The organism is Corynebacterium sp. TAE3-ERU12 (assembly GCF_019209905.1).
Classification (GTDB): Bacteria; Actinomycetota; Actinomycetes; order Mycobacteriales; family Mycobacteriaceae; genus Corynebacterium.
The window spans coordinates 169496-284838 of record NZ_JAHUTM010000003.1 but is presented as its reverse complement, the minus strand read 5'-3'; the positions used below and the strand labels follow the sequence as shown (position 1 = coordinate 284838).

87 protein-coding genes, 1 tRNA gene and 1 pseudogene (2 of these 89 running past the window's edge) are annotated in these 115343 nt (G+C 62.6%); 49 read left to right on the top strand and 40 right to left on the bottom strand.

Translation table 11 applies throughout. The features are described 5' to 3' along the window. A protein-coding gene (locus tag KRX51_RS09175) for a septum formation family protein (protein WP_218362830.1) crosses the window boundary here: on the bottom strand, positions 1-461 show its start. It extends 559 nt beyond the left edge of the window; 461 of the gene's 1020 nt are visible here — the first part of the coding sequence; its start codon is at positions 459-461; its stop codon lies off the left edge, out of view. A 66-nt stretch (positions 462-527) separates the two neighbouring features. On the opposite strand from KRX51_RS09175, the gene KRX51_RS09170 reads away from it, so the two are divergent. The 6 genes from KRX51_RS09170 (at position 528) to KRX51_RS09145 (ending at position 7047) form a co-directional block, all read left to right on the top strand. After that, positions 528-1193: a LysE family translocator gene (locus tag KRX51_RS09170; RefSeq protein ID WP_218362829.1), complete on the top strand. Its 666-nt coding sequence runs from the start codon at positions 528-530 to the stop codon at positions 1191-1193. A 39-nt stretch (positions 1194-1232) separates the two neighbouring features. Continuing rightward, complete coding sequence (serS, locus tag KRX51_RS09165; protein ID WP_218362828.1) at positions 1233-2492, top strand: serine--tRNA ligase; 1260 nt, start codon at positions 1233-1235, stop codon at positions 2490-2492. Between the two features lie 95 nt (positions 2493-2587). Further along, complete coding sequence (locus tag KRX51_RS09160) at positions 2588-3472, top strand: 1-acyl-sn-glycerol-3-phosphate acyltransferase (protein ID WP_218362827.1); 885 nt, start codon at positions 2588-2590, stop codon at positions 3470-3472. 7 nt (positions 3473-3479) lie between these two features. Further along, entirely contained in the window at positions 3480-4337 is an 858-nt protein-coding gene (locus KRX51_RS09155) for an HAD family hydrolase (RefSeq protein WP_218362882.1), read from the top strand. 53 nt (positions 4338-4390) lie between these two features. After that, positions 4391-5617 carry a UDP-galactopyranose mutase gene (glf, locus tag KRX51_RS09150; RefSeq protein WP_370625082.1) on the top strand — a complete coding sequence of 409 codons (1227 nt, stop codon included), beginning with the start codon at positions 4391-4393 and terminating at the stop codon, positions 5615-5617. A gap of 2 nt (positions 5618-5619) precedes the next feature. Continuing rightward, positions 5620-7047, top strand: coding sequence for a glycosyltransferase family 87 protein (locus KRX51_RS09145; protein WP_218362825.1), 1428 nt, complete (start codon positions 5620-5622; stop codon positions 7045-7047). On the opposite strand, the gene KRX51_RS09140 is transcribed toward KRX51_RS09145, so the two are convergent. Next, positions 6977-7795 (bottom strand): hypothetical protein, encoded by an 819-nt coding sequence (locus tag KRX51_RS09140; protein ID WP_218362824.1) that lies wholly within the window; start codon positions 7793-7795, stop codon positions 6977-6979. The genes KRX51_RS09145 and KRX51_RS09140 overlap by 71 nt on opposite strands. A gap of 51 nt (positions 7796-7846) precedes the next feature. On the opposite strand from KRX51_RS09140, the gene KRX51_RS09135 reads away from it, so the two are divergent. The 12 genes from KRX51_RS09135 to KRX51_RS09080 all read left to right on the top strand — a co-directional run bounded on the left by KRX51_RS09135 (position 7847) and on the right by KRX51_RS09080 (position 27295). Further along, the gene (locus tag KRX51_RS09135) at positions 7847-9352 is read left to right on the top strand and encodes a glycosyltransferase 87 family protein (protein ID WP_218362823.1); all 1506 of its coding nucleotides are present in this window, start codon (positions 7847-7849) and stop codon (positions 9350-9352) included. A 24-nt stretch (positions 9353-9376) separates the two neighbouring features. Beyond that, positions 9377-11386, top strand: a complete 2010-nt coding sequence (locus tag KRX51_RS09130) for a glycosyltransferase (protein WP_218362822.1) — start codon at positions 9377-9379, stop codon at positions 11384-11386. After that, complete coding sequence (locus KRX51_RS09125) at positions 11364-11888, top strand: phosphatase PAP2 family protein (RefSeq protein ID WP_218362821.1); 525 nt, start codon at positions 11364-11366, stop codon at positions 11886-11888. Before KRX51_RS09130 ends, KRX51_RS09125 begins: the two co-directional genes overlap by 23 nt. 12 nt (positions 11889-11900) lie before the next feature. Next, the gene (locus tag KRX51_RS09120) at positions 11901-12902 is read left to right on the top strand and encodes a decaprenyl-phosphate phosphoribosyltransferase (protein WP_218362820.1); all 1002 of its coding nucleotides are present in this window, start codon (positions 11901-11903) and stop codon (positions 12900-12902) included. 236 nt (positions 12903-13138) lie between these two features. After that, positions 13139-14167 carry an alpha/beta hydrolase family protein gene (locus tag KRX51_RS09115; protein WP_218362819.1) on the top strand — a complete coding sequence of 343 codons (1029 nt, stop codon included), beginning with the start codon at positions 13139-13141 and terminating at the stop codon, positions 14165-14167. A 337-nt stretch (positions 14168-14504) separates the two neighbouring features. After that, positions 14505-16445 (top strand): alpha/beta hydrolase-fold protein, encoded by a 1941-nt coding sequence (locus KRX51_RS09110; RefSeq protein WP_218362818.1) that lies wholly within the window; start codon positions 14505-14507, stop codon positions 16443-16445. Continuing rightward, positions 16442-16957 carry a DUF732 domain-containing protein gene (locus KRX51_RS09105; protein WP_218362817.1) on the top strand — a complete coding sequence of 172 codons (516 nt, stop codon included), beginning with the start codon at positions 16442-16444 and terminating at the stop codon, positions 16955-16957. Before KRX51_RS09110 ends, KRX51_RS09105 begins: the two co-directional genes overlap by 4 nt. A 5-nt stretch (positions 16958-16962) precedes the next feature. Further along, a complete protein-coding gene (locus tag KRX51_RS09100; RefSeq protein WP_370625081.1) occupies positions 16963-17853 on the top strand; it encodes a cutinase family protein in 891 nt (296 codons plus the stop codon). 152 nt (positions 17854-18005) lie between these two features. After that, the gene (locus KRX51_RS09095) at positions 18006-19880 is read left to right on the top strand and encodes an AMP-binding protein (RefSeq protein WP_218362816.1); all 1875 of its coding nucleotides are present in this window, start codon (positions 18006-18008) and stop codon (positions 19878-19880) included. A gap of 108 nt (positions 19881-19988) precedes the next feature. Further along, positions 19989-24908 (top strand): polyketide synthase Pks13, encoded by a 4920-nt coding sequence (gene pks13, locus KRX51_RS09090; RefSeq protein ID WP_218362815.1) that lies wholly within the window; start codon positions 19989-19991, stop codon positions 24906-24908. 38 nt (positions 24909-24946) lie between these two features. Beyond that, complete coding sequence (locus KRX51_RS09085; protein WP_218362814.1) at positions 24947-26503, top strand: acyl-CoA carboxylase subunit beta; 1557 nt, start codon at positions 24947-24949, stop codon at positions 26501-26503. A 111-nt stretch (positions 26504-26614) separates the two neighbouring features. Next, a complete protein-coding gene (locus KRX51_RS09080; protein ID WP_218362813.1) occupies positions 26615-27295 on the top strand; it encodes a TM2 domain-containing protein in 681 nt (226 codons plus the stop codon). Positions 27296-27368: 73 nt separating this feature from the next. Here the strand turns inward: KRX51_RS09080 and KRX51_RS09075 are convergent, their stop codons facing one another. Genes KRX51_RS09075 through trmB form a run of 5 tightly spaced genes read right to left on the bottom strand, consistent with a single transcriptional unit; the run spans position 27369 to position 32674 of the window. Then, complete coding sequence (locus tag KRX51_RS09075) at positions 27369-27725, bottom strand: DUF3054 domain-containing protein (protein WP_218362880.1); 357 nt, start codon at positions 27723-27725, stop codon at positions 27369-27371. A gap of 32 nt (positions 27726-27757) precedes the next feature. Then, positions 27758-28888, bottom strand: a complete 1131-nt coding sequence (locus KRX51_RS09070; RefSeq protein ID WP_218362812.1) for a YbhN family protein — start codon at positions 28886-28888, stop codon at positions 27758-27760. Next, the gene (locus KRX51_RS09065) at positions 28888-31167 is read right to left on the bottom strand and encodes an MMPL family transporter (protein WP_218362811.1); all 2280 of its coding nucleotides are present in this window, start codon (positions 31165-31167) and stop codon (positions 28888-28890) included. Before KRX51_RS09065 ends, KRX51_RS09070 begins: the two co-directional genes overlap by 1 nt. 5 nt (positions 31168-31172) lie before the next feature. Next, the gene (locus tag KRX51_RS09060) at positions 31173-31826 is read right to left on the bottom strand and encodes an NYN domain-containing protein (protein ID WP_218362810.1); all 654 of its coding nucleotides are present in this window, start codon (positions 31824-31826) and stop codon (positions 31173-31175) included. Continuing rightward, a complete protein-coding gene (gene trmB, locus KRX51_RS09055) occupies positions 31823-32674 on the bottom strand; it encodes a tRNA (guanosine(46)-N7)-methyltransferase TrmB (RefSeq protein ID WP_218362809.1) in 852 nt (283 codons plus the stop codon). The genes KRX51_RS09060 and trmB overlap by 4 nt, the downstream gene beginning before the upstream one ends. A gap of 154 nt (positions 32675-32828) precedes the next feature. Here trmB and KRX51_RS09050 point away from each other — a divergent pair, with 154 nt between their 5' ends. The 4 genes from KRX51_RS09050 (at position 32829) to KRX51_RS09035 (ending at position 36898) form a co-directional block, all read left to right on the top strand. Then, positions 32829-33404 (top strand): hypothetical protein, encoded by a 576-nt coding sequence (locus tag KRX51_RS09050; RefSeq protein ID WP_218362808.1) that lies wholly within the window; start codon positions 32829-32831, stop codon positions 33402-33404. Then, complete coding sequence (locus KRX51_RS09045) at positions 33389-34384, top strand: hypothetical protein (RefSeq protein WP_218362807.1); 996 nt, start codon at positions 33389-33391, stop codon at positions 34382-34384. The genes KRX51_RS09050 and KRX51_RS09045 overlap by 16 nt, the downstream gene beginning before the upstream one ends. Next, entirely contained in the window at positions 34381-34941 is a 561-nt protein-coding gene (locus KRX51_RS09040) for a DUF6802 family protein (protein WP_218362806.1), read from the top strand. The genes KRX51_RS09045 and KRX51_RS09040 overlap by 4 nt, the downstream gene beginning before the upstream one ends. Before the next feature lie 130 nt (positions 34942-35071). Then, complete coding sequence (locus KRX51_RS09035; protein WP_218362805.1) at positions 35072-36898, top strand: phosphoenolpyruvate carboxykinase (GTP); 1827 nt, start codon at positions 35072-35074, stop codon at positions 36896-36898. A 93-nt stretch (positions 36899-36991) separates the two neighbouring features. Here KRX51_RS09035 and KRX51_RS09030 read toward each other — a convergent pair whose 3' ends face one another. Then, on the bottom strand, positions 36992-37846 hold the full coding sequence (locus tag KRX51_RS09030) for an SDR family NAD(P)-dependent oxidoreductase (RefSeq protein WP_218362804.1): 855 nt from the start codon (positions 37844-37846) through the stop codon (positions 36992-36994). A 286-nt stretch (positions 37847-38132) separates the two neighbouring features. Between KRX51_RS09030 and KRX51_RS09025 the strand changes: the two genes are divergently transcribed. The 3 genes from KRX51_RS09025 (at position 38133) to KRX51_RS09015 (ending at position 41541) form a co-directional block, all read left to right on the top strand. After that, positions 38133-39668, top strand: a complete 1536-nt coding sequence (locus KRX51_RS09025) for an SDR family oxidoreductase (protein ID WP_218362803.1) — start codon at positions 38133-38135, stop codon at positions 39666-39668. Positions 39669-39821: 153 nt separating this feature from the next. Beyond that, complete coding sequence (locus KRX51_RS09020) at positions 39822-41039, top strand: FAD-binding oxidoreductase (RefSeq protein WP_218362802.1); 1218 nt, start codon at positions 39822-39824, stop codon at positions 41037-41039. 64 nt (positions 41040-41103) lie between these two features. Then, positions 41104-41541 carry a carboxymuconolactone decarboxylase family protein gene (locus KRX51_RS09015; RefSeq protein ID WP_218362801.1) on the top strand — a complete coding sequence of 146 codons (438 nt, stop codon included), beginning with the start codon at positions 41104-41106 and terminating at the stop codon, positions 41539-41541. 26 nt (positions 41542-41567) lie between these two features. Here KRX51_RS09015 and KRX51_RS09010 read toward each other — a convergent pair whose 3' ends face one another. Next, positions 41568-43340: a choline/carnitine O-acyltransferase gene (locus tag KRX51_RS09010; protein WP_218362800.1), complete on the bottom strand. Its 1773-nt coding sequence runs from the start codon at positions 43338-43340 to the stop codon at positions 41568-41570. Between the two features lie 64 nt (positions 43341-43404). Between KRX51_RS09010 and KRX51_RS10245 the strand changes: the two are divergent. Continuing rightward, positions 43405-43515 (top strand): annotated as a pseudogene (locus KRX51_RS10245) (nitronate monooxygenase); the annotation flags it as partial. A 241-nt stretch (positions 43516-43756) separates the two neighbouring features. Here the strand turns inward: KRX51_RS10245 and betA are convergent. Then, positions 43757-45499 carry a choline dehydrogenase gene (gene betA, locus KRX51_RS09000; RefSeq protein WP_218362799.1) on the bottom strand — a complete coding sequence of 581 codons (1743 nt, stop codon included), beginning with the start codon at positions 45497-45499 and terminating at the stop codon, positions 43757-43759. Positions 45500-45807: 308 nt separating this feature from the next. Between betA and betT the strand changes: the two genes are divergently transcribed. Together betT and KRX51_RS08990 are read left to right on the top strand one after the other, a co-directional pair. Beyond that, a complete protein-coding gene (gene betT, locus KRX51_RS08995; protein WP_218362798.1) occupies positions 45808-47949 on the top strand; it encodes a choline BCCT transporter BetT in 2142 nt (713 codons plus the stop codon). After that, on the top strand, positions 47949-49475 hold the full coding sequence (locus KRX51_RS08990) for an aldehyde dehydrogenase family protein (protein ID WP_218362797.1): 1527 nt from the start codon (positions 47949-47951) through the stop codon (positions 49473-49475). The genes betT and KRX51_RS08990 overlap by 1 nt, the downstream gene beginning before the upstream one ends. 96 nt (positions 49476-49571) lie before the next feature. Here KRX51_RS08990 and KRX51_RS08985 read toward each other — a convergent pair whose 3' ends face one another. From KRX51_RS08985 to KRX51_RS08960, 6 genes are all read right to left on the bottom strand, one after another. Beyond that, a complete protein-coding gene (locus KRX51_RS08985) occupies positions 49572-50657 on the bottom strand; it encodes a hypothetical protein (protein WP_218362796.1) in 1086 nt (361 codons plus the stop codon). Positions 50658-50786: 129 nt separating this feature from the next. After that, positions 50787-51608 (bottom strand): GDSL-type esterase/lipase family protein, encoded by an 822-nt coding sequence (locus KRX51_RS08980; RefSeq protein ID WP_218362795.1) that lies wholly within the window; start codon positions 51606-51608, stop codon positions 50787-50789. A gap of 211 nt (positions 51609-51819) precedes the next feature. Continuing rightward, complete coding sequence (locus KRX51_RS08975) at positions 51820-51978, bottom strand: hypothetical protein (RefSeq protein ID WP_218362794.1); 159 nt, start codon at positions 51976-51978, stop codon at positions 51820-51822. Between the two features lie 11 nt (positions 51979-51989). Beyond that, positions 51990-54233 (bottom strand): 3-hydroxyacyl-CoA dehydrogenase NAD-binding domain-containing protein, encoded by a 2244-nt coding sequence (locus KRX51_RS08970; RefSeq protein ID WP_218362793.1) that lies wholly within the window; start codon positions 54231-54233, stop codon positions 51990-51992. Between the two features lie 46 nt (positions 54234-54279). Beyond that, complete coding sequence (locus KRX51_RS08965) at positions 54280-55515, bottom strand: acetyl-CoA C-acetyltransferase (protein WP_218362792.1); 1236 nt, start codon at positions 55513-55515, stop codon at positions 54280-54282. A gap of 155 nt (positions 55516-55670) precedes the next feature. Beyond that, positions 55671-56498 carry a bifunctional 2-polyprenyl-6-hydroxyphenol methylase/3-demethylubiquinol 3-O-methyltransferase UbiG gene (locus KRX51_RS08960; protein ID WP_255549604.1) on the bottom strand — a complete coding sequence of 276 codons (828 nt, stop codon included), beginning with the start codon at positions 56496-56498 and terminating at the stop codon, positions 55671-55673. 199 nt (positions 56499-56697) lie between these two features. Here KRX51_RS08960 and KRX51_RS08955 point away from each other — a divergent pair, with 199 nt between their 5' ends. Then, a complete protein-coding gene (locus KRX51_RS08955; protein ID WP_218362790.1) occupies positions 56698-57849 on the top strand; it encodes a glycosyltransferase family 4 protein in 1152 nt (383 codons plus the stop codon). Here KRX51_RS08955 and KRX51_RS08950 read toward each other — a convergent pair. Both KRX51_RS08950 and KRX51_RS08945 read right to left on the bottom strand, forming a co-directional pair. Next, entirely contained in the window at positions 57846-59576 is a 1731-nt protein-coding gene (locus tag KRX51_RS08950; RefSeq protein ID WP_218362789.1) for a hypothetical protein, read from the bottom strand. The genes KRX51_RS08955 and KRX51_RS08950 overlap by 4 nt on opposite strands. Positions 59577-59732: 156 nt before the next feature. Beyond that, positions 59733-60878, bottom strand: a complete 1146-nt coding sequence (locus KRX51_RS08945; protein ID WP_218362788.1) for a DUF3068 domain-containing protein — start codon at positions 60876-60878, stop codon at positions 59733-59735. A 234-nt stretch (positions 60879-61112) separates the two neighbouring features. Here KRX51_RS08945 and KRX51_RS08940 point away from each other — a divergent pair, with 234 nt between their 5' ends. Further along, positions 61113-62306 carry an acyltransferase gene (locus tag KRX51_RS08940; protein ID WP_218362787.1) on the top strand — a complete coding sequence of 398 codons (1194 nt, stop codon included), beginning with the start codon at positions 61113-61115 and terminating at the stop codon, positions 62304-62306. Here the strand turns inward: KRX51_RS08940 and KRX51_RS08935 are convergent. From KRX51_RS08935 to KRX51_RS08900, 8 genes are all read right to left on the bottom strand, one after another. Further along, complete coding sequence (locus tag KRX51_RS08935; RefSeq protein WP_255549588.1) at positions 62216-65749, bottom strand: alpha-(1->3)-arabinofuranosyltransferase family protein; 3534 nt, start codon at positions 65747-65749, stop codon at positions 62216-62218. The two genes, KRX51_RS08940 and KRX51_RS08935, sit on opposite strands and share 91 nt — an antisense overlap. Before the next feature lie 10 nt (positions 65750-65759). After that, entirely contained in the window at positions 65760-65969 is a 210-nt protein-coding gene (locus tag KRX51_RS08930; protein ID WP_218362786.1) for a DUF2613 domain-containing protein, read from the bottom strand. A gap of 218 nt (positions 65970-66187) precedes the next feature. Further along, entirely contained in the window at positions 66188-66625 is a 438-nt protein-coding gene (locus tag KRX51_RS08925) for a universal stress protein (protein ID WP_218362785.1), read from the bottom strand. Between the two features lie 83 nt (positions 66626-66708). After that, the gene (locus KRX51_RS10375) at positions 66709-68799 is read right to left on the bottom strand and encodes a YhgE/Pip domain-containing protein (RefSeq protein WP_218362784.1); all 2091 of its coding nucleotides are present in this window, start codon (positions 68797-68799) and stop codon (positions 66709-66711) included. After that, the gene (locus KRX51_RS08915) at positions 68796-70262 is read right to left on the bottom strand and encodes an ATP-binding cassette domain-containing protein (protein WP_218362783.1); all 1467 of its coding nucleotides are present in this window, start codon (positions 70260-70262) and stop codon (positions 68796-68798) included. The genes KRX51_RS10375 and KRX51_RS08915 overlap by 4 nt, the downstream gene beginning before the upstream one ends. A 269-nt stretch (positions 70263-70531) precedes the next feature. Beyond that, positions 70532-70840 (bottom strand): hypothetical protein, encoded by a 309-nt coding sequence (locus KRX51_RS08910; RefSeq protein WP_218362782.1) that lies wholly within the window; start codon positions 70838-70840, stop codon positions 70532-70534. A gap of 208 nt (positions 70841-71048) precedes the next feature. Beyond that, positions 71049-73181 (bottom strand): YhgE/Pip domain-containing protein, encoded by a 2133-nt coding sequence (locus KRX51_RS08905; RefSeq protein WP_218362781.1) that lies wholly within the window; start codon positions 73179-73181, stop codon positions 71049-71051. Beyond that, complete coding sequence (locus KRX51_RS08900) at positions 73178-74104, bottom strand: ABC transporter ATP-binding protein (protein ID WP_218362780.1); 927 nt, start codon at positions 74102-74104, stop codon at positions 73178-73180. The genes KRX51_RS08905 and KRX51_RS08900 overlap by 4 nt, the downstream gene beginning before the upstream one ends. 346 nt (positions 74105-74450) lie before the next feature. Between KRX51_RS08900 and KRX51_RS08895 the strand changes: the two genes are divergently transcribed. The 3 genes from KRX51_RS08895 to KRX51_RS08885 are packed head-to-tail and all read left to right on the top strand — an operon-like array spanning position 74451 to position 76049. Next, positions 74451-74900 carry a DUF1440 domain-containing protein gene (locus KRX51_RS08895; RefSeq protein WP_218362779.1) on the top strand — a complete coding sequence of 150 codons (450 nt, stop codon included), beginning with the start codon at positions 74451-74453 and terminating at the stop codon, positions 74898-74900. Between the two features lie 44 nt (positions 74901-74944). After that, positions 74945-75679: a Crp/Fnr family transcriptional regulator gene (locus KRX51_RS08890; RefSeq protein ID WP_218362778.1), complete on the top strand. Its 735-nt coding sequence runs from the start codon at positions 74945-74947 to the stop codon at positions 75677-75679. After that, positions 75672-76049 (top strand): hypothetical protein, encoded by a 378-nt coding sequence (locus tag KRX51_RS08885; protein WP_218362777.1) that lies wholly within the window; start codon positions 75672-75674, stop codon positions 76047-76049. Before KRX51_RS08890 ends, KRX51_RS08885 begins: the two co-directional genes overlap by 8 nt. 58 nt (positions 76050-76107) lie before the next feature. On the opposite strand, the gene KRX51_RS08880 is transcribed toward KRX51_RS08885, so the two are convergent. Continuing rightward, positions 76108-76178, bottom strand: a tRNA-Gly gene (locus tag KRX51_RS08880). 83 nt (positions 76179-76261) lie between these two features. Between KRX51_RS08880 and dcd the strand changes: the two genes are divergently transcribed. Next, positions 76262-76837, top strand: a complete 576-nt coding sequence (gene dcd, locus KRX51_RS08875) for a dCTP deaminase (protein WP_218362776.1) — start codon at positions 76262-76264, stop codon at positions 76835-76837. A gap of 37 nt (positions 76838-76874) precedes the next feature. Here dcd and KRX51_RS08870 read toward each other — a convergent pair whose 3' ends face one another. Then, positions 76875-78176: an aromatic amino acid lyase gene (locus KRX51_RS08870; RefSeq protein WP_218362775.1), complete on the bottom strand. Its 1302-nt coding sequence runs from the start codon at positions 78174-78176 to the stop codon at positions 76875-76877. Beyond that, complete coding sequence (locus tag KRX51_RS08865; protein WP_218362774.1) at positions 78176-79369, bottom strand: hypothetical protein; 1194 nt, start codon at positions 79367-79369, stop codon at positions 78176-78178. The genes KRX51_RS08870 and KRX51_RS08865 overlap by 1 nt, the downstream gene beginning before the upstream one ends. Before the next feature lie 130 nt (positions 79370-79499). On the opposite strand from KRX51_RS08865, the gene KRX51_RS08860 reads away from it, so the two are divergent. Beyond that, positions 79500-80846 (top strand): UDP-glucose/GDP-mannose dehydrogenase family protein, encoded by a 1347-nt coding sequence (locus KRX51_RS08860; protein WP_218362773.1) that lies wholly within the window; start codon positions 79500-79502, stop codon positions 80844-80846. Between the two features lie 716 nt (positions 80847-81562). Here the strand turns inward: KRX51_RS08860 and KRX51_RS08855 are convergent. The 4 genes from KRX51_RS08855 to KRX51_RS08840 all read right to left on the bottom strand — a co-directional run bounded on the left by KRX51_RS08855 (position 81563) and on the right by KRX51_RS08840 (position 90386). Continuing rightward, entirely contained in the window at positions 81563-83194 is a 1632-nt protein-coding gene (locus KRX51_RS08855; protein WP_370625080.1) for a YibE/F family protein, read from the bottom strand. Between the two features lie 175 nt (positions 83195-83369). Beyond that, complete coding sequence (locus KRX51_RS08850; RefSeq protein WP_304505777.1) at positions 83370-84623, bottom strand: pyridoxal phosphate-dependent aminotransferase; 1254 nt, start codon at positions 84621-84623, stop codon at positions 83370-83372. Between the two features lie 330 nt (positions 84624-84953). Further along, positions 84954-86591 carry an HNH endonuclease signature motif containing protein gene (locus KRX51_RS08845; protein WP_218362772.1) on the bottom strand — a complete coding sequence of 546 codons (1638 nt, stop codon included), beginning with the start codon at positions 86589-86591 and terminating at the stop codon, positions 84954-84956. 204 nt (positions 86592-86795) lie between these two features. Next, positions 86796-90386: a (Fe-S)-binding protein gene (locus KRX51_RS08840; RefSeq protein ID WP_218362771.1), complete on the bottom strand. Its 3591-nt coding sequence runs from the start codon at positions 90384-90386 to the stop codon at positions 86796-86798. Positions 90387-91212: 826 nt separating this feature from the next. Here KRX51_RS08840 and dnaK point away from each other — a divergent pair. The 4 genes from dnaK (at position 91213) to KRX51_RS08820 (ending at position 95419) form a co-directional block, all read left to right on the top strand. After that, positions 91213-93057, top strand: coding sequence for a molecular chaperone DnaK (gene dnaK, locus KRX51_RS08835; RefSeq protein ID WP_218362770.1), 1845 nt, complete (start codon positions 91213-91215; stop codon positions 93055-93057). Then, complete coding sequence (gene grpE, locus KRX51_RS08830) at positions 93057-93656, top strand: nucleotide exchange factor GrpE (RefSeq protein ID WP_218362769.1); 600 nt, start codon at positions 93057-93059, stop codon at positions 93654-93656. Before dnaK ends, grpE begins: the two co-directional genes overlap by 1 nt. A 140-nt stretch (positions 93657-93796) precedes the next feature. Beyond that, complete coding sequence (gene dnaJ, locus KRX51_RS08825) at positions 93797-94987, top strand: molecular chaperone DnaJ (protein ID WP_218362768.1); 1191 nt, start codon at positions 93797-93799, stop codon at positions 94985-94987. A gap of 36 nt (positions 94988-95023) precedes the next feature. Next, complete coding sequence (locus tag KRX51_RS08820; RefSeq protein ID WP_218362767.1) at positions 95024-95419, top strand: heat shock protein transcriptional repressor HspR; 396 nt, start codon at positions 95024-95026, stop codon at positions 95417-95419. Positions 95420-95478: 59 nt separating this feature from the next. Here the strand turns inward: KRX51_RS08820 and KRX51_RS08815 are convergent, their stop codons facing one another. Together KRX51_RS08815 and KRX51_RS08810 are read right to left on the bottom strand one after the other, a co-directional pair. Continuing rightward, positions 95479-96813 (bottom strand): alpha/beta hydrolase, encoded by a 1335-nt coding sequence (locus tag KRX51_RS08815; protein ID WP_218362766.1) that lies wholly within the window; start codon positions 96811-96813, stop codon positions 95479-95481. After that, on the bottom strand, positions 96804-97106 hold the full coding sequence (locus KRX51_RS08810) for a hypothetical protein (protein WP_218362765.1): 303 nt from the start codon (positions 97104-97106) through the stop codon (positions 96804-96806). The genes KRX51_RS08815 and KRX51_RS08810 overlap by 10 nt, the downstream gene beginning before the upstream one ends. A gap of 185 nt (positions 97107-97291) precedes the next feature. Between KRX51_RS08810 and KRX51_RS08805 the strand changes: the two genes are divergently transcribed. After that, positions 97292-98131, top strand: coding sequence for a carbon-nitrogen hydrolase family protein (locus KRX51_RS08805; RefSeq protein WP_218362764.1), 840 nt, complete (start codon positions 97292-97294; stop codon positions 98129-98131). A gap of 9 nt (positions 98132-98140) precedes the next feature. Beyond that, on the top strand, positions 98141-99598 hold the full coding sequence (locus tag KRX51_RS08800) for a PucR family transcriptional regulator (RefSeq protein ID WP_218362763.1): 1458 nt from the start codon (positions 98141-98143) through the stop codon (positions 99596-99598). Positions 99599-99612: 14 nt separating this feature from the next. Here the strand turns inward: KRX51_RS08800 and KRX51_RS08795 are convergent, their stop codons facing one another. From KRX51_RS08795 to gabT, 4 genes are read right to left on the bottom strand one after another with little or no spacing between them, the layout of a single operon-like run. Next, on the bottom strand, positions 99613-100725 hold the full coding sequence (locus KRX51_RS08795) for a CaiB/BaiF CoA-transferase family protein (RefSeq protein WP_218362762.1): 1113 nt from the start codon (positions 100723-100725) through the stop codon (positions 99613-99615). After that, positions 100722-102185: an aldehyde dehydrogenase family protein gene (locus tag KRX51_RS08790; protein WP_218362761.1), complete on the bottom strand. Its 1464-nt coding sequence runs from the start codon at positions 102183-102185 to the stop codon at positions 100722-100724. Before KRX51_RS08790 ends, KRX51_RS08795 begins: the two co-directional genes overlap by 4 nt. Next, positions 102182-103345, bottom strand: a complete 1164-nt coding sequence (locus tag KRX51_RS08785) for an acyl-CoA dehydrogenase family protein (protein WP_218362760.1) — start codon at positions 103343-103345, stop codon at positions 102182-102184. Before KRX51_RS08785 ends, KRX51_RS08790 begins: the two co-directional genes overlap by 4 nt. A gap of 53 nt (positions 103346-103398) precedes the next feature. Then, positions 103399-104766: a 4-aminobutyrate--2-oxoglutarate transaminase gene (gabT, locus tag KRX51_RS08780; RefSeq protein WP_255549586.1), complete on the bottom strand. Its 1368-nt coding sequence runs from the start codon at positions 104764-104766 to the stop codon at positions 103399-103401. A 265-nt stretch (positions 104767-105031) separates the two neighbouring features. Between gabT and KRX51_RS08775 the strand changes: the two genes are divergently transcribed. Then, a complete protein-coding gene (locus tag KRX51_RS08775) occupies positions 105032-106591 on the top strand; it encodes an amino acid permease (protein WP_218362758.1) in 1560 nt (519 codons plus the stop codon). Positions 106592-106814: 223 nt separating this feature from the next. Next, on the top strand, positions 106815-109400 hold the full coding sequence (clpB, locus tag KRX51_RS08770; protein WP_218362757.1) for an ATP-dependent chaperone ClpB: 2586 nt from the start codon (positions 106815-106817) through the stop codon (positions 109398-109400). A gap of 195 nt (positions 109401-109595) precedes the next feature. On the opposite strand, the gene KRX51_RS08765 is transcribed toward clpB, so the two are convergent. Continuing rightward, complete coding sequence (locus KRX51_RS08765) at positions 109596-110408, bottom strand: SDR family oxidoreductase (protein ID WP_218362756.1); 813 nt, start codon at positions 110406-110408, stop codon at positions 109596-109598. 150 nt (positions 110409-110558) lie between these two features. Here KRX51_RS08765 and KRX51_RS08760 point away from each other — a divergent pair, with 150 nt between their 5' ends. The 6 genes from KRX51_RS08760 to KRX51_RS08735 form a co-directional block, all read left to right on the top strand. Next, the gene (locus tag KRX51_RS08760) at positions 110559-111389 is read left to right on the top strand and encodes a sulfurtransferase (protein ID WP_218362755.1); all 831 of its coding nucleotides are present in this window, start codon (positions 110559-110561) and stop codon (positions 111387-111389) included. A gap of 75 nt (positions 111390-111464) precedes the next feature. Next, complete coding sequence (locus KRX51_RS08755) at positions 111465-113006, top strand: hypothetical protein (protein WP_218362754.1); 1542 nt, start codon at positions 111465-111467, stop codon at positions 113004-113006. A 34-nt stretch (positions 113007-113040) separates the two neighbouring features. Next, a complete protein-coding gene (pyrE, locus tag KRX51_RS08750; protein WP_218362753.1) occupies positions 113041-113577 on the top strand; it encodes an orotate phosphoribosyltransferase in 537 nt (178 codons plus the stop codon). Positions 113578-113602: 25 nt separating this feature from the next. Beyond that, positions 113603-114379 carry a lysoplasmalogenase gene (locus KRX51_RS08745; protein ID WP_218362752.1) on the top strand — a complete coding sequence of 259 codons (777 nt, stop codon included), beginning with the start codon at positions 113603-113605 and terminating at the stop codon, positions 114377-114379. Positions 114380-114428: 49 nt separating this feature from the next. After that, positions 114429-115043 carry a TrmH family RNA methyltransferase gene (locus KRX51_RS08740; RefSeq protein WP_218362876.1) on the top strand — a complete coding sequence of 205 codons (615 nt, stop codon included), beginning with the start codon at positions 114429-114431 and terminating at the stop codon, positions 115041-115043. A 101-nt stretch (positions 115044-115144) separates the two neighbouring features. After that, a protein-coding gene (locus tag KRX51_RS08735) for a glycoside hydrolase family 76 protein (RefSeq protein ID WP_218362751.1) crosses the window boundary here: on the top strand, positions 115145-115343 show its 5' portion. It continues 989 nt past the right edge of the window; only the first 199 of its 1188 coding nucleotides appear in the window; it begins with the start codon at positions 115145-115147; its stop codon lies beyond the right edge, outside the window.

The window sequence follows — 115343 nt, the reverse complement described above, 5'->3', positions numbered from 1 at the left end:
ATCGACAAAATGCCCGATGGGTCGAACCGGCCGTCGAGGTACCGGGTCGTGGCCTCGGCGCAGACCTCATCACGCAACTGAATGACCTGCTCCGCATCAGGCTGCGGGGAGTTCTTGGGGAACATCGATTTCGTCAGGTCCAGTGTGGACAGGTCCACCCGCTTCGACACCTCATAGCGGTGTGGGCGCTCACAGTCGACAATGGAGAAATCCGTGGTTTCCCCTTGCTTTTTGACCTCCCAGTTGAGGCATTGCCCCACCTCGGCGGCGGTGAACGGGTCCGTGGCCGCGGTGGGGGTGGACTCTACTGCGCTCGGGGTCGGTGCCGGGGAGTTCACCCCGAGCAGATCCGCGCCGCCGGTAGCCGCAGTGATCCCGCCGCCAATAAGCATGGCAGCACTCACCGCGCGCAGGCCCCAGCCGCCGCGTAATCCATTGGAGTATCGACCCGAGTTGTTCATCGACGCCCATTGTGCCCCATAGTCCACGTCTGCTGGCAGTAGGTGGCTCCGGTACACTGCCGCGGCATGACATGGTCCGATTTCGGCCTGCTGATGTTCATCAATTTCGTCGGCATGGCCTCACCCGGCCCGGACCTGGTGTTAGTGCTGCGCTTGGCGGCGCGTTCACGTCGGCACGCCCTGGCCGCAGTCATGGGCATTGTCACCTCATTGGTGCTGTGGATCAGTCTCACTGTGTTCGGGCTCGCCGCGGTGCTCGCCGCCCAACCGGCCCTTTTTGGGGTTATCTCTGTTCTGGGGGCCAGCTACTTGGCGTGGGCAGGTTATTCAGCCCTGCGCGCGGGTATTACGGGGGTGCGGGAACTCTCCGCCGGGGCCACGCCGGTGGTGGGCAGCGCCGCCGTCGGAAAGCTGGGCAGTGCTTACCGACGTGGTTTGCTCACCAACCTGTCCAACCCGAAAGCCCTGGTCTACTTCATTGCCGTGATCGGCCCGATACTGCCCTCCGCGCCGCCACTATGGCTGCAGTTCGGGTTGATTGCCGCGCTGTTGGGTTCGGCGCTGGTGTGGTTCAGTGCGATAGCGCTGACGGTGTCGACGGAACGAATGCGGCGGCAGATGCTGCGCGCGGGCCCGTGGTTCGACATTGTCGCTGGTGTGGTCTTTATTGTGTTCTCGCTGGCATTGCTGGTGGAGGTTGCGCACACCATTACCAGTCACGTTGTCGCCTAGCGCTGCCGAACGGGTCAGCGGGCAGGTAACCTGACGAACGTGATTGATCTGAAATTCCTGCGCGAGAACCCCGATATCGTCCGCGATTCCCAGCGGACCCGTGGCGAAGACCCCGAACTGGTCGACCAGCTCCTCGACGCCGACGTGCGCCGACGCGAGGCTATTTCGACTGCCGACTCGCTGCGCGCTGAGCATAAAGGCTTCGGTAAGAAGATTGGCCAGGCCAGCAAGGAGGACCGGCCAGCTCTGCTGGAAGAAGCCAAAAAGCTTTCCGACAAGGTCAAGGCCGCTGAGGCCGAGCAGCGCGAAGCTGATGAGCGGGTCGCCGAGTTGCAGATGCAGCTTGGCAATATCGTCGCAGGCGCCCCTGCAGGCGGCGAGGATGATTTCGAAGTCCTCGAACATGTCGGTGAGATCCCGGACTTCGATTTTGAGCCCAAGGACCACCTGGAACTCGGCGAGAAGCTGGGCCTTATTGATATGGAGCGCGGCGCGAAGGTGTCCGGCTCCCGTTTTTATTTCCTCACCGGCGCTGGTGCCTTGCTGCAGCTCGGCATGCTGCAGTTGGCCTCGCAGAAGGCCGCCGCCAATGGTTTCACGCTCATGGTGCCGCCGGTTCTGGTGCGCCCCGAGACTATGGCGGGCACCGGCTTCTTAGGTGCGCATTCCGACGAGATTTACTACCTGCCCGAGGATGACCTGTACCTGGTCGGCACCTCGGAGGTGGCCCTGGCCGGTTACCACTCCGATGAGATCATTGACCTTGCCGATGGGCCGAAGCGCTATGCCGGGTGGTCCTCCTGCTTCCGCCGTGAGGCCGGTTCTTATGGCAAGGACACTCGCGGTATTTTGCGGGTGCACCAGTTCGACAAGCTGGAGATGTTCTCCTACTGCAAGCCGGAGGACGCTGTCGCCGAGCATCAGAAGCTGCTCGATATGGAGCGTGAGATGCTGGCCGCGGTGGAGGTGCCGTACCGCATTATCGACGTTGCCGGCGGGGATCTTGGTTCCTCGGCGGCCCGCAAATTCGACACTGAGGCCTGGGTTCCGGCCCAGAAGACCTACCGGGAATTGACCTCAACGTCGAACTGCACCACCTTCCAGGCCCGGCGTTTGAAGATCCGGTACCGCGATGACAACGGTAAGTCCCAGTTCTGCGCCACCCTTAATGGCACTTTGGCAACAACTCGCTGGTTGGTGGCGATTTTGGAGAATCACCAGCAGGCGGATGGTTCCGTGGTGGTACCCGAGGCGCTGCGCCCGTTTGTGGGCCGTGACGTACTCGAGCCGGTGAAATAAGCACACACCCACAAAGACGTTTTGGTGGCAAGCGTAATAAGCTATTGCTGAACCCTATTCGTCACTGTTGAGTGCACGCCATCGAGGAGAAACGCATGAAATCGACGCCGGCTGGTTTTCGCCGCCATTATGGGTTTGTCGTGCCCACGAGCTTCAACCCCACTCCGCACCCCAAGGAGAAGGGCGATTGGTTCTATCTCGGCATTATTCGTCTCGCCCGCCGGTATATGCAGGCCCAAGGCCTCGAAATAACCGTGGAGGGCGCAGAGAACTACCCCAGCAATGGTGGCGCGATGATTGTCGTCAACCACACCGGGTACTTCGATTTCGTCTACGCCGGAATCCCGGCCTACCTCAACGGCGGCCGCCTGGTGCGTTTTATGGCCAAGACGGAGATCTTCGAGAACAAGATCGCTGGCCCCTTAATGCGCAAGATGAAGCATATTCCCGTCGACCGGCACGCCGGTGCGGACTCAATGAAGATCGCTATTGAGCGGCTGCGCCTGGGCCAGTTGGTGGGGATCTTCCCCGAGGCCACGATTTCTCGTTCCTTCGAGCTGAAGGACTTCAAAACCGGTGCTGCCCGCATCGCCCGGGATGCCGGTGTGCCGCTGATCCCGGTGACTATTTTTGGTTCCCAGCGGGTGTGGACCAAGGGCGGGAAGAAGCACCTGGGTCGCTGCCCGGTGCCGGTGTGGATCCGCGTCGGTGAGGCCATTGCGCCGGGCTCGGATGCGGTGGAGTCCACCAAGCAGCTGCACAGCGCTATGGAAGCCCAGTATGACCAGCTCAAGCAGGACTATATTGAGCGCTACGGCGCTTTTGAGCCCGGCCTGGAGTGGATGCCGCAGCGCCTGGGTGGTTCCGCGCCCACGAAGGAACTCGCCGATCAGCAGGACGCTGAAGAGCGGGAACGTAAACGCCTTGCTCGTGAAGAGAAGAAGGCCAAGCTGGCGCAGAAAAAATCACGCAAGAAGTAGGTTCGCCATAGCCCCCACGGTCACATCCAGCCCCCGGCAAGCGCCGCTATTCGTCGCAACGGATATTGACGGCACCTTGCTCGATTCCCGTGATCGCGTGCGGCCCCGGGTGCGGTCGGTGATCGCCCGGATGATCCGCTCGGGGGTGCCGCTGGCGCTGGCCACGGGCCGTCCCGCCCGCTGGATGAGCCCGGTGCTGGAGCAATTGCCGGTCGCACCGATGTGCGTGTGCAGCAATGGTGCGGTGGTGTACGACGCCAGCACTGATTCTGTGGTGTCGCATACCTGCCTGACCCCGCAGGTTTTGCATGAGGTGGTGCTGCGCGCCCGCGCGGAGATGGTCCGTCAGGGGCACCCGGAGGTGGGTATCGCCGTGGAACGGCCGGGGGTTAGTGGTTCGGACCCGATTCATGAGCTTTTTGTGGTCACGGAGTCCTACTATCACGCGTGGGATTCCAATGAACACGGTGTGAGCAGTGAAGATGATGTTCTGGGGGAGCAGGCAACGAAGCTGTTGCTGTCGCACCCGGGGTGGACATCAGCTGAGCTTTACGACGTTGTCGCCCCGGCGATCCCCCAGGAATTAGCGCATGTGACTTTTTCGGTCCCGGATGGCTTATTGGAGGTCTCCGCGCCTGGGGTGACTAAGTGCCACGGTTTGGTGGATCTGGCTGAGCAGGTGGGTGCTGGGCCTGCCGACGTGGTGTGCTTCGGGGATATGCCGAACGATATTGAGATGCTGCGGTGGGCCGGTCTTGGTGTAGCTATGGGCAATGCCCGACCCGAGGTGCAGGCCAGTGCCGACGAAGTTACCGCCAGCAATGATGAGGACGGTATCGCCGAGATTCTGGAGCGTTGGTTCTAGCTTCTCGGCACGCCGACATGTTTCATGTCCATCCAGCCGTTATCGTTTACGGCGTGAACAACGACAACGCTGCCCCTACCGCACCCTCTGGAACCTACGACCTGATTGTTGTCGGGTCTGGGTTTTTCGGACTGACCGTCGCTGAGCGTATCGCCACTGAGTTGGGTAAGCGTGTCCTCGTCGTCGAGCGCCGCCACCACTTGGGCGGCAATGCGTACTCTGAGGCTGAGCCAGAAACCGGCATTGAGGTGCATAAGTACGGTGCGCACCTGTTCCACACCTCCAATAAGCGGGTGTGGGATTACGTCAATAAATTCACCGATTTCACTGATTACCAGCACCGCGTGTTCGCCATGCACGGTGGCCAGGCCTACCAGTTCCCGATGGGGCTGGGCCTTATTGCTCAGTTCTTCGGCAAGTACTACTCCCCGGACGAGGCCCGCGCACTGATCGCCGAGCAGTCCAGCGAGATTGACTCCGAAGACGCCCAGAACTTGGAAGAAAAGGCCATCTCGTTAATTGGTCGCCCGCTGTATGAGGCGTTTATTCGCGACTACACCGCTAAGCAGTGGCAGACCGACCCGAAGAACCTGCCTGCGGGCAATATCACCCGCCTGCCGGTGCGGTACAGCTTCAATAACCGTTATTTCAACGACACCTACGAGGGCCTCCCGGTCGACGGTTATACCGCTTGGCTGGAGAATATGGCTGCCGATGAGCGTATCGACGTGGTGCTCAATACGGACTGGTTCGAGGTACGCGATGAACTGCGTGCCTCCTCCCCGGATGCCCCGGTTGTTTATACCGGCCCGCTGGACCGCTACTTCGACTACGCCGAAGGCAAGTTGGGTTGGCGCACCCTGGACTTTGAGACCGAGGTGCTTAGCACTGGTGATTTCCAGGGCACCCCGGTGATGAACTACAACGATGCCGAGTACCCCTACACCCGTATTCACGAGTTCCGGCACTTCCATCCTGAGCGGAAGAATTACCCGACTGACAAGACCGTGATCATGAAGGAGTACTCGCGCTTCGCTGACGACACCGACGAGCCGTATTACCCGATCAACACCCCGGAAGACCGGGAGATGCTGACTCGCTACCGCGAACGCGCCGCCGCCGAGGCTGCGGAGAATAAGGTCCTCTTCGGTGGTCGCCTGGGTACTTACCAGTACCTTGATATGCATATGGCTATCGCTAGTGCTCTGATGATGGTCGACAATAAGCTCATGCCGTTCTTCACCGACGGTGTTGCCCTCGAGCAGGAGCGGGGCCACTAATCGTGTCAGCCATTGAGGTGTCGGCCCGTCGGAGCCCAGGGACGTGGGCCTGGGCACTGGTTGCGTTATTCGTGCCGCTGCATATTTTCGCCTGGCTTGGTCGTGCAGCCGGTGATGATTTCGCTGCCGTGATTGTTGGCTCGCGAGTGATTCACGACGGGTACCCCGAGCTGCTGTACAGCATGGATCCCGTCAACTTCGCTCGTATTGACGCTTCCGACGAGTGGGTCGATGCCGCAGAGGCAGTGGGGGCTACGAACGTCTTTATTCACCCCTACGTCTATAACCCGCTGATTGCCAAACTCACCGCGCCGCTGACGGGCAGCCATGATTTCCAGTGGTTCTTGACCTGGAACTTGGTGCTGATCACGCTTGGCATCGTTGCCATGGTGTGGGGCTCGGTAGAGCTCGTACGCCAGGCCACCAATATCGACCTTTGGCGCCCCGACGTTGTCGCTGCCCTGCTGGCTGCTTTGTCGCTGTGTGAGCCGATCCGCTTGGGAATCTGGCTCGGCCAGAACTCCGCCATTATCGGTGGTTGCGCCATCCTCGGTATTGCCTTGGCCCGCAAACACCCTGCTATTGCAGGGGCGCTTATCGCCATCGCGGCGACCATTAAATTAACGCCATTGGCGCTGGTGGTGGTGCTGCTGGTGTTCCGTAAAACACGGCTAGCAGGCGTGTGGGCTGCCGGCTGGACTGCAGTATGCGGCCTGGCCACCTACTTCATCTCAGGCCATGAACTGATCAGCCTGTGGATCGGCCGCCTGCGTTTTATTTCCGAGGGCATCGTTCTCGAGCCCGTCAACCAGTCCTTTAGCGCTGTGCTCGGTCGGTTTGCCTTCGGTGAACGGGCTCAAATCCCCGGCTTGCCGTTATTTGAGGTACCGGCCTGGACGGGGGCGGTGGCGCTGGCTGCTGGTTGGCTGGTGATCTGTGTGGCATTGGCGGTGTCGCTCACCGCACCGAAGCAGGCGCGCTACCCGGTTCTCATCATCGCAGCACTGATGTGGCCATTAATCTTTGCCAGCATCGCATGGTCGCACTATATGGCCCTGGTGCTTCCGGCTGTGCTGCTGTACACCACAGTGGCGTGGCACTTGCCGCAACCCCAGCGCAAACCGGCTTTGGTGTTGCCGATTCTGATTGGGGTATTACTCCTGACCCGTGTTGCCTTCTCCGTTACCGACCAGCGGTTGCCGTCGGGCACCATGTTTGAGGTCCCCGAGGCCAGCTTCTTTGCCGTCGTGTTGGCCTACCTCGGCCTGTTCTTAGTCCCCATGCTGATGAAGCGGGCGGGGTTACCGGCGGGTACCCAGCGCCCTGGGCACGGCCGACACCGCGCCGCCGCTGAGCCGACTACTCGTCGCCGGAGTCGAGCGGGTCAAGTAAACGATCGGATACCGACGCGATACAACCCTCCGCGTTAGGCGGCACATCGCCCCACACATCCATCTGGAATTGTGCTGCCTCGCCGGCCCGGACAGTTGGGCCCATCCCGTGGGCCAGCCCCTGGGCGGTATTGGTTTCCGGGTCCGCTCCGCACAGCACGGTGGTCTCGGACTTGATATACAGACGTGGTCCCGGATTGGCCATGGACCCGGTCGCACCGGGCTTGTCCTCATTGAACCGGAAACCGGTGAAAATAGCGTCGGCAGGCAACTGCGGAGGGTGCGACCGGCCACTGAGCGAGACCCAAAATTCAGGGTCTGCGTCCCGCAGCTCATCAGGCAGGGGTACCGGTGGTTCAGAGATGACCATCGTCTCCCCGGGGTAGATAGCGGTGTGCCAGGTGGCGCGCAGCGGGATCTGGGCAAGAACACGCTCCCCCTGGCGCACATAAATCACGCCCTTAATGGAAATAGGCGACGACGAGGTATTTTTTGTCACAAATGCCACGCCCATCCGGCCGTCATCTTTGACAAAAATCGGATCCGTAATGCTGGCGATCGGATTGCCGGCAGCATCGCGGATTTTATGGTTCAGGTCCCAGTCCTCAGCATTGGGCGTCGACAATGCCGCCGCCGGAGGCTGCGCTGTGTCCTCCGCAAAAGCCAGCTTGCCGACGAGGATGCCGCCGGTACCAAGCAGCCCGGCCACGGCCGCAGTCGCAATAATTGCGCGCGTCGTAGTGCCGTTGTTCCTTAAATTGCGGCTCCGCCGGGAATAATTGACCATGACAAGCAGGATACTGAACTGTTCGTGCGAAACGCGCGCTGAGAGGACATCGTGACTCCGACCCATTCCGCCACCCCGGTACGTCGTACTGGTCTCCGCAGCGGGTTGCTCTACAGTGGCGCTGCCATTGGGCTGCTGATGCTGTGTTGGTGGGTTGTGGTGCGCAATTTCGATCCGGCAGTCATCACCCCGGCCCCGTCGGATAACCCGCTGAACTTCCATAACCCCGAGCGCACCTCGGATTATTTCAGCATCTTCGGGCTGCCGATGGACTTCCAGGTCTACTACTTCGCCGGTAAGGCAGTTATCACCGGCCAGCCGGTGTACGACTACTCCTTCTTCGTCAGCAACTTCAATACCTACTGGTTGCTGCCATTTACCTACCCGCCCTTCGCCGCAGCGTTCATGGGGGTCTTCGCCAAGATGCCGGTGGTCGCCGCCGCAGCGGTGTGGCAGGTGGCTTCGTTGCTGGTATTCGCCCTGGTAATCGCCGCGACGCTGGTGCGCAGCAAGTACCGCCCGGGCCTGGCTATGGCGGGTTTCGTGGTGCTGATCCTGATCTCTTCATTTGGCACCGCCCCGGTGCGCTCCGGTTTCTTCTGGGGCCAGGTCAATATGATTGTGATGGCCCTGGTGGCGGTGGATTTCCTGCGCACCGAACGCTGGTCAACGATCCGCTCCCGCGGCTGGGTCGATGACCATCTGCTGGCCGGTGTGGGAGTCGGCATCGCCGCTGGCATCAAGGTATATCCGGCCTTCTTCGGGATCGTGTTCCTGCTCCAACGCCGGTGGCGTGCTGCCGTGGTTTCTGGTGTCACCTTCTTCATCACGGTTCTCATTGGCGCCCTGGCGGTACCGAATACCTGGGACTACTGGGTCAACACCATGTCGGACACCACCCGCTACGGCGGCCTGCAAAACGTGACCTCACAGTCGATTAATCTCATTCTGATCCGCGAGTTCGGCATCGAGTCCACAGCGCTGTGGGCGGCGGCATTTATCGTCGTCACGCTGCTGGCCGCAGCCACGGCACGACTGCAACTCCAGCGCGGCCAGCGCGTTGGAGCGCTGTGCGTTATTGGTATGGCAGCCTGCCTGGTTTCACCATTTTCCTGGCACCACTATTACCTATGGGTGGTGCCGCTGGTGATCATCGCCGCTGTAGCAGTGCTGCGCGCGGCTGAGCAGCAGGTGCCAACACTGGCATTGCCCTTAGTTGGTGTGGTCGTGCCGCTAATAGCTGCGGCCGCCCTGTGGCCCTATGTGTCCATCGTGATGGGCGCACCTTTTGATATCTACGCCCAGACCAGCGCCGATTCGCCATTAGTGCGTTCGACATGGGTGGGGTGGACGCTGCTGATGCTGATCTCCGCGGCGGTAGTGGAATACGCCGTGCGCGTCGGCAAGCCCAATGCTGAGCCGGTGGTGAGCGAGCAATCCGGCGTGGAACCCGTGTCCGGAACCGATGATGTCCACCCTGGGCACTACTATCCGGATGAGACGGTGTCGGCGCCGCGGCCCACTCACGATGTGGCCGAGCAGCCGCGCCCGCACTGATATACCCACTAGGACGGAGGCCCCGTGAGCTCAGCATCAGCTCCGGCCGCTAACACCAGCCGCCGACTGCAGCGCATTCTTCTGCCGAAGCTGGGCGAGCCCCGCGATGTGCGCTCGCTCTACCTCGTCGAGCCGGATACCAACACCGCCCGCGTGCGCGTCACCTCGCGCACCTCAGCGGAGATCGCGGCCGGCGACGAGGTCAGTTTCGAGACCTACTTCAATGCTTTCCCGGCGTCGTATTGGCGCCGCTGGTCGCAACTGGATGCCGTGGTGCTGCACCTGGAGCTGACCGGCACTGCCCGAATCGATGTGTATCGCTCCAAGATTGACGGCGCCCGGATTGCGGTAACCGGGCAGCTCGCCGGTGGCCCCGGTAGTGGCGACGGGATGCACAGCACCGATATTGAGATCCCGCTGTCGGCTTTTGAAGACGGTGGCTGGATCTGGTTCGACCTGACCTGTGAAACGGACGTCGTGGTGCACTCGGCGGCGTGGTACGCCCCAGTTGATGCTGGCGACCAGGTCCACCCGGACGGGACTGTGCAGCCGGCCCCCCAGGGCCGTGTCACGGTGGGCATCCCGACGTTCAACCGGCCTGCCGACGCAGTCGCCGCCCTTGCCGCACTGGCCAGTGACCCCGAGGTCGATGGCATTATCGACGCGATCCTCATGCCGGACCAGGGCACCAAGCACCCGGCCGATGAGCCTGGTTTTGCAGCCTTGGCGGAGCATTTCGGGGACCGGTTGCGGATCTTTACGCAGGGCAACCTGGGCGGCTCTGGTGGTTATTCACGCATTATGTTCGAGGCCCTCGGCGGGCCCGACGGTGACCCGAACCGCGCTACGGACAGCCCGTTTGTGCTGTATATGGACGACGATATCGCCATTGAGCCGGACTCGATTCTGCGTGCGGTGGCCGCTGGTCGCTACGCCAAGCAACCCATGCTGATCGGCGGCCAGATGCTGAACCTGCAGGAACGTTCGCATCTGCACTCTATGGGCGAGGTTGTGAACCGCGCCGATTTCATGTGGACCTCGGCCCCGCATGTGCATTACGACCATGATTTCCACGCCCACCCGCTGCGCGACCGTGGTGCACACGGCACTAACCCGGCCGGGGAGACCATTGACTCCCGGGACCTGCACCGGCGCATTGATGTCGATTACAACGGCTGGTGGATGTGCCTCATCCCGCGGGTGGTGGCCGAAACTATCGGCCAGCCGCTGCCCCTATTTATTAAGTGGGATGACGCCGAATATGGCCTGCGGGCGGGCAATGCGGGTTTTCCCACCGCCACCTGGCCGGGTATCGCCATCTGGCATATGGCCTGGTCGGATAAGGATGATGCCATTGACTGGCAGGCCTATTTCCACCTGCGCAACCGTTTGATCGTCGCCGCCTTGCAACACGACGGCGCTATCTCCGGGTTGCTGGCTTCGATGCGCAAGGCCACGCATAAGCATCTGTTGTGCCTGGAGTACTCCACGGTGGCGATCCAGAACGAGGCGATGCGCGATTTCCTGGCCGGCCCGGATAATCTTTTCGACATTCTCGAGTCGGCGTTGCCGAAGGTTGCGGGGATGCGGAAGGAGTTCTCCGACGCGGTGGTGCTGCCTAGTGCCGCTGAGTTGCCGGCCCCGTCGGGTATCCCGGGGGTGCCGATTAAGGATATCGGTGGCCGTTTGGCGAAGGTGAAGAAGGCAGTGTGGTTAGCCAAGGGGCTGGCCCATAGTGCCCGCCCTGCTGACCCGACCCACCATGAGGTGCCGCAGGCCAATCTCGCCCCGATTGAGGCTCGGTGGTTCTCCTTGTCCCGGGTCGATGGGGTGACTGTGACCACGGCCGATGGTCGTGGTGTGGTCTACCGGCGCCGGGATCGGGAACAAGCCGCTGAGCTTGCCAAGGAGTCGAAGCAGCTGCGCCGTGAGGTTGAGCAGCGTTTCGATGAGATGCGCCGTCGCTACCGCGCGGCGTTACCAGAGCTAACCAGCCGTGAAAGGTGGGCCGATGTCTTCGACAATCAAGGGTGATCCCTTCCACGAATCCGATGTCCTGGTGGCGATCCAGCAGGCGCTTACCGACGTTCCGGGCGTGCTGCCGGGTGCGCGGGCAATGAGCCTGTTCGGTGAGCACGCCGCGGGGTGGTTGCTGACTACTGGCATTGGGTGGGCAGTCACCAGCGGGGAGGACCGGCAGAAGTGGGGCAGCGCGGGAGTTGCCGTTTTCGGTTCGCATGCCGCTTCGGTGGTGCTCAAGCGCATTGTGCGTCGGCCGCGCCCGCATGACCCCCGGATCGTTATTGGTGTTGCAACGCCGAGTACGTTGAGTTTTCCGTCCTCCCATGCGACGTCGACGACGGCGGCGTTGGTAGCGATTTCGCGCATCACCGGCTCGCGGGCGCCTTTGCTGGGCGTGCCGGCGATCATGGTGTCCCGGTTGGTGTTGGGCGTGCATTATCCGACCGATGTTGCCGCCGGTGCTGCGTTGGGTATTGCCAGCGCGGCGATCGCCGAGAATATCCGCACTCGATAGAAGAGGCTTCCAGTGACCACGCATGACAATCAGGATGGGCTTGCTCTTGGCTCGGAGCCGCATACCTACGGCATTGATGAGCCGGTGCATCCCCAGGGCCATCCGCCGCGCAATCTGCTCGACGGCATGATGAAGGCGCTGCGCCCGAAGCAGTGGACGAAGAATGCGCTGGTAATCGCGGCGCCGTTGGCTGCTGGTGCGGATACGTTGGCCAATGGCCGCACGCTTGCCGACGTCGGCATCGCCTTCGTTGTGTTCTGTTTGGCGGCTTCGTCGATTTATCTCATTAATGATGCCCGTGATGTGGAGTCTGACCGCGCGCATCCGACGAAGCGCTACCGGCCGATCGCTGCTGGTGTGTTGCCGGTGGCGTTGGCGTATGTGATGGCTGTGGCGCTTATTGTGTTGGCGCTGGGGCTGTCCTTCCTGGCGTCTTCGGGCCCGGGGTTGGCGATTGTTGCCGCGGTTTATATCGTGCTGCAGCTGGGTTACTGCTTCGGTTGGAAGCACCAGCCGGTGATTGATATTGCCCTGGTCAGCTCTGGTTTTATGCTGCGCGCTATGGCCGGTGGTGTCGCCGCGGCGATCGTGTTGTCGCAGTGGTTCTTGTTGGTCGCTGCTTTTGGTTCGTTGTTTATGGCTGCGGGTAAGCGGTATGCCGAGTTGTTGCTGGCGGAGCGCACCGGTAAGCAGATTCGGCGTTCGCTGCGGGGGTACACCGCTACGTATTTGCGTTTCGTGTGGACGTTGTCGGCGACTGCTGTGGTGCTTGCCTATGCCCTGTGGGGCTTTGAGATGGCGCGGAGCGCCAGCGAGGCTGCGCGGGTGTGGTACCAGGTGTCGATGGTGCCGTTTACGGTCGCGATTTTGCGGTATGCCGCAGATGTTGATCGTGGTGATGCGGGTAGTCCTGATGAGATTGCGTTGCGGGACCGGCCGCTGCAGGCGTTGGCGGTGTTGTGGTTGATCAGTATTGCGGTGGCGGTCTATGTGGTGCCGTCGCTGGGCCTGTAGGTACCGAAATATCGCTGGTGTGCTGCCGTGCACCCCTGAAATGAGGGAGAAAGTTTTGCCGGAAATAATTGATTGACTGTCACATTTTGTGACGATTCGGTAACGTAGCGGTTCGAAGAACCGATAGCTCTGATGAACGGTGCCGTGCTGGGTTGTTGTCCAGCATGGCCCTTATATCGAGAAGTACTGCTCAACCGACGCCAGTCCACGGTTGAACGACAAGCTTTAGGAGAAATATGAACGCCAGCGCCATCTTCCGCGGTGGGAAATCGAGGGTCTTTGCCGCGATCCTTGCCCTCGCAGTTGTTGCAGGGGTCTTGACCGCGAGCATGCAGCAGGCGGAAGCCTCGCCAAATCGTTCGCACCTGCGCCCTGGCTGTGTGTTCGACGCCTACCAGTACTGGGTGCAGATCTGTCAGGTGTACTCGCCGGCGATGGACACCAATATTCCGGTGCAGATCGTCCCCTCCCGTGATGGTGGCAATAAGGCTCTGTACCTGCTTGATGGTCTGCGTGCGCCGCTGGGTTACTCGGATTGGACCTGGGAAGGTAACGCTCCGAAGGTCTTTGAGGACTCCAACCTCAATATTGTGATGCCCGCCGGCGGCACCGCTTCGTTCTGGACCGACTGGAATAATCCTTCGCGTACCATCGATGGTCGCCAGTTCAACTACAAGTTCGAGACCTTCCTGACCCAGGAACTGCCGAACTACCTCAGCCAGCACTTCGGTGTTTCCCCGACGGGTAACTCCATCGGTGGTCTGTCCATGGGTGCTTCCGCCGCCCTGTCGCTGGCCTACAACCACCCGGATAAGTTCAGCCAGTCGCTGGCGTTCTCCGGTTACCTGCACACCACTGCACCGGGTATGTCCGCCGCGATTGCTGCTTCCCAGGCTGATGCTGGTGGCTACAACTCGATGGATATGTGGGGCGTGCCGGGCTCCCCGGAGCGAGTCCGCAATGACCCGTTCCTCAATATTGACAAGCTGAAGAATGTTGGCGATGTCTACATCTCCTCGGCTACCGGTGTTCCGGACAATGTGGCCCAGCCGGAGATTCTTTACAGCCTGCCCGGCATGGTTCCCGGTATCGGTCTGGAAGCTTTCTCCCGTGCCTCCACCCTTGAGTTTGAGCGCGCCGCTCGTGCCCAGGGTCTGGACTTCACGGTGAATTACTCGCCCACCGGCATCCACGTGTGGCAGCTGTGGGAGCGCAACCTGTGGGATGTGAAGAAGCGTGTCCTGGACTGGCACGGCGCCTGGTAATACCGGCTGACGCCCGCGTCTCAAAGCGGCCTGGAGATTGTCTCCAGGCCGCTTTTGTGTGTGGAATTTATGGGTGGAAAAGGTGGCGGTGAGGGCTGACTTTTCCGCACAAAAACCTTAAAGTTAAACTTAAGCCTTAATTCTTCCGCGAGTCTCCGCGGATTTAGGGCACCGTGCCTGTAGACACGAAGTTGTTACACCGGCATCCGCGTCTGCGTTCGCTGTTTTCCGGGGGAGGGGAACCCCCGGACACACCGCGGCGGAAGCCCGGCTATCGGCGCATTGCTATGCCCCGTTGGCCGCCACCGCTACTAATCAAGCAAAGGATCGCCACCAGATGAGTCAGACTGCTCCCCGTATGTCGGCAGGTCGCCGCCTGCTGGCCGCCGCGCTGGCGCTTCCCCTTTCCGCAGGCCTCGCGGTTACTACGGTGGCTGCCCCTGCGGCCGCTCAGCCGCAGTTGCCCGGGTCGTCGGAATGGACTCCGCAGCCGCAGCCCGATCAGGAACGTTCCCCTATCCGAGAGACCAACCAGGTCCTCGAAGGACTGCCAGAAGGCGTCAGCGTCGAGAAGGTCCAGTGGCTCACCGAACGCCACGTCAAGCTCTTTATCAATTCCGCGGTCATGACCGACCACCCGATCGCCGTGGAACTGATGCTGCCGCGCGACTGGTACCGCTCCCCGGACCGGACATTCCCGACCGTCTGGCACCTCGATGGCATGCGCGCCCGCGAGGACTTCTCCGGCTGGAGCACCGAAACCACCATCGGCCAGTTCTACAGCGATAAGAACGTCATGGTGGTCATGCCCGTCGGCGGGCAGGCGTCCTTCTACACCGACTGGGACCAGCCGAATAAGGATGGTCACTACATGTGGGAGACCTTCCTCATCAACGAGATGATCCCGGTGCTGCGCGAAGGCTGGCGCGCCAATGGTGACCGCGCCATTACCGGCCTGTCCATGGGCGGCACCGCGGCGGTCAATATTGCCGAACACCACCCGGACCTGTTCCGTTTCGTCGCTAGCTTCTCCGGTTACCTCGACACGACCTCACCGGGTATGCCTGCCGCTATTGCGTCGGCAGTAGCGGAAACCGGTGGCTATGACGCCGGCAAGATGTGGGGCCCGCCGGGTTCGCAGCGTTGGGTCGATAATGACCCCAAGCTTGGTATCGAGGCGCTGCGCGGCATGAGCGTCTACGTTTCGGCTGGCAACGGCAATACCGGCCAGTGGGATGAACCATCAACCTACGACCCGAACCTGCCCGCCAATACCGCTGGTTGGGGCTTAGAGCTGCTTTCCCGGATGACCACGGAGACCTTCGTCCAGGAAGCTCGGCGTGCCGACGTTGATGTCACCGTGCAATTCCGCGAGTCCGGCACCCACACCTGGCCGTACTGGCAGTTTGAGACCACCCAGGCCTGGGCCCAGATCGCTGACGCCCTCAATCTCGGCCCCGGGGACCGCGGCGTGACCTGCACCGTGAAGGGCGCGATCGAGCAGAAGGTAGCCAGCTTCGAGGGACTGGGCAACTGCCTGTCCGATGAATACCCCATCGGTGATGGCGGCGTGGCCCAGGACTTCACCAATGGTCGCGCATACTGGCACCCCAATACCGGCGCCCACTTGCTCTACGGCCGGATCGGTGCCCGCTACGCCGAACTTGGCGGCCCGAACTCTGTGCTGGGCTTCCCGACGAGTTCTGAGCTGGGCACCCCCGATGGTGTCGGCCGCTTCGTCACCTTCGAACACGGCTCCATCTACTGGACCCCGAAGCTGGATGCGCACCTGGTGCTTGGTGATTTCCTCAACGTCTGGGGCGATAATAAGTGGGAGCTCGGACCGCTGGGCTACCCGACCTCGGATCGGCGAGAGGTCGCCGGTGGCGAAATCCAGGAATTTGAAAAGGGTGTGATCACCCGCGTCAACGACGGCGCTCCGTATGCAGTGTTCGGCAAGATTGGTGAGCACTACCGTGAGCTCGGCGGCCCCGAGGGTGACCTGGGGCATCCGATCGGCAAGCCCGAGGGTCTGACCCAGGGCGGTGTGCTGCAGCGCTTCGAACACGGCATCATCTACTGGCACCCCGCCACCGGTGCGCATTCGGTTCCCAAGGGAGACATCTTCGACCACTGGGGCAAGTCCGGCTGGGAAACCGGCCCCTTCGGCTACCCCGTCAGTGATCAGAAGCAGATCCCGTCCGGTGGCCTGGAGCAGGAGTTCCAGGGCGGCTGGATTCGCCAGATCAACGGAAATATCCAGGAGGAGCGTCGATGAGGCGCAGTGCACTGTCCCAGCGTCGGGCAGCAGTGGTTGCCGCCATGGTGGTCACTGGTCTGAGCGTGTCTGCCTGTGGTGGCGCGACCGTGGAGGACTCGGAAGTCACCGACACCGAAATCGTCACCACGACGTCGACCACGACGAAGAAAAAGGACGATAAGGACAAAAAGACTGAGGCTGACTCCACCCGCCCGTCGAAGACCAAGGCCGGTGACCCGCCGATCCCGGACCCCGGCCCGACGCGGATTGATGAAGCCCCGGATAATCGGATGCCGCTGACCGAAGCCGATGAGGATTACCTGTTGGCAATCACCGACTTCGGTGTCGATATCTCCGGCACCGAGGACCAGTTGATTGCCGCCGGGCACGCCCACTGCAATGGCACCGAATCCGATAAGGCCATCGTCGATGCCGCTGCTGGGCAGCTCGTTGCCCAGGGCCGCACCGAGAAAAAGCCCGAAGAAGTCTCGGCAGTAATTGCTAAGTCTGCGGATAAGGCGTACTGCTAAACGACATGCGCGCCCTGTATAAAGCGATCGTCATTATCGCCGTCCTCGCCCTCCTCGTCGCTATTGGCGTCGGGGTAGGGCGGTGGATGGGTACGTCGTCGACCCCCATCGCCGACGATGATTGCCCTGCTATCGAGGTTATTTCCACCCCGGGCACCGGTGAATCGAATTCCAATGACGATCCGCTTACCCCGGCGGCGAACCCGGGCGCGCTGCTGCTCAACGTCACCAAGCCGCTCCAGGACTCCTACACCCCAGAGCAGGTCAAGGTCTACACCGTGCCGTATGTGGCGCAGCTGCGAAACCCCAAGGCGCAGCACGAACGCACCTACGATGAGTCCCAGGCCGAGGGCCGGGCGCGACTCGAAGAGGAAATGCGCGCCACCAATGCGGTCTGCCCGAATACGCGCTTTATCCTGATGGGCTTCTCCCAGGGCGCGGTGATTACCGGTGATGTTGCCGCCGCTATCGGCCAGAATAAGGGCGCTGTGGCCCCGGACCGGGTTGCTGGTGTAGCAGTTGTTGCCGATCCGCGCCGCGTGCCGGATCAGGGGCAGCAGCCCTCGGTGCCGGTGGCAGGTGTGGGCCTTGAGGTTGCGCTATTGCCGCATAGCCCCGCCGTGCAGCAGCTGATGCCAGGTACCGCCATGCGCGGTGCCCGTGAGGGCGGTTTCGGTGAGATCAATGATCGAGTGCAGGAAATCTGCGCGCCGAATGACATTGTCTGCGATGCCCCACCAAATATTGATGGGGTGGCGCGCGCCCTGGACTACATCGGCTCAGACCAGGTGCATGGCGCCTATGGCGGCAATCCGGCGGTCTTCCCTGGCACGACGACCACCCAGTGGCTCATTGATTGGTCGCGGGGTCTTATTGACCAGGCGTTGGCGCAATAGTGCGGCCTGGCAATGCTGCTGGTCGCCCGTAACCGGGCGAAGCGGCGTTGACACGCGCGGACATAACGTTCTGTATCAAAACCTTTACCTACGGTATCGTCACCTCAGATCATCGACGCGGCCCTCGTCGCCCGAACTGAACCGGAGGCACCATGGATCTGAAAATGGCGATGAACCAGTTCATCGGCCCCGATGGGGCACTCAATTTCCCGCCAACAATGTCTATCCCCAGCCTGGCAGAGATGGTGTTCCAACTCGCCACAATGGCCGGCAATGTCGACGGCACCCAGCTGGACTACCTCGACTTCTCCAGCAGCCGAGACGGGGAAGTGCGCTCTTTCACGCGCGCTGAAGTCAATACCCGCATCAAGGCCGTCGCCGCGCGCCTACAGCAGGTATCCGAACCAGGCCAGCGCGTCGCGCTGCTGATGGGCAATAGCCCCGAGTACCTATTCGGTTTCCTCGGCGCCCAGTACGCCCACCTGGTGTCCATGCCGCTCTACGACCCCACCGAGCCCGCCCACGGCGACCACCTCGTTGCCGTGCTTGATGCCGCCACCCCGGAACTGGTCCTCACCGATAAGCGCTCCGCTTCTTCGGTGCGTGCCCTGTTCAAAGACAAGCCGCAGGCCGAACGCCCCCGCGTCATCGTCGTTGATGCACTGCCGGACACCCTGGCTGCTGATTGGGTATCCGGGGAACAGGACCCCAAATACGCCACCCAACTCGGCGATGAGGCCTTCCTGCTGTTTACCTCCGGTTCGTCACGCACCCCGGAAGGCGTGCGGATCACCTCCGGATCGATGCTGTCCAATGTTTTCCAGATCTTCAGCGCAGCCCAGCTGCAAACCCCATTGCGCATGGTGACCTGGCTGCCGCTGCACCACAATATGGGCATCATTCTCGGCGCCTTCGTCACCGCCCTGGGCTTGCCGTTCTCCCTGATGAGCCCGCGCGATTTCATCCAGCACCCGGAACGTTGGGTGGAGCAGCTCTCGGCGCGCAATGACGAAGAGAACGTCTACACCGTGGTGCCGAATTTCGCCCTCGAGCTGGCCAACCGCTACGCGGTGCCGGAACCGGGATCGGATATCGACATGTCCCGCCTGGCTGGCGTCGTCGTCGGCTCCGAACCGGTCACGGAAAAAGCCACCCGCGAGTTCTACGAAAACTTCGCCCCCTTCGGCCTGCCCCGCAACGTGATCCGGCCTTCCTATGGCCTGACCGAGGCGACGCTGCTGGTCACCACCCCACAGACCGAACAGCGCCCGCGGATTACCTGGGTGGACCGGGACAGCCTCAATGCCGGTACCCCCACTGTTGTCGACGCTGGCTCTGCCGACGCTGTGCCGTTGACCGGCCTCGGCCAGGCAGCCGGCAAACAGAACGTCATCGCCGTCGACCCGGAAACCCGCACCGAGGTTGCCGACGGCACCGTCGGCGAGTTCTGGGTCCACGGCCCCAATATTCCGATGGGCTACCTCACCGACGCCGAGGCCTCCCAGCGCGTATTCGGCAATAAACTAGCCGCCACCCGCGGCGAGGACACGCGCGCTGCCGGGGTGCCCGAGGACGCCGAGTGGATGGCCACCGGCGACCTGGGTGTGTTTATCGATAATGAACTGCATATCACCGGCCGCATCAAGGACCTGGTGATTATTGCTGGTCGGAACCACTACCCGCAGGACATTGAGCACACCGCCGAGTCCGCCACCGAACAGATCACCGGTTCGGCTGTTGCTGCCTTCGCGGTGCCGACGGGTACGCCACTGCCCGACGGCGCAAAGGCCACCGGCGAGTCCGAGCAGCTCATCATTATTGGTGAGCGTGACCCCCGCCGCGACCCGGCCGATGATGCCGCAGCAGTCGATGCCATCCGGGCGAAAGTCTCCGCCGCGCATGGCATCACCGCCGCCGACGTTCGGATCGTCGCTAATGACGCTATTCCGAGGTCTTCGGCCGGTAAGATCGCACGACGGGTAGCCCAGCAGGCATACCTCGACGGGGCCTTCACCGCGGAGGCCTAAAGCGTTTGGAAGCAGGCGCTGCCGTCATTGTTCTTCGGTTCCCACCCGGAACCCTCATCGCATCAGGTCCCGCCACGTGGCGGGGAACCGGAAAGGGGCCCTGGCACCATGGCCGACGCGAAACACCCCGGAGCTGACTTCACCGTTGCGCAAATGCGCGACTGGCTGCGCAATTGGATCATTGACACCACGGGTCTTACTCCCGCCGAAGTCACCCCGGATCGCCCCATGGAGGAACTCGGCCTGTCCTCACGCGATGTTGTGGTGCTCTCCGGTGAGCTCGAAAACCTCATCGGCATGCACCTAGACGCGACGGTCGCCTACGAATACCCCACCATCGAGTCGCTGGCGGTACGCCTCGTCGGCGGTGATCACAGCAACCCCGATGACACCGCCTATGACGCCTACCTCTCCGGGGTGGACGCTGCCCGCAATCGGACGGTGCGCGATAACCAGCTCACCGATATGGATATCGCCATCGTCGGCATGGCCGCGCGCTACCCGGGTGCGGATAACCCCGATGAGATGTGGGACATGCTGGTGGCCGGGCGCTGCGGCACCGGCCCGCTACCGGAAAACCGCTGGCAGGAATACTCCGGTGACCAGAAAGTCGTCGACGCGATGGCTGAGCTGGACCTGCGGGGCGGCTACCTCGACGACATCACCGGTTTCGACGCCGAATTTTTCGGCCTCTCCCCAGTCGAGGCGGAAAATATGGACCCCCAGCAGCGCCTGCTGCTCGAGCTTGCCTGGGAGGCCCTCGAAGACGCCCATATCCCGGCCTCGGATCTGCGCGGCGCCCCTGTTGGCGTCTACGTCGGTTCGACCAGTAATGACTACGGGCTGCTTATCTCTGCAGACCCGGCCTCATTCCACCCCTACGCCCTCACCGGCAGTTCTTCGTCCATCATCGCCAACCGGTTGTCCTACTCTTTCGACTTCCGCGGGCCATCGATCCAGGTCGACACTGCCTGCTCCTCCTCGCTGGTGGCTATCCACCAGGCCGTGCGCGGACTACGCGACGGCGACGCCGATATTGCCCTGGCTGGCGGCGTGAACCTGCTGGCCACCCCACATGCTTCCCTGGCTTTCGGCCAGTTGGGGGTATTCAGCTCCACCGGCGATATCCACGCTTTTTCTGATGATGCCTCCGGCATGATCCGCGGCGATGGTGCTGGCCTGGTGGTACTCAAGCGCCTCGAAGACGCCCAGCGCGATGGTGATGACGTCCTCGCCGTCATTCAGGGATCGGCAGTCAATTCCGATGGTCGCTCCAATGGGCTTACCGCCCCCAACCCGGACGCCCAGGTCGATGTGCTGCGCCGCGCCTACGCCGACGCCGGTGTGGACCCCCGCGAAGTGGACTATATCGAGGCCCACGGCACCGGCACTATCCTCGGCGATCCCATTGAGGCCTTTGCCCTGGGCACAGTGCTTGGTCGCGGCCGCCCCGCCGACCAGCCCACCTTATTGGGCAGCGCGAAAACGAACTTCGGCCACACAGAGGCCGCCGCTGGTGTCGCCGGTGTGATCAAGGTCGTCCAGTCCATGCGCCACGACACCTTGCCGCCATCGCTGCACTACAACGGCCCGAACCCCTATATCGATTTCGATGCCGGTCGCCTCGAGGTTGTCGAAGACCCCCGGGAGTGGCCCGAGTACTCCGGCCGCAAGATCGCTGGTGTGTCCGGTTTCGGTTTCGGCGGCACCAATGCGCATATTGTGCTGGTCTCCCCGCCGCCTGCCCCGGCCCCAGAGGTCGAGACGGTACCGCTTATCGACGTCGATATCGCCGCCTCAGCTGGTGCCGACGGCGCCCCGATGCCGGCCTTATTGCCGATTTCTGGGCTGCTGCCATCACGTCGTCGGGCAGCTGCGGCTGATCTTGCTGACTGGCTCGACAACCACCGCAACGCCAATCTCACCGATATTGCCCGCACCCTGGCTACTCGGTCGCGCGGCCGCACCAAGGCCGTGGTGCGCGCCACCGATATCGACGCCGCGATCACCGGGATGCGCAAGGTCGCCCAGGGGCAGGCCGCCCCGGCCATTGCCGCCTGTGATGCCCCGCAGGCCCAGGGGCCGGTGTGGGTGTTCTCCGGGTTCGGTTCCCAGCACCGCACTATGGGCAAAGACATGATGGCGCTTTCCCCGGTTTTCCGGGCCAGCCTGGAGCGTCTCGAACCTATTGTGCAGCGCGAGGTCGGCTGGTCGTTGCTGGAGCTCATCGCCGATGATTCCCGCAATTACGACCTGGAATCGGCGCAGATCACCATCACCGCCATCCAGATCGCCCAGGTCGATATGATGCGCGCTTTGGGCTGCCAGCCCGCCGCTGTCGTCGGCATGTCCATGGGCGAGATAGCTGCCGCCTACGCCTGCGATGGTCTTACCGCCGAGGCCGCCATGCGGGTGGCGTGTGCCCGCTCCCGCCTGATGGGTGAGGGCGAGGCGGATATGGCCGCCAACGATAAGTCCGGCGGCATGGCCATGGTGGGGCTGTCTGTCGACGAGCTGGACACGCTGCTTGCCGAGCACCCCGAGTTCGCGGGTGTGGAGCCGGCGGTTTACGCCGCCCCGACGATGACCACTATTGGTGGGCCCAGCGAGGCCATTGAACGAATCTGCGCCTACCTGGAGCAACAGGGCACCGATGCCCGCATTTTGCAGGTCAAGGGCGCAGGACACACTGCCGCGCTGGACCCGCTGTTGGGTGAACTCTGGTACGAGTGCTCCGACTTGGCGCCACGGCCGGTGTCGGTGCCGCTGTTTAGTTCCGTGGATCGCGGCGTCACCGTCGCCCCGGGCACTACCGTGCACGATGCCGACTATTTCATTCGCTGCACCCGCGGTTCGGTGTGGTTCGCTGAGGCTATTTCCCGGGCCTGCGCCGCTGGTTTTGTTACCTTCGTCGAATTCGCCCCGAACCCGGTGGCGCTCATGCCGATTATGGGCACCGCCATGGCCGCGGGCGTTCCCGATGCGGAACTGCTGCACCTGGCCAAACGTAAGGAAACCGCCGCGGATTCCCTTTCTGCGGCCGCAGCCACCCTGTATGCCCAGGGGCACCCGATTGATCTGACCCAACTGACCGGACCCGGCCGGTATGCGGATTTGCCGGGTATTCGCTGGCGCCGGCAGCGCTACTGGACCTCGTCCCGCCCGAATTCCGCTAGCCGCGCCGGGCTGCCGGGTCGGCGCACGGTGCTTCCCGACGGCCGGGTCGCCTACGCCGCCCTAGCCGAGCACGCCCCGAGTATCTCCGCCCTGGTTGATGCGGTTGCTGCCGACGCGTTGCCTGAGGCCACCGTGGTTGCGGTGGAAGAAACGAGCCCGCTGCCCGCGTCCGGTGAACTCACGGTGCTCATTGCCCGCCACCCCGGTGGTGCTGCCGTGTCGGTCTACGCCGTCGAAGGCGATAGCACTTCCCTCATTGCCGAAGCCGGCCTGTCCACCATCGGTGCTCCGGCCGCTGCTGCGCAGAACACGCCGAATCCTGCTGTTGACCCGGCAGGCCTGGGCATGGGCCAGGGCGACGACCGCACCCCTGCTGCGCCGGGAATGCCGGGGATGCCGCTCAGCGCGGAGCCTTCGGGTTCGTGGGACCCTGATTCTGGGGAGAGTGTCTCCGATCATTTGCGCGCCATTATTGGTGAAGCCATGGGCTTTGAGATCGATGATCTGCCTTTGGAGCTGCCGCTGATTGATTTGGGCCTGGATTCGCTGATGGGCATGCGGATTAAGAACCGGGTCGAGCACGATTTCGGCATTCCGCCTTTGCAGGTGCAGGCACTGCGCGATGCTGCTGTCCAGGATGTGATCACCCTGGTGGAGCAGAAGGTCGCGGAGAAAAACGACGCTGCCCAGGCAGCCGCCGACGAGGCCCCAGACGCCCCCGACGAGGCCGCCGACACCGTTGCAGCTGAGCCTGCTGCGGACGCCCCGAACAGCCAGGGCATTGGGGTGCCACCACGCGATGACACCGAACGTCTGGTCTTTGGTACCTGGGCGACTGTTATCGGTACCTCCGCTGGCGGTGTGACTAATCAGCTGCCTGACCTGGATGAGGACAACACTCGCGCGCTCGTTGAGCGGCTCAGTGACCGCGTCGGCGCCACCGTGCAGGCCGACGATATTGCCCACGCCACCACCATCGCCGAGATCGCCGATGTGGTGCGCCCCCATATTGATGGCGGGACTGATGGCCCGGTGCGAGTGCTGCGCGAGCGCCCCGAGGGTTCCACTCAGCCTGCAGTTTTCCTTTTCCACGCCGCCGGCGGGTCCACTGCGGTGTATAAGCCGCTGGTCCGCCGCCTTCCTGAAGATGTGCCGGTTTACGGCATTGAACGTGTCGAGGGTGAACTCGCCGACCGTGTGGCCGGTTACTTACCGCTGATTGAACAGCGTGCCGACGGCCACGGCATCGTCTTGGGTGGGTGGAGTTTTGGCGGCATCCTCGCCTATGAAGCCGCCCACCAGCTGCGGGCGAAGGGGATCGAACCGGAGTTCATCGCTTTGCTCGATACGGTGCAGCCTGCCGATCCGGCTCCGCAGACCCGTGAAGAAATGCATGCCCGGTGGGACCGCTACGCCGCGTTTGCGAAGAAAACCTACGGGCTGGATTTCGAGGTGCCGCACGCCCTACTCGATGCCCAGGGTGAGGACGCAATGCTGGATATGCTCGGCCAGATGGCCGCCAGCATGGATAGTTCCAGCGGCATGTCCGGTGGTGTGTTGGAGCACCAGCGCACGTCCTTCGTCGATAACCGCATTTTGGCTGCGGTGGACTTCGAGACCTGGGCCGATGTCAGCGCCCCGGTGTTGTTGTTCCGCGCCGAGCGGATGCATGAGGGGGCAGTGGAGCTCGAACCGCGCTACGCGACTATCGCCGAGGACGGCGGTTGGTCGGCTATCGTCAAGGATTTGGAGATCATTCACCTCAACGGCGACCATCTTGGCGTGGTCGACGAGCCGGAGATCGCCACCGTCGGTGAGCGTATGTCCCGGGCGCTTACCGACGGCGTGTGAATGGCCATGACGTACACCAACCACGGGTGGAGACAGAAGTGAGCACTGATACGGACACCACGGCAGGCAAGCTCGCTGACCTGCATCAGCGCCTCGACCGCGCCCAGGACCCGGGCAGCGAACGCGCTAAGCAGCGTCGTGATGCTGCGGGTATTACCACCCCGCGGCAGCGCATCGCTCGGCTTGTCGACGAGGGTTCCTTTGTGGAGATGGGTGCGCTGGGGCAGACCCCTGGCGACCCGGATGCGCCGTATGGTGACGGCGTGGTGACCGGCACTGCCCGCATTAATGGCCGGCCGGTGGCGGTGTACGCGCACGATAAGTCTGTTTATGGCGGTTCGGTGGGTGTGACCTTCGGTAAGAAGGTGTGTGCCCTGATGGATATTGCTGACCGGGTGGGTTGTCCCATTATTGGTGTGCAGGATTCCGGCGGTGCCCGTATTCAGGACGCAGTGACGTCGTTGGCCATGTACTCCGAGATCGCGCGCCGACAGATCCCGCTGTCTGGCCGGAGTCCGCAGATCTCGGTGATGCTCGGCAAATGTGCCGGTGGTGCGGTCTACGCCCCGGTGACGACTGACTTCGTGGTGGCGGTGCGTGATCGTGCGGAGCTGTTTATCACCGGCCCGGAAGTGATTCGCTCTGTGACGGGCGAGAATATTTCTGCTGCCGAACTGGGCGGCGCCGAACAGCAGGCCCGCAATGGCAATGTGTCCTATGTTGCCGATAGCGAAGACGATGCTTTCGATTACGTCCATGATCTGCTCGATCATCTGCCCAACACGATGCAGGAACCGCTGCCGGCCTACTGGGCGCCCTCCGATGAGCTCACCGATCGGGATACCAGCCTGGACACCATCATCCCTGATGATCCCAATGCGGGCTTCGACATTATGGAAGTACTCACCAGGATCTTCGATGATGAGGACTTCCTGGAGGTACAGGCTGATTACGCCCCGAACTTGGTGACTGGTTTCGCCCGCGTCGATGGCCGCACCGTCGGTGTGCTGGCGAACCAGCCGATGCATTTGGCTGGCTGCCTGGATGCGGAATGCTCTGATAAAGGTGCCCGGTTCAGCCAGATCTGCGATGCCTACAACATCCCGCTGGTGTACGTGGTGGACACTCCCGGCTACCTGCCTGGTGTGCAGCAAGAAAAGGCCGGCATTATTCACCGCGGCGCGAAGCTGGGTTATGTTTTGGCGCAGGTCAGTGTGCCGAAGGTAACCGTTATTGTGCGCAAGGCCTTCGGTGGTGCGTATGCGGTGATGGGGTCGAAGAACCTCGGCGCAGACCTGAACTTCGCCTGGCCCACGGCCCAGATCGCAGTGATGGGTGCCGAAGCTGCCGTCATCATGCTCAAGGGCAAGGAGCTAGCTCAGCTGCCGGTAGAGCAGCAGGCAGCGGCGAAGAAGATGTTCATCGACTACTACAACGACAATATGACCAGCCCGTATGTTGCCGCTGAGCGTGGCTATATCGACGCCATGATCCAGCCGCGGGATACCCGGGTGCAGTTGCGTCGTGCCCTTGCCCAACTACGCGATAAGCAGCCGCCGCAGATGTGGAAGAAGCACGAGATATTCCCGATGTAATGGTTCATCGGGGGGTGGTTAGGTACTGCTAATCAATGCGGCAGGTGTCTTGTTTATACTGAAAAACTAGACAGGATAATCTCTAATCCGCATTTTCATTAGGAGTTCCCCATGGCAGAACATGACCAGGACCGCGAATCCGGTTCGGCACCCTTCGATAACCCCACGTCGTCTTTTGACAATAATGACGGCAGCCAGAAGGAAGCCCAGCAGTCTAGCGCCCAGCCTGCTGCCTATAACTGGCCGCACAACGACGGCCAGCCGCACAACGACGGCCAGTCGCAGAATAACGCCCCGCAGCAGTACGAAGCACCGCAGCAGCAGGGCAACCAGCAGTGGAGTGCTCCGCAGCAGTACAGCGGCCAGCAGCAAGCTGGTCAGCAGTGGGGTGCCCCGCAACAGTACGGTGGCCAGCAGCAGTACGGTGGCCAGCAGCAGTACGGTGGCCAGCAGCAATACGGGGGTCAGCAACAGTACGCCGGCCAGCAGCAGTACGGCGCCCCGCAGCAGTGGGCTGGCCAGCCGCCGCAGGCATTGCAGAAAAGCCAGGTCGCCGCTGCGCTATTAGCGTTCTTCATCGGCGGTATCGGCGCGCACAATTTCTACCTCGGCTACACCGGTCGCGCTGTCACCCAGTTGGTCCTGTTCCTGTTCGGCTGGCTCACCATCCTTTTCGTGGTCGGTTTCGTCATCCTCGGTGGTCTCTACATTTGGGTCTTCATCGAGTTCATTCTGATCCTGATGGGTTCGGCAGGCTATGACCGAGACGCTAAGGGCGTACCCGTGAAGTAGTTGGAGTACGCACCGACGAGAAAAAGGCGCCCCGACGGCATAACCGTCGGGGCGCCTTCAGTAGGCCTAAGCGCTACCTCTTATTGAGGGCAATGGCGATCGCGCGCCAGCCCAGAAGCAAAAGACCACTCATCACGGTGGCGACGATAATGAATGACCAGTGCGGCACACTGCCGTGGCGCAGTGCCCAAATGCCCAGGCCCGAGGCGACAGTGCAGATCCATACGATCACTCCGCCGGGGGCGACCCGGATAAGCGGCCGGGCAGAGGCCATCATGACCGCACCACCGGCGATAGCACCAAGTACGAACGGCCACCACGTGTCCAGCACATTGGCGACCGTAAACGGCTCATCGGCGGACTGGTGGGCCAGCCGGGCGAGGATGGCGAACACTAGCACCATGACCACATCGACGGCCATAGTCACCATTGGGGCTTGAGAAGTTTTCGGTGAGGACATGGTTACTCCTTAGAAGACGGCTGATTGGCGGCATAAGAGCCACCACCTGCACGTGTGCTGTCCATGCTATACCGGCCGCGCTGCGGGGATTCATCACCGAAGTTGATGAGAAAAATCAGCCAGCCAACCGCGGCCGGAAGCACAAAACTAATGGTGCGGTACACAATGATCGCCGCGAAGGCCTGCGTTGCCACCATTCCCGCAGCAACCAGGGTGGTGGTCAGCACCGCCTCGACCGGGCCCACCCCTCCGGGAGTGGCCTGGATGAAACCAGCCACCTTGCCGGTAACGAAGGCCAATAACACCGCGGTCGAGGACATATCATCCACCCCGATCGCCCGGATAGCGGCATAGAGGCAAACCACGTCGGCAAGCCAGTTAAATAAGGACCACGCCAAGACCACAAGCATCCGGTCCAAGGACAATTCCACCTCAGTGAGCTGCGAAATCATGTCCTCGACCCGGCGTTGGCCAGCCCGCCGATCCCTGCGCCGCAACCGATTAAACGCCTCCAGGCAGCGCAAAGCGGCAAAACGAATCACCCGGGGCTTGCGGGAAAGCCACCACAACAGCGTCGTCAACGCCAAGACCGCAGCGAAGGACGCGATAAGGCGCACCGGCGCGGGATTATTGCCAATGAAGAACAGGCTCAGGATGGCCAGCGCAGTCAGGCCCAGGGTGCTCAGTGCCCCGGAGAACACCATGAACCAGCTCACCACAACCGGTGAGGCACCCCACGCCAACTGGCGCCGAATCTGCAAGGCGGTGGCGAAGGCAACACCACCGGGCACCGTCACCGACCACGCATTAGACGCCAATACCAGGGAATTAGTGGAGCGCACCGTGGCTTGGTTCACCCCGGCGGCGCGGAAGAGTAACCGCATGACCTCGGCCATCGCGAAAAACGACACTGCCAGGGCCGCGACCGAAATCCCGATCCAGGTGAAGTCCGCGGCGAGCAGGGTATGCCAGGCCTCGGCGATGAAATCCTCATTAGTGCTGATCAGCACCACTGCCCCGATGAGGAAGGCGATGCCCATAACCCACCGGAACCACGTGGCGTGGGTCAGCGCCTGGAACCGAGACCACGCCTGGCGCAGTTGTGCGCCGAGGCGAGCTGCGCGCCCGGCCATTAAATGCGGCCCTCGTCGGTGGGGCGCTCCTGCTCCAGGCGGGCGCGAAGTTCGTGGACCCGCAACTTACCGGTAGTGGTGGGGGCAGGGTCCGCGTCAGCGCTGGGGCCAGCCGGAAGAGCTGCGGTGCGGGCAGGTTCCAGTTCGAGCTGCGGTGCGGTTTCGGTGCCGTGGCCCAACATGTAGGAGGCGCGCTTTACTGCCGCCGGCGCCCACCAACAATCACTGCCCAGCAGCGTCATCACCGCAGGCACCAGCAACATGCGGATAATCGTCGCATCCAGGATGAGCGCGGCGATCATGCCGAAGGCGATGTACTTCATCATCACAATATCGGAGAACGCGAAAGCCCCGGACACCACAATCATGATGGCCGCCGCAGCAGTAATAATTCCGCCGGTATTGGCCGTGCCGAACCACACCGCGTGTTTTGTTGGCGCCCCCATCTCACGGTCTTCGACCATGCGGGAAAGCAGGAAGACTTCATAGTCAGTCGACAGGCCGTAAATGATTGCGATGATGAGCACCAGCACCGGGCTCATCAGCGGGCCCGGGGTGAATCCCAGCAGGTCAGAACCCACCCCGCTGACAAACATTGCGGTGAGAATACCCAAGGTGGCGCCTAAGCCCAGGGTGTTCATAATGACGGCCTTGGCCGGCAGAATCACCGAACCGAATACCAACGCCATCAGCACAAAAGTGGCCAGCACCATGTACAGCAGCATCCACGGCAGTTTGTCGAAAAGCGCCTCAATGGACTCGACCTCCATTGCGGGCATGCCGCCGACATATATTTCGGCATTACCGGGGGCCTCAATATCGCGCAGCCGGTTCACAACGAACTCATTAACCGACGGATCGGTCACACCAGCCGACAGCACCGTCACACCATCCTTGGTGGGGCGGGAGACTTCGAAGCGTTCCGTAAGACCGGGGATGGAATTGGCCTGCTGCGCAATCGGGGCGATAACGCTGGGGTCGCCACCGTCGTCGATAACAAGCTTTACTGGGTTGGTGCGCATGGTGGGGAACAGGTCGTCGAAACGCTCCTGGGCCACCCGGGTTTCATTCTGCGGCGGCAGGTAGGTCTCGTTAATGCCGCCGAAACGCACCCAGAACAACGGCGCAGTCAACGCCATCAACAGCGCAATGATGACTGCGGCATTAATCCGCGGATGCCGGATCGCCCAGGAGGGCACCTTGCCCCAGAACGAGCCCAGCACCTCCTGGCGGGACCGCCCGGCCTTACGTACCGACCACCGGTCAATATTGCGGCCCAGGGTGGCAAATAGTGCCGGCAGCACACCTAAGGACAACAGGGCAGCCAAGCCCACCGCGGACATCGCACCGTAGGCCACGGACTTCAGGAAGGCCTGGGGGAAAATCAGCAGCCCGGATAGCGCCACTGCCACCATTGCCGCGGAAAACACCACCGTCTTACCCGCCGTAGCCGACGTATTCGCCACAGCCTGCTCAATATCAGTGCCCTCGGCGAGCTCCTCCCGGAACCGGGACACCATAAATAGGCCGTAGTCGATCGCCAGGCCCAAACCCAGCAGTGTGACGACGGACTGGGCAAACGGGTTGACCTGGGTCATTGTCGCCAGGATGGAAAGAATGCCCATCGAACCGCCGATCGAAAGCACACCGACGAGCAATGGCATCGTCGCGGCGATAACCCCGCCGAATACCACCAGCAGCAGCACCGCCACCAAAGGCAGGCCAATGAGCTCGGCGCGCTTGAGGTCACCGCTCATTCCGCGGTCCAAGGCCCCGGCAATCGGGGTGGCGCCGGCGACCTCAATATTGAGGTCAGTATCGGCGAGGTCATCCTCAATGGCGCGGTAGTTATCCAGAACCTCGTTATCCACCCCAGCCAGCGAGATCGCCGCAAAAGCAGTCTTCTTATCCGGTGTGGCCAGCGCAGCAGCACCATTATCGAAATAGCTGGTTATCCCGGCAATCTCGTTGGGATGCGCTTTCTGCACCGCACTGAGATGCGCGCCCACAGCGTCGGCAAGCTTCGGGTCATCAACAGTGCTGCCCTCCGGGGCGTCGACAAGCACCACCACGTCGCCGGAACTATCGCGGCCGAAGACCTCTTCTTCGATCTCAGCGGCGCGGGTAGACCCAGCATTCGGGTCATTCCACCCCTCTTGGTCGATGCGGTCGCCCAGCTTCGTGCCAGCAATGAAGTACAACGCCAACACGGCGAGGATCAGCACCACCGGAATGATTCTGCGGTGCCGATACGCGAAGAAGCCCCAGCGTCGGAACATAGCCCTCAGCGCTCCTTGAGCAGAGACATCAGCGAACGGAAAGGCTGCAGCCAGGCGCCCTCGTCGGGAAGCGTATCCAGATCCACGCGCGGCAGCGGCTCGCGGAACACGCCCTCAATATCTTCGAGGTCAATAAAGGTGAGAATCTCCGAGTTCACTGCCCACGCGGCGTGCTCACGGAAACCAATAACGGTCACCGGGATGCCCTCACCCTGCAGTTCCTCCAGGATGTCCTGGAAATTCTGGCCATCAGCAGAGGCAACAATGACCCCCTGCAGCACACCCTCGGCATGCCGACGCCGAATGTGATCCAACATATCCGGATCGACATCGGAATCCTCATCCGTCTTCGGCTTCGCGAAAACCGCGAAACCGACATTACGCAGCGCCTCCACCCACGGGCGGACAATCTCAGCGCCGCCGGGGGTGATATTGGTAAAGACCGTCGCCTCAGGCTCAACCTCAGTGCCGAGGCGCTCCGAGCACTCCAAGGACTGGTCCACCAGCCACCGGCCAATGGCGTCAAAACGCGGGCGATGCGCAGCCGTCGGGCGCGAACCAAGAATGGCACCAAGGCCCATATCGAGGTTCGGCGCGTCCCACACCAACAATAAGGTGGGCATGGTTTGGGCGGCTCCCGAATACTCGTGGCGGCTCATGTGGTGGTCTCCTCGTCCTTGCGGCGGCGCCATACGAACTCGTGGATGCTGTGATCCAAACCAAGTCCACGGCGCTCAAATTTCGTTGTGGGCCGATCTAATAGCATCGGCGACTCCGGCCACGGCCAGGGCATCGGCTCCAGTGCCGGCTCGACCTCGCGCAGCTCACCGATCCACTCGGCGTATTCGGCATGGTCAGTGGCAACATGCAGCACACCGCCCGGGGCCAGCCGGGACGCAATCAGCCGCAGCGTGCCGGACTGGATAATGCGGCGTTTATGGTGCCGGGCCTTCGGCCACGGGTCCGGGAAGAATACCCGAACCCCAGCTAGCGACCCCGGCGCGATCATGCGTTGCAGCACTTCCACACCATCGCCGCGCACCATGCGGATATTGCGCACATCTGCGCGCACCATCGCGCCCAGCAGTTTCGCCAGCCCGGGCCGGTAGAGCTCCACGGCAATGATGTTGTGGTCAGCCTCCCGCGGCGCCATATCCACCGTGGAGGTGCCGGTGCCGCAGCCGATCTCGACGATGGTGGGGCCGGGGCGGCCAAACCACTGCTCGACGTCGATCTGCTCGTCGGAAAGCACCGTGCCCACCTCGGGCCAGTGCTCATCCCAGATCGCTGTCTGGTTGGGGGTCAGGGTGCCGCGGCGGAAGCTCACCCCGCCCATGCGCGGGTAGTCCAGGCCATCGTCGAACTCCGTTTGCAGCGGGCGGCCATAGGGCAGGGCGCCGACCTCATCGCGGTTGGTGGCGGGGGAATAAGAATCAGCAGAATTGTGCTGCCCAGTGCAGGCGTGCGGCTGCGCGTCCTCACTGGGCGAAAAATCGGTAGTACTCATCGCGCCTATTGTCCACTATTGGCTGTGGAGGAGGACAATTATGTTGCCGTCGGTGCGTCCGCGTGTTTGACTAACGGCGATCCGCGCGCCGTAAGTCATGCGTGCGGTGGGGGATCATTATGTGGGGGAAATGATGGCTCAACTCTGTGCCACAGTGCGTGAAGCACCAGTTAAACCACCGGATTCGACCGAGTCACGCGCCACAGACTGGCTCGCATCCGCCGATCTGGCCGACCCAGCTGCCGTCGCTGTGGCTGAGGTGCTCGAAGATATCGCCGGGCCACCCCTGGTTGTGGTGCGCGGTGCCGAAACCATGGGCGCAACCGAGCTTGCCGAGGCCCTGCAACACCATGCCGCCACCGCCCAGCCGGGTGCCCCGCAGGCGTGGGTCCACGCCGAAACCGGGGCGGTGGGGCGGCTAGTTGCCGACGTGGTGGTGCGCCTCACCCACGACCCTGCAGCCCGGCGTGCCGACGCTAGCTGCGCCCCCGCCGCAGTGCCCGAGATCGTGGCGCACCCGGGAAAAGTGCAGGGCAAAGGCATCACCATTGGGGATGTGGGTGCCGACACTGCTGGTGTGGCTGAACTGTGGGCGGCGGTCCGCGATGCCCTGGCGCTGCACCGGGCACAGACCCGCACCGCGCGGTTGCGGATGGGTGTGGCCGAGGTCGCTGCGGCTTTCCCCGAGGTCCGCGCCGGGCTGGAGGAGTTGTTATGGCCCTGCGCGTGAGCTGTACCGGGCCCGCAGCGTCATGGGCGCGGCTCGACGGGCTGGCGGAGGCGGGCATTGAAGTGGTCACCTCCCGTACCGCAGTGGTGCTTGTGCTCGTCGACGGGATGGTGCAGCCCACCGACACTGATCGTGACCTGGTGCGCGCGGTATCCGGGGCGACCGGGCGCTGCGCGGTGGGCCTGTGCCAGGTAGCAGGCAGTCATGCCGGTGAGCTGAGTGCACAGTGGCGTGCGGCGGTGCCGGCCCATATCCCGGTCTGCCCGCTTAGTGGCGATAGTGCTGATGCGGCCCGGCTTGCCGACGAGTTGAGCCTGGTGGCTGATGGCCCCGCCCGGCCCGTTAGCCCCACCCCGGTTGAGCAGCGCCGGATGATGTTGGCTGGCCAACTCAGCAGGGAGCGCGCCGGGCGGGCGGAGCTTATGGCCCAGCAGTCGCGGCGGCGCAGGGCGGAAATCCCGCAGGCGATTGTGGAGTCCCTGGAGTCCATTGCCCCGCAGCCCGAGCAGGTCAGCAGCGCTACGGAGTTGCTGTACGCGGCAGAAGACGCCGCCGAGGACCTGGCTGACCGGCTTGGGGTGCCGCCCCCGCCGTGCCCGGACCCGCCGGCGCCGCCGGCTACTGCCCAGCCAGCAGATATAGCAGTGGGTTTGCTGACCTTCGGTGCTGCGGTGGGCGTCGGCAGGCTGTTGGAAACCCCGGCACGGCACCTGGGGGTCAGTGCGACGGTGGCCGGGTGGTTGGCGTTGATGGTCGGGCTGGGTGTGGCGGCGGTGGTGATTATTTCGCACCAGCGGACGCGCAGGAGTGCTGCGCGTACCCGGTGGGTTGCTGGGTATGTGGTCACACTGCGCCGGCTGTGGGAGCGAGATGTGGCCAGTGCGCCGGAACCAGAACGACATAGTTGGCGGCAGGAGCAACTCGCCGCTGCACTTGGTGCCGTGCCAGCCGGCCGCGCACCGGAGAGGGATAACTCATGAGTGAGATTGACGCCAGTGGGTACTCGTTAGGGGCCTTGGCCGCTAGTGATGTGTGCGGACTTGGGGATGCGGTGCCGGTGGATTCTGGTGTGGTTGATGACGGCATGGTGTTGCGCGTCGGGGATCAGCTTTTTCAGGTCGGTCATACCGGTGTTGCAGACGCCTCCGTCACGCTTGCCGACGACCGTGGGTTGAGCATTTTTTCCGATCGGGACGGTGATGGTGCTGTAGATCACGTTACGACAATTTTGTTCGATGGCAGTTATGAAACATGGGAAGGCGAACCGCCACGGGTTACCCCCGGTGCTGAGGAATGTGAACGCACCGAGGTGGGGCTGCGGGGGCAGGAATCGGCCTTTGTTCAGGGTGTTAACGACCAGGCTAGCGGGCCTTCTGGAGCTGGTGAATATGCTGATAGTGCGATAGATACAGGCGATCTGGAAGATGGTGGTGGAGCTGACCAAAAGGGGGTGGATGTGGATGCGTTTTCGGGGGTAGGCACTGCAGGTTGGGATGCGTCAATGTGGGAGCGTATCGAGATAGGTCGGTGGGGCTAAAAACTAAGTACGTACCGACGAAGAATCGCTGGTAGGGCGGGGTGTGGAAGCTTTGCTGCAACGCCCACACGGCAGCCGAGACAGCGGTAACCTGGACGGCGAAGGGAACCAAAAACGTCAGGAGATTTTTATGTCCGACAGCGCTATTCCGGGCCTCACCGGCCCGGTGCCCACCGAAAACCAGGAGCTGCTCCGTTGGATCGGTGAAGTCGTCGAGCTCACTACCCCCGACTCGGTCGTCTTCGCAGACGGTTCCGATGAAGAATGGGACCGCCTCTGCGCCGAAATGATCGAGGCAGGCACCGTCGTCAAGCTCAATGAGGAGAAGCGGCCCAATTCCTACCTGGCCCGCTCCAACCCGGCCGACGTGGCACGCGTGGAGTCGCGCACGTTCATCTGCTCCGAGACCGAGGATGGCGCCGGCCCGACCAATAACTGGGCTGACCCGGCCAAGATGAAGGCCGAGATGAGCGAGCACTACCGCGGTTCGATGAAGGGCCGCACCATGTACGTGGTGCCGTTCTGCATGGGCCCCATCACTGACGAGGAGCCCAAGCTCGGTGTCCAGCTCACCGACAGCCCCTACGTGGTGTGTTCCATGCGCATCATGACCCGCATGGGCAAGGACGCCCTCGACAAGATCGGCCCCGACGGGGACTTCGTGCACGCCCTGCACTCCGTGGGCGCCCCGCTTGCCGACGGTGAGCAGGACGTCGCCTGGCCGTGCAGCGATGAGAAGTACATCACCCAGTTCCCGGATACCAAGGAGATTTGGTCCTACGGTTCCGGCTACGGCGGCAACGCCATCCTCGCCAAGAAGTGCTACGCCCTGCGTATCGCCTCGGTTATGGCCAAGGAAGAGGGCTGGCTCGCCGAGCACATGCTCATCCTGAAGCTGACCAGCCCGGAAGGCAAGGCCTACCACATCTGTGCCGCCTTCCCGTCCGCCTGCGGCAAGACCAACCTCGCCATGATCACCCCGACCATCGAGGGCTGGACCGCCGAGGTTGTGGGCGACGATATCGCCTGGCTGAAGTTCGGTGAGGACGGCCGCCTCTACGCCGTCAACCCGGAGAACGGCTTCTTCGGTGTCGCCCCGGGCACCAACTACGACTCCAACCCGAACGCCATGAAGACCATGGAACCGGGCAATACCTTGTTCACCAACGTTGCGCTGACCGACGACGGCGACGTCTGGTGGGAGGGCCTGGAGAATAAGCCCGAACACGCCATCGATTGGAAGGGCAAGGAGTGGACTCCGGACTCTAACGAGCTCTCCAGCCACCCCAACTCCCGCTACTGCACCCCGATCTCCCAGTGCCCGGTGGCCGCACCGGAGTACGACGACCCCAAGGGTGTGCCGGTGGATGCCATCCTCTTCGGTGGCCGCCGTCCCGACACCGTCCCGCTGGTCACCCAGGCCTTCAACTGGCAGCACGCCACCTATATCGGCGCCACCCTGGCCTCCGGCCAGACCGCTGCTTCTGCTGAAGCCAAGGTCGGCTCCCTGCGGCACGACCCGATGGCCATGCTGCCCTTCATCGGCTACAACGTCGGTGACTACCTGCAGCACTGGATCGACATGGGCGTCAAGGGCGGCGACAAGATGCCCGAGGTGTTCCTGGTCAACTGGTTCCGTCGTGGCGACGACGGCCGCTTCCTGTGGCCCGGCTTCGGCGAGAACTCCCGCGTGCTGAAGTGGATCGTTGACCGTCTCGAAGGCCGCGTTGAGGCCAATGAGACCGTTGTTGGCCACACCGCCAAGGCCGAGGATCTGGACCTGACCGGCCTGGAAACCCCGCTCGAGGATGTCAAGGAAGCTCTCACCGCACCTGCTGATAAGTGGCGCGGCGATCTGCCGGACAACGAAGAGTGGCTCAAGTCCCTCGGCGACCGCGTGCCGTCCGAGGTGTGGGACGAATTCGAGGCCCTCAAGAAGCGCATTGATGAGGCCTAAGGCCCACTAGCGGCACCAGCGCAATACATAACCCCGTCTTACTGCACACACAGTAAGGCGGGGTTATGTGGTGTGTGGTCTTCACCGGGCAGGCTATGAATCCTGGTGCGCCTGCTCGATCCGATCGTGATAGCGCTTACGCGCCTCCGGGTCGGCATTGGTGAAAGTCTTGTCCAGGCCGAGAGTCCGCTCAATAAACCGGCCCACTGGGTATGGCAATGCATGCAGCCCGGCGGCGATAATGCCCAGCGGCTTCGGCACAGCGACCCTGCGGCGCCCGCGGCGCACACCTTCGACAATGCCGGCGGCGACGCGCTCCGGGTCGGTCACAACCAGGGGCTCCAGGAAGGGCAGGTGGGCGGAGCCGGCGGAGAGCTCAGTGCGCACAATGCCGGGCTGCACGGCCATGAGCTTGATAGTGGAGCCAGTGGCATCCAGCTCCCGGCTCAGTGCGTCGTTAAGCCCAAGAACCGCGCATTTTGTGGCGGTATAGGTGGTCAATGCCGGCGCCGGCAGGTTGGTGACCTGCGAAGAAATATTCACGATGACGCCATTAGGGGATAGGCGGGAAAGAGCCGCCTTGGTGCCGTTGAGCACACCGCGCAGGTTCACGTCGACGGTCTGGTTGGTCACCTCGTCGGATTCTTCGGCGAAGATATTCGTCGGCATGATGCCGGCATTATTGATGACCACGTCCAGCGAACCGAACTCGGAGACAGCGGCGTCGAGGAAATCGGCCATGGACTGCGCATCGACGACATTGAGGCGGCGGGCGATGACCCGCCGGCCCGGATAAGCGGAAGTCAACTCGGTAGCGGTTTTTTCGGCGAGCTCTAAGTCCAAGTCGCCGATAGCGATATCGGCCCCGGACTTGAGGAACTCGACGGCAGTGGCACGGCCGATGCCGCGGGCTGCTCCGGTGATGGCGACGGTTTTGGGGGTACGCACGGTGTGCTCCTTCGTGGCCGCGGGGGCGACCGGGTTATTCTCCCGGCAGCGATACTGAGAGATGGTTTCCGAAAGGATAGCAAAAACCAGCAGTGGTGAAGGCTTTTCTGGGTGATATCTGACAGGTCGGAAAGGCCTGACAGGTCGGAAACTGCGAGCCAGCAACGCACTGGGTGCGCTGACGAGGGTCGCTGGGGTGCACCGGTGGGGATTGGCGGGGCGTAATCAGCCACCCCTGTTGCCGCATGTCATTGAACTGCTAGTGAAGAGCGCTTACCGTTGGGTTATGGATTCCGCCACGCTCGGCTATACCGCGCAACACCCCAACCGCCGCGTTCTTGTCACCGGTGCTACCGGCTATGTCGGAGGCCGGGTCGTCCCCGAACTTCTCCAAGCCGGCTTCACCGTCCGTGCAATGTCCCGTCGCACTCGCAGCCTCGAGCGTTTCGACTGGTCCGATGCCGTCGAGCACGCCACCGCGGACATCACCGACGCCGAGGCCATGCGCGCGGCCATGACCGATGTCGACGTCGTGCTGTACCTGGTGCACTCGATGGGCTCCGGGGATGAAGACTTCGAAGAAGCCGAGCAGCGCTCAGCCAGCACCTTCGCACAGGCAGCTGCCGACGCTGGGGTCTCCCAGATCATCTACTTATCCGGTCTGCATCCGAAGGACAAAGAGCTCGACGAGCTGTCCAAGCACATGCGCTCGCGCGAACGCGTCGCCCGCACCCTCATGGACAGTGGCGTGCCGACGATGGTGCTGCGCGCGGCAACCCTCATCGGCTCCGGATCGGCGTCTTTCGAGATTATTCGCCACCTCACCGAGCGGCTGCCGTTCATGCTGGCCCCGCAGTGGATCACCAACCAAATTGAGCCACTATCCATCCGTGACGCACTGTATTACCTGGTCAGGGGTGCTGACCTGGACGAACCGGTCAATCAGGGCTTCGATATCGGCTGCGGCACCACCTACGAATTCGCTGACCTATTGCGCATTTATGCCAAAATCCGGGGCCTGCGTCGGGTTGTCAAGGGCCTGCCGGTGCCGTTGCCGGTGGACCAGCTCTCCGGGGCGTGGATCGGCATGGTGACCCCGGTTCCCTCTGGTCTGGGGCTGCCGCTGGCGCAGTCTATGGCCGAAGACGCCGTCTGCGAGGAACACTCAATCGCAGACATCATCCCGGATCCTCCGGGCGGGCTTGCTGATTACCCCACCGCGGTTACTCGGGCACTGCGGCATGAAACACAGGGTGGGGTCATCACCAGCTGGGATGACAGTTGGAAGAACACTGTCGACCCCGCGGAGACCTACCCCACTGACCCGGATTGGGCTGGCGAAACTGTCTATCGCGATGAGCGCGTCGGCGAATCCGACCTTCCGCCGGAGGATGTGTGGCGCATTATCGAAGGCATTGGCGGCGATAGTGGTTGGTACTCGGCGGCGTGGTTGTGGCGCGTCCGTGGTTTCGCCGACAAGCTCATCGGCGGCCCCGGCTTGGGTGGTCGCCGCGATCCTAAGCAGCTGGCCGAAGGTGACCGCGTCGATTGGTGGCGGGTGGAGTCCATTGAGCGGCCGCGCCGTTTGGTGCTGCGCGCTGAGATGCGTCTATCTGGCAAGGCGTGGCTCATCCTCGAGGTCGCGCCCCGTGCAGGTGGCGGCAGTGTGTACACCCAGACTGCGGTGTACGTGCCCGAAGGTCTTCCGGGCCGTGCGTACTGGTGGGCGGTGTACCCCTTCCATGGCCTGATCTTCCCGTTGATGAGGGAAAATATTCTCAAGGCGGCGTCTCGGCAGGGCCGGGACGAGGGTTCTGCCTAGGCGGGGACGGGCCGGGGGCCGGGGGCCTCGGCAGCGTCGGTAGCGTCGCCATTTATTGGGGAAATGTATAACAATAAAAGTGTTAGTGTGGTGGGGAGCCTGCGCCCACGCCAGCCCAAGGGCGCACCTGGCTCAACCAACCCAGGAGAACCCATGTCTGACACCGAAACCCTGCAGGCCAGCCCCGCCGCGCTCACCCCTGACCAGGAAGAGATCATCCGCGCCACCCTGCCCACTGTCGGCGCCAATATCGAAACCATCGCCAGCAATTTCTATGGCCGCATGTTCGGCGCACAACCCGAACTGCTCAACGACACCTTCAACCGCGGAAACCAGAAAATGGGTGCACAGCAAAAAGCACTCGCCGCCTCCGTGGCCACCTTCGCCACCTGCCTGGTTGACCCGAACTCGCCGACCCCGGAAGAACTGCTCTCCCGCATCGGCCATAAGCACGTCTCCGTCGGCATCGTCGCAGGCCAGTACGCCATCGTGCACCACCACCTCTTCGACGCCATCGAAGAAGTCCTCACCCCCGAGGTCTTCTCCGGAGCCGTCCGGGAAGCCTGGGATGCCGTCTACGCAGAGATGCAGCGCGTGCTGATCAACTTCGAAAATGAGCTTTACGACGACGCCGGCGTCACCCCCGGCGATGTCTTCCGCGCCACCACCGTCGTCGAGCGCACCGAAGTGGGCCCCGACGTCGTCATCTTCGGCGTCCGCGGTAGCGACACCGAACTGCCCAGCTTTACCCCCGGCCAGTACATTTCCGTGCGCCGCGAAATGGCCGACGGCGCCCGCCAGCTGCGCCAATACTCGCTGATCAATAACGCCACCGACGGTGTGCTGCGTTTCGCCGTGCGCCGGGTCGACGGTGCCGCCGACCTGCCTGCCGGTGAGGTCTCCAACTCGCTCTGGGAAAGCCTGCACGAAGGCGACGAACTCGAGATTTCGCTACCCGCCGGTGACCTGGTGCTCGATACCGAATCCGATAAGCCGGTGGTGCTTATCTCCGGTGGTATCGGCGCTACCCCAATGGCCGGCATGCTGTCCTACCTAGCCGCGCAGCGCAGTCAGCGCACCGTCGTCGACCTGCACGCCGACCGCAGTGAAGCGGCGGATGTCCTCGCCAAACAGCGCGCCGGCGATATCTCGGCACTGCCCAATGGCACCAGCGCTACCTTCTACGAGCCCGAACTCATCGACCTCGGGCCCGACAGCAAAATCGACCTGCCCGCCGACGCTGACTACTACCTCTGTGGCAGCAACGGTTTCCTGCAGGCCATCCGCGCCCAGCTCGACCAGCGCGGAATCGACCGCTCCCGAGTGCACTTTGAGCTGTTCAGCCCCAACGACTGGTTGCTCGACGCCTAGCGATCCATAATGCTTAGCAGCTGAGCATGGTGTGGAGCCAGAAACACCAGGGAAGGTAGTCCACATGGGTGACAACAACGTGTTTGATGATGATCGATTCGACGCGGGCATCTCGGTGCGCCGCGACGTGATGGGGGACGACTTCGTCGACGCCGCCCTAGAGCGCAATGCCGGCTCCGACGGCGAAGCCCTCCAACGGCACATCACCGAAACCGTGTGGGGATCAGTCTGGACCCGCGATGGCCTGGCCCGCCGCGACCGCTCCCTGCTCAATATCGGCATGCTTGTCGCCCTACGGGCCACCGGTGAACTCCGCGGCCATATTCGTGGCGGACTACGCAACGGCCTCACCCGTGAGGAAATCACCGAAGCCGTGATCCAGACCGCGGGCTACTGCGGCGCCCCGGCCGCCCTGTCCGCCATGAAGGTCGTCCAGGAAGTCCTCGTCGAAGAGCTCGGCGAACTCGACAGCGCCGACAATACCCACGCCGACGAGGAATAACTCCTGCTCAACCAGGTAATCCTGGGCTAGTCCGCAGCAAGCTCGTCGATAAAGTCGGCGAGCTTTTGCGCTGCAATAGGCAGATTCGCGAGGAACTCGGCAGCGCGCTGCGAAACCGGCATCCCATCCGCCCCGGCCCGCGGTTGCTGCGCCCAATAGCTCACGCAGTACTCGACCTCGTCGGCAAGCGGGGTGTAGTTCACACCGAAACCGCCCGGCACAGTCGGGGCGAAGGCATAGCGCACAATCTGCGCATCCGAACCGATCGACGTGGTGGACAAGAAATCGGTACGCGCAGCCGCAATGCCCTCATCACCAGCAATCTCCGGTTCCACGCCCGCCTTCGCCGCAGTGAAAGCCAGCGCCCATAAATGCCGGTCAAACGCCTGCCCGGACTTGCACGACTTCACCCAACCACGGTGCGCATCCAACGCCGCCTGCAACTGCTCCTGGGTGGCCTGACCAGCAACAACGGCCTGAGCAAACGCAACCGCCTCCGGTGTCACCGCCCTCAGGCACTCGGTACGGCCATCGATGTACTCACGCATATCGACGGCCTCATAAACCGCCCGGACTCGCCCATAGGTCAGCTGCTGCGTGATGCTCAAAATCAGCTGCGCGACGGCATCCGCACTGACCTTGAACGGCAGCTGCGACCCATCGGGACGTGGCGTGCGGACCACAGCGACCTGTAGCCGCCGCGCCTCGGCCGCATAATCGGCGCTGGCGGCACGCAGCTGGTCGGCTTCAGCGTCGGAAAGCTCCAGCACAAGCTCCTCGGCGGGCTCGGTTTGTGCTGTGAGTGCTTCCGTCTCGCCGGCGGCGGGCGGCGGGGTCTGCTGCACCCGCCGGATGGCCTCTACCAGCGTCGCACCATCGACCGTGGAATGCTCCACATGCAGGCACAGCCACGTCGAATCCAGCCCGACCTGATAGGTCAGCGGCTTATACGCCCAGGTCACGCCCGGTTCGAACGCTGTTCGGCGCAGCAACTCGGCATCCGAGTCCTCGGCGGTATCCTCCACCACCGAGAAACAGAACAACGCGTCGCGCAGCCGCGCCAGCGCCGCCTGGGCGCTCGGCTTGGCCAGCACATCAGCGAACTCGCCGGCCAGCGCGGCCGAACCCAGGTAGGACAGCTCCGTCAGCGTCGGTCCGGCGGTCGGTTCCGCGGCCCGGTCAAGCAGCGCGCGCAGGGACTGCTCCAGCCTCCCCATCGGCAGCACCGCCCCGGCCGAATCGCTCACCGGAACCATGAAAGTGCGCTTGCCGACGATGACCGCCACCTCGCGCCCACAAGCCCCCAACGAACACCGTTCAACCTGGTCAAGGGGGTCGTCCGGGATGCGCAGGCCACCGTTGACACACTCCCACTGTTGCGGCGACATGGTGTTGCCACGCCGGTCAACCTCAGGCGGCATCGCGCCGGCAGCCTGCTGCAGATGAAATCCGGCCAGTCGGCCCAGCAACTCCGCGGCACGCGACAGGCCAGTGCTGTCGGTATCAATGCGCAGCTGGAAGCCCACATTGGTGGTCAGCGGCAGCGGGGTGCGCACGCTCAGATAGTCATCCAACCACTGCTGCGCCAACCAGCTTGTGCCATGCGCCAAACGGTCCGCGGCGAAATCCTGCAACTGCTGTTGCAGCTCAGGGCCGTGCCCGGTCCGGAAAGCCTCAATAGCGTCGCGCGTACGCTCGTGTTGCTCTTCGGTGGTGACCGCCGAAGCGGCATGCGCGAGCTTCGCTAGAGTCGAGTCGAGATCGGGTACGGGCAGCGGCTTTCCGGTGTGATTATGCACGCCTACCAGCCTATATAGTCGGCTGCCCGGCGGGAGGTTATTAGTGCAGACAGCACACACTTTTATTACGAATGTGGCAGTGCCCCTGGTGTTGGCCCCGATGGCTGGAGGGCCATCCACCCCCGAGCTCACCGCAGCAGTCGCCAATGCCGGCGGATGCGGCAACCTGGCCAGCTGCCTACGTTCGTCGGAAAGCTCTTGACTGCGGGGGTTGCGGGTGTTTCCGCACAGATCCGTACGAAAAGCGCAGACCCGTACGGAATTTCGCACGGATCTGCGTAATTGGTACGGATCTGCGCACCGCGGCACTGCGGCACCGCGGCACTGCGGCACCGCGGCCGCGAGGCCCGAGCCCCGCGGCCCCGCGCCAGCTAGCAGCTAGCAGCTAGCAGCTAGCAGCTAGGCGCTACCTACCCCTAGCCCTGCTCCGGCGGGTCCAGCGGCATATCGCGCTTGGCGTGGTAGAACGGCAGCTCTTCCTGGCTAATCGGGGCCAGAGTCTCCTTGCCTGCAATGAGGTCGGAGGCCTTCTCCGCGATCATCATGGTCGGCGCGTAGATATTGCCGTTGGTGATGCGCGGCATGACCGAAGCGTCGACCACGTAGAGGCCCTCGGTGCCGTGGACCTGCATGGTCTCCGGGTCGACCACGGCCATCGGGTCGGAGGCGGGGCCCATAGCGCAGGTGCAGGAGGGGTGCAGCGCGGTCTCAGCGTCGTTGCGCACCCATTCCAGGATGTCCTCGTCAGAGCTCACATCGGCGCCGGGTGAGGTCTCGACATCCCAGTATTCGCGCATGGCCGGGGTGTCCAGCAGTTCGCGGGAGACCTTGATGGCCTCGACCCATTCGCGGCGGTCCTGGTCGGTGGAGAGGTAGTTGAACAGGATCTCCGGCTTGTCCTTGGGGTCGTTGGACTTGATCCGCACGTGCCCAATGGCGTCGGAGTACATCGGGCCGACGTGGAACTGGAAGCCGTGGTCGCCTTCGGGCTTGGTGCCGTCGTAGCGCATGGCCAGCGGCAGGAAGTGGAACATCAGGTTCGGGTAGTCGACGTCCTCGTTGGAGCGGGCGAAGCCGCCGCCTTCGAAGTGGGAGGTCGCCACCGGGCCCTTCTTGAACAGGATCCACTTCAGGCCCAGGAAAGGCCAGCGCCATTTGGCCAGGTACGGCTGGGAGCTCACCGGCTGGGTGCAGTTGTACTGGACGTACACCTCGAGGTGGTCCTGCAGGTTTTCGCCAACGCCGGGCAGGTGCTTAACGACGTCGACGCCGCGGGACTTCAGCAGCTTCTCGTCGCCAACGCCGGATAGCTGCAGCAGCTGCGGGGAGTTGAAGGCGCCGCCGCAGAGGATGACCTTGTCTGCGTGCACGGTGTGCTTTTTGCCGCGCCAGGTGTATTCGACGCCGGTGGCCTTGGTGCCGTCGAAGAGCACGCGGGTGGTGTAGGCGCGGGTACGCAGCTCCAGGTTGTGGCGGTCGAGGACCGGGTGCAGGTAGGCGCGGGCGGCGGAGAGGCGCTTGCCGCCGTCGATATTGGCGTCGAAGGGGCCGAAGCCTTCCTGGCGGTACCCGTTGACGTCGGGGGTGTAGTGGTAGCCGGCCTGCTCGATGGACTTGAAGAAGGCTTTGAACAGCGGGGAGTCGGCCGGGCCGCGCTTCATGCGCAGTGGGCCGTCGTGGCCGCGGCGCGGATCGTCGTCGTCGGAGCCGAGGGCGGTTTCCATGCGCTTGAAGTAGGGCAGGACGTTTTCCCAGCCCCAGTTGTTCAGGCCGTCGCGCTTGCCCCAGTTTTCGTAGTCCATGGGGTTGCCGCGCTGGAAGATCTGGCCGTTGATGGAGGAGGAGCCACCGACGACTTTGCCGCGGGCGTGGTAGACGCGGCGGCCGTTCATTTCGGGTTCTGGCTCGGACTCGTAGGCCCAGTCGTAGAACTTATTGCCGATGGGGAAGGAGAAGGCGCTGGGCATGTGGATGTAGAGGTCCCACAGGCTGTCCATGCGGCCGGCCTCGAGGACGAGGACCTCGGTGCCTGGGTCGGTGGAGAGTCGGTTGGCCAGCACTGAGCCGGCGGAACCGGCGCCGACGATGACGACGTCGCGGTGTTCTTCAGTGGGGGTGGAACGCTTGCCGAAGGGCAGGCGGAACGGGAGTGCGGACATGAATCCTCCGAATCCAGCTATGGCCCCCGGCGGGGTGTCCGTCGGGTTGGGCCACATTGGTTAAACGACTAAAAAGAAGTAGCACCTATTTATCGGCGGGTGTCTGGGCGCCGTTAGTTACCTTTTAAGAATGGCACGATCGGACTATTCGGCGCCACCTACGCCTTGGTAGGGCCGTTAATTCGGAGCTTTGTGAGTAATTCTCACTGTTATAGGGGTAATTATGGGCCGTCGTGGCTCTTCTCGATGTGAATAGTCACTGTTGGGCCACTACACTGGCCTAGTTCCCGATTCTCAAGGAAAATCCTATGGCACAACCTGATTCCAGTACGCGCGGTGATGCCGCCGCCGATGTCGCGGCAGCTCCGACGCATGTTTCCGAACCGGTCAAAGTCAACTGGCCTGTCTTCCTGATCTCCGGCGCGTGTATTCTCGCCATCGCTATCTGGGCCATCATCGCTCCCGATAGTGCGGGTACCGCGCTTGGCAATATGGTCACCGGCGTGTCCAGCACCTTCGGCTGGTTCTACGTATTGACCGCCACCGTCGCCGTGGTGTTCATGATTTGGGTGGCCGTCGGCCGCACGGGTTTCGTGCGCCTGGGCCCCGACCACGCCAAGCCCGAATATGGCCTGTTCTCCTGGGCCTCCATGCTTTTCGCCGCCGGTATCGGCGTTGACCTGCTGTTCTTCTCCGTCGCCGAGCCGGTGGCCCAGTACTATGGCCCGCCGACGGGCGATGCTGAGACCGTCGAGGCCGCCCGCCAGGCCGTTGTTTTCACGCTGTTCCACTACGGCGTGACCGGCTGGGCTCTCTACGCCTTGATGGGTATGGCCTTCGGCTACTTCGCCTACCGCTACAACATGCCGCTGGCGATCCGTTCCGCGCTGTACCCGATTATCGGCAAGCGCATCCACGGCCCCATTGGTGATGTCGTGGATATCGCCGCCATGCTGGGCACCGTCTTCGGTGTCGCCACCTCCCTGGGTATCGGCGTGGTGCAGCTGAACTACGGCATGAACGTGCTGTTCGGTATTGAAGAGGGCATCCCCGCCCAGGTTGGTTTGATTGTGTTGGCCGTGTTCGTGGCCACGATTTCTGCTGTCTCGGGTGTGGATAAGGGCATTCGTCGCCTGTCTGAGGCCAACGTCGGCCTGGCGATCCTGCTGATGATCTACATCCTGTTCACCGGCCGCACCGCGTTCCTCTTCGACGCGCTGATGATGAATATCGGCGAGTACGTTTCCAAGTTCCCGTCCATGACCATGGACACCTACGCCTTCTCCGGGGCGCAGGAATGGATGAACGCCTGGACCCTGTTCTTCTGGGCCTGGTGGGTTGCTTGGGCGCCCTTCGTCGGCTTGTTCTTGGCCCGCATTTCGCGTGGCCGCAGCCTGCGTCAGTTCGTCGTCGGCACGCTGACGATCCCGTTCCTGTTCGTGCTGCTGTGGGTGTCCGTGTTCGGTAACTCCGCTCTCGACATCGTGCTCAATGGCGATGATGCGTTTGGCGCTACCGCTGTGGAGAAGCCCGAGCGTGCGTTCTACCTGCTGCTCGGCGAGTACCCGGCCGGCCTGGCTGTGATGGCCGTGGCCTCCCTGATTGGCCTGTTGCTCTACATCACCTCGGCTGACTCGGCTGCGTTGGTGATGTCGAACTTCACCTCCCGGATTTCCGACACCACCCAGGACGGTAAGGCCTGGTCGCGTATTTTCTGGGCCATCACCGTCGGTGTGCTCACCATCGCCATGCTGTTTGTTAATGGCATTCCGACGCTGCAGTCGGCGACAATTGTGATGGGCGCACCATTCGCGATTGTCATCTACGTGGTGATGTACTCGTTGTGGAAGTCGCTGCGCCTTGAGGTGCTGCAGTCCGAGTCCGGCGTGCGCGCCATCCATGGTGCCTTCAGCTCGCGCGCCGGCGCCCAGCCTGGTGACCAGAATTGGCGCCAGCGTCTGCAGCGCGCCATGTCCTTCCCGTCGGCTAAGCAGGCCCAGTCTCACCTCGATGAGGTCATTTCCCCGGCGCTGACTGAGGTTGCCGAGGAGATCCGCAAGGGCGGTGCCGACGTGGTGTTGGATCGCTCCCATGTGGAGTCGATGCCGGTGGGCCAGATTGACCTGCGGGTCGACTTCGGCGAGGAACGTAATTTCCGCTACCAGGTGTATCCGACCGAGCACCCCGTGCCGTCGTTTGCTGGTTGCCAGCACCTCGACAGCGATGCGGACATCAAGTACTACCGTCTAGAGGTCTTCACCCTGACGGGTTCGTTGGGGTACGACGTCTATGGCTACACCAAGGATCAGCTCATCGAGGATGTGCTGGACTTGTACGAGCGTCATTTGGAGTTCCTGCACATGCAGGCCCCGCTGCCGGGCAGCTCTGATCTGTCCGATGACGCCGAACCGGTCCTGGAATGGTCCGGCGATTACATCAAGGAGGATTAATGACCCACTCCACCGAGCCGGGTAATCACGGCGGTCGCACCATCTTCATCGACGGCCAGTGGTCCGCGGCGGCTGACGGTGCTACCCGCATCATTATCTGCCCGGGCACCGGCGAAACAGTCGCTGAGGTCGCCGAGGGTGGTCGCGCTGATACTGAGCGCGCTATCGCCGCAGCCCGCGCTGCTTTCGATAAGCACTGTTGGTCCGGGACGACCGCGTGGGAGCGCGGCGCTTTGCTGGGCCGCGTTGCCGACGGCATCGAGGCGCGCAAGGACGAGTTCGCCCGCGCCGAGTCCCTGGACACCGGTAAGCGCCTGGTCGAGTCCAATATCGATATGGACGACATCATTGGCTGCTTCCGCTATTTCGCCACCCTGTCCGGCAATGATGCCGGCCGCGTGGTTGATGCTGGGGACCCTGCTGTGGTTTCCCGCATTGTCCGCGAACCGGTGGGCGTGTGTGGCCTGATTACGCCGTGGAATTACCCGCTGCTGCAGGTCGCTTGGAAGGTCGCCCCGGCTATTGCCGCTGGCTGCACGTTTGTGCTCAAGCCGGCGGAGCTCACCCCGCATACCGCCATTTTGCTGATGCAGGTGCTGGTTGAAGCTGGGCTTCCCGACGGCGCGGGCAACCTGGTCACCGGTGCTGGCGCGAATGCTGGTGCGCCGCTGTCCGAGGACCCGCGTGTGGATATGGTGTCCTTCACCGGTGGCCTGGTGACTGGCCGTGCTATTGCCGCTGAGGCGGCGAAGACGGTGAAGAAGGTGGCCCTCGAGCTTGGTGGCAAGAACCCGAATGTGGTCTTCGCCGACGCGAATTACGAGGCCGCCCTGGATAATGCGCTCAATGCTGCGTTTATCCACTCCGGCCAGGTGTGTTCTGCTGGTGCACGGCTGGTGGTGGAGTCCTCCATTGCGGAGAAGTTCGTCACCGACCTGGTTGAGCGTGCCGAGCAGATCAAGCTTGGTGGCCCTGATGATGAGCAGGCTGAGACTGGTGCACTGATCTCTAAGGAGCACCGCGATAAGGTGCATGCCTATGTGGAGCGCGCCCGGAAGCAGGGCGCGAATGTGCGCTGCGGCGGTAAGTTCGCCACCGGTGCTTCTGCTGATGGGGCACTGCAGCTTGACGACGGCTACTACTACGAGCCGACCGTTATTGATGGCTGCACCCGTGAGATGGACTGCGTGCACGATGAGGCCTTCGGCCCCACTGTGACCGTGGAGACCTTCGACACCGAAGAAGAAGCCATCGCCATTGCTAATGACACCGAGTACGGCCTGGCCGGTGCGGTGTGGACCAGCGATGCCGGCCGCGCCCAGCGCGTTGCTGGTGGCCTGCGCCACGGCACGGTGTGGATCAACGATTTCGGCCCGTACCTGCCGCAGGCTGAGTGGGGTGGCTTCGGCGCCTCCGGTATCGGCCGTGAGCTTGGTGAAGCTGGCCTGGAGGAGTACACCGAGGCCAAGCATATTTACCAGAACACTGAGCCGGCGGTGACTGGTTGGTTCGCTGACCGACGGTAGGACTCTACCTACGTCGGAAAGCCCATAAAGCCCCGTCGCTGCGCTGATTATGGCGCGGCGGCGGGGCTTAGGCTTTGGGGCTAGGAGATGGACATGCTAGGAGACGGAGATAATGGTGCCGATGCGCAGCATGCCTAGCGGCATTCCGGTGTCGGTGGGGAACCAGAGGTTATTTTCATCCACCACGATTCGCACATGCTGGCCGCGGTAGGCGTCCCAGTCGTAGCCGGAGCTTCCTGGCGCGCCGAGATAGGCCTGGGTGATAGTACGGGTTCGGGTTTCCGTACCGGCGGTGCGTCCGGTGACCGTCTGGGGACTATCCAATTCGATGATCCAGTGCAGCTCATCTGCGGGTTCGCCGTTGGGGGTGGGTCCGCCGTCCATGATCTCGGCGTTGGTGATCTGTCGGATAGTGCCGGTGAATACCAATTCGCCCTGTTCAACGGGTTCGTCGGCGGCGTCCGTGGCCTCAGTGGAGGTCGCGGAGGTGGTGGGGCTGGTGCTGCCTGCCGTAGATGCGCCGGGTTTTAGCAGCTGGAAGTCATCTTTGCGGTACCAGCCGTCGAGTTTCTTCCGGGTCTTGGTATCGCGCCAGATGAGTTCGACCTGGTCCTCGAGTAGTTCGCCTTCTTTGACTGGTGTGGTCTGTTCGAGAGTGATCTCATCGCCGCTTAGCGTGTAATGACTGCTGGAGGCCTGGAAATCGTTGGCGTCCGTTTTCCGCTCGTAGATGCCGTCGCCTGAGCGGGAGCCCAGGACCTGGATCTGTGTGTCGCCATTCCGGGCGGCCCCGTTGCTAAGCGTGTCCACGGAGGAAGTGACGCCGCCATCGCCGTCCTCGGTGATGAGCACAACCGGGGAGATTCCCGTGCTGTCCGCGCGAAGCAGCAGGTCAGGTTGGCCGTCGGCGGTGAAGTCGACCACAGCGTAGGAATACTGGCCGGTGGGGTCGTATTGGGCTGCGGCGCTAATCCGCACTGATCCGGGGTTGGCGAGGACATCCTCGAAGGCTGCTGGGACGTCGCCATTGCCTTGGTCAAGTGCTGCTTGGGTATTTTCTTCGGCCTCGGGGGCGGGGCCTTCAGTATCGGCATTGCTGCATCCGGTGAGTGTTAGTGCAGTGATGGCCAGGGCCGATAGTGCCGTGCGGTGGGAAAATGGGCGGGCGGGTACGTGGTGCATGAATAACCTATCGCAGAAAATTCATCTCAATTAACAGAGCATATTATCGGCCGATAGGGAACGCCAAACGCGCCACAGCCCGCCCCAGAAGGTGTCTGGGGCGGGCTGTGGATGAGGAAAAGTCGCTGCTTAGGCCAGTGCGGCGTTGCGGGCGACAGCGCTCAGGCCGTCATTAGTCATATGCAGGATGAGGTTATGCGGGCCGGCGGTGGTGTCGATAATGCCAGCAACCCAGCGGTCCGGGGAGCACATCTCGTGGCCGGCGGAAATGCCCTTCGAGTCGACGAAGAGCGAACCGGTGTCACGGGCGGCGTCGACAACAGCCCACTGCAGACCGTCCTCGACCTCCTTGACGTTGACACCCAGCGTCGGAACGCCCGGCCCCGGGGTGGTATTCACCACGCACACCTCACCGGTGGGGGTGCCGATACGCGGGTAGCCGACCAGCTTCACGCGGGCATTGGGTGCGTGGTGCTTGGCCTTATTCACTGCGTCACGGACGGCAACACGGAGGTTCTCGCGGATCTGCGGCACCGGCATGCGCTCATTGAGCACGTACGGGTAGGTGTCATTAGCGCCGGCGAGGATGACGATCTCGCTGGTCTGCGGGTTCAGGTCGCCCTGGTCGATGGCGCGCTGAATTTCGGCATCAATGCGCATGCCGCCGGTGCGGAAGGAAGCGCCGGCGCAGGTGTAGTCATCGGTGGGGCGGTTGGTGGTTGCCCCGTAGGTGCCGGAGAACAGGAAGTCAGTGGGGCAGCCGGACTTGGAAATCTTCGGGTTCGGCAGGCCCGGGATCTTCGAGGCGGCGTAGTCGGCCACGGACGGGTTTGCGATAAGCGAGTCGCCGAAAACGACGGTATTGCCTGGCGCGGCCTGGGCTGCCATCGGCAGGCTGATAGCGGCCATGGCGGTGGCGGCCACGGAGGCGAGAATAGAGCGAAGACGCATTGGAGTCCTTTTGTGACGCAAGTGACTAGTGTTACGAGACCTGTTATCGGAATGATACCTTGAAAGCCCTGAAATTGCGCAACCCGACGGGGTTGAAGCCGGCGGGTATGGCGGAAATTAGCAGTTCAGCAAGGAAATTCCGATCTCAGAAAAGGTGCCTGTAATGCTAGCAGTTACCTAGTTTTGGGTGCAATGCAATGTTTTTGAGTTGTTAGCTTTCCGACGCTGGCGCCGCCGCCAGCACCAGCACCAACGCCACCGTCGATGCCGAGGCCACCACTGCCGACAACTCAAACCGCCCCGCGCGGACATGATGTCCAGGCGGGGCGGCCAGAGCGGCGAAAGCGACACAGGCGGCTAAAAGCCGCACAGCGGGTGCGCCTACTTCAGCGAAGCAGGAACCTCGAAGCGCTCACCGTACTTAGCAGCCAGCTCCTCGGCGCGGGCAACGAAGCCGGCAACACCGCGGGTCGGCTTGCCGTCGAGCGTGCCGTCGGCAGCAACACCAGCGTGCTTCGCAGCAACCGGGCGACCAGAGAAGCGGTCGTAGTTCTCAATGAACTGCTTGGTGCCGCCGGTCCATGCCGGGTAGCCGATACCGAAGATGGAGCCGATATTGGCATCGGCAGACTCCTCAATAACGCCCTCATCGAAGCACTTCTGGGTCTCGATGGCCTCGATGAACAGCATGCGATCCATCAGATCCTGCAGGTCAGTGTCCTCCGGGGCGATGGAGCCAGCGCCCAGCTCGGACCACAGGCCATCCCACAGGCCGGCGCGCTTGCCGTCCGCATAGTTGTAGAAGCCCTGGCCCTCGAGCCTGCCGGGACGCTCGTACTTGTTGATCATGGCGTCCACCAAGCCCGGCACACCGCCCTCGTCCAGGGTCTTGCCCTCGGCTTCGAAAGCAGCACGGGTCTCGTTCGCGATCTTCTCCATCAGCTTCAGATTCAGCTCGTCGGCAAGCTGCAGCTGCGGGGCGGGGTAACCAGCCTGGCGGCCAGCGGCCTCAATGATGGCCGGGTCATAGCCCTCAACCACCATGCGCAGCGCCTCATTGATGACGGTGCCGATAACACGCGAGGTGTAGAAACCACGGGAGTCATTGACCACAATCGGAATCTTGCGGATGGCCACGGAGAAGTCCAGAGCCTTAGCAAGAGTGGCCGGGTCAGTGTCATCACCGGAGATGATCTCGATGAGCTTCATCTTGTCCACCGGGGAGAAGAAGTGCAGGCCAATGAAATCACCGGTGCGCTCCACATGGGAGCCCAGCTCGGTAATCGGCAGGGTCGAGGTATTCGAACCCAGCACGCAATCCTTCGGCACAGCGGCCTCAATCTCCGCGTGGACCTTATGCTTCAGATCAGTGTTCTCGAAGACAGCTTCGACGACGAGGTCAATATCGGACAGGTCGTCGTAGGAATCGGTGGGCTTAATCCGGTCCAGAAGTGCCTTGGACTTCTCCTCGGTGGTGCGGCCACGCTCGAGAGCCTTCTTCTCCAGGCCCTCGGAATACGCCTTGCCGCGCTCAGCGTTCTCCATGGAGATGTCCTTGAGCACAACCTCCATGCCGGCCTTGGCGCACACGTAGGCGATACCGGCGCCCATCATGCCCGCGCCGACAACGCCGACCTTCTTGAACTCCGTCTTCGGGAACGGGGTGCCGTCCTGCTGGGTCGGGCGGGAGCCGCCACCATTGCAATGATTCAGATCGAAGAAGAACGCCTGCATCATGTTCTTCGACTGAGTACCGGTGACCAGCTCAGTGAAATAACGGGACTCGATGGTCAGCGCAGTATCAATATCGACCTGCGCGCCCTCGATAGCGGCCTGCATCGCACGACGCGGTGCCAACATCGGGGCGCCCTTGAGCTGCTTGGTCAGGTTCGCCGGGAACGACGGCAGGTTCATCGCCAGCTTCGGATTGGACGGGGTGCCACCGGGGAACCGGAAGCCCTTCACGTCCCACGGCTGCTGGGCCACAGCATCGTCGGAAGTAACCCAGTCATGAGCGCGCTGGAGCAGCTCATCAGCCGACACAACCTCATCGACCACACCAACCTTATGGGCCTTGCCCGGGTTCATCTGGGCGCCGGTGAGGATGACCTTCATCAAGGCGTCCTGCAGGCCAATCATGCGGGTGACGCGGGAAATGCCGCCGCCACCGGGCAGCAGACCCAGGGTGACCTCAGGCAGGCCAATCTTGGAACCGCGCACATCAGCGGCGATGCGGTAATTAGCGGCCAGGGCAACCTCGAGGCCACCGCCGAGAGCCGCGCCATTAATGGCAGCAACCACCGGCACCGGCAGCTTCTCAATGCGGCGCAGTGAGTCCTTCATGGACTGCACATTGGCGAACATCTCAGCCGCGTCGTCCTTGGTGGCCTTGGACATCTGGACGATGTCGCCACCGGCGAAGAAAGTCTTCTTCGCGGAAGTGATGATGATGCCGCGAATCGAGTTCGCATCGTCGGCAAGCTCTGCTTCGAGGCGATCCGCCGTCGCGGCGATATCAGCCTGGAAGGTCTGATTCATGGTGTTAACAGGGGCGTTGGGGTCGTCCATCGTGAGCGTGACGACGTTATCCGCGTCCTTATCCCACCGGAACATATTGTCGGTCATTTCTTATCTCCTTGGAAAGCCGTGCAGTTGAATCGTTCGGGTGGGGTTAGACGCGCTCAATGATGGTGGCAATGCCCATACCGCCGGCCACACACAAAGTGATCAGGCCATAGCGGCCACCAGAGCGGTGCAGCTCATCAATAGCGGTGCCGGTGATGATGGAACCGGTCGCACCCAGCGGGTGGCCCATCGCAATAGCGCCACCATTGATATTGAGCTTCTCATCGGGAATACCCAACTGCTGCTGCGCGTGCAGCACCACAGCCGAGAACGCCTCGTTGATCTCCCAGACATCGATATCATCCGGGGTCAGATTGGCCTTGCCAAGAGCCTCCCGCACAGCCGGCTCAATGCCGGTGAGCATGATGGTCGGCTCCACACCATTGACCGCCATAGCGACAATGCGGGCGCGCGGCTCCATGCCCATATCCGCACCGGCCTTCTCATTACCGATGAGGGTCATGGCAGCGCCATCGACGATGCCGGAAGAGTTACCAGCGTGGTGGAGGTGGGTAATCTCCTGCAGCTGCGGGTACTTCTTCAGCGCAACTGCGTCGAAGCCACCCATCTGGCCCATCATGGCGAAGGCGGGACGCAGACCGGACAGCGACTCCACAGTCGTGCCGGGGCGGATGGTCTCATCGCGGTCCAGGATGGTCAGGCCCGAAGCGTCCTTGACCGGAACGACCGAGCGGTCAAAAAGACCCTGCTCCCAGGCTTTCGCGGCGCGTTCATGGGAACGGACAGCGAACTGGTCGAGCTGATCCCGGTTGAACCCATCCAGGCTGGCAATCAGGTCAGCGGAAATGCCCTGCGGGACGAAATCGGTGCCGAAGGAAACCTCGGCGTCCATCGCCATCGCGCCGCCGTCGGAAGCCATCGGTACACGAGACATGGATTCAACACCACCGGCGAGCACCAGCTCATCGAAACCGGAAGCCACCTTCTGGGCGGCGAGGTTGATAGCGGTCAGGCCCGAGGCACAGAAACGGTTCACCTGCACACCGCCGGTGCGGTACGGCAGGCCGGCGGCCAAGCCAGCAGTGCGGGCAATATCGGCGCCCTGGTCGCCGACAGGGGTCACACAACCCACAACGAGGTCAGAAATGCGCTCCTCGTCGAGGTTGGGGAAACGGTTACGGATCTCATCGATGAGTCCGGTGAGTAGCGAAACCGGGCGCACCGAGTACAGCGACCCGGTGTTCTTGCCCTTGCCGCGCGGAGTGCGGATGGCTTCGTAGATGAAGGCATCGCCGCCCGCGGGATTCGTGGCGTTGGTCATGTTTATTCCTCTGCATTGGCTAAAGGGTGTTCTACGTCACTGTAACTGTGGATGGCCTTCGCTGTCTGCAACTGTGCGAAACCCCACCGGCACAATTCAGCAGCAGGTACCCCCACCTAGCCCTGCAAAGGAAAATTGGCTAGGTCAACCAGGCGCTATCGGCGGCGCATGACCAGAACAAGATTCGATACCGCAACCTCGCGCAGCACCGGGATATCCACAAGCCACCACGCCCAATGCGGGTGATACCGCGGAAACGCGGCGAGTAGATCGGCCTCCCCGCAGCGGTGCATCTGCCTGCCCCAGGCCAGGCCGTCGGCACAGTCAACCCGAAACAGTGACTTGCCGAAATAATTCTTCGGGGGGTGCCCATGTTTGCGCTCATACCAAGCTCGGGCACGATCCCCACCGAAATAGTGCGTCCGACCCATCTCGTGGCCCCCAAATGGGCCAAACCAGCAGGTGTAGGAGTACACCATCAGCCCGCCCGGCCGAGTAACCCGCAACATCTCCTTACCCATCCGCCAGGGTTCGGCGACATGCTCGGCCACATTCGACGAATACGTGAGATCGAAAGCCGCATCGGTGAACGGAAGCGCCAAACCCGAACCGCGTACCGACGATTCCAGTCGAATCCCCGCCGCAGCCATCTCACCGACATCGGGTTCACAGGTGTAATAATTCACCCCGCGTTCGGCGAACGCCTTACCGAAATAACCCGGACCACCACCGACGTCCAGAATGCGCTTGCCGGACAAGGGGCTGCTGCCGGACAAGGCACTGCCGCCGCCTGCCGCACCGTCGCCGGGATCAGCGCCCGCGGCGATGAGCTCAAGCAACCGCACCGTGTCCTCGGCGAGGTGACCATAAAAAATATCGGGGTCGGTTTGCTCGTATTTGAAGTCACGAAGCAGGCCGAAACTACGCTGCAGGCTCGCGAAATCGCGCAGTGGTTGCAGATGGGCGCGGCGCTGGGCGCGCAGACTGCCCGGGGCGGTGGATTCGGCTGGCTGCTTATTGGTCACGGGGCTAAAACTACCGAATCCGGCCCGAATGCAGCTGCGGTGCCCGCTTACGAGTCCAGGGCAGTGCCGGGTTGCTGGCGCCGCCACCCCCACCGCCACCACCTTTTCTCCGGGTATCCGATCGCCGGGCCAGGGCCGGTTACTACCATTGCCGCCCATGAAGGTTTTGCTCCTGTGCTGGCGTGACACGGGCCACCCCGAAGGTGGTGGCAGTGAGCGCTACCTCGAGCACGTGGCCGTTGACCTGGCCGCAGCCGGCGACACCGTGGTCTATCGCACCGCGGCGTATCCCGGCGCCCCAAGCGCCGCAACGGCCCAAGGCGTCCACTTCTCCCGCGCCGGCGGCCGGATGACGGTCTACCCGCGCGCATGGCTGGCGATGATCGCCGCCCGCTTCGGACGCGGCCCGATCGGTAAAGCCCTCGGGGGGCGTCCCGACGTTGTCCTGGACACCCAGAACGGGGTGCCGTTTTTTGCCCGCATTTTCGCCGGCGCCCCGACGGTGGTACTCACACACCATTGCCACCGCGAACAGTGGCCGGTCGCTGGCCGACTGACCGGCATTATCGGCTGGTTCATCGAGTCCCGATTATCTCCGCTGGTGCACCGTGGTTGCCGCTACATCACGGTCTCCCAGCCCTCGGCGGCGGACCTCCGCGAACTCGGCGTCGCCGCTGCGGACATCACTGTTATCCGCAATGGTGTGGATACCGCCCCGGCAGCAACCGTCGGCAAGCCCACCACAGCGGCCCATCCTGAACACGCCGCCGGCCCTCGCATGGTCACCTTGTCCCGCCTGGTGCCGCATAAGCAGATTGAGCACGCCATCAGTGCCTTGCCGGTGCTGGTGCGCTCGCTGCCCGAGGTGCACCTGGACATTATCGGCTCGGGCTGGTGGGGGGAAGAACTGCGCCAACACGCCCAGCGCGTCGGGGTGCTGGACCGGGTCACTTTCCACGGTCAGGTCACTGAGGCCCGCAAGCACGAGCTACTTGAAGCCGCTGACCTGCACATCATGCCTTCTCGTAAAGAAGGCTGGGGTTTGGCTGTGATTGAGGCCGCGCTGCATGGCGTGCCGACGGTGGGGTACCGGTCCTCGGCGGGGCTGCGCGACTCAGTGGTCGATGGCGAAACAGGGTTGCTTGCCGACGGCCCGGCCCAGCTGACCGACCATGCCCGCGAAATCCTCAGCGACCCGACATTGCGCGCCGAGTTAGGCCAGGCAGCGCAGCGGCGTGCCCAGACCTTCCAATGGTCGGCGACGACAGCTGCTGTGGCCGAGGTGCTGCGTGAGGCGGCGCGACGCTAGCCCGCCGGGCGGCGCAGCAACGCCCGCAGAGCCGCCGCCACCGGCCCGGCCAGCAGCATCGCCGCCCACAGGGCAAGGCCCACCCAGGCTGGGCTGCGATCCGGCCGCGGCAGCTGCGTAATCGGCCCAGGCACGTGGTACAGGCGCAGCCGCTCATCGCGGTGAACCTCGTCCAGCTGCGCCAACACCGTCTCAGCCGCGCCCATCGGGCCGGGGGAATCTTGGACTAACACCCAGCCCACACCGAGCTCAGCCAGGGTCGCCACCGCATCATCGTCGGCCCTTAGCAGAGCAGACCTGGCGGCCGCGGCACGCGCATCCGCAGCATCGACAAGCTCCCCGCCGACATTTAATTCCGCCGAAGCCAACACCGGGGCAGGAAGCCTTTTCGTGGCCGGGTCATAAACCGGGCGGCCGTTAATAATGCGGTACGAGGCGGCAGGCAGGGGCACTAAAGCGTCATCATCAAGCGCCACAATGCCAGCCACCCACTGCCAGCCCGACCAGGACTGCTGCGGGCGCAGCGGGGCGACCGCAGTGGGTAACTCAGGCACCGCGACCATCACCATCAGCGCGGCAACACCACCGGCCAGGAACCGGCGCCGATCCGGCAGCAGCGCGGCCATAGCCTCCGCGCCGGCGGCGGCCAATAAGCCATAACCGGGAATAGCCAGGGCAACCCATTTCTGCCCATCGCGCAGCAAACCCGCGCCGGGCACCGACACCAGGGCCGACTCCATCGCAGCGATCCCCCACGGGGTAGCAAGCGCAGCGGTGAGCACCACCACCAGCGGCGCCACCATAATGAGGCGGCGTCGGGCGTGCAGCAAGGACGCCTCCTCGGCGGTGATGCCCCCGTGCCAACCCCAGCGCCAGGCCCGCCGCGCCCCGAGCAGGAATAGGCCCAATAGGCCAAGTACCAGCAGCGCAGAGGCCCCGGTCTCCCGGGAAGCGGGGACTACGTCGCTATTCCAGATCCCGCCCAGGCCAGCCAGGGCCCCAATGGTGCCGGTGAGGTGCTCGGCCCGCGGGGCGAAAGCAGCAGCACCGGAGGCATCTGAGGTCACCGGGCTATGCGAAACAGCAGTGGCGATAAGCCACGGGGCGCTGATCAGCGCAGTGGTGAGTCCAGCGAGGAGCCGGTCGCGTAGGTCACGGGCTGCGGTGAGGGCCGCAATACCAGCCAGCAGTGCCCCGGTGGGGGTCAGCCCGGCCACCGCCATCGCTGAGGCCCGCCACCCGGGGCGGTGCGTCACCGACGCTAAGGCAATAGCTGGCAATAACACCGCCGCAATCACCACAGACCAATGGCCCTGCAATAAACGCTCAACGGCGTAGGGGGTCCAGATCGTCATGGTGACCGCAGCGATCTGTCCTGCCGGTCCAGCACCGAGAAGGCGTCGGGCCAGTTCAGAGGCCGATACGCCGCCAATCATGAAGGCGGTGAAGAGCAGCCCGGTCACCACCGTCGGCGTGTTCAGGGCGGTACCGATAAGAGCTAGGATCGCGTCCTGCGGTACTGCTCGCGCCGGGGAATCCCCCAGGCCGAGGGCAGCGTCGGTAAGCGGCAGGACTTCTGGCACCACCATATCGCGCAGCAGCAGCTCGCCGTGGGTCATAAAAGGCCAGAGCACCGCGGCGGTCATGGCCAGCGTCCACCACACTGCGAGCAAGGAACCCGGGGTGAAATCCGGGCCGCGGCGTTGGGTGGGTGCTGTTGTGGTCACGCAAAAAGTTTAACGGGCTGCCCCCGCCGGCGGAATGCTTCCAGGACTCTGGCTACACAGCAGTGCTCTTGCTGCACAGAACGCAACGCACCCCGCCAACACCGAAACGGTGCCGACGGGGTGGGTGCAACCTGCGGAGGTCTTAGCTCAGTTCAGTTAGCTGCGGCGCACGCCGCGGATGCCGAGCAGGACCAGGACAATACCGATCAGACCAAGCACGATCGGGGCCCACACACCTGCGATATTGAGCATCTTGCGGGACTCAACGGCCTGGGAGAGCTGGCGGTCCATGGTCTCCGGGGACCACTGGGCGTTGAAGTCCATAGCGGTGCGGTTGCGGTCCTTGACCTCTTCCTTGCGCATATCGCCGTAGGCCAGGGACTTAGCTTCGGCCTCGTCGCGGGCGTAGAACTGCATGATGTGCTCGGTGCCGTTGACGATCATGCCGGTGGTCGGCTCGACGCGGACGGTACGGACGTTGGCGTACCAGCGGTCCATGGAGACGTCCTCATCGCCCTCGAGACCCCAGGCCTGGGCCGGCAACTTCAGGCGCAGCGAAGCAAGGTAGTCCTTGTCGGCCTTGGTCAGTTCGCGGCCGTTCATGGTCTGGTGGGCCTTGAACTGCTCGTAGACGTTGACCGGCTCGATCTTCATCTCGTAGCGGTAGACGGTCTCGCCGTCCTGCTTCTCTTCGCCCAGGAAGTCGATCGGCTGATCCAGCAGGCCGACGACGTCGTAGTAGTTGTAGGACTTCTTCTCAGCGCCCATCGGGAACTGGTACTGGATGCCGGGGCGGGTGAATTCCTGCAGCTGGTCGCCACCGGGCTGGCGCGGGTCGGAGAACGCCACAGTGGAAATGTCATCTTCGACCGGCATCTGGGTGGAACGATCCAGGGTGATGCGGTCAACGGTGGCGTTGATCAGGTTCTTCGGCTCTTCCCGGTCAGTACGCAAAATGGTGGTACCAACCTCGAAGGTGACGACCTTATGGTCGGCCGGGTTCTCCATATGTACGTGGCGCACTGACTTCAGCGGCACCTCGTCATTGATGAAGCAGTGCACCGGGAGGTTGTCTTCATCCTCGCAGCGGGGGTCGTCCTTGCGCGGTTTCACCGGCTCGTTGTTGGCGAATGCGCCGGAATCGAGCAGTGCACCTTCGCGGACCTCAGTTACTGTGGTGCTCTGGGTGTCGAGCGGCAGTGAGCGCAACTTCGGCACCAAATACGTCGGCAGCAAAAGCGCCATGATGATCAGCGCAGCACCAATGATTATCGCAAGGTGCGACAGGATTTTCTTGGCCATGGGGGCAGGGTCCTTCCGCCGGTGGAGATTTCTCGGTCAAAACTTAGCAGGTATTCGCGCGATGGTGCGTCAGAATCCAATATTATCGGTAAACAGTTCCTAAATTCAGCCACTTTTCGGGTTATGAGCTGTGAAAACACTCAAAATGGCATTCTCTGTTCTGGGTGGCAAATCCAAACCCTAAATCTGATTTCCCTTCACCTAAGGGCCAAGCGAAGCGGAAAGGTTGCGCCAATGACAGCACCGAGCCCCACACAACCCGCCCGGCGCACCCCAGACCACCACCCCGCCTTCCGGCCCGGATTCCTACCGGCACTCGAAGGCCTACGCGCAGTCGCGTCAATCGGAATTATCGGCACCCACGTGGCCTTCCAGACCGGCCACGACACCGGCGCCCTATGGGAACGCCTCCTCGGCCGCTTCGACTTCTTCGTCGCCGTCTTTTTCTGCCTCTCCGGATTCTTGCTGTGGCGCTCGCACCGGGCCAGCGCAGGATGGCTCACCTACTACCGCAAGCGTTGCGCCCGCATCCTGCCTGCCTACTGGGTGCTCGTACTACTAGTGCTCATCGCCTTCCCCGTCGCCCATGAAAACGGCGCCCCCGGCTGGGACACCTGGCTCGCCAACCTCACCCTTACCCAGATTTATGTCCCCGGCGGACTCCACGGCGGCCTCACCCACCTGTGGTCACTGGCAGTGGAGGTGGCCTTCTACACAACCCTGCCGCTGTTCGCCATCGCCCTGCGCCGGATCAACCCACACACCCACCAACTGCGCCGCATCGCGGTCATCACCGCGCTTGCGGTGGGGTCCTTCGCCTGGTCATGGCTGCCATTGCCCTACCTCGACGGTGTGAACCCGCACGTCCAGCCCGGGGCGTATTTTTCCTGGTTCACCACCGGCATGATCCTCGCCGAACTCGAGTCCCTGGCAGCTCACCCCGACCCGCGTCGCCGCGCCCTGCTGCAGCGCATCGAAACCTGGGCCCGCCGCCGCTGGATCTGGCTCATCCTCGCCGCTGCGGCCCTCACCGTCGCCGCCATTATCGGCCCGGAAGGCCTGGTCGTCCTGGATAACTGGGAGTTCATCCGCCGCCTGGCCTGCGGACTGGTGTTCGGTGTGTGCATCGTCGGCCCGTGGGCGCTGGCGCCACAGTCCCGACTATTCGCCACCCCGGTCATGCAGGCCTTGGGCCGGTGGTCCTATGGCATCTTCCTCTGGCATATGGCCATGCTGTCGGTGGCTTTTCCGCTGCTGGGCGTACCCCTATTTTCCGGGCATATTATTGCCATCACGGTCGTCACCGTGGCGCTGACCATCCCGGCCGCCGCCGCGTCTTATGCGCTGGTGGAAGAACCTGCCCGCAAGGCGCTGGGCCGCCACTGGGCTACCGCCACCAAAGCCAAGGACGCTGCCGCGGCCGCCTGAACCGGCCACAGTGCCGCGGCATAACCCTCATCAGGCCAGGTCTGGTGGGAGGCGACCACCGCCACACCCATCAGCAGCAGCGCCGCAGCCGCCCCGGCAGCAGAAAAATCATCGCTGTGCAGGGTGCGTGCCGACGCTATCCGCGCCCGCACCACCGCCGCTGCAGCGACCACACAACCGCCTGCTGCCAGCCCCGGCCAACCCGCGACCATCCCAATGGTCAGCGCACTTAAAACGGCAGGAATGATCCGCGGCAGATCTGCGGCGACCTCGCCGCACTCCGACATCCGGGTCCGCCGCGCCCACAACAGCGCTGCCACCGCCATGAGGGCCGCCAGCAGCCCGCCACCAATAATGGCGCCGCGCCACCAGGACTGGGCCGGGAAACTCAGAGACACCGCGCCCGCCGCGCCCGCTGGTACAACCCAGCCCTGCTGCCAACCATTGACAGTGATCGGCTCCAGCACTTCGCCACCCACAGTGGCCTGCATGCCAGCATTCACCGACACTGGGCGCCAGATAATGCGGGTGCTATCCGCCCGGGCGAGCTCCCCGGCCACGGGGGCGGAATCCTGCTCGGCGGCACTGGGGGCAAAGAACTTCGCACCAGTCAGCGCCACCCAGCGAGCCTGCGACTCCACCAAGTGCACGCCCTTGGTGAGGCTCGTCGTCTCGCCGCATTGCGCCGACTCGCCATCAATCATGGTCCAGCTCGCCGCGACCCCAGAGCGGCAGATATCGCTATCCACGCGCACCTGCATATCCTGCGGCACCGTAATGAGCCGGCGCATGGTGCCCTCCGGGATTTCCTGGCCCAAGACCCAACGCTGCACCTGAGAGGACGAATCCGGCACCGCCGGCACCCGGGCCGGAGTGATATCAGTGCCGGCAGCTGATTCCACGCGCACCTCGGATAAGGCAAAACCGGCGGGGGCGTCCGTTGCAATGATCCGCACCTCATCGCTGCGGCCCGGCGGCAAAGACACCCGGGTGGGCTTACCAGGAATAATCTGCGCCGAGGTGGATGCCGTCCCGGACCGCACCTGGACCCGCGCCGCCACCCGGGCCGCAGTTATCGACACCGTGGAGGCGACCTGGCCGTCGGCAAGCTTGAGATTCACCCAATCGGCCTGCCCGCCACCGCGGGTGGGCGCCCAATAGGTAGTCGGATCGTCATCAACAAGGGCATTAATGCCATGTTCGGGCTGCGTGCCGCCGAGACTATACGGCTCATCGGCGCTGGAGGAGGCGGTGATCTGGCCGCTATGAGCCACCGACGTCAGCGGCACCCCGGTCACCGGATAATCGGGGACGAGGTTTTCCACCCCAGGGTCCTGATCCGGGTCGAGAATCCCGGAGGTCGCGTGCACCACCTCGCCATAATTGCGGCCTCGCCGAGTGGGCGTATCCGTCACAGTGCCGGCACCCTCACCAGCAAGAATGCGCACCGGGGAGCTTCCGTCGACCTCATCGAGACGCGGTAAGACCTCCGGCCCACCAGAAACCAACGGCACGTCGGCAGCATCAATAATGCGCAAGCCCAGCTCCGCCGCCGTATCCGGGGCAGCCGCGCTCGCACCCGCGCCGGGCCGGACCTGCCAAATCTCAATGCGCTCCCGGCTGGCGGGGTAGGAGCCCGCTGCGGGGGCATCAGAATCGGCGTCCCCGTGGAACTGGGCCACCCGGGTAAAGCCCGGCGACGTCGCCAAGGTGCGCAGCAGCCCACGCATTGAACTCATCCGCAAAGACGGCCGGGCATCATGGCGCACCAGCACATGGCCCACCCCATTCGCACGCAAGGTCGCCGCCAACGTCGGAATGCTCCGGCCCGAAGAAATAGCCTCCTGCACACCGTCCAAACCACGAATCGCCTCCGGCGGAACCAGCGGCACCGCATCGCGCACCACCCACGGGGTGCTCGCCAAGGGCTGCAGCGGCTCATCGCGGGTGAAACCCCACACCTGGTCCCCAAAAGGCATCGCCGGCTCGACAAGAGTGCGCGAATCGGGTGCGTTTTTATCCAGCCACTGCGCCGCCTGCGCCCAATAGGCCGGCACCTCGCGGAAGGACTGGCCCGGGGTCAACCTGGCCGACCAAGCAGGGGCAACTGCGGCCACAGCCACCAGCACCACCACCATGACACCAATGACGCCACGGTGCTTTTCCGGGCGCAGCCAGTGCTCCCGCGGCGCACCAAAGGGCAATAACGACGCACAATGCGCCACCCCCAGCAACAGCGGAATGCGCAGCACCGGGTCGAATTTGTGCAGGTTACGCAGCGCCGCCAAGGGCCCATCGAGCAACTCCTGGCCGGGTGTGGCCAGTGGGCCGAAAGGCTCGGTCCAGGAAGCCATGATCAGCACACCGACTAAGGCCACACACCACCACAGCCGTCGCCGCGGGAAGCTTGCCGACGCTAACCCCAGCACACCAATAGCGGTAATAGCCATTGTCGCCAGCACAAAAACTGGTTCGGTGACGAGCGCATTGCCGCCCTCACGCTCGATTGACACAAAAGGCGCCCATGAGGTGGTGCCGCGCAGCACCTCGGTGAGGTTCAACCACTTCGTGGTCACCCCGGCGGACTCGATGTAGTCCGTAAACGGCGGTGAGTATTTGCCCAGCAGCAACAGGGGGATCAACCACCACAGGCTGACCGCGATACACGCGCCGATCCAGCCCGCCATAAGTGCAGCAGCGCGCCGCCGCGCCGGGCCGAAAATGGCCGTGAACAGCAGCAGTAGCCCGGCGACCACACATGCCGCGGCAGTGCCGACGGCATTAACGGCGCCCGTACACACCAAGGCCAGGGCCGATAACAGCACCGCCCGGATATTCTGGGCCAGCGTCGTCGGCCGCGGTGAATTGACAACCCGCAGCAGCGGCAGCGCTATCCACGGGGCCAGGGCTACTGGCCAGGCCTCGGAGGAAATCGCGGCAACAGTGGTGAGAATGCGCGGGCTTAACGCATAGAGCAGGGCGGCTAGAATCCGGCCTGGCCGGCTGCCGATCTGGGCAGCCTCAGCAAGGCGTAAGAACCCGGTGAATGCCACGCAGAGCACCAGTGACCACCACACTGCCTGGGCGATCCACATGGGGAACTCGCCGGGCAGGGCGTCGATGGCGGCGAAAAATGCGCCCTGCGGGAAGAGGTAGCCGTAGGCCTGGTTCTGTAACTGGCCTAGCGGCATGATTTCTGACCAGATGGTCAGCGAACGGGATAAGAACCCGCTCGGGTTTTGGGTTAAGTCATGTTTGGTGTCGGCGACAATCCGACCCGGGGACTGGATAAAAGCAATCAGGCACAGCAGAACCCACCAGCCGAGCATCCCTCGAAAAGGGATACGGCTGGTGGAACCTTGGTAGTGGGGCTGCCGTGAAGTTGCGGTCGCCGAGGTGCCCGGCACCATCTCCTGCGCCCCGGTGAGCGCGGGTGATGTCATGCCTAAGGGATTAGCGCTCGCCGTACTCCGGGCCGCCGAGCAGGGCCTGGTCCTGGGTAATGGCCTCAGCCTCGGGGAGTTCGGTCTGGTACAGCGCGCTGGCGGCGCCGAAAATCAGGGCACCACCGAGCAGGGCGCCAACAACGGCGCTGACCACTGCTGGGCCGAGACCGCCGGACTTCTTATCGGTGTTATCCGCGGGGGTAACCGGGGTGCTCATGCGGACTCCTCATTATTTGATGACAACAATTCGCGATGGGGGCACGCGGCCCTGTGACGCACATGACTGTAGAACAGTCCGGCTGGCTTCGGTAGTTTTTGGCAGAAAAAGGTGTTTCTATCGCTAACGTACCGACATTATCCCAGCGTGCAGCGAGGTCACATGAACCCCAGGATACTCGGTTACGCACATTTCTGAGACCCAAAACCGCAATAACCCTACTTCTGCGGTGGCACGATCAGCACCGGCAGCCCAGAGTTGTGCAGCACCAACTCCGCCGTCGACGCGCTCAGCACACCCCGCAAACCCGACGCACCACGTGTGCCGGACACAATCAGGCCGACCTGCAGCTGCTGGGCGGCGTCACAAATCGTCTCCCACACCGCCTGCTGCGACTCCACCAGATGCGCCTTGGCGGGAAGACCATACTCCCGGGCTAAGGCCACCCCCTCCTCGCACAGTCGACGAGCATCTGGGTAGGCCGGGTCTGCGGTCAGGTCCACTGCCTCACCAGCGGCGGCACGCACCGAATGGTGTGTCGGCTCCCAGACGGTGAGCACATGGACTCGCTCCGCGTGGAAGAACTCGCCCGCGTAGGCAATGGCCCGCTTGGCCTGCTCCGAGCCGTCATAGGCGATAAGGATGATGCCGCTCATGGTGAAACAGTGTAATTAACCAGCACTCGGGGCAGAGCCTTTTAAAGCGGGGCAGAGCCTTATCAGGCGGTGCCGGTGGCTGACTACACGTCGATAGGCGGGTGGAGGCGCGACATGCTCCACGTTCGGTCTCGGGCGGCAGCCACCGCTGTGAGTGCCATAGCCACGGCAATCCACACCAGGATGGCGACCACCGCAATCACTAATCGCTCGTCATAGGTGCCGTACATGACTTGTCGGAAACCATTGACCGCATAGGTCATCGGCATGAACGGGTGCAGCAGCGACAATAAGAACGGCTGCGTCTCTACCGGGTACATGCCGCCAGAGGACACCATCTGCACCATCAGCAGCGATAGTGAAGTCACTCGGCCCGGCCCAGGGCCAAGCAGAGCATGCAACATCTGGTTAATCGCGCCGTACATCAACGCAACCAGCACGGCGAATAACACCACACCCGTAATCGATGCGGGGCGCAGCGGCGTCACCGCCATCGTCACGCCCACCACGCACAACGCCTGGAAGAACGAGATAATGCCACCCGGGATGAAACCATCCACCGCAGCGCGCAGCGGGGACACCCCAGAACCAATCTGGCGTTGCTGCAACGGGCGCAGCACCAGGAAGATCACCAGGCCACCGACATGCAGCGCCATAGAGAAGAACACCGGCGCCAAACCCGCACCGAAGGTGTTATCACCAGCAGTGTTGTTCTCATGCACGCCGACCGGGCCGCCCATGACCGACGCCATATTCTGACGCTGGCGCGGGTCCCACTGCGGCACCCGATCCGCGCCTTCCCGTAGCCTGCGGGCCAACTCGCCCGCACCGTCGGCAAGCCGGTTGGAACCATCCTGGGCCTGGTCAATGCCCTTACTCAGCGTCTGGCCGCCGGCCTTGAGCTGCGCGGCGCCCGCATCAAGCTTGCGTGCACCATCATCGAGCTGCCCCGCACCGTCGGCCACGCGGGCGGCACCACTTTCCAGCCGATTCACGCCATCGACCAGCTTGTCCACCTGCCCCTCACTGTTCTCCAGGGCGCCCATGGCCTGCTGCAACGGAGACTGCGGATTATTCAGCTGGTAGTCGATATCCGTCGTGGTCTGCTTCGCGTCCCGAATGCCAGTAATCAGCGGCGAATTGGGTCCCGCGCCACGGTTATCCAACTGGTCGGCGATACGGTCCAACTGCACCACCGCGGCCTGCACATTGGGGTCATTAATGCCGCGCAATTGGTCAGCCAGGCCGCGCACATCAGAAGCAGAACGCCCCTGCGCCGCCGAGGCCTGATCCGCCACATCGGCGACCGACGTCATCGTCTGATTCGCCGCAGCCGCCGCGGCACCAGCCTGATCCACGGTCTTGCTCAAGTCCTTCGCGCCACTAGCCAAGCCCTTAAGCTGCCCACTGGCCCCATTGACCGCACGAGACAACTCGGCGGCGCCGTCGGCAAGCTGACGAGTGCCTTCCTTCAACTGGCCGGTGCCGTCGACCAGCTGCTGGGTGCCCTGCTTATTGCGGTTCAGGCCGTCGCTGAGCCGGTGGCCACCGTCGGAAAGCCGCCCCATACCGTCGCGCAGCTGGGTCGCGCCGTCAGAGAGCTGATCGGCACCATTGGCGGCCATATTGATGCCCATACCGGCATTCAGCATGCCGACCAGGAGCTTATCTACCGCCTGGCTGCCGATCTTCTGGCCCACCGTATTGAGCATCACGCGCATCACGTTTTCGCCAATAACGCTGGACAAGTAGCCATTACGGTCGTTGTAGACAGCCTCAATTGTTGCTTGCTTAGGGCTATCCGACGCTGGCGAGGCCACCGCCTCGGAGAAATCCTCCGGCAACTCGACAGAGAAGTAGAACGTGCCGTCGCGCACTCCCTCAATCGCGTCCTGGCGACTGACCAGGTGCCAATCGAGTTTGTCGTTCTCGAGCACACCGTTGGCGACCTGCTCACCAGCATTGACCTTGCGGCCATCGACCACCGCGCCGCGGTCAGAATTAACCAGGGCGACCGGAAGTTCGGCGAGATTGCCGAACGGGTTCCAGAAACTCCACAGGTAGAGCGCCGAATACAGCAGCGGCATCAACGTAATAGACACCAGCGTGGCTTTACCCATACCGGAGCGCATGAAGCGGCGGAGCTCATTGCTCGCCTTAAATTGGGCGATCACTTCGCGTACTCCTTCACGATTTCGTCGAGCTCATCATCTTCGATGCCCCAGTCATATGGGGAAATATGCGAGGAGTCGGCATCAAGGCGGACCTGGCGCTCGGGAGGCACCAAGGTGTGCGGCAAGAAATTCACGGCATTAATAACCACCGGCAGCTGCCGAGACAGCTCCACCAGGCGGGAAATCAGCACCACCCGCTCATCGAGTTCGTGGATCTGCTCCAAATCATCGACGATCAGCAGCCCGACGGGCTCATGATGCGAAGGCCGCAGGGCCATGGCAATGCGCAATAAATGCCGGTCCAGGCCGGGCAGCTGAGAAATATAGGCATCCAGCGGCGGCAACGTACGGGTGCCGTAGATGGGCTCGGCAAGATCGACCAGGTAGTCCTCGTCGATCTTCAGCGGCGGCTGGAAAAAACGCCGACCCCAGCAGCGATGCTCGTTGAGCACCTGGCGCACGGTGAGGTCACGGTCGAGCAAATCGATCTGGTCCACACCAGCAATGGCGACGTGGCGGCGGATATCGCGGCGCTTGGTCATGCCCAGCACGATCAATTCGCCTTCCGACGGCTTCATACGGCCAGCGATAGTCAAGGCCAAAGCGGTGCGGCCCGAACCGCCGCGACCGGAGAGCACGGTGACACCATCGGCGGGCACAGCCACGTCGATAGGCCCATACACCGGCCCCTCCGAACCGACCACGGAAAGACCACGGGCAAGCACGGCGTATTCATCATGCGTGCCGTCGAGGAGATCCCCGCTACGCAGCGCGTGGGGATTGTGGCGGGCCGCAGTGGTGTCGCGCGAGGGGCCCGGGCGGGCTGGCTCATAAACGGCAGTGGCTTCGTCGGTGGTAGCAGGAGCAGCAGTAGTGGCTTCGTCGGTGCTGGTCGCGGTGCCTTGCGTAGCGGGCGTAGCGCCACGTTTGCCGAACAGGCGGCGCTTCTTCTTGGTCTTCTTCGCTGCGCTGCGAGTGCGGCGGTTGGGGCCAACCCGCTCGGGTCGGGCCTGCTCATCGGCTGAAGGGGAGATAGCGGCGTAGTTGGTGTCGTCAGTGGCGCTGAGATCGGCGGCAGCGCTTGTGCCAGCTGCGGGGGTAGCGGTGTAAATATTCGTGTCGCGCGGACTGGGGTCCCAGGAGAAGGGCCCGTCAGCAGGCTCATAATTCGAGCCCCAGGCGGCGGAAGCGTATTCGGCTGAGTCGTCGGCGGTGCTGGCGGTGCTGGCGGAGTCGGCGGAATCCGGGGTGGCGGTGGCGGAGAAGGCGTTGTGGTAGTTGGCGCGGTAACGCTCGCCGGGGTCGATGGGGGCGAAGGAGGGATCGGCTGAGGCGGCAGTATCGGCGCGGTGAGCAGCGCTTTCGTCGTCAAGCGGGTAGGCCGCCGCCCCTGGGTGCGACTGCGCGTCGCGAGGGGTGTCGGCGTCAGCGTCGCTGCGCGCAGCGTCGCGGTGTTCGGTCATATCGGCTCCTCCGATGGAACAGGCTGGGCCCGCGCGGCACCGCCAAGCAGCGCGCAGGTCCTTTCACACAGTAAGTACTACTATAGGCAAAACATGATACTGATGAGGCCAGTGTTGCAAATGTTACTGCTGTGATCTAATTGGTGCACACGGGGGGATAGACACACCCACCGATCCTGCTCCGCCCGACGCGCATAACGCCGCAAAAACCGAACCAATAACGACGGGCTAAAAACACCTGCGGCTAGAAACCACCTGCGGATAAAAAACTACGACAGACCCCAAGCAGTCTGACCGATCCGAACCTGCTCAGGGTCACCACCTGGACTCAAGAACAGCCACAGCACCAGCATGCTCACCGCAAGAATCAATGACAGTGCAATATAAAGCCCCCACTGCTTCTTGGGCTTATCCGCAGCAAGGCGAAAATCCGCAAAAGCCCACAGCCCACTAATCAGCGGTAGCGGGAAAACGATATACAGACCAACGACCAAAGCCACGGTGGAAACCCCCAATAGGCTCCAAGCAGCTATCCCAGGTCCGCCCTGCACCGGGTGCTGAGCATCTTTCGTAGGCACATTCTCACCTCGTCGGTTGTTCCACGGCTGTTCTACAACAGCACAGCTAGCTGTTCTACAACAGCACAGCCAACAACCACGCTGATAACAAGAATGTGCTCCAGCACCGGAGCGCCCGAGCGCCCAAGTGCCCGAGCACCCGAACACCCCGGCACCCGAGCGCCCCGGCAGTTACCTCACCGGTACCTCACCGCTACCTCACCGGTGCTTATACCGGCACCGGCGGGTGCAGTCGACGCATCGTCCACACCCGGTCGCGCCGGGCCGCCAGCGAGGACATCAACACCGCACCGATCGTGATCACAATGCAGGCGGCTACCGCCACGCCAATACGCGGGTCGAAATCGCCGTACAGCACCTGGCGAATACCTTCGACCGCATAGGTCATCGGCATGATGGGGTGCAGCACCTGCAAGGCCATCGGTTGGGTCTCCACCGGGTACAGGCCACCGGAAGACACCACCTGAATCATCAGGAATGCCATCGAGGCGACCTTGCCCGGGCCAGGCCCCAGCAACACGTTGAACATCTGGTTGATGGCCATGAACATCAGCGACGTCAGAATGCACATACCCACCAGGCCCAGCACCGTCGCCGGCCACAGTGGGGTAGCCAGCATGGTGGTACCAAGAATGACCAACGCCTGCAGAATGCCGATTGCCGCCGGGGCGGTCAGGCCATCAATGGCCACCCGAATCGGGCGCACACCAGAGGAAATCGCCCGGTGATGCAACGGGTTGAGCAGCAGGAACGTAATGATGCCGCCGATATACAGCGCCAACGTGAAGAAGAACGGCGCCAGGCCACTACCGAAAGAATTATTGCCGGCATTATTGCTGGCCGACACATCCACCGGGCCGCCCATGACCGACGCGATCTGCCGCCGCTGATCCGCAGACCACTTCGGGGCCTGATTCGCGCCTTCGGACAGCTTCGATGCCAACTCTTCCGAACCCGCATGCGCCTTCGTCGCCCCATCATTGAGCTTCGTCGCGCCATCCAGCAGCTTCGTCGCACCGGCATCGAGCTTATGGGCGCCATCATCGAGCTTGGTCACCCCCTCGCCGAGACGGCCAATACCGGCATCCAGCCGGCCCGCACCATCCTGCAGCTTGTGGGCGCCCTCATTGAGCCGATTAATCCCGTCGACGAGCTCCTCAAGCTTGCCGACGCCGCCAGCTAGGCGATCGATACCGCCCCGGAACTCCGCATCGGGACTATTGAGCTGGCGGGCCAACTCGTCGGTACCGGCAGAAAGCCGATGCACATCATTGACCAGCGGCGACTGCGGGCCAACGCCCACCGCATCAAGCTGATCGGCAAGGACCTCTAATTTATGGGCCGAGACTTGCGAAGCCGGGTCCGGCAATGTGCGCAATACCGCGGCGATCTCCCGGATCTCCTGAGTCGAATCAGCCTGAATCGCCGAAGCGGCATCCACCTTCGACTCAATCTGTTCCACACCATCATCGATCTGCTGGGCGCCCTGGCCCAACCGGGCCGTGCCATCCTGCAGGCGCTGAGCGCCGTCCTGCAGGGCAGTGAGGCCACCAGCCTGGGAATTCACACCGTCGGCAAGCTGTTGGGTGCCATCAGCTAACTGGTCAATACCGTCCTTGAGCTGACCGGACCCATCCTGCAGCTTCGGGATATTCGCGTTTAACTCGGCGGTGCCGTCGGCAAGCTTGGATGTACCAGCCTTATTGCGCTGCAAACCGTCCTGCAGTTTCTGCGTGCCATCCTCAAGCTTGCCCAAGCCAGCATTGAGCTGTTGCGCCCCATCAGCGGCACGATTAAGTCCCATACCAGCATTAACAAGCCCAACTAAGAGCTTGTCGACCGCTTCCGAACTGATCCGGGTATCGACGGCGTTGAGCACCTCGCGCATGGCATTTTCACCAATCAACGTGGAGAGGTAGCCATTGGCATCGTTATAGGTGGCCTCAAGAGTGGCCTGGCGCGGATCGCCCGACGTCGGTGAAGCCACCGCCTCAGAGAAATTCGGCGGCAGCTCGACAGAGAAGTAATACGTGCCATCACGCACACCAGCGACGGCCTCCTGGTGCGAAACCTCCTCCCATTTCAGGGAGCCGTCCTTAATCAAGGCGTCAGAGATTTTCTGGCCGGCATCGAGCCGCTGCCCGTCGACCATCGCCCCACGGTCCGCATTCACTAGCGCGACCGGGAGGTTATTGACGTTATTAAACGGGTTCCAGTAGGACCACAAGTACAGCGTCGAATACAGAATCGGCATGATGCAGATAGCCGCAACAGCCACCCGAGTCATCCGCTGCCGCTTGAACCTGCGCAGTTCAGAGCCGGTATGAAAGAGTGCAATCATCGGTGGGACTCCTTCCGGAGCAGTTTCAGCAGGCGACGGTCAACGCCAGCAACCTCAGGGGAGAAATGGCCCGCATTCGTATCAAGCAGAACTTGGCGTTCCGCCGGCAAAATATCGGTGGGCAGCTCCTCGGCGGAATTGACCACCACCGGAATGCGCTCCGAAATCGCCAGCAGGCGACTAAATAGGGTCATACGTTCCACCGGGGAATGCACCTGCTCAAGATCATCGACAACAAGAAGCCCGATCTCGCTGCCATCAGCCGGGTGCAGCGCCAAGGAGATGCGAATTAGGTGCTTGTCGACGGCGGCGAGCTGCGAAATATAAGCACTCATCGGAGGCAAGGTGCGCGGCCCGAACACCTCCGCGGTCAACTCCTCGAAATACTCCTGCGTCGGTTTGGGCGCAGGCTTGTACCACGGGGTGGACCAGGAGAGGTGTTCGCGCAACACATCACTGATACGCACATCGCGGTCGAGGAGATCGATCTGTTCGACCCCAGCGATAGCAACATGCGGGCGGATATCGTCGATATCGGTGAAACCAAGAACCTCAAGGTCCCCGGCGTCGGGACGCATCCGGCCCGCGATGGTTAAAGCCAGTGCCGTGCGGCCAGAGCCGCCCCTGCCGGTAAGTAGCGTGAGGCCATCACCAGGGATTACTACGCTCAGTGGGCCGTACACCGGGCCCTCATCGCCGGTGACGCCAAGGTCGTCGGCAATGACGCACGGCGGCACTGACGAGTCTGAAGCTGCGTCAGAAGCTGCGTCGGTGTCCGATGGTTGCGCTGACTCGGGTGGTTGTGCTGCCGCACTGGATTCAGCCGCGTGTTTAGGCACGTACGTCGGCTGTTGCGCGGTGCTGGTGCGGTCAGCGTCGCCGGTATTGGTCTGATTATCGGCGGGTAACGAAGTGTCGTCCATCGTTTTCCTTATCGAAGCGCCGGGCGAGCGAGGTGCCTGGACGCAGGAGTGCTGGATGGTATTGCACCCAAAGTACGCCGGTGCGACCAACTATCATAATTTTGGTGCAATTTTTAATAAGAACATATATTACTGCCTCGCAACAGCCCCACCCCAAAGGCAGCGCAACCACCAACCCCGCCGTCCTGACCTGGCCCGATGAGCACCACACCAAAAAAACTGCGGTTATGTGTGCTCGTTTACTGAACTGTGGTGGCCGAACTCGTAGATTTCGCAGACGACCTTGCAGCACGCAACCAATCTTGCGGCACGCATTAATACAGTTTCAGCACTAAGGAGTCTCACCATGAGTTCAGCACAACTAGCCCACACAGAGCACAACGCAACAATCGGCAAGCAGGTACAGGCAGGTATGGTCGGCGGTCTCGTCGGCGGCCTCGTCTTCGGAGTCATGATGTGGCAAATGGGCATGCTGGAGATGATCGCCTCAATGCTCGGCTCATCATCAGCCGCCGTTGGCTTCGCCGTCCATATGATGATCTCCCTCATCTTCGGAGCCATCGGCGGTGCAGCGCTGCGGGTCATGCCTGCATCCGCAGCCCTAGGGGCAGTATTCGCGGTCGTCTTCGGCATTGTGCTGTGGATCGTCGGCCCGCTGATGGTGATGCCGATGATGATGGGCAACCCGCTGCTGCAGATCGGCGAAGGATCGATGGCCTCTCTGATGGGCCACATCATCTACGGTGTCGTCACCATCTTCGTTGCACGGGCAGTGCTTTCCCGCCTGGCCAGCTAGACCAGGTGAGCTACGCTTGCGGGGTGAATGTTCGGAATAGCAACATGTCCACCGCCCCGGCAGGGGCAGCCAATAATCCGCAAAATCCCCCAGTGGGACAACGCCCCTGCCTGCGCGAAGTTGAACTATTTCAACAAATTCCGGAAGCAGAACTGGCGGAAATAAACCGCATGATCCCGCCGCAGAACTATTCTTCCGGGCAGGTTGTCTACAACCCGCTACGCCCAACTCAAGAATTATTCATCATCAAATCTGGGCGAGTGCGCATTTACCAATCAAGTCCGGGCGGTAAAATATTCACCCTCGCTATCTACGAGACCGGCGATGTTTTCGGAAATATGCCCACAGTCGGTCAGGTGATGGGCGATAGCTATGCCGACGTTATCGAAGAAACCGTAATCTGCCGGCTTAATGAGAACGACGTAGAAAAATTCTTCCTAGCAGACCCCCGTATCTCACAGCAGGTAACCACAATCCTGGCTAGGCGAGTCGCGGAATTAGAACAACGACTCACCGATATTGCCCTGCGCCCACTATCGCAACGTATGGCCTCACTGCTGCTCACAACCGCACGGCCAAGCCACCTGCCCTGGGAAAAGGGGCTAGTCGTGAAGATGACGCACGAGCAGCTAGCGAGCCTGGCAGGAGCTACCCGCGAAGCCGTAAGCAAGGTACTAGCGGACCTGGCGCAGCGCGGGCTTATCACCCAAAAACGGGGATCGATTGTGATTATCCATCCCCATAAACTGCAAGAATTCAAGGACGGTATTGATGAGTGACTCACAATTAGTTGGCGTCTACAACGCCAATGGCGGAGTTATGGGTGAATTGTCTTACCTAAAGGGAAAGATCACGGGAGAGGCGCACTGCGATCTATGCGATATCACCCACGGCCTGAACCCGCGCGGTAAGGCATCCTGGCGACAAAAGGCGCAGGAAAGCCCAATTCCCATAACCACTGTTCATCTCAATGAGATGGACTCCCGAACCGCAGCGGTGATGGCGCACGAAGACGCTCCGGCGATAGTACTGCTCGATCCGGAAGGTGACCGGGTGCTGATCAACACGGCTGAATTAGCGCAGTGCGACAAAGACCCCCAGCGGTTGCTCGATCTCATTAACCGCAAACTCGCGCCGGACGCACCATAAAAACCCGCCCCGGGCAGGCCGGAGCGGGTCGGGGCTAAGCATAGCCCGCAATATTTTGAGCCGATGACGGGAATCGAACCCGCGCCGCCTGCTTGGGAAGCAGGAGTTCTACCATTGAACTACATCGGCAGCCGAGCACCGCAGTGCTCCTGCACATGTAATCTAGCACTTTCTTGATAAGCGCTGGCAAAAGAGCAGGTAGGCTATACGACGTGCTTCTTTCCGACCGTGATCTCCGTGCCGCTCTGACCGCTGAGGATGACTCCCGCCTGGTCATCGAGCCAATGGCTGATGAACTTGTCCAGCCGTCATCGATTGACGTGCGCCTGGACCGCTATTTCCGAGTCTTCAATAACTCCCGATACACCCATATCGACCCGAAGGAACCACAGGAAGAACTCACCTCCCTACACGAGGTACCCGAGGGCGAGGCCTTCGTGCTGCACCCCGGTGAGTTCGTGCTGGCCTCCACGCTGGAGCACTTCAGCATCCCGGCGCACCTGGCCGGTCGCCTCGAGGGGAAATCCTCACTCGGCCGGCTGGGCCTGCTGACCCATTCCACGGCCGGCTTTATTGACCCCGGCTTCAGCGGCCACATCACCCTCGAGCTGTCCAATGTGGCCAATTTGCCGATTGTCCTGTGGCCGGAGATGAAAGTCGGCCAGCTCGCGCTATTCCGCCTCAGCTCCCCGGCCGAGCACCTCTACGGCAGCGGTGAACTCGGCTCAAAGTACCAAGGTCAACGGGGACCGACTCCCTCCAAGGCGTACCTGAACTTCCGCAAATAAGTAGCTCAGGTGCCCCGCGGCGAACTGGGATCGCCACTCAACTCGCCTGCTGAGGAGACATCGAAAAAATCCCGGAGGCCAGTTGCTGGGCTTGGCTTTTACGGGCTTCGAATGCCGACGAATCACTCTGCGAGATAGTCAAAGCCTGGTTGAGGGTTTCGTCGGTGAGATCTGTGATCGCAGCAAGAGACTCAGCCATCGACCGAATCTGCTTGGAAGTGACAACAGTCAGATCGGCCACATCCTCCACACCGTCCGACTCAGCGAGATAGGGCACCGGCGAGCTGCCCGATGCCCCGGCAGAAGACAGGTGCAGGGCGAGCGCTACCTTTGGTGGCTGCACGAAGGGCACTGCCTCGCGCGGCGCCAGCGTCGCTTCGGCTTGCTTGGACAACCAATCCAAAATGCGCTGTTGATTGACGCAGAGTAAGCGAACAAGACGGGCGATACCGTCAAGGGCTGCCGCGAGATCGAGGTTTAAGAAGGAAGAATTACTGATCGCTTCGATGCTCTGTGAATCAGAATCCTCGTGAAAGAACAGCGGATTACCTGACGGCTTGGTGAGCGAGTCCTCGATGGCGGAAAGAGCCCTACCCCATGCGGTGACCGCAAAAAAGACCTGCGGGCCAATATCGCGGATCGCCACAGGCAGCTGAGGGGGCGACGAAAACCAATCGTGGCCATTGTCAGGAAGACCAGCCAGGGCGGCCTTGACCTCACCACCAAGTGTGGAAATCCTGGGGTCGAAGTTGCCGGCAGCAATCACGTTGGATAACGCGTTGGTGAGCTGATCGCGGAGATCTAACAAGGTCGATAGGGCAGTAGCGGCGCCGTAAAAACTCCCGTTCATCAAAGCCATGGCGTCGCCGGCGTGCAGTTCATGCAGGAAACCCAGTTCGAGCAGGTTATGGGCCCACCACGACCCCGGGGCCACATCGCCGGAACCATAACTAGCCCACCACGAGCCAGTCAGTGCCGGGATTTCGCGTTGAATGGAATCCAGTAGCCCCGAATATGTTGTTACCGAAATACCAGTGAATGAACTATTTAATTGTTCAATCTTGCAAGCCGTGACAACTTTAGCGTCGCGAGGGCTTAACTGGGATACCGGGCCAATGCAGTGATTTTCCACCATATACTTCTGGTCAAGCGTCGTAACGCCTGCGGCATCGAGTTGGCCGAAGAGGGTATTAAAACCATAGACTGGTTTGGCATTAGGCTGCGCCAGCTGATGCTCAACTAAACTGCGTTGGCGGCTGATTTCATGGGTATGCTCTTGCCATGCCGGCGAGAGTGATCCCTGACTAGCATTAAGTACACGTTCCAGGGCGGTAGACACTAAATGTCTCCTTTTCTATTAGCTCTGCTGAAATACATGAAAACAATGATATACAGAACGAGCGCGAGAATAACTAGCAGATCGATATTCGCCGCCCGGAGAAGGTTTAATACGGAAAAACTAGGCCACTCTCCGCCAGCTACTCTGCCGGTTTCTGAGTAGGCGGCGCCAATGAGGTCAACTGCGGTTTGTACGATCGCTAAGCTACCTAAAACCGCAAGGATAGTCTCAACGCCGGACTGGTATTTGCGTCGAATTATCTCACTATTTGCCCGGGAAATTTCATCGAAGTCTGAAATTCGTACTTTCACCCGTTCGAGGTAGTCATGGTACTGCCAGCTGTTCAGGCAATTCTCTGCGGCGAGCCTCCGTATGCCCTGGGTTTTTGTTACGAGGTCGTCATAGATCAGGTTGAGGATAGCCAGTTCGGTCCGGTCTTCTTTCAGGATCGCAATAACAGGCTTATCCTTGCGTTTGGATCGCTGTGACTCTTCGATAGTGGAGAACTCTGACCGCAACTTATCATTTAGCTTCATCAGTCGAGTCCAAAGAATCTGGGCGTCAGTGATCCCTTTAGCTATCTCCCGGGTGTACTCGCCCGACCATGATGGGCATTGGTCAATCGTGTTATTTCCCCACCCGACCGTCGTCTTGCAACTCTCCTCCTGGGCGCTTGGTAGTTCTCGGTCGCCAGCGGGGTCCATGGACCAGCCTTCGATCGCCTCTCCGTCCCCTAAAATGGCCGTCCGGTTGGTCCACAGAATTTCAGCTAGTTTGCCATCGCGAGTTCGGTAGTTTTGTTGTTCAGCTACATGCTTAGCTGCGATTATCGCTGCTAGAGTTGTCTGACGTTCAATATTTTTAGAGTTGGGTGTAGCGCAGGAATGAATAATCTTATCTTTAATATTGTCGAACTCGACGATCATGCGCAGCACTGGTATTTGCGCCACTTCGACCAGTTCTAGGCGCAGGATTGTAGCGTCGGTAAGCACTTCACTATCGGCGCTGTTTTCCAACTCCGTGGTATCGATCTCTATGCGGCGCAGATCATCAAAAGTTTTCGCCTCTCTATCCATCATGCCGGGGTCGAAAGTGTCTCTGTCGACAAACCGCACGCTTTTATGTTTTTTGACTTTGACCGCAGATTCGTTTGTTAAGCGGTAATCAAAAGGCGAAATAAGGAGGAACTGCATCGTTTCCGGTTGCTTCCTGGACGGGCTTAGGCGGTAACGCCCTTAAACTTACCCTTCGGGCCAACGGTCTGGATGGTTGTTTTCTCCCCTGCAGTGGCGGGTGCTGGCTGCTCGGCGGATAATGAGCGGTATGCGTATGACAGTGATTGGCACCGGTTACCTGGGTGCGACGCACGCGGCTTGTATGGCTGAACTTGGCCATGAGGTTCTCGGCGTGGATGTAGACCCGAACAAGATTGAATCCCTGGAGAAAGGCGATTTGCCTTTCTATGAACCGGGGCTACCGGAGCTTGTGCGTCGCCATGTCGAATCGGGGAAGCTGCGTTTCACCACTGACTATGCGGAGGCAGCTGAGTTCGCCAACCTGCACTTTATCGGTGTGGGTACCCCGCAGATTAAGGGTTCGCACGCCGCCGATATCAGTTATGTTAATGCCGTTATTGAGTCTTTGGTGCCCAAGCTCAGCGGCGACCATGTCATCCTCGGCAAGTCCACTGTCCCCGTCGGCACCGCCGCCGAACTGCAGAAACGCTGCGATGAGCTCACTGGTGAGCGTGCCGACGTTGAGGTCGCCTGGAACCCGGAGTTCCTGCGTGAAGGCCACGCCGTGGATGACACCCTACGTCCGGACCGGATGGTGCTTGGCCTCAACCGTGAGCGCGTAGCGGCCGGCACGTCCCGCGCTGAGGATGCCGCCCGGGAGTGCTTCGCCAGCATCCTGGAAACCGACACCCCGTTCATCGTGTCCGACCTGGCTACCGCTGAGCTCGTCAAGGTCTCCGCAAATGCCTTCCTTGCCACCAAGATTAGTTTCATCAATGCGGTGTCCGAGATTTGTGAAACCACCGGTGCCGACGTCACGGTGCTTGCCGACGCAATTGGCCTCGATCCAAGGATTGGCCGCAAATTCCTCAATGCTGGCCTGGGCTTTGGTGGCGGTTGTCTGCCGAAGGATATCCGCGCATTTTCCGCCCGCGCCGGTGAGCTCGGCGCCGACCAGGCGATGAGTTTTCTCCGCGAGGTCGATGCGATCAATATGCGCCGCCGCGAAAAGATGGTCGGCCTGGTGAAAGAGACCTTCGGCGGCAATGCCCTGGGCCACCAGGTGGCGGTACTCGGTGCGGCATTTAAGCCCAATTCTGACGATGTGCGTGACTCCCCGGCGCTGTCCATTGCCGGACAGCTTGCTTTGGCCGGTGCCGACGTCCGCGTCTACGACCCGCAGGCAATGGGTAATGCCCGCCATGTTTTCCCGACGCTGGATTACCGCGACTCCATTGAGGACGCGCTGAGAGGCGTTGAGGTGGTGATCGTTGCCACCGAGTGGGATGACTTCCGCCAGATTGACCCGGTGGTTGCGGGGGAGTGGGTGGCCGATAAGCGCGTTATTGACGGCCGTAACTGCCTGCCCGTTGAGGACTGGGTTGATGCCGGCTGGGATGTCAGCTGCCTGGGGCGTGGCGTGACCCCGCAATAAGTCCTCCTCGGACTCAGCCCGCCGGAGATTGCAGTGTCTCCGGCGGGCTTTTGTTGTGGGTGCACAGTCCTCTCCTGGTTACGTGGTGTCATCGGAAAGATGATCGACTGGTAAACGACATGCGTATAAAAAATCGTCGTCGGGGGTGGTCTAAGGGGGCTTCATATGTGTAGCTAGAGTGAAATGAATATGTCGCTTAGGTTCACTTGGTTAACTTAAGATTGCAGGTAGGCGACATAAAGCGACCCGGCGTGGCGACGCACTGGCGACGGTGGCGTGCTAAGCGTCTAAGTTGCCGACGCGACTAAGTGAAGAAAAGAACACCACTGCACCTTTGGTGCGGGTCCCGCTGGGGCTGGGCGGGGGTAATTTCAGGAAAAATTTTTTAGGGCTGCCTAAACGCTAAAAAACCTGTTCATCCGGCAAAAATACGGCGACTGGTGCCCACCGAAAAGCGCCACCGGGGGTAAAAACCGCCTCACTCGGCGCGCGCATTGCCCAAACAGCTATTAGCGTAGGCCGCGTCAGAGAGCGAGGAAAAAGGTAGGGAAACCTCGCCGGAACTGGGGGGATCCAACTCTGACAGGGGTATCGGGACGGAACAGTCGGGGGCCACACCGCTCCCGATACCCCGCCTCCGGGACGCATGGGGGGGTGCGTCCCGGAGAGGGCGGGTGAAGAAACTAGGGAATCTCTTCACCCGCCCACTTTTATGCCTAAAGACGACCAGTCTGGGTGCGATCAGCGTAGACAGTCTCTGCAGCATCCGCACCGCCACTGCCAACACTGAGCTCACTATCGGGATCTGGGCCTGCCTCCGTCGTTTCAGCGTTCTCCGCAGCACGATTACCCACTGTCAGCGCAGCAATCGCCGTGGTAATCGGAACCGCAAGCGTCAAGCCCAACGCGCCCACCGCCGAACGCAGCAACTCGGTGGCGACAATATCCGAGGTCAACACCTGCATCAGCGGACGATCCGCAACAGAAAGCAACAACGTCATCGGCAGCGAAGCACCCACGTAGGCAAGCACCAAGGTGTACACCATCGACGCAATATGGTCCTGGCCAACACGCATCGCCGAGGTAAACAAGGACATCCGCGAAGCCGCAGGATCAGCGTCGGCAAGCTCACGGACCGTCGAAGCCTGCGAAATAGTGGTGTCATTGAGTACACCCAGCGCACCCACAATAAAGCCCGCCAACAACAGGCCAGTAACACTCACCGTCGGCAAGTACAGCTGGATAAGCAAGTTCGAATCGTCGGCAAGGCCACGCACATCCGAGCTACCAATAGCCCAATGAGCCAAACCAGCAGCCGCGCACAGCGACAATAACGTGCCCGCCAGCGCCGCAGCGGTCTTCCAATTCCGCCCATGCACCAGGAACATCGCCGGAATCATCGCCGCAGCACCCGTCGCCACCGCCAACGGCAACGGCGGGCCACCACGCAGCAAAGCTGGGACCAAGAACACAGTCACAACCAACAGAGCCAAACCAAGACCCAACACAGCGCGCACACCACGCCAAGCGCCCACCGCAACAATGGCTACCACCATCGCGATAAACCACGCCCACATCGGGATAGTGCGGTTGATATCCAGGAAGCCATACTGCGAACCCACGCCCGGATAATCCTGCTTAGCCAGCCAAATCTTCTGCCCCTCAGACAACTCCGGATCGCCCGGCTGGCCCGAAGTCTCCAACAAAGTGCGGTGCCCAGCATCCGGGCCCTCAGTGATGTCGACAATAATCGCAGTACAAGGCCGCTGCGCTGGTGCTTCAGGTACCAACGGAGCAGCAGGGGCCTGCATCGGCACAAGTCGCTGGCCAGCAGCGGTCGGTTCCCCCTCAAAGGCAGGATCGGCAGGCTGCGGCGCCGGCTGCGGAGCCGGTTGTGGGGCAGGCTGCGGTTCTGGGGCGAATTCCGGCTGCGGAGCAGGGGCACCGGGGACTACACCAGCGTCCTCAGGTAGCGGATTACTCGGCGGCGGAACCACCGGCGGAAGCACCGACGTCCCCGACGACAACGGCGCCGCCGGATCGCCATCAAATACCGCGCCCCGATCCGGAGAACCACACTTCTGCTCCGTGACGCTAACAACCTCACCCGCAACAGCCTCAGCAGCCATTGCCTGCGAACTAAGGAAAGTCCCCTTCGGTTCCGGGGCGTCGCCGCGAGGCCACAACATGACCACACCAATAACAGTGGCCACAGCCGCAATCGCCAGGAAAGCAGCCAAAATACGGCGCCACAACTGGGTAGTGCTGTCATGACGCTGCGTCGGCGGGCGAACCATCGACCGAATACGGCGACTGCGCGGAGCAGCGGACTTAGAGTGGCTTCCCACCAAGAACCTCCGGAGAGACGAACGGAAATCAGTGCTGATGTTGAGAGTAGAGCAGCCAGCACGATCGCCGGGACAAGGCAGGCGGTAGCAGGGTGAAGTGAGCCCGGCAAAAGCCACACAACACAACAGCCCGGGCCCCAAAAAAGGGCCCGGGCTGAGAAGAAAACTTTACGACCTACTGCTTGTAGCTGGCCAAGAAATTACCCAGCCGCTCAATCGCCTCCGAAAGCTCACTAGCCCACGGCAACGTAACCACACGGAAGTGATCCGGCGTCGGGTAATTGAAACCACGACCACCGACCATGAGGATCTTCTCCTCCCGGAGAATATCCAGCATGAGCTTCTCATCGTCATGAATCTCATGAACCTCAGGGTCCAGGCGCGGGAACGCATACAACGCACCACGAGGCTTCACACACGACACACCCGGGATGGAATTAAGCCCCTTCCACGCAGTATCACGCTGCTCAAGGAGCCGACCACCCGGCAAAATCAGGTCATTAATCGACTGGTAACCACCCAACGCAACCTGAATGCCGTACTGGGCCGGCACATTCGGGCACAGACGAGTAGAAGCCAGAAGATTGACACCCTCGATGAAGCCCTCAGCATGCCGCTTCGGGCCTGTCAGCACCATCCAGCCGGCACGATAACCAGCCACTCGGTACGCCTTCGACAAACCATTGAAAGTAATGCACAGCAGATCCGGGGCCAGGGTTGCCAATGAGACATGCTCCGCGTCGTCATACAGGATGCGGTCGTAAATCTCGTCGGCAAGCAACAACAACGAGTGCTCACGGGCGATATCGACGATGCCCTCAAGCAACTCGCGGGAATACACCGCGCCAGTGGGGTTATTCGGGTTGATAACCACAATGGCCTTGGTGCGGTCGGTGATCTTGGAACGAATGTCCTCCAAGTCCGGTTGCCAGTCATCATCCTCGTTGCACATATAGTGCACCGGCTTACCTCCCGACAGGGTCGTCGCCGCAGTCCACAGCGGGTAGTCGGGGGAAGGGATGAGGACCTCATCGCCGTCATTAAGCAGGGCCTGGGTGGTCATGGTGATCAACTCGGAGACACCATTGCCCAGGAACACATCATCGACGTCGAAGCGCGGGAAGCCCGGCACCATCTCATAGCGAGTCACCACAGCGCGGCGGGCGGAGTAAATGCCCTTCGACTGCGAATAACCCTGAGCGCGGGGCAGTGCGCGCACCATGTCCTGCACGATGGTGTCCGGAGCGTCGAAGCCGAACTTCGCCGGATTACCGGTGTTGAGCATAAGAATGCGGTGGCCGTCGGCCTCCATCTGCTCAGCCAGCGTCGTCACCGGGCCGCGGATGTCGTAGAGGACATTGCGGAGCTTGTCGGATTGATCCAGCGTGTTCAGCGGCTGACGACGGGGCCGCCCTGCGCCTGCCTGCAGCGCACCCTTGGCCGCCCGGGCTTGCTCCGCGCGCGCGGCACGCTGCAGCTCGGCACTTGCTTGCAGGGCGCGTGCCTTAACCTCTTGCGGATCGGCAGCGACCTGGTCGGCGGAATCCTGAGTGGTTTGCGCAGTCGGCTGCTCAATGGCGTCCGGAGTGTCCGGCTGTTCGGGGTTCGGGGTGCTATTGCTCACCCGTACAGCATGGCACTTGTGTGCGGTGAGGTGCGAGAGGAACCGCCGATCGTGTCCCAGGAAACGCCTTTTACGCACCTCAGGCAGCACCAGCAACCCGAGATCCCGCTCGGGGATGTCGGGTTGCTGGATGTCTTAGGAGGGCCTGGTGTCTGCGGGATTATCGGGTCCCCGAGGCGGCGGGGAATGACCCGACGACCCGTCGTCTTCCCTTTCTATCTCCGCAGGCAGTGCGCCTTGGTGATGTTTCGTGACAATTGTGGTGACGGCATCCTCGTTGGTGCCGAGTTCTTCTCGGGAATAGTGGCGCCGGGTGATGCGACTTCCGGCCGACAACCACCTGAATGGGTGCTGGTTGAAGGTTGGGGTCGCTTGTCCCTCAGCTGTTTTTGGTGGTAACCAGGCGACCTTGAGTGTCCCGGGGTAGCGGGTTGATGACCACCGGGTGTCGTCGGTGCCATCATCGTCAACCCTTGCGTGGAAGATGGAGTCCACCAGAGTGAGGTTGGAGAGATCCGTAAACCCACCGCGCTTCCAAGGCTCGATGTGGTGAACATCGCAGTATGCCGGGGGAGCGGATGTGTAGGGCGCGGTACTCATTCCTTCCTCGGCAACAAGGGCTAAGTATTGGGCGGTTGAGCCGCAGCGTCTCGAACGAGCGAACTCCATAGTTTGGCCGCGTGGGTCGAGAACACTGAGGTGTAAGTCCCCGAAATCGGCGCAACGCAGCATCTCCACGATCGACATGGTGGTGCCCACATCGGTGGTGACTACACCGGAACACTTGGCCAATTCGGCGATAGTGGTCACCGCGACAATGCTGGTGGTGCCCCGCGCCGGGCGGAGTCGCTGCACAGGGCGCAGGTGTGGTTGAGGCTCAGTGCTCATCGGCTCGGTGGAGTCTTCATCGATGGGGACGAAGTCTGTCTGCGCTGCGGTCGCGGCGATGTCCTTATCGGTGCGGCAGGACCCGTAGCCAGCGTGCAGTGCAGCTTCCAGGGCGTCATGGCGACGTTGCTCAGGAGTGCGCGGGTCGGTATCCCCGTCGGCAAGCTCCATGAGGGAACCGGGGCGCGCGTGGTCAGCCCATAGTCGGCGCAGCATGGCCCCAAGATGCGGTGTCACGTGTCCCTCGAGATAAGACATGTTGTCTTTATTTGGGTGAGAAAGTGTGACGGACCGGTGTTCGTGGCGGTCGCGATCTGTGTATGGCGATTCCGCGTTGAGCAGAACGCGCAGTTGCGGACCGATGGCGCGAAGGTCGTCGGGGCGGGTCGCGGCTGCTGCTTCGAGGATGTCGGGTTCGACCTCCCGGATTCGCCGTCGGGCGGCAACAGGCAGCTCCGCAATCGCGCGGTGAAGATTTTCGACGCTGTCGGCATTCACATTGCCGCGGACGGCGCGGTCGCGAAGATCCGGAAGTGTCCGCATGCCGCCAGACGTTTTTGCCCCGACCCCCTTTTGGAGAAGCACCGCGTTGCGTAAGCGTTTGCGGGATTCGCGGAAGCTGATGTTGATCGTGTCCGAGAGGTTGCGTACTGCTGAGGAGCTTGCTTCGACCCGTTCGCCGTCATTGGAGGCAGACAGGTAGTCAACATCAACGATGGTGAGTTTTGCGCGAGCTTGTTCTAAGCGGCGGTACGCGAGGTTGCGCGTGGTCTTGTCCAGCTGGCCCCAATCGGTGTCTTGCAACAGATCGATGGTGTGGTCTAGCTGGGCTACTAGGCGGAGCACCTCCTGCCCAGATTCTTCGAAGTCCCCCCGGTTTCTCATGACTTCATGATAGCAAAAAGTCGAACGTGTGTACGAAAACGCTAGCTAAAAACTTGGTGACTACTGCGTTAATTTGCCGATTCTGTAGCGTCGAAACCATTGCTTCGAACAGGTCTACGTATTCAATAGGGCATGGAAAAAGCGGCCTAGTGGATTTTTCCACTAGGCCGCTTCGTGCGTTCCGACGCTCTGGGTGTCTACCGCTTACTTCGCGTTACGACGTGCGTGTCCGGGGAGCGGGACACCGTTGACGCGAGGAGCATCGTCGGTGGGCGTGCTCGCCGGCTTGTCCGCAGCCGCAGCCTCATCCTCGGCAGGCGCCTCAGGCGACTCATCAGCCTCAGCTTCAGCAGCCTCAGCGGAGTCATCCTGAAGACCGACATTATCGACAGACTCGGTATCTACAGGGTCCTCAGCGGGGGTTCCCTCAGCATGCTCGACGTCAGAATCCGAGGTCGATTCTGCAGCAGGCTGCTCAGCAGGTGCCTGTTCAGCGGCGGGCTTGGCTGGTGCCTTGCGGGCTCCGCCGGGCACCGGGGCGGCCTTGCGTGCGCCACCCGGGATCGGGGCGCCGTTGACCTTGGGCTGCTCAGCGGGAGCCTCTGCTTCGGGCGCCTCAGCTGCAGGCTCCTCGGTCGGAGTCTCAACTGCTGCTTCCTCAGCAGGCGCTTCCTCAGCGGCGGGCTTGGCTGGTGCCTTGCGGGCTCCGCCGGGCACCGGGGCGCCCTTGCGTGCGCCGCCTGGGATCGGGGCGCCGTTGACCTTGGGCTGCTCAGCGGGAGCCTCTGCTTCGGGCGCCTCAGCTGCCGGCTCTTCAGCAGGCTGCTCAGCAGGTGCCTGTTCAGCGGCGGGCTTGGCCGGGGCCTTGCGGGCACCGCCGGGCACCGGGGCGCCCTTGCGTGCGCCGCCCGGGATCGGGGCACCGCCAGCGGTCGGCTGCTCTGCAGGCGCCTCAGTCTCAGCTGCGGGTTGTGCCTCAGCTGCCGGCTGTGCGTTCTTAGCGCCACCCGGTACAGGAGCGCCCTTCTTGGCGCCGCCAGGCACGGGGGCTCCACCCTTTGCACCACCGGGTGCGGGAGCGCCCTTTGCACCACCGGGTGCCGGAGCACCCTTCTTGGCGCCGCCGGGCACCGGAGCTCCGCCCTTAGCACCACCAGGTGCGGGTGCGCCCTTCGCGCCACCGGGTGCGGGTGCGCCCTTCTTGGCACCACCGGGTGCCGGTGCACCCTTGGCACCACCCGGTGCGGGTGCGCCCTTCGCGCCGCCGGGTGCCGGAGCACCCTTTGCACCACCGGGTGCAGGTGCACCCTTCGCGCCACCGGGCGCCGGTGCGCCCTTTGCACCACCAGGTGCGGGAGCACCCTTTGCACCACCAGGTGCGGGAGCGCCCTTGGCACCACCCGGTGCAGGAGCGCCCTTCGCGCCGCCCGGTGCCGGTGCGCCCTTGGCACCAGATTGAGCGGGCTTGGACTCAGCCTTGGCCGGGGCTTCTGCCTTGGCTTCTTCGACCTCTTCCTCGGCCTCGTCTTCCTCAGGCTCGGGCTCGGGCTCGACGTAGCCGCGCTCGGGCTCTTCCATCCACTTGGGCTCGTGCGGCTCCGGCAGAGAGCCGTCGACCAGCACGGAGTCGCGGATCATCTGGGCGATGTCGACAACTTCGGGCTTGTTGTCGTCGTCGGCGAGGTTGTTCACGCCGTCGCTCATCATGGTCTTACAGAAGGGGCAACCAATGGCGATCTGGGAAGCGCCGGTGGCCAGTGCTTCTTCGGTGCGGTTGATGTTGATGCGCTCGCCGATGGTTTCTTCCATCCACATGCGCGCACCGCCGGCACCACAGCAGAAGCCGGTGTTGCGGTTGCGGTCCATTTCGACCAGCTCGGCACCGGAGGCGCCGATGAGTTCACGGGGTGCCTCAAAGACCTTGTTGTGGCGGCCCAGGAAGCAGGGATCGTGGTAGGTGACCTGGCGGTTCTGGCCGGAGGCGACCGGCTGGAGGCGGTTTTCCCGGACCAGCTGGTTCAGCAGCTGGGTGTGGTGCAGAACCTTGTAGTTGCCGCCCAGTTCCGGGTACTCGTTTTTGAAGGTGTTGAAGCAGTGTGCACAGGTCACGACGATCTTGCGCTGCTTCGGCGGGACGCCGTCGAACACCTCGGAGAGCTGCTCGACGTTTTGCTCGGCCATCATCTGGAAGAGGAACTCATTGCCGGCACGGCGTGCGGAGTCACCGGTGCAGCCCTCGGCTTGGGAGAGCACGGTGAATTTCACGCCGGCGGTGTAGAGCATTTCGGCGACGGCCTTGGTGGTCTTCTTGGCGTTGTCGTCGTAGGCGCCAGCACAACCAACCCAGAACAGGTATTCGGTGTCGTCGAAGTTTTCGACGTCTTCGCCCCAGACGGGCACGACGACGCCGTCCTTGCGGACTTCTTCGATCCAGTCGGCGCGGGTGGAGGCGTTCTGGCCCCACGGGTTGCCCTTGGTTTCCAGGTTCTTGAACAGGCCGGCCAGCTCGGTCGGGAAGTCAGATTCGACCAGGACCTGGTAGCGGCGCATATCGACGATGTGGTCGATGTGTTCGATGTCGACCGGGCACTGTTCGACGCAGGCGCCACAGTTGGTGCAGGACCACAGCACGTCGGGGTCGATGACGCCTTCGTCGCCTTCGCCGACGAGCGGGGTGCGCAGGATTTCGGGGCCGGGGCCTTCACCGTCGGGGGTGTCGCCGCGCAGCAGGTACGGGGCGGAGGTGTAGGCGTGGTCGCGCAGGCGGTTGACCAGCAGCTTCGGGGAGAGCGGCTTGGTGGTGTTCCAGGCCGGGCACTGCTCCTGGCAGCGGCCACATTCAGTGCAGGAGGTGAAGTCCAGCAGGGCCTTCCAGCTGTGGTCGGTGACCACGCCGGTGCCCATGGAGTCTTCTTCGGGGTCTGCTTCTTCGAGGTCGATGATCTCGCCGTTGGAGGTCATCGGCTTGGCTGCGCCGAGGGCGTTGTAGCCGTCGGCGTTGCGCTTGAGGAAGATATTCGCGAAGGCGAGGAAGCGGTGCCAGGCAACGCCCCAGGTCAGGTTGCGGCCGACGACGAATAGCCAGACCATGCCGGAGAGCAGCTTGATCAGGGCGAAGATCGACACCATCGCTGCAGATGCGGGCAGTAGCTGGGCGATGAAGCCGGTCACGAAGTTGGACCAGTGGATCGCGTGGTCCTGTTCGTAGGTGGCGAGCTTGCCGGCCTTGACCATCATCATGCCGAGGCCCTCGATGAGGACGACGGCTTCGACGAAGTATGCGGCCTTGGCGTCGGAGCCGTAGAAGCGGCTCAGGCGTTCTTTGCCGCGCTGGGTCTGGCGCACGATGATGAGCGCCAGGATGCCCAGGGTGGTGCCTAGGCCCAGGATCTCATCGATGAAGTGCCAGATGGTGAGGTCGCGCAGGATCGGCCAGCCGCCGGCGGGCCAGAACGTCTGGATATAGGCCTCGAACCACACCAGGGAGCCGAGCAGGAAGCCGACCATGACGAACCAGTGGGCAATGGCCACGCCTGGTTTTTTCGCCATCTTTGTGTGTAGGCCGATTTCCTTGACCATGGTCCACAGGCGCAGCGGCAGCTTGTCGGTGTGGCCGTAGGTTTTTTGGCCCACCATGATGGTCTTCACCATGTGGGTGAATCCCTTGATGAAGATGAACCAGCAGGGCAGGGATAGCAGAGCGCCGATGATGCCCACGACGAGCGTGAATCCGTTGTGGGTATCAACGGATCCTGCAGTCGCGGCTGCCTCGGCGGAGAGGGTGAGCACGCTCATGACGTTCCTTAATGGGGGTCGGCGCTTCGGGTGATTTCCGCAGCGCCTTGCCTATCGCAGGGCTCCCACGTCAGTGGGTGCTCGGCGAGGGGCTGGGGCATAGGCCCGCGGTTTAGTTCTCATGTGAGTTGTATCACGAGGGTTCAGTGGCTTCTAAATCGTGCGCGAGTTATGGGGGGTGCAGCCCTGTTCTAGCCAGTTTTTGCAGGTGAAGCGCAGGTTAGCCTAATTTCTGGTCTTGGATTATGAAAAGGCCGACATTGCGAAAATTATCCGCACGTGAACGGTATAAATTGAGCTCTTTTCTGGTGTGGCGGCCGCCTTGGGGTCTTCCCAGGGGGTCATACCGGCTGAAATTTGTGCGTTGGCGGGGTGGGGCGAGCGGGGGTAGCTGGAGTTGGCGTAGTCACGACTTAACCCTTGTGTGAATTGGTTCGCCGACCTGGTGGCCCCCTCGGTTGCGTAGGTGGCTCGGTCGGGTCGGTAGTCGCCCAGTTGGTGGCGGTACCTATATATAAGGGTTGTGCTTGCCGACGGTGGCGCCGTAGCTCGTAGCGTCGGCAAGCAATTTTTTCGCGCCTCTGCCTGCGGATTTCAAAAAAACTTGAGCAAAGTTGAGTCATGTTGGAACAATTCTTACCGCGACGCCGTTGTGCACAGTGAAAGGGTTGAGCAAGGCTGACTCAAGATGATTTGACGGCAGCCGCATTCGACGGCATGCTCTACGTCACGAAGACTCAGACGTTGAGTCAATCGAACTCAACCCCGGTTGATTACACACTTCCGGCTCGCCCCTTAGGCGGCCGCAATAGAGGAGGAATACATCATGGGACGTGCAGTAGGCATCGACCTCGGTACCACCAACTCCGTCGTTTCGGTCCTGGAGGGCGGCGAGGCCAAGGTCATCGCTAACTCTGAGGGTGCCCGTACCACCCCGTCCGTCGTCGCTTTCGCCAAGAACGGTGAAGTCCTCGTCGGACAGTCCGCTAAGAACCAGGCGGTCACCAACGTTGACCGCACCATCCGTTCCGTCAAGCGCCACATGGGTACCGACTGGTCCACTGAGGTCGACGGCAAGAAGTACACCGCCCAGGAGATTTCCGCGCGCACGCTGATGAAGCTCAAGCGCGACGCTGAGTCCTACCTCGGTGAGGACGTCACCGACGCGGTCATTACCGTGCCGGCCTACTTCTCTGACTCCGAGCGTCAGGCCACCAAGGAAGCCGGTCAGATCGCAGGCCTGAACGTGCTGCGCATCGTGAACGAGCCGACTGCCGCCGCCCTGGCCTACGGCCTGGAGAAGTCCGAGGAAGAGCAGACCATCCTGGTCTTCGACCTCGGTGGCGGTACCTTCGACGTCTCCCTGCTGGAGATCGGCGACGGTGTGGTCGAGGTGCTCGCCACCGCAGGCGATAACCGCCTCGGCGGCGATGACTGGGACCAGCGCATCGTCGACTGGCTGGTTGATAAGTTCAAGTCGCAGCACGGCATCGACCTGACCAAGGACAAGATGGCCATGCAGCGTCTGCGCGAAGCCGCGGAGAAGGCCAAGATTGAGCTTTCCTCCTCGCAGCAGAGCTCCATCAACCTGCCCTACATCACCGTTGATGGCGACACCCCGCTGTTCATGGACGAGACTCTGTCCCGCACCGAATTCCAGCGCATCACCCAGGATCTGCTGGACCGCACCCGCAAGCCCTTCCAGCAGGTCATCAAGGACGCCGACACCACCGTGTCCGATATCAACCATGTTGTGCTGGTCGGCGGTTCGACCCGGATGCCGGCTGTGTCCGACCTGGTGAAGGAACTCACCGCTGGTCGCGAGCCGAATAAGGGCGTCAACCCCGACGAGGTCGTCGCTGTTGGTGCCGCCCTGCAGGCCGGTGTGCTGCGCGGCGAGGTCAAGGACGTGCTGCTGCTCGACGTCACCCCGCTGTCCCTCGGTATTGAAACCAAGGGTGGCGTGATGACCAAGCTCATCGAGCGCAACACCACCATCCCCACCAAGCGCTCCGAGACCTTCACCACCGCTGAGGACAATCAGCCTTCGGTGCAGATCCAGGTCTTCCAGGGTGAGCGCGAGATGGCCGCGGCCAATAAGCTGCTCGGCTCCTTCGAGCTCGGCGGTATCGCCCCGGCCCCGCGTGGTGTGCCGCAGATTGAGGTCACCTTCGATATCGACGCCAACGGCATCGTGCACGTCGCCGCGAAGGATAAGGGCACCGGCAAGGAATCCAAGATCACCATCCAGGAAGGCTCCGGCCTCTCCCAGGAGGAGATCGACCAGATGGTTGCCGACGCTGAGGCCCACGCCGATGAGGACCGTAAGCGCCGCGAGGAGCAGGAAGTCCGCAACTCGGCTGAGTCCATGGCCTACCAGACCCGCAAGTTCGTTGAGGACAACGAGGACAAGGTCTCCCAGGACATCCGCGACCGCGTCGAAGAGGCGGCCAAGGGTGTTGACGAGGCCCTCAAGGGCAGCGATGTCGACGCCATCAAGAACGCCGTCGACAAGCTCTCCTCCGAGTCCCAGGAGATGGGCAAGGCCATCTACGAGGCCGAGGCCGCCCAGGGCGCTGCCCAGGCCGACGCCGGTGAGCAGCCTGCCGACGACAATGTCGTCGACGCTGAGGTTGTTGACGAAGACGACAAGGACGAGAAGGACAAGTAATGCCGGAATCGACTGACCCGAACACCACGGACGACACCGTGGACGGCGCTGCCGCCGAGGCCACCGCAGACACCGACGCTGCAGCGCCTGCCGACGGCGACGCTAGCGCCGATGCCGACGTCACGGCTGATGAGGCCGCTGACCCGGCAGCGGGCGCAGCCGAGGACGACCCCTTCGCCCAGCTCCAGGCCGATCTCGACGAACGCACCGCAGACCTGCAGCGCGTCAGCGCGGAGTTCGCGAACTACCGACGCCGCGTTGACCGGGACCGGGAGTTCGACCGGGCAACCGCCAAGGCCTCTGTGGCCGGTGAGCTGATTGTCCTGGCCGATGACCTCGACCGGGCCGAGCAGCACGGTGACCTCGAAGAAGGCCCCTTGAGTGTTTTTGCGGGCAAGTTCCGCACGATGCTGGAGGGCCTCGGGGTGGAAGGCTTCTGCGAGCCCGGTGACGAGTTCGACCCGGATATCCACGAAGCGGTTCAGGATACGTCCACCGGTGATGACCAGGTCATCGCCACGGTGCTGCGCAAGGGCTACCGCATGGAAGACCGCTTGCTGCGCACCGCAATGGTCGTTATCGGCGACCCGCAGGATTAGCAATACCCGGTAGCGGGACCGGGATGGGCACCAGCTCATTCCCGGCCCCGCACCGCACAGACTTTCCTTACCCACAGATTCATAACCTCGCACGCCGGCGAAGGTCCGGCGCGCGGACATAAGAAAGGAGGAGATGCCCGATGGCACCACGGGAATGGGCGGAGAAGGACTACTACTCGGACCTTGGCGTCTCCTCGTCCGCGAGCCAGGACGAGATTAAAAAGGCCTACCGAGTACTGGCCCGAGATAATCACCCGGATACGCACCCGGGGGATAAGGACAAGGAAGACCGTTTTAAGAAGGTCTCCGAGGCCTACTCGGTGGTCGGCGATCCGGATAAGCGCGCCGAATACGACGAACTGCGCGCAGCCATCCGCAATGGTGGTTTCCGGATGCCAGGCGCTGGTGGTGGGGCTCAGGCAGGCCCCGCCGGCGGGTTCGACTTCAATATCTCCGACCTGTTCGGTGATGGGGCAACTGCCTCCGGTGCTGGCGGCCTTGGTGATTTCCTGGGCAATTTCATGGGCCGCGCCGGTGGCGGCGCAGCTGCCGGTAGCGGACGCTCCCAGCGGTCGCGCCGCGGCGCGGACGTGGAAACCGAGATCACCCTTGATTTCCGGGAAGCCGCCCAGGGTGTGACCATCCCGCTGCAGCTGACCAACCCTTCGCCGTGCATCACCTGTAATGGTTCCGGTGCCAAACCGGGCACCTCCCCGGTGACCTGCGCATCGTGTCAAGGCTCTGGTTTCGTCAATGAGCAGCGCGGCGCTTTCGGGATGTCCCGGCCCTGCCTGGATTGTGGCGGCCAGGGAACCCGAATCGATAACCCCTGCACGGACTGTAATGGCACTGGTGTCACCACCCGCCGCCGCACCATCACGGTGCGCGTGCCAGCCGGTGTGGTCGATGGTCAGAAGGTGCGTCTTGCCGGCCAGGGCGAGGCGGGCCTGCGGGGCCGCCCCGCCGGTGACCTGTTCGTCACGGTGCATGTGCGCCCTGATGAGATCTTCACCCGCTCCGGTGATGACCTTGAGGTGACCGTGCCGGTGAGCTTCGGCGAACTGGCTTTGGGCGGCACCCTGACTGTGCCCACCCTCGATGGCAAGGTACGGGTACGTGTGCCCGCCGGTACCAGCGATGGCCGCACCCTGCGGGTACGTGGCCGGGGTATCCCGAAGCGGTCCGGCACGCCCGGCGACTTGTTGGTCACCGTGTCGGTGACAGTGCCGTCGTCCCTGGATGACGCTGCCGCTTCGGCCCTGCGGTCTTATGTCGCAGCTGAACGAGCATCGGGATTCGATCCCCGTGAGGGATGGGCCGGAAATAAATAATTCGGCCCCATACAGCTCGAGAAAGGCGGGAATACCATGTCGGACACATCGAAACGGCAAACTGAGGTGTACGTCATCTCGGTGGCGGCCGAATTGGCCGGCATGCACGCCCAAACGCTGCGCAACTATGACCGCCTTGGCATCGTCACCCCGCAGCGCACCAGCGGCGGCGGGCGACGCTACACCGCCCGCGATGTCGCCTTGCTGCGCGAAGTCCAGCGGCTGTCTCAGGAAGAAGGCGTCAACCTCTCGGGCATTAAGTCCATCCTGGAGCTCTCGGCGCAAGTAGAGCAGCTTGAAGAAGAAAACCGCCACCTGCGTGAGGAATTGCGCAAAGCCAAAGCCCGTAGCTCGCGCGCGGGCGGTGAGTTGGTGCACGTACCGCGTTCCACCGCTGTGGTGATGTGGAATCGCGACGCCCGCCGGCGCTAACCGCGCCGCTAACTCCGTCGCCGCTAACCCCGCCGCCGGCATGAACACCCAGGACCTCATCAACGGGACCTGTCCACTGCGTCTTCGAGAGTGCGCATAATGCCCTTGGCGCGTACTGGGTCCTCAAAATAAGAACCGTGCGAACCGCTCTCGGCCACCCCACCGGCAGGCCCCGCATCGCCGGCGCGGAAATCCGGGTCCTCCGGGTCCGCGCCATGGATATGGATACTCGCTGGGTACCGAATCGGGTCCTCAGCTGCACGTTCGGAAAACACCCGACTAGGCGCCCCCGCGGTGGCCTTGCCGCCGGCATCGACCAACTTCATATGGCCGGTGTTGTGCACACCCGGCCCCACACCGGGCGCTGCGACCAAGCACAGCGCATCCGCTCTCAGCCCGGGGCCCCGGGTGGCCTGCGCGGCAACGGTTGCGCCGTGGCTATACCCCACCACCGACAGCGGAGTATCCGGTCGCGCCGCCGATACCCGCGCAGCTGCCATCCGCACCTGGTCCGCAGCAGCGGGGTAGTAGGAGTCGCCGGCTGCGGCCAATAGATGCTGCGGGGCATTATGCATGGCGACCACCACCGCAGTAGGCCGGGTCGTGCTACCCAATAAGGCGTGCGCACGCTCGGCTTGCGTGGCCAACGAATCATGATCCTGCAGGTCGGAACCGGTGCCCGGCACGAGCACCACAATATGCTCGGCACCATCAAGGTCCCCGAACCCGATGAGGGCAGTCTGCTCATCGACAATGGCAAGCAGCTCGCCGCCAGCGCGCGCCGCCGACCACGCCAGACCAGCAGCATCGTCGCGCACCGCCGCAGCGTCCAGGACATCCGTATCGGGCCCACCGGCACGTAATTTCGCCGCCGTTGTCGTATCGGTGTCATCTAAATACGCAAGTAGTCGCCGGATCGTTGCGGTATGTGCCGCACATAGTGTGAGCAGCGGCGCTACCGCAGCAGCCCCCGAAACCCCGGGCAGCCCGCCACTAAAACCACCAGCAGCCCCGATAAACGCCGCAGTAATGGTGCGCGCCCCAGGGGTGACCACACCATTATCGGCGACAGTGAGGCCCTGGGAGACCGCACGGCTGACGGTGGCACGCAGGTCATCGGCGCTCCACCACCCGACACCACAGTCACCTAGCGCATCGGCGATAAGCGTCATCCGGTAGGCCCGGAAACGCAGCCGGTCAACCTCGGCACGTATGCGCTGGTGTACCGCAACACGCAGGTCACCACTGAAATCTGTATCGGGAATATGCGCCAGTGCGTGTTCTATCCGTTCGGCTATTTTTCGCAGCCTCGCAGCCTGGTCGAACCATTGCTGGGCGGCACCCAACGCCGCGTCGGCATGCCAGGTGCTGGCCACGGGCACAGTCAGTCCCATGTGACCACCTGGGCTAGAGTCCCGCCGAGCTCATCGTCGGCACGGGCTAAAGCAATGGCATACGCGCTGGTAGCTTCGGCTAGGGCCGCCTCGGATTCCGCTTTCGCCGCGAGATCCGCCGCCCACTGGTTCGCCAGATCCGCGGCAGCCGCACGGACTTGGGACACAGGCAGGCCACCAATGGAGCCAACAGCCCGGCCGGTATCGGCGATATCGGCGGCAGCGTCGGCAAGCCGGTCCGCGAACCCCAATAGAGCGGCCAGGTCGAGCTGCAGATAACTCGACTGCGTCATCGGTGTCCCTCCCTTGCCTGCTTCGATCCCGCACAGTCCGTGCGGTTGCAGGGCCCAGTATGCGATGTCGCCGCCGCCGCACTCATGCGGCCAAGGCGCCCCCACCAGAGCATTGTGGACGGATCGGCAATTGTGCACAGTGGTCATCACTGCAGGTAAAACCGGATGCCGGTACTGTTGCGGCCATGCGTATCTCCCTCGCCCAGCTGGAAAATCAACCCGTTAAGCAAGACAATCTCGACGCCATCCGGGCGGCCATTATCCGCGCCGGCCGCGACGAAGCCGACCTGGTTGTTTTCCCCGAAGCCGCCATGCAGGCATTCAACTCCGGCCGCCTCGACGCCCCCGCCGAACCGCTCGATGGGCCTTTTGCGCAGGCCATCCGGGAGGCCACCCGCGAGGCCGGTATCACCGCTGTGGTCGGGATGTTCCGCCCCGCCGACACCAAGGAAGTCGACGGCGACACACTCAACCGCGTCTACAACACTCTGCTGGTCACCGGCCCCGGGGTGGAAGGGCATTACGACAAGAAGTGGCTCTTCGACGCATTCGGTTTCCGCGAATCCGACACCGTCGCCCCCGGCGACAAACCCCTCCTGCTGAAAATCCCGACCGGTTCCGGTTCAGTCCAGCGCGAGGTCACCGTCGGCTTCGCAACCTGCTTTGACCTGCGTTTCCCATCGCTATTTACCGAGCTTGCCGACGCTGGCGCCGAGGTTATTGTGGTGCCCGCATCGTGGGGTGAAGGCCCCGGCAAACTGCACCAGTGGCGCATCTTGACCACCGCCCGCGCCCTGGACACCACCTGCTTCCTGGTTGCTGTGGACGCCGCCCGCCCCGGTGGCCCCTCCGAGGTTGGTGAGCAAAGCGGCCCGACCGGGATCGGGCACAGCGCGGTCTATGGCCCTGATGGGCAGATCGTCGCCGAGGCCGGCAATGGCCCGCAACAGTTCAGTGTGGATATTGACCTTGATGAGCTGCCGCGGGTGCGTGAAACCATTCCGGTGATTGAGCTCCGCACCTAAACTGACGGCATGTTGCCCACTGTCGCTGACCTCGCCGACCGCCCCGAACTGGGGCTCACGGTGCTGGCCGGGCAGGTCACCGCGGCACAAGCGCCGGTGGAGTGGGCGCACGCCATTGACCGCACCGACGTGGACCGGTGGATCGCCCCCGGCACCTTAGTATTGACCTCTGGGTTCCAGATGCCCGCCAGCGGCGCGGGCCTGGCCCACGAGATCGACCGCCTGCACGCTGTCGGGGCCGCCGCAGTTGCCATTGACCTGGCTGGCCGGTGGTCACAGGTGCCCGAGGAACTCATCGAACGGGGCGTGGAGCTGGGTTTCCCGGTGCTGTCGGTGAAGCCGGAAGTGCCTTTTAGCACGGTGGTACGCACTGTGGCCGAGGCGGTGACAGCTGCCCGGGTGCGCTCACTTTCCGACGTTGTGGAGCAACAGGCCGCCCTGGTGCGCTCATTGCTGCGAGGGGGATTGCCGCAGGTACTGGCGGATTTCGGTACCCGCTATAGCGCGATGGTGGCGGTGTTGAATAACAGTGGCGCCACTTTGGCGTCTTTCGGCGATACCAATGACACTTTGCCGCGCCCACCGTTTAGCCCATCGGTGGGGCCGTCGCGCCTGCACCGGGGCGGCACCCGGATTGTGCGGCCGCTAACTGGTGTGGTGTCCAGCCACGGTGCGTTGGTGGTGGACTGCCCCACGCCCATCGCCCCGACGGAACACATCCTGGTCAGCCATGTGGCCGCGTTGGCTTCGCTGGCATTATCGCGTTCGCTGGCGGTGCATGAGATTGAGCAGCGGCTGCGCGGGGAGGCGATGCGTGCGATCCGTTCCGGCCGTGTCCCGCCGCGGGAGCAGCTGGCGTTATTCCAGCTCAGCCCGGTGTCAACAGTGCGGGCGTTGGATGTGCGCACCAGTGGTGTCCCGGCGGAGACGGTATCGGAGGAGCTGCACGGGCTGGGCTGTAATTTCCTGCACGCCACGACGGCTACTGGGCATCTTATTGTCCACGATGGCTCCGATGAGATCGCGGATCTTTTAGCTAAACGCCTTGGCCGTTCGGCGCGTATCGGTGCTGGTGACCCGATGGTTCTCACCGAGGTGGACGTGTCGATTCGCCAGGCCGAGTTGGCGGTGCCGCGGCAGGGCAGCGGCATTCGACGGATCAGCGATATGCCCGCCCATGAACTTGTCTTAGGTGTGCTCAGTGAGGATGCCGCCGCGATTCTTGCGGGCGGGTTATTGCGCCGGCTGGAGGAACACGACGCCGCCACGGGTGATGAAACAGTTGCAGCGGCCGAGGCTTTTTTGGAAGCCAACGGCCGCTTTGAAGCGATGGCGCGTCGCCTGGGGGTGCACCGCCAAACCGCCCGGTCGCGTGCGGACCGCATTGAGGAAGTCCTCGGCGTGAGTCTGGATGATCCGGATACCCGCGCGGAACTGTGGTTGGCGTTGCGCTCCCGGCTGGCCTAGCTCACCAGGCCCACCTAGTTCAGTGGCGGCGGCGGGGTCCGGTAGGTCGGCGGGGTTTCGGACATGGTCAACGGGTTGCGTACCGACGTTGATTCCCCGATGGTCACCGCTGGTTCCAGGCCAAGTTTCTCGGCGAACGTGAACGCCGAGGCGATGTCATTGACCGGGCCGCAGGGCACCCCACCCTCGCTGAGCAGCTCGAACCATTCGTCGGCACCGCGGGCGAGGAAGGCGCGTTCGAGGAGTTCACGCAGCTCTTCGCGGTTTTGTACGCGCACTGGGTTCGTGGCGAAGCGGGGGTCGTCGGCAAGCCAGTCCAGCTCGAGGACCTCGCAGAAGCGTCGGAATAGGGAGTCATTACCGACGGCCACGGCGATGCTGCCCGCACTGGTCGAATAGACCTCATAAGGCGAAATCGACGGGTGCCGGTTGCCCATTGGTTTGGCGACAACACCGGCACCAACAAACGCCGAAGCCTGGTTGACCAGGGAAGATAATGAGCAGGCGAGGAGGTTCGTGGTGACTTTCTGGCCTTTGCCGGTTTTTTCCCGGTGATGCAGGGCAGCGAGCACACCAAAGCCCAAGTGCAGGCCGGTGAGCACATCGACCAGCGCCACACCCACCTTGACCTCGTGGCCGGGGGCCTCACCAGTAATCGACATCAGGCCACCAATGGCTTGGACGACAAGGTCATAGCCGCCGAGTTTGGAACCATCGCCCTCACCGAAACCGGACAGCGAGGCATAAATAACCCCGGGGTTTTCCGCCACGATGTCTTCGTAGCCCAGGCCATGCCGACGCATCGTGCCGGGCCGGAAATTCTCGATCACCACGTCGGCACGCAAAGCCAGTTCGCGGGCCTTTTTCGCGTCCTCGGGGTCGCGCAGGTCCAGGCAGATGGACTTCTTATTGCGGTTGACCGCCGCGAAATAGGTGGCCTGCCCATCGGGGCCATAAGGCGGCCCCCAGGATCGGGTGTCATCGCCAGCGCCGGGGCGTTCGACCTTAATGACCTCCGCCCCGAGATCCGCCATCAGCATGGTGGCATAAGGGCCTGCGAGCACACGGGAAAAATCGGCAACAATAATGCCGTCGAGTGCGCCTCGGGGGTGTTCAGTGTCGGTCATCGCGGCCACCTTCCTAGATACATCGTCGTGGTTTTCGTGAAGAATTCGAGCGCGGCTTGGCCCTGTTCCTTCGGCCCGAACCCGGAGGCCCCATTGCCGCCGAAGGGCACGTGCGGGTCCGCCCCGGAGGTCTCGGAGTTGATATGCAACATGCCGGTGTGCAGCTTGTCGACGGCATCAAAACTGGCGGCCAGGGAATCGGTGAACACAGCCGCCGATAGGTTGTACGGGCCACAATCAGCCGCGGCGAAAGCCTCCTCGGCATCGCCCACACGTAAAACAGCCAGCACCGGGGCGAATAATTCATCCACCCACAGTTCGTCATTGGTGCTGCTCACCTCGATAACAGTGGGATCGAGGAAATAACCGCCGGCGCAACCGGGCACCTCAGGCACCCCGCCACCGGCAATCAGGGTGGACCCGCCGGAGACAGAACGACGCACCGCAGCCAGGGCAGTATCGCGCGGGCCGGCGTCGACCATCGGCCCCATAGCGACACTGTGATCCAGGGGATCGCCGGTGCGTCGGGCAGCCAATTCGCTGCTGAGCAGACAAATGAAATGGTCAGCGACCTCATCGACGACAGCCACCCGGGAAGTGGCGGTGCATTTTTGGCCACTGCTGTTGAATGCGCCATTGATGACCTGGGTGACCGCGTGCGGGATATCCGCGTCGGCAAGCACAATCGCCGGGTTTTTACCGCCCAGCTCGGCCTGGACGGGCACCCCGACGGCGGCGCAGGAAGCAGCAATAGTTCGGCCCACCGCAGTGGAGCCGGTAAAAGTCACCGCGGCGACGCGAGGGTCGGTGAGCATGGCGTTGGCATCCGGGGTCTCCGGGAGCACCAAGTTCACCACCCCGGCGGGCAGGCCGGCCTCATGCAACGCCGAGGCAAAACGCATCGCCAGCAGCGGCACCTTATCGGCAGGTTTCCACACCACAGTGTTGCCGTGGATCAGCGCCGGGGCCATCTTCCATGCCGGAATAGCGATGGGGAAGTTAAACGGAGTGATACAGCTGACCACACCAACCGGGCGCCGAATAACCTCAATGCGTTCCCCCACCCGCGGGGAGTGGTAGACCTCACCGGCCTCCCGGTCAGCCTGGCCGGCCTGGTACTCCAGCACCTGGGCGGCACGGGTGACCTCACCAACGCCTTCGGGCAGGGTTTTGCCTTCCTCACGGGTCAGCTCCGCGCCCCACTCCTGGGCGTGCTCGCGAATAATCGCCGCGGCCTTGCGCAATACCGCAGCGCGGGTGGCCATCGCGGCATTGGCCCAGTCCTCGCGGGCGGCGTCAGCGTCGGCAAGCGCTTGGTCAACCTGCGCCGCACTGGCGTACCTGCCCCGGGCGACAACCTCATCCGGGCGGGTCGGGGAGGTTGAGGTCAACTGAGCGCCATCACCGGCAACCCACTTTCCGCCGAGGTAATGCAGAAATTCGACGGGGGCGGGGTTCATCGGAAGGCCGCCTCACCGGTGAGGGCATTGCCGATAATGAGCTGATGCATCTCCGCGGTGCCCTCGTAGGTGAGCACCGATTCGAGGTTATTGGCGTGCCGGATCGGGGAGTATTCGGTGGTGATACCGGAAGCGCCAAGCAACGTGCGGCATGTGCGCGCGATATTGAGGGCCTCCCGGGTGGAGTTGAGTTTGCCCAGGGAGATGGACTCCACCGGCAGTGTGCCGGCGTCCTTCAGTCGACCCAACTGCAGGGCCAACAGCAGGCCCTTATCCAGCTCGAGGACCATATCGGCCAGTTTGGCCTGGGTCAGCTGGTAGCTGGAGAGCGGCTTGTCGAAGACCTGGCGTTCCGCGACATAGGCCAGAGTCTGCTCAATGCAGTCGCGGGCGGCACCGAGGGCGCCGAACATGATGCCGAAACGCGCCTCGTTCAGGCAGGACAGTGGCCCGCGCAGGGACGTTACCTTGGGCAGGCGGGCGTCATCGGAGACGCGTACATTATCCAGCACCAGCTCAGAGGTAATCGAGGCGCGCAGCGACATTTTGCGGTGGATGTCGTTGGTGGTGAAACCGGGGGTGTCCTTCTCTACGAGGAAACCGGCGTAGCCCTCGTCGGTACGGGCCCACACCACAGCGACGTCGGCGAGGCTGCCGTTGGTGATCCACATCTTGGAGCCGTTGAGGACCCAGCCGTCGCCGTCGCGCCGGGCGTTGGTGCGCATGCCGCCGGGGTTGGAGCCGAAGTCCGGCTCGGTCAGGCCGAAGCAGCCGATCGCTTCACCGGCGGCCATTTTCGGCAGCCAGTGGTTCTTTTGGTCTTCGCTGCCCCACTTGTGGATGGCGTACATCGCCAGCGAACCCTGGACGGAAACGAAGGAACGCACCCCGGAGTCGACGGCTTCGAGTTCCAGGCAGGCCAGGCCGTAGGCCACCGCGGAGGTGCCGGCGCAGTCGTATCCGTCGAGGTGCATGCCGAGGACCCCGATATTGCCGAATTTCGGGCCCAGGTCCCGGGGGATGGTGTGATCTTCAAACCACTGGTCGATATGGGGGCGCAGTTCGGAGTCGCAGAAATTGGCGACGGTGGAGCGCATCATGCGTTCTTCGTCGGTGAGCATGCCGTCGAAGTCGATCATCTGGGTGGGGGTAAGAGCCATGGGAATGTTCTCCTTTATGAAAATGGGTGGGGGCTTGCCGACGGTGGCAGCTGTTAGCGGGCGATTTCCTCAGTGAGAATCTGCAGGCCGTCATCGAGCAGTTCATCGCTGATGCTCAGTGGCGGCAGGAGGCGAATGACATTGCCGTGGGTGCCGGCGGTGAGCACGATGACACCGCGCTGTTCACAGCGGCGGGCGATATCGGCGGTGCGGGCGGCGTCGGGTGTGTTGCCGTCGGGGCCGACAATTTCGACGGCGATCATGGCGCCGCGACCCCGGATTTCGCCGATCGCGGAGGTGTTGGCCTGCGCTTTTTCGAAGGCGGCGGTGATGCGCTGGCCGATCTGGCGGGCGCGGTTGGTTAAGTCGTCGCGTTCGATGAGGTCAAGGACTGCCAGCGCGGCGGCGCAGGCGACGGGGTTGCCGGCGTAGGTGCCGCCGATGCCGCCGCGGTGTGCGGAGTCCATGATGTCCTTGGCGCCGACAACGGCGGAGATGGGCATGCCGCCGCCGAGGCCTTTGGCCAGGGTCATCAGGTCGGGGACAATATTTTCGTCTTCGCAGGCGAAGAGGTCGCCGGTGCGGGCGAGTCCGGTTTGGACTTCGTCGGCAACGAAGAGGATGCCGCGTTCGTGGCAGAAGTCCACCAGGCGGGGCAGGAAGCCCTTCGGCGGGACGATGAAGCCGCCTTCTCCTTGGATGGGTTCGAAGACGATGCAGGCGATATTTCCCGCGCCGATCTGGGCGTCGACGAGTAGTTCCAGCTGGGAGAGCACGTCGTCGGCTGCGGATTCTGCGCCGCCGGGCCAGCGGAAGGGGTAGGGGCTGGGGGCGCGGTAGATATCGCTGGGGAAGGGGCCGAAGGACTGTTTATAGGGCGCGTTTTTGGCGGTCATGCCCATGGTCATATTGGTGCGGCCGTGGAAGGCGTGATCGAACACGATGACGCCGGTGCGGCCGGTGTGTACGCGGGCGTATTTGACGGCATTTTCCAGGGCTTCGGCGCCGGTGGAGAACAGGGCGGTGCGTTTTTCGTGGTCGCCTGGGGTGATGGTGTTGAGGCGGTTGGCTAGTTCGACGTAGCCGGTATAGGGCTGGTTGAGGAAGCAGGTGTGGGTGAGTTTTTCGGCCTGGTCGGCGATGGCTGCGGCGACCTCGGGGGCGGCATTGCCGACGGTGGTGGTGGCGATGCCGGAGCCTAAGTCGATGAGGTGGTTGCCGTCCACGTCGACGACGATGCCGCCGCCGGCGGTTTGTGCCCAGGTGTGCTGCCCGGATTTGAGGCCTTCGGGGAGGTTCTTTTCGGCGAAGGCGGTCCATTCCTGGGATTTGGGGCCGGGGATATCGGTGATAAGTGTGCGTTTTTGGGGGATATCGTGGCCCGTTGGTGTTGAGGATGCGGGGCTGGGGGTAGTCGACATTGGCGCTCCTCCGGTGCAGCCATGACAGAACGTCATGGGGTGGGAAACTATTTTGTGTTCACGATCACTTTGTGGTGGCGCAGCCCCATAAATCCATCGACATTCCGGTGAACGCTAGGCGAAAATTTCACCATGATGGCGATTAAGCTTTGGTATGCAAATCAATAAAGTGGCGCTCATCACGTTGTAGCACCCCGCGCAACCGAAGTATCGGCCACCCCAGCGGCGTAGCGGCTTATGCCGCAGTGGCCGAGAGGAGGTCCCGATGACAGCTACCCACAGCCAACCAGCCGACGCTGGCACACAAGGCGATAAAGGGGGTGATGACCTCCGCCCCGACCTGTCCAAGCGCCACCTCACCATGATCTCCATGGGCGGCACCATCGGTGCAGGCTTCTTCGTCGGCCTCTCCGGCCTTATCGTTGTGGCAGGCCCGGCCGCCATTTTCACCACCATGATCGCCGGCGCCATCGTGTACCTGGTCATGCGCATGCTCGGCGAAATGGCCGTCGCCCGGCCCTCCACCGGTTCCTTTGTCGACTACGCCCGATTCGCCATGGGGCGCTGGGCTGGCTTCGCCACCGGCTGGCTGTACTGGTACTTCTGGGTGATTGTCGTCGGCATTGAAGCCGTCGTCGGCGGCGACCTCATTGCCCGATGGGTGCCATCGATCCCGCAATGGCTGACCTCTGTGGTCATCCTGGTCATCATGATCTCGGTCAACCTGCTGTCGGTACGCAGCTTCGGTGAGGCCGAGTACTGGTTCGCCGGCATTAAGGTCGCGGTTATTAGCGCCTTTATCGTTGCTGGCATCGCATTCCTGCTGGGGCTGTGGGATGGGGCAGAACCCAATACCGCCCAGGTCGCCAACCTCTTCGACTACGGCGGATTCGCCCCCAATGGGGTCAGCGCCATATTCGTAGGCGTAGTCACGGTGATCTTCTCAATGACCGGCGCCGAGCTGGTCACCATCGCTGCGGCAGAATCCTCCCACCCCGCCGACTCCATCCGGCGCACCACCCAGACCGTCGTCGTGCGTATCTTGGCTTTCTTCGTTATATCCACCGCGCTACTGGTCATGATCTTGCCGTGGAATGAGTACGAAGCCGGAATCTCGCCGTTTGTTGCGGCCCTGGATTCGATGGGCGTCACTTTCGCGGCTGACCTGCTGAACTTCATCGTGCTCGTCGCCGTGCTGTCCTGTCTTAATGCAGGCCTCTACACCGCATCGCGCATGATCTTCACCCAGGGCCGCAATGGTGATGCTCCCGGCTGGATGACCCGCGTCAACAGTCGTGGCGTGCCCACCGGCGGCATCCTGGTGTCGGGCCTGGTGGGTTTTATCTGCGTAGGTGCTGGCTATGTCTGGCCGGACACCATCTTCCTCTACCTGGTCAATTCTTCCGGCGCTGTGGTGCTATTCGTCTACGTGTTCATTGGGCTGTCCCAGATCATCATGCGCCCGCGTTTCGAAATGGCAATGGCCGATAAGGGCGGGCTGAGCTTCAAGATGATTGGTTGGCCAGTGGTTCCGGCGCTGATTACCGGCCTCATTGTGGTCATTATCATCGCGATGGGCTTGCGGGAAGGCACCCGGGCCGAGTTCACCCAGTCGATGATTTCGCTGGTGGTCTTTGTGGCTATCGGCCTGTTCCTGCAAAAGACCGGCATCCGCGGCTCCTATGAAGGTGTGCCCATCGAGCTGCCCGACACTGTGGAATCTGATGACTACTCGCCTGGCCGGATCTACGAGGACGCGCAGTTCGCACACCGCGACCATGACAAGACCCACCACGGTTCGAAGGAGACCAAGCGCCCGGACTAGCGCGCCCGGACTAGCGCCCGGCAGCGTCCTGTCTTGTCGTCGAGAAACCCCCAGTGTCCTGCGCTGGGGGTCTTCTTATCTCGGCTGCCGGAAAAATAATCTGACTTGAGTGGAACAGACTCAACCTTTGGGGCGTTACATCTAGTGAGAACCTACACTGGGTCGCGCAATTGAGTCTGTTGAACTCAACAATGTGCCGGCCGCCTACGAAAGGACAAAGACAATGTCGTTCAATCCGACGACGAAGACAAATGAGGCCCTCTCGGCCGCACTGAAGTCGGCGTCCGCCGCCGGCAATCCCGATATCCGCCCCGGCCACCTGCTGGTCGCACTACTCGAGCTCGAAGACGGTATTGCCGCCCCGCTGCTTGCGGCTACCGGCGTTGAGCCCAATGCCACGCTTACCCGGGCCCGCGAACTGGTCACCGGCTACCCCACAGCGTCGGGCTCTAATATGGCCAACCCCCAGTTCAACCGGGCCGCGCTCAACGCCCTCACCGCTGCGGAGGAACTCGCTAGCGAACTTGGCGACGAGTACGTCTCCGCGGAGATCCTCCTTATTGGTATCGCCACTGGTGATTCTGAAGCAGCCACCATGTTGCAGGAATCCGGTGCCACCCCCGAGGCGCTTAAGGCCACTCTGACCAGCGTCCGCGGTAACCGCCGGGTCACCTCTGAGGACCCGGAGGCACAGTTCCAGTCTCTGGAGAAGTACGCCACTGACCTGACCGCTCGCGCCCGCGAGGGCAAGATCGACCCGGTTATTGGCCGTGATTCTGAGATCCGCCGCGTTATCCAGGTGCTGTCGCGTCGTACCAAGAACAACCCGGTGCTAATCGGTGAGCCCGGCGTCGGCAAGACCGCCATCGTCGAGGGGCTTGCCCGACGCATTGTGGAGGGCGACGTGCCTGAGTCCTTGAAGGGCAAGACGCTCATGGCGCTGGATTTGGGCTCGATGGTTGCGGGCGCGAAATACCGCGGCGAGTTCGAGGAGCGGCTCAAAGCTGTGCTCGACGAGATTAAGCAGTCCGACGGCCAGATCATCACCTTCATCGACGAGATCCACACCATTGTTGGTGCGGGCGCTACCGGTGAGGGCTCGATGGACGCCGGCAATATGATTAAGCCCATGTTGGCCCGTGGTGAACTGCGCCTGGTCGGTGCCACCACGCTCGACGAGTACCGCAAGTACATCGAGAAGGACGCTGCTCTGGAGCGTCGTTTCCAGCAGGTTTTCGCCGCCGAGCCGTCGGTGGAGGATACCGTCGGCATCCTGCGTGGCCTGAAGGAACGCTACGAGGTGCACCACGGTGTGCGGATTACCGACTCGGCCTTGGTGGCCGCGGCGACCCTGTCGGACCGCTATATCACCAGCCGGTTCCTGCCGGATAAGGCCATTGACTTAGTTGATGAGGCCGCCTCTCGGCTGCGTATGGAAATTGACTCCTCCCCGGAGGAGATCGACTCCGCGGAGCGTATTGTGCGCCGCCTCGAGATTGAGGAGATGGCCCTGGAGAAGGAGACCGACGCGGCCTCCCAGGACCGGTTGCTGAAGCTGCGTGAGGAACTCGCCGATGAGCGCGAAGCCCTCAATGAGCTGAAGACGCGGTGGCAGACGGAGCTGTCCTCGATTGATGAGGTCCGTACTATCCGCGAGCAGCTTGATGAGCTGCGCACTGAGTCGGAGAAGGCCGAGCGTGAGGGCGACTACGGTCGTGTGGCCGAGTTGCGCTATGGCCGGATTCCGGAGTTGGAACGCAAGCTTGCCGACGCTGAGTCTGAGGTCGCCGATGATGAGCAGGCCAATAACGCCATGCTCAAGGAGGAGGTCACTACTCAGGAGGTCGCTGAGGTCGTCTCGGCATGGACGGGTATCCCGGCCGGCAAGATGATGCAGGGCGAGACGGAGAAGCTGCTGGCGATGGAGTCGGTGCTGGGTGGCCGTGTGGTTGGCCAGCATGAGGCCATTAGTGCGGTTTCTGATGCGGTGCGCCGGACCCGTGCTGGTGTGTCCGATCCGAACCGTCCGACTGGTTCCTTCCTCTTCCTTGGCCCCACTGGTGTGGGTAAGACCGAGCTGGCGAAGGCGCTGGCGGAGTTCCTCTTCGATGATGAGCGCGCCATGGTGCGGATCGATATGTCCGAGTACGGCGAGAAGCATTCCGTCGCCCGGCTGATCGGTGCCCCTCCGGGATATGTCGGTTATGACACCGGTGGTCAGCTCACTGAGGCTGTGCGGCGCCGCCCGTACACGGTGGTGCTCTTCGATGAGGTTGAGAAGGCGCACCAGGATGTATTCGATGTATTGCTGCAGGTCCTCGACGAGGGTCGGCTTACCGACGGCCAGGGCCGCACGGTCGATTTCCGCAACACCATTTTGATTCTCACCTCGAATCTTGGTGCTGGTGGTGACCGCGAGCAGGTGATGGCTGCGGTGAAGGCCGCGTTCAAACCGGAGTTCATTAACCGCTTGGACGACGTTGTGGTCTTTGAGTCGCTCTCCGCCGACCAGTTGCGGGGCATTGTGGATATCCAGATTGGGCAGCTTGCTGACCGGTTGGCGCAGCGTCGCCTGACGTTGGATGTCTCTGATGAGGCGAAGGGGTGGTTGGCTGAGCGTGGCTACGACCCGGCCTATGGTGCCCGCCCGTTGCGTCGTCTGACCCAGAAGGCAATCGGCGACGAGTTGGCGCGACGCTTGCTCGCTGGTGATGTCCGCGATGGTGACCGGGTTGAGGTCACTGTGGCCGAAGACGGTGAGTCGTTGACGGTCGTCGGTTATGACGAGGAAGGCGAGCCGCGGGGCTAGTTAGTGGCTCCGGGGGCTGGCCAGTCCAGCCCACGCCGCGGCCACGCCTCGCCCCGGCGCCGACCCCCGGCCCGGCCACATAAACCCGTACCAATTGCGCAGATCCGTGCGAATTTCCGTACGGATCTGCGCAATTGGTACGGATCTGGCTGGTGCGGGCTGCCGGGACAGGTCAATCGGCAGACCCGCTAGTTGTTAAAACTCAACCTTGCGCGAGGTGGTCAGTTTCGCGTTGACGAAGCGGGTCAAGAACGACGGCGAGAAGTGCGAACCCAGGAACATCAGCTTCGACTGCAGGCCCACCGGGAAGTGCACCTTGGCGGGCTTATCGGGCTTTGCCTGCAGGCCGTCGGTAACGACCTCGACAATGGTGGAGGCCACATCGTCGGTGGTCAGGCGCACTCCCAGGCGCTTGGTGCCGTCGGTTTCCACGTCGTCAAGCATCCCGGAGTTGGTGAACAGCGGCATGATGTCGGCAACGCGGATGCCTTCCGGGCGCCATTCCAGTTCGAGGGCCTCAGTGAAGCCAGAGATCGCGAACTTCGAGGAGGAGTAGACGGCCATATCCGGGGTGCCGTAGATCGCGGCGGCCGAGGAGATGTTGATCAGCTGCGGGCGCGATGTGGTCTGCGGCACGGCGGCCTTGAGGTGGCTGTGGGCGGCGCGGGCACCGTAGATAACGCCCTTGACGTTGACGTCGATGATGGCGGAGTCGCCCTTATAGGAGTTGTCGATGAACTCGCCGCCGTAGAGGATGCCGGCGTTGTTGATTAGCAGGTCAAGGCGACCGGCCTGGGAAACGAAGTCGTCGAGGGCTTCTTCCCACTGCTCCGGGTTGGTCACGTCGAGCGTGCCGACGATGGCGCCGGGCACGTCTTCGGCCCAGGACTGATCCCCCGAGATGTCGTACACGCCGACGGTCCAGCCGTCGGCAAGAAGCTTTTCGGCGGTGGCGCGGCCGATGCCTGCGCCCGAACCGGTGATGAATGCGTTGTACTTAGTGGTCATGCTCGGAAGGATATATCCATATCCAAAAACAGGAAAGCTTAAAACAGGACAGAGATCCTGCACACAGCAGGTGTGGGGGTCCAGCGGGGTTGCTCTGTCCAGGTTTTCAGCGCCCTGCCGATTTGGCGCAATGAACCTAAGCTTCTTGTTATGAGCACGTGCTTGACGCCCCGGGAACTGCGCGACCTGATCCGTTCCGGAACCAAGGCGGCGATTATCGACGCCCGGTGGACGCGTTTTGGCCGTCCTTATAGCAATTACGCAATGGCGCATATCCCGTTGGCGCTGTACTGCGATCCGGTCTTTGACCTGGCCGGTATCCCTGACCGGCAGGAGGGCCGCAATCCCTTGCCGGAGGTGGATCAGATTCGTCGGGCGGTGCGCCGCTGGGGGCTGCAGGAGGGCCAACCTGTGGTGGTGTACGACGATGGTGATGGCCAATTTGCCGCCCGGGCCTGGTGGTTGCTGACGTGGGCGGGTATTTCGGGGGTGCGCACCCTCGATGGTGGTATGCGGGCTTGGGAGGATGCTGGTTTTCAGACTGCTGGTGGCCCAGGCAACCTGCCGCATCGCGGCGATCTTGTGATTCGCCCGGGCAGTATGCCGACGGTGGATATTGATCAGGTGCGGAGTTGGCCGGCGCATGGGGTGCTGATCGATTCCCGGCAGCAGGTGCGTTTTTCTGGTTCTCGGGAGCGGCTCGATCTTCAGGCTGGCCATATTCCGGGCGCGGTGAATATCCCGGCTGAGGAGTTCGTTAAGCCGGAGGGCGGTTTTATACCTAAGCAGGAAATCCGGCAGCGGCTTGCCGACGTTGGCGTCACCGTCGGCACTGATGTTGCGGTGTATTCGGGTTCGGGTGTGCATTCGGCACTGTTTATTCAGGCGATGCATGAGGCCGAGATTTTTGGTGCGTCGATGTATGTCGGTGGGTGGTCGCAGTGGTCAGGTGGCCAGGGCAACCCGATCATTCATAGCTAATCGGCGGCTTATCCCCACGCCGTGGTGGGCGCGGTGAACTCGGTCGCTTTGCTTTGGCCATTAGAATCGGCAGGGATGGAAACTATCCTGTTTGCCGCCGCCGTCCTTCTCTTCGTTGCTGCGGCCGCGCTGCTGTATGTGGATTCCCGACGCCGGAGCTCATCGGGCGATCGGGAACAGTCGCCTGCGATGGATCCGGTACGGGAGCTGCGCGCCGAGCCGAAGGTCCAGCCCGAAGCTGAACCCGCGCCGGAGCCCGAGCCTGAGCCCGCGCCGGAGCCGGATGCCGAGCAAGACACCGAGCCCAGTGATGAAGCCAAGCCGCTGATCGTGCCGGCCAGAATCCGGCGTACTCCACAAGGCGACATGCCAAACGGTTTCGACGAGTGGTTGCATTCCGACGATCCGGGGCAGCCACAGCCACAGCCGCAGGCGCCGGAGCAGGAAGAATACGACGATCCAGAACCGGTCGAGGCTGAACCAGTTGACCCCGAACCTGTCGAGGCCGAACCGGTCCCGGTGCCGCCCAGCCCGGAGCAGCGCCCGCTAGAGACCGACACCGATGCCCATGCCAGCCAGTCGCGTCTGCGCGGCGGTATCGGCGCGGTCGCTAGCCGGCGTCGCCGTCGGAAAGCCCGCCGTAAGTGGGCGGATAAACGCAAAGCCGCGTACTCCAAGACCGATAAGGGTGTCGCGTCGATGTGGCAGCGCGTTCCCGACGGTGAAGTCCGCGATGTGGTCAGCGGTTTCGCCCACGGGCGGGAAATGCACGTCGCCGATATTGACGAGGTCACGGTGATTGCGCTGCGGCGCTCAGTGGGTTCCGCTGAGGTGCTGGAGTTCTCCCGCGACGGTGGTTCCGACCTGCCAGAGGTAGGCCTGGAAGACGATGTATTGGTTTCCGCCAGCGAGCCGGAACTCATCCACCGCATTTTCGACGACCGTGCCCATGAGGTGCTGCGCAGCATCCCCGGTTTTGTTGATGCCATGTGGGCAGAAGGGGAATGGGCGCTGGCAATGATGTCCGCGGCCACCGGGCCGGAGCACTGGAATGCCACGTTCGCGCCGCTGGCAGATTTTGCCGATATCGCCCGGCGACTGCCGCCAGCCACCGATAGCCTCGGCGAGCTTGACCCCACCGTGTGGGGCCCGACCCGCCCGCAGCCGGCTGAGCATGATGAAAACACCGGCGGTTATCTCGTCGGTGTGCCAGACGCCCCTGCCGCAGAACCCCATCATGAGGATGAGGACCCGGTATGGCGGCCGGACCCGCAACCCACCCCGGAGCCGGTGGAGATGCCGACCCGCTCGGTAGCTACCCGGATGGGGGAAGGGGAGTTCCGGGATCTCGGTGAGGACGATAATGACTTACCGGCCTTGGGGGAGGACCCGGAACACACTCGGGCGACACCGCACCGGGGACGGGTGGTGCGCCCCACCGATGCCCCGTCGGATCTTTTCGCCACCCCGGCCTCGTCTGAGCCCGAGCCTGCGCCCGAGTCCGAGCCCGAGCCTGCGCCGGATGCTGAGCCTGAGCCCGCGCCCGAGCCGGAGGACTCCGACATTATCGACGTCGATATCGTCGAATCCGACAACACCGACACCGACTCGCGTTAACCCTGCACCAATACCTGCCCCCAAGGAGACCGTTATGTCTGATCGCGCCCGCCTGGCCGAACTCGTCAAGGAGCTCGCCGTTGTGCACGGCCGGGTCACCCTGTCCTCCGGCAAAGAGGCCGATTACTACGTCGACCTGCGCCGCGCCACGCTGCAGCACGAAGCCTCCCGACTCATCGGCAAGCTACTGCGCCAGCTCACCGAGGATTGGGACTACGCCGCAGTGGGTGGGCTGACCCTGGGGGCGGACCCGGTGGCAACCTCGATCATGCATGCCGACGGCCGCCCCATCGATGCTTTTGTGGTGCGCAAGGAAGCCAAACGCCACGGCATGCAGCGCCGTATCGAAGGCGCCAATGTGGAGGGCGCCCGGGTGCTGGTGGTCGAAGACACCACCACGACCGGAAATTCCCCGTTGACGGCAGTTGCTGCTCTGCGCGAAGCTGGCGCTGAGGTTGTTGGTGTGGCCACCGTGGTGGATCGCGCCACCGGCGCCGCCGACGCGATCCGCGCTGAAGGGCTGGAATACCGCAGTCTGCTGGGCCTGGCCGACCTCGGCCTGGACAACTAAACACCCGCCATCCAAGGAGCTTTCCATGTCTACCTCCCGCCAGCAGTTCACTGATCTCGTGGCCCGTCGTCTTGATGACGCCGCCACTGCGGCATTGACCTCCCTGCGACGCGCCACTAAGGAACCAGAACGTGCTGCCTACCTGGGCGCATGGTCAGTGAATGTGATCAGCTCCGTTGCTGGCTGGGAGAAGCCACGCAAAATCTCCAAGACTGCGTTGATGCCGCTGTTAGCTGTTGGTGTGGTGCGCCACCGCAAGGAGATCGGTGACGTCGGTACGGCCGCCCTGGTATCTGCCGCCGGCCTGGGCTGGTTGGGGGATCTGGTGCTGATGCCGCAGAAGCCAAACCTCAATGCGGGTGCGGTGCCGTTTGCGGGTAATCACCTCATCTACCAGTGGTTGCTGCACCGCGCCGGGGCCCGCCATGACCAGGTGCGCACGGGGGCGCGGGCAGTGGCCTGGGCTGGTGCGGCTATTGCCTGCGCGGCCTCGACACCACGATTTTTGCCGGCCTCGCTGGGCTACGGCGCCATCCTGGGTGCCACGTCGGCACTTGGCGATGACGGGCGCCTGCTGGAAGGGCTGCCCGCCCCGGAACGCGATTCGGCAGACCCCCGCTACGCCATTGGGCTCGGCGGCAATATGTTCATGCTTTCTGATGCCCTGCTGATGCTGCGTGCCGCTATCGGTGAGGACACCCGCGCCGGGCATATCCTCGACGGCGGTGTGATGGACACCTACGCCTTGGCCCAGATGCTGCTTATCGACGGTCTCTGCGCTACTGAAGCCAACCGTGACTAAACCCGAGCCAGGCCGCGGCCCCACCGAATGGCATGAAGCCCGGATCGGGATGGGCCCCTGGGAGCAGGAGTTCCCCGGGGTGCCCGTGCCCACCGACGAGCGCTATGACCAGGAGTTGCTTGCCGACGGCGACCGCCGCAATGTTGTCGATGCGTACCGGTATTGGACCCGGGAGGCGATTGTTGCCGATATCGATACCCGTCGGCACCCGCTGCATGTGGCGATCGAGAATTTCGAGAATGACGCCAATATCGGCACGGTGGTGCGCACTGCTAATGCCTTCGCTGCGGCGGCGGTACATATCGTCGGTAAGCGGCGGTGGAATCGACGTGGCGCCATGGTCACCGACCGCTACCAGCACCTTTATCACCACAACACTGTGGATGAGGTGATGGCCTGGGCGCGCGAGCACGACCTGACGGTGATTGCAGTGGATAATGTGCCAGGCTCAGTTCCGCTGGAAACGACCAGTCTGCCGCGGAATTGTTTGCTGCTGTTTGGCCAAGAAGGCCCGGGTGTGACCGAAACGGCCCGGGAGCAGGCGGCGGCGACGGTTTCGATTGCCCAATTCGGTTCGACGCGGTCCATTAATGCTGGTGTTGCCGCTGGTATCGCGATGCATGCGTGGGTGCGTGAACATGCGGATCTGGGCAGTGCGTGGTAGGTCATTAGCGCCGTTGGTAGTGAATGGCGTTACGGGCGGTATGCTGTCAACAAACAGATGGGGATACCTACTTCTGCGGCGGGGTGGAAGGCACTGACGGCATGGCAGCGTTGAATGATCCGACACGCGCGGGCGCTGAGAACTGGGCATATCGCGCAGATATGGCCGAACAAGGCATCCGCGAGCGCCACGCATCCACCCTGTGGTCCATCCCGCGCACCAACCTCGCCGTGGTCTCCTGGCCCGCCCCCACCCAGCACAAACTCTTCTTCAGCTGGCATTACTGGTGGCAGGCCCACT

Excerpts from the sequence above, each read along its gene's own strand:
- KRX51_RS09170 (WP_218362829.1), top strand. The coding sequence starts at position 528 with ATGACATGGTCCGATTTCGGCCTGCTGATGTTCATCAATTTCGTCGGC.
- KRX51_RS09160 (WP_218362827.1), top strand. The coding sequence starts at position 2,588 with ATGAAATCGACGCCGGCTGGTTTTCGCCGCCATTATGGGTTTGTCGTG.
- KRX51_RS09140 (WP_218362824.1), bottom strand. The coding sequence starts at position 7,795 with ATGGTCAATTATTCCCGGCGGAGCCGCAATTTAAGGAACAACGGCACT.
- KRX51_RS09125 (WP_218362821.1), top strand. The coding sequence starts at position 11,364 with ATGTCTTCGACAATCAAGGGTGATCCCTTCCACGAATCCGATGTCCTG.
- KRX51_RS09115 (WP_218362819.1), top strand. The coding sequence starts at position 13,139 with ATGAACGCCAGCGCCATCTTCCGCGGTGGGAAATCGAGGGTCTTTGCC.
- KRX51_RS09110 (WP_218362818.1), top strand. The coding sequence starts at position 14,505 with ATGAGTCAGACTGCTCCCCGTATGTCGGCAGGTCGCCGCCTGCTGGCC.
- KRX51_RS09105 (WP_218362817.1), top strand. The coding sequence starts at position 16,442 with ATGAGGCGCAGTGCACTGTCCCAGCGTCGGGCAGCAGTGGTTGCCGCC.
- KRX51_RS09100 (WP_370625081.1), top strand. The coding sequence starts at position 16,963 with ATGCGCGCCCTGTATAAAGCGATCGTCATTATCGCCGTCCTCGCCCTC.
- KRX51_RS09095 (WP_218362816.1), top strand. The coding sequence starts at position 18,006 with ATGGATCTGAAAATGGCGATGAACCAGTTCATCGGCCCCGATGGGGCA.
- pks13 (WP_218362815.1), top strand. The coding sequence starts at position 19,989 with ATGGCCGACGCGAAACACCCCGGAGCTGACTTCACCGTTGCGCAAATG.
- KRX51_RS09080 (WP_218362813.1), top strand. The coding sequence starts at position 26,615 with ATGGCAGAACATGACCAGGACCGCGAATCCGGTTCGGCACCCTTCGAT.
- KRX51_RS09075 (WP_218362880.1), bottom strand. The coding sequence starts at position 27,725 with ATGGTGACTATGGCCGTCGATGTGGTCATGGTGCTAGTGTTCGCCATC.
- KRX51_RS09070 (WP_218362812.1), bottom strand. The coding sequence starts at position 28,888 with ATGGCCGGGCGCGCAGCTCGCCTCGGCGCACAACTGCGCCAGGCGTGG.
- KRX51_RS09065 (WP_218362811.1), bottom strand. The coding sequence starts at position 31,167 with ATGTTCCGACGCTGGGGCTTCTTCGCGTATCGGCACCGCAGAATCATT.
- KRX51_RS09060 (WP_218362810.1), bottom strand. The coding sequence starts at position 31,826 with ATGAGCCGCCACGAGTATTCGGGAGCCGCCCAAACCATGCCCACCTTA.
- trmB (WP_218362809.1), bottom strand. The coding sequence starts at position 32,674 with ATGAGTACTACCGATTTTTCGCCCAGTGAGGACGCGCAGCCGCACGCC.
- KRX51_RS09045 (WP_218362807.1), top strand. The coding sequence starts at position 33,389 with ATGGCCCTGCGCGTGAGCTGTACCGGGCCCGCAGCGTCATGGGCGCGG.
- KRX51_RS09040 (WP_218362806.1), top strand. The coding sequence starts at position 34,381 with ATGAGTGAGATTGACGCCAGTGGGTACTCGTTAGGGGCCTTGGCCGCT.
- KRX51_RS09035 (WP_218362805.1), top strand. The coding sequence starts at position 35,072 with ATGTCCGACAGCGCTATTCCGGGCCTCACCGGCCCGGTGCCCACCGAA.
- KRX51_RS09025 (WP_218362803.1), top strand. The coding sequence starts at position 38,133 with ATGGATTCCGCCACGCTCGGCTATACCGCGCAACACCCCAACCGCCGC.
- KRX51_RS09020 (WP_218362802.1), top strand. The coding sequence starts at position 39,822 with ATGTCTGACACCGAAACCCTGCAGGCCAGCCCCGCCGCGCTCACCCCT.
- KRX51_RS09015 (WP_218362801.1), top strand. The coding sequence starts at position 41,104 with ATGGGTGACAACAACGTGTTTGATGATGATCGATTCGACGCGGGCATC.
- betA (WP_218362799.1), bottom strand. The coding sequence starts at position 45,499 with ATGTCCGCACTCCCGTTCCGCCTGCCCTTCGGCAAGCGTTCCACCCCC.
- betT (WP_218362798.1), top strand. The coding sequence starts at position 45,808 with ATGGCACAACCTGATTCCAGTACGCGCGGTGATGCCGCCGCCGATGTC.
- KRX51_RS08990 (WP_218362797.1), top strand. The coding sequence starts at position 47,949 with ATGACCCACTCCACCGAGCCGGGTAATCACGGCGGTCGCACCATCTTC.
- KRX51_RS08985 (WP_218362796.1), bottom strand. The coding sequence starts at position 50,657 with ATGCACCACGTACCCGCCCGCCCATTTTCCCACCGCACGGCACTATCG.
- KRX51_RS08980 (WP_218362795.1), bottom strand. The coding sequence starts at position 51,608 with ATGCGTCTTCGCTCTATTCTCGCCTCCGTGGCCGCCACCGCCATGGCC.
- KRX51_RS08970 (WP_218362793.1), bottom strand. The coding sequence starts at position 54,233 with ATGACCGACAATATGTTCCGGTGGGATAAGGACGCGGATAACGTCGTC.
- KRX51_RS08965 (WP_218362792.1), bottom strand. The coding sequence starts at position 55,515 with ATGACCAACGCCACGAATCCCGCGGGCGGCGATGCCTTCATCTACGAA.
- KRX51_RS08955 (WP_218362790.1), top strand. The coding sequence starts at position 56,698 with ATGAAGGTTTTGCTCCTGTGCTGGCGTGACACGGGCCACCCCGAAGGT.
- KRX51_RS08945 (WP_218362788.1), bottom strand. The coding sequence starts at position 60,878 with ATGGCCAAGAAAATCCTGTCGCACCTTGCGATAATCATTGGTGCTGCG.
- KRX51_RS08940 (WP_218362787.1), top strand. The coding sequence starts at position 61,113 with ATGACAGCACCGAGCCCCACACAACCCGCCCGGCGCACCCCAGACCAC.
- KRX51_RS08935 (WP_255549588.1), bottom strand. The coding sequence starts at position 65,749 with ATGACATCACCCGCGCTCACCGGGGCGCAGGAGATGGTGCCGGGCACC.
- KRX51_RS08930 (WP_218362786.1), bottom strand. The coding sequence starts at position 65,969 with ATGAGCACCCCGGTTACCCCCGCGGATAACACCGATAAGAAGTCCGGC.
- KRX51_RS08925 (WP_218362785.1), bottom strand. The coding sequence starts at position 66,625 with ATGAGCGGCATCATCCTTATCGCCTATGACGGCTCGGAGCAGGCCAAG.
- KRX51_RS08915 (WP_218362783.1), bottom strand. The coding sequence starts at position 70,262 with ATGACCGAACACCGCGACGCTGCGCGCAGCGACGCTGACGCCGACACC.
- KRX51_RS08905 (WP_218362781.1), bottom strand. The coding sequence starts at position 73,181 with ATGATTGCACTCTTTCATACCGGCTCTGAACTGCGCAGGTTCAAGCGG.
- KRX51_RS08900 (WP_218362780.1), bottom strand. The coding sequence starts at position 74,104 with ATGGACGACACTTCGTTACCCGCCGATAATCAGACCAATACCGGCGAC.
- KRX51_RS08895 (WP_218362779.1), top strand. The coding sequence starts at position 74,451 with ATGAGTTCAGCACAACTAGCCCACACAGAGCACAACGCAACAATCGGC.
- KRX51_RS08890 (WP_218362778.1), top strand. The coding sequence starts at position 74,945 with ATGTCCACCGCCCCGGCAGGGGCAGCCAATAATCCGCAAAATCCCCCA.
- KRX51_RS08885 (WP_218362777.1), top strand. The coding sequence starts at position 75,672 with ATGAGTGACTCACAATTAGTTGGCGTCTACAACGCCAATGGCGGAGTT.
- KRX51_RS08865 (WP_218362774.1), bottom strand. The coding sequence starts at position 79,369 with ATGCAGTTCCTCCTTATTTCGCCTTTTGATTACCGCTTAACAAACGAA.
- KRX51_RS08860 (WP_218362773.1), top strand. The coding sequence starts at position 79,500 with ATGCGTATGACAGTGATTGGCACCGGTTACCTGGGTGCGACGCACGCG.
- KRX51_RS08845 (WP_218362772.1), bottom strand. The coding sequence starts at position 86,591 with ATGAGAAACCGGGGGGACTTCGAAGAATCTGGGCAGGAGGTGCTCCGC.
- KRX51_RS08840 (WP_218362771.1), bottom strand. The coding sequence starts at position 90,386 with ATGAGCGTGCTCACCCTCTCCGCCGAGGCAGCCGCGACTGCAGGATCC.
- dnaK (WP_218362770.1), top strand. The coding sequence starts at position 91,213 with ATGGGACGTGCAGTAGGCATCGACCTCGGTACCACCAACTCCGTCGTT.
- grpE (WP_218362769.1), top strand. The coding sequence starts at position 93,057 with ATGCCGGAATCGACTGACCCGAACACCACGGACGACACCGTGGACGGC.
- dnaJ (WP_218362768.1), top strand. The coding sequence starts at position 93,797 with ATGGCACCACGGGAATGGGCGGAGAAGGACTACTACTCGGACCTTGGC.
- KRX51_RS08820 (WP_218362767.1), top strand. The coding sequence starts at position 95,024 with ATGTCGGACACATCGAAACGGCAAACTGAGGTGTACGTCATCTCGGTG.
- KRX51_RS08815 (WP_218362766.1), bottom strand. The coding sequence starts at position 96,813 with ATGGGACTGACTGTGCCCGTGGCCAGCACCTGGCATGCCGACGCGGCG.
- KRX51_RS08810 (WP_218362765.1), bottom strand. The coding sequence starts at position 97,106 with ATGACGCAGTCGAGTTATCTGCAGCTCGACCTGGCCGCTCTATTGGGG.
- KRX51_RS08805 (WP_218362764.1), top strand. The coding sequence starts at position 97,292 with ATGCGTATCTCCCTCGCCCAGCTGGAAAATCAACCCGTTAAGCAAGAC.
- KRX51_RS08800 (WP_218362763.1), top strand. The coding sequence starts at position 98,141 with ATGTTGCCCACTGTCGCTGACCTCGCCGACCGCCCCGAACTGGGGCTC.
- KRX51_RS08795 (WP_218362762.1), bottom strand. The coding sequence starts at position 100,725 with ATGACCGACACTGAACACCCCCGAGGCGCACTCGACGGCATTATTGTT.
- KRX51_RS08790 (WP_218362761.1), bottom strand. The coding sequence starts at position 102,185 with ATGAACCCCGCCCCCGTCGAATTTCTGCATTACCTCGGCGGAAAGTGG.
- KRX51_RS08785 (WP_218362760.1), bottom strand. The coding sequence starts at position 103,345 with ATGGCTCTTACCCCCACCCAGATGATCGACTTCGACGGCATGCTCACC.
- gabT (WP_255549586.1), bottom strand. The coding sequence starts at position 104,766 with ATGTCGACTACCCCCAGCCCCGCATCCTCAACACCAACGGGCCACGAT.
- KRX51_RS08775 (WP_218362758.1), top strand. The coding sequence starts at position 105,032 with ATGACAGCTACCCACAGCCAACCAGCCGACGCTGGCACACAAGGCGAT.
- clpB (WP_218362757.1), top strand. The coding sequence starts at position 106,815 with ATGTCGTTCAATCCGACGACGAAGACAAATGAGGCCCTCTCGGCCGCA.
- KRX51_RS08765 (WP_218362756.1), bottom strand. The coding sequence starts at position 110,408 with ATGACCACTAAGTACAACGCATTCATCACCGGTTCGGGCGCAGGCATC.
- KRX51_RS08760 (WP_218362755.1), top strand. The coding sequence starts at position 110,559 with ATGAGCACGTGCTTGACGCCCCGGGAACTGCGCGACCTGATCCGTTCC.
- KRX51_RS08755 (WP_218362754.1), top strand. The coding sequence starts at position 111,465 with ATGGAAACTATCCTGTTTGCCGCCGCCGTCCTTCTCTTCGTTGCTGCG.
- pyrE (WP_218362753.1), top strand. The coding sequence starts at position 113,041 with ATGTCTGATCGCGCCCGCCTGGCCGAACTCGTCAAGGAGCTCGCCGTT.
- KRX51_RS08745 (WP_218362752.1), top strand. The coding sequence starts at position 113,603 with ATGTCTACCTCCCGCCAGCAGTTCACTGATCTCGTGGCCCGTCGTCTT.
- KRX51_RS08740 (WP_218362876.1), top strand. The coding sequence starts at position 114,429 with ATGGGCCCCTGGGAGCAGGAGTTCCCCGGGGTGCCCGTGCCCACCGAC.